The following is a 113061-nucleotide window of genomic DNA, read 5'->3' as shown; positions in this document are numbered from 1 at the left end:
CAGCGAGCGCTCGGTGAGCGAGAGGGTCCGGCCCAGTTCCCGCACGCCGTCGCGGTAGCGGGTGAGCGAGGCCAGGGCGTTGCGGTGCAGGGTCTGCCGGGTGACCGCGGCCGTGACGTAGGGGTTGCCGTCCCGGTCGCCGCCGATCCAGGAGCCGAACTGGAAGAACGGCGGCACCTTGAAATCCGTGCCCGGATAGGTCTCGGCGAGGGCCTCGTGCAGGGTCTCCAGGGTCTCGGGCAGCATCTCGAACAGGGTCTCGTCGAAGAAGTGCAGCCCCCAGGCCACTTCCCGCTCGACCGTCGCCTTCTCCAGGTGCAGCTCGCCCGTCATCCAGACCAGCTCGATCTGGTCGCGGAGCTCGTTCATGAGCCCGTTGCGCTCACGATCGGTCCAGCGCGGCATCTCCAGCTCGCGCAGCACGAGGTAGATCCGGCGGAACTTCTCCAGCACCGTCACGCGCTTGCCCTCGGTGGGGTGCGCGGTGAGCGTCGGGCGGATGCGCAGGTCGCTGAGCAGCGCCTGGATCTTCTCCGGGGGCACGCCCTGCCGGCGGGCATCCGCGAAGACCTTGGCGAAGGAGCCGCTGAGCGCGGCACGGCCTTCCGTGCGCTCCACGTGCCGGCGGCGGCGCATCGCGGCGTTCTGCTCGGCGATGGAGATCAGCTGGAACCAGATGCCCTGCACCTGCAGCGCGCGCGCCAGCATCTGCGGCGAGAAGCGCGAGATGTCGGCCGTGTCGTGCAGGACCGCCTCGAGGTCGGGATCGTGCCGGCGGGCGACATCGAGCAGCGCCTGGAACAGGATGTCCAGCGCCTGCTCGGCCGAGGTGCCGACGATCACCGGCGGCGCGAAGGCTGTCGCGTCGACGAGACCTGGATGTGCGTGAAGGGTGCGGGTCATGAGGCCACCTCGTGGCGCGCGGTTTTCTTGGAGGATGTTCAGCGCGAAGCGTCGTCACCGCCGGCTCGGGAGGTATGCGCATCGGCCGGTGCCCAGCGCGACGAGCCCCCTCTTCCGTGCGGGAGAGGGTCGGGGTGAGGGACGCGATGGTTCAGGATCGAGCGCGCCGCCGGTACGCCGATGGACCGCGCCTTCTCCGGAAGGATCCGATCCCTCACCCTGTCCCTCTCCCGCACGGGAGGGGGGACCCACGCCGCATTCTGAGACTGTGCGGCAGGCTGGCTGCGGCTACGCCGCCCGGGCCAGCACGTCGGCCACCGTCTGGCCGAAGGAACCCGGATCGGGCGCCACGGTGAGGCCGTAGGAGCGCATAATCTCGGCCTTCTCGGCGGCGCTGTCGCCGGCAGCCGAGATGATCGCCCCCGCATGGCCCATGCGGCGGCCCTTCGGCGCCGTGAGCCCCGCCACGAAGCCGATCACCGGCTTCGACATGTTCTCGCGGATCCAGGCCGACGCCTCGGCCTCCTGCGGCCCGCCGATCTCGCCGATCATCAGCACCGCGTCGGTGTCCGGATCGGTCTCGAACAGGGCGAGGTGGTCGAGGAAGGACGAGCCGTTGATCGGATCGCCGCCGATCCCCACCGAGGTGGAGATGCCGAGCCCGAGCTCCTTGAGCTGCGAGGCCGCCTCGTAGCCGAGCGTCCCCGAGCGGGAGATCACCCCGACATTGCCGGGGAGATAGATGTGACCGGGCATGATGCCGAGCATCGCCTTGCCGGGGGAGATGATGCCGGCACAGTTCGGGCCGACCACCATCGTGCGGCGATCCCGCGGATAGCGCATCAGGTAGCGCTTCACCCGCATCATGTCCTGGGCCGGGATGCCGTCCGTGATCGAGCAGACCAGCCGCAGGCCGGCATCGGCCGCCTCCATGATGGCGTCGGCCGCGAAGGGGGGCGCCACGAAGGTGATGGACGTGGTGGCGCCGGTCGCCGCCACCGCCTCCTTGACGGTGTTGAACACCGGCAGGCCGAGATGGGTGCGGCCGCCCTTGCCCGGGGTGACGCCGCCGACGACGTTCGTGCCGTAATCCAGCATCTCCTTGGCGTGGAAGGTGCCCTTGTCGCCCGTGATGCCCTGGACGATGATCGGGGTGGTCTCGTCGATGAGGATGCTCATGGCGCGGTCTCCCCTTCAGTGCTGCGTCTGGGCGGTGGCGCAGGCGTCGACCGCCTTCTTGGCCGCCTCCGACAGGGTGTCGGCGGTGATCAGGTCGAGGCCGCTCTCGGCCAGGATCTTCTTGCCCGCCTCCACGTTCGTACCGGCGAGCCGGACCACCAGCGGCACGTCGATCTTCACTTCGCGCGCCGCCTGGACCACACCCTCGGCGACCCAGTCGCAGCGGTTGATGCCGGCGAAGATGTTGACGAGGATCGCCTTCACGTTGCGGTCCGACAGGACCAGCCGGAAGGCCGTGGCCACCCGCTCGGGCGAGGCGCCGCCGCCGACATCCAGGAAGTTCGCCGGCTCGCCGCCCGCGTGCTTGATCATGTCCATGGTGGCCATGGCCAGCCCGGCGCCGTTGACGATGCAGCCGATCTCGCCCTCGAGGCCGATGTAGCTGAGGTTGTGCTCGGCGGCCTGCGCCTCGCGGGGATCACCCTGCGAGGGGTCGTGCATGTCGGCGATGCCCGGCCGGCGGAACATCGCGTTGTCGTCGAAGGACATCTTGGCATCGAGCGCGAGCACCCGGTCGTCCTTGGTGACGACCAGCGGATTGATCTCCAGCATCGTGCCGTCGCAGTCGCGGAACGCCCGGTAGGCGTTCATGATCGTCTTCACCGCGGCCGAGACCTGCTTGATGTTGAGACCGAGCTGGAAGGCGATCTCCCGGGCCTGGAACTGCTGCAGGCCCACCGCCGGCTCGACCACCACCTGGATCAGGGCGTCGGGCTCGTTCGCGGCGATCTCCTCGATGTCCATGCCACCGCGCTGGCTGGCGATGACGCGCACGCGCTCGGCCTTCCGGTCCAGCACGTAGCCGAGGTAGAGCTCACGCTCGAACGGGTCGGCGGTTTCGACGTAGACCCGCTGGACCGGCTTACCCTCGGGACCGGTCTGGTGGGTGACGAGGCGCTTGCCGAGGAGATCCTTGGCGGCGTCGCGGACCTCGTTATAAGTCCGGCAGAGCTTGATGCCGCCGGCCTTTCCGCGGGCACCCGCGTGGATCTGCGCCTTCACGGCCCAGAAGGATCCGCCCAATTCCGTAGCCGCGTAGACCGCCTGATCCGGGCTGAACGCGATCGCGCCCTTCGGGACGGCCACGCCGAAGCTCGCAAGCAGCTCCTTGGCCTGATACTCGTGGACGTCCATTCGGCGCCTCCTCCGCGGTTCGTTGCCGCCGTTGATGCCCTTCACTTTAGTTGAGTCGAAGGAATAAGCCCGTCAAATTTTTTGATCTCGGGCTTGACGACGACTTTTTCGCGGTTGCAGCACGGATCGTAGTCGATGCTGCGTTGCGGCATACTCAAAAACAACGAGGCCGGGGCATGATGCACCCGGCCTCGACTGTCGATGGTTTGCCGGCGCCAGGATCAAGCGCCGCGGGCGTCAGTTCACTTTGGTCTTCACCACCTCGTAGACCTTCTCGGTCAAGGCCCCGGCCCCGGCCAGAAGGTCTTCGAGTTCCTTCAGCCGCTCGTCGGCGAAGTCCCGGTCCTCGAGACCCTTCGCGTTCACGTAGACGTTGAGCGCCGCGCTGCGCAGTCCGGCATGGGCGGAGAGCACGGCCACGCCGGCATCCGACACGACGTTGAGGTTGCCCTTGTCGGCGGTGATCGCCGCGAGGTCGATCACCGCGCGGCACGCCCGGCAGCAGGCGAGCGGCACGTCGCAGGCCGTCTTGAGGGCCGCCTGGATTTTCTCCGCGCGGGCCGCCTTCTCGTCGTCGGTGGCCTTGGGCAGGCCGTAGGCCCCCATCACGGCGTCGAAGGCCTGGACGTCCTCCCCGATCATGCCGGTGAGCACGACCCGCAGGCCCTCGGACTTGGCCAGGACTTCCTTCAGCTCGGCCTCGACCTCGACATACTTCTTCTTGCCGATGGTGAGGTTGCAGACCATCGACACCAGAGCCGCGCCCATGGCGCCGGAGATCGCCGCCGCGCCGCCACCGCCGGGGGTCGGGGCGGCGCTGGCGAGTTCCGTCAGGAAGGTCTGGATGGACGCGTTTTCCGGCGCCTGCTGCGTGTCCGACATGGGCGTCCCTCCCGTCAGGCCATCGACTTGGCGAGCGAATAAATCTCCTCGGCGTCGAGCACCTTGTCGGTGCTCTCGAAGAGCTGGCCCACGCAGGCCCGGTGCAGCTTGAGCTTCAACCCGCCGATGCCCAGCGCGCCGAAGGCCTGCTTGCCGTTGCGCTCCTTGCCCTTGTCCATCACGTCGATGCCGCCGATGCCCGTCGGGGGCTGGGCGTTGTAGTCGGCGACGAACTCGATGGACGATTCCTGCGCCCAGGCGGATTCGGGCAGCAGCTCGACGCCGATGGCGCCGGCCGTGAACACGAGGTTCGTGCCCTTCACGAGGGCCACGCGGGAGGCCTCGTCGGGGGTGGCGGCGGCCTTCACGTTGACCTTGAAGCGCTTGTTGATCTGGTCCGCGGCAGCCTGGGTCTTGTCGAGGGCGCGGCCCGCGATGGTCACCTCGGCGCCCTCGCCGGCGAGCAGCGCGGCCGAGCGCATGCCGACCGGGCCGGTACCGGCCAGCACGACGGCCTTCTTGCCCTGGAGCGAGCCTGCGGCCTTCGCCACCAGCGCGACGCCCGCGGCGGCCGTGGTGTTGGAGCCGTTGGAATCGAGCATGACCGAGACGCGGAACGGGCCGAAGAACCGCTTCTTGACCGCGGTGAACAGCTCCTCGCCGGCCGCCATGCTGCCGCCGCCGACGAAGATCGCCGTCGACTTCTTCTCGGAACCGCCACGGGTGTAGATCGTGCCGTCGACCAGAGCGCCGACATTGTCGGGGTTCACGCCACCGTAGCCGGCGATGTGGTCGGCGCCGCCGTCGTAGCCGACGACCGTGTCGAACACGTTCGGCACGGCATCGGTGTCGAACAGGAACAGCAGCTTCTTCGTCACGATTCAGACCTTTCTGTCGCGCCCTGCGGCGCTATCGTCTTGTTTTCAAAGGGCGGTCGCAGCGCGCGACCCATCCGCGTCATCGTGCGCCCGAGCTTTCAGATGGCATAGCGGGCGAGGCGCGGGCCCCCTCCCCCGTGCGGGAGAGGGACAGGGTGAGGGGCGTGCCTCATCCGGAGAGTTCTCCTCCCTCACCCCAACCCTCTCCCGCACGGGAGAGGGGGCCTGTCGTGCCTACTCGACCACGTTCTGCGGCTTGCCCGCCACGAACGCCTCGACGTTGTCGACGAGCTGGTCGGCCAGGATCTGCATCGCCTCCTTGCTCGCCCAGGCCACGTGGGGCGTGACGATCAGGTTCGGCAGGTCGGCCTCGCACAGGATGTTGCCGTCCTTGGGCGGCTCCTGCGCCACCACGTCGAAGCCGGCGCCCGCGATGGTGCCGTCCTTGAGCGCTTCGAGCAGCGCCGCCTCGTCCACGAGCCCGCCGCGGGCCGTGTTGATGAGGATGGCGCTCTTCTTCATCTTCTTGAACTCGGCCGCGCCGATCATCCCCTTGGTCTCGGGGGTCAGCGGCACGTGCAGCGTGATCACGTCGGACTGCGTCAGGATCGTCTCGAAATCGACCAGCCCGTCCTGCGGGAACACGTCGTAGGCGATGACCGTCATGCCGAGCGCCTCGGCGCGCTTGGCGATCGACTTGCCGAGCGCCCCGTAGCCGACGATGCCCAGCGTCGAGCCGGCGATGTCGTAGATCGGGTAGTCGAAGTAGCAGAACTGCTTGGACTTCGCCCAGTCGCCCCGCTTCACCGAGTTCGCGTAGGGCACGATCGCCCGGCGCAGGGCGAACATCAGCCCGACCACATGCTCCGGCACGGTGTTGAAGGCGTAGTTGCGGATGTTGACGACGGTGATGCCCTGCGCCTTGGCCGCGGCCTTGTCGACCACGTCGGTGCCGGTGGCGGCGACGGCGATCAGCTTCAGGTCGGGGAGCTGCTTCAGCGTCTCGGCCCGCATCGGGACCTTGTTGATCAGCGCGATCTCCGCCCCCTGGAGGCGGGAGACGATCTCTTCCGGCGTCCAGGTCGAGTCGTGCTCGACGTATTCGTGCGGGAAGTTGAACGGTCGGACCCTGGCATCGAGGGATTCACGATCCAGGAACACGATCTTCTTGGTCATAGGACCCCTCTCGTACGACGGGCAGTTTCCTCGATAGTCTTGTTCTTACTTGCGCGTCGGGGCGGGCCCGGCAACCCGGCCCCGCCCCGATCGCGTGCGCCGATTACGCCTTATGCAGCGGATTCTCGCGCAGATAGCTGGAGGCGGCGGCGACGCCCGAGCCCGGCGTGACCTTGATGCCGCAATCGATCATGGCCATCTCGGCGCCCGCGATGGCGCCCAGCAGCGAGAGCTCGTTCAGGTCGCCCAGGTGGCCGATGCGGAACACCTTGCCGGCGACTTTCGAGAGGCCGGCCCCGAGCGACAGGTTGTAGCGCTCGTAGGCGTGGATGATCACCTTGGCGGCGTCGGCGCCCTCCGGCACCACGATCGCCGTGACCGTGTCGGAGTTCCACTTCGGCTCCTTGGCGCAGGGCTTGAGGCCCCAGGCCGCCACCGCCTGACGGGTCGCCTCGGCGAGCACGTGGTGGCGGTGGTAGACGTTCTCCAGCCCCTCCTCCTTCACGATCGCCAGGGCCTCGCGCAGGCCGTAGAGCAGCGGCAGGACGGGGGTGTAGGGGAAGTAGCCGGTGGCGTTGGCGGCCAGCTGGTCCTTCCAGGCGAAGTAGGCATGGCCGAGCCGGTCGTTGCGGCCGGTGCCGCCCTCGGCGATCTTGAGCGCCTTCGGGCTGATGCAGATCAGGCCGAGGCCGGCCGGCAGCATGAAGCCCTTCTGCGAGCCCGCGATGGCGCAGTCGACCTTCCAGTCGTCCATGTAGAACGGCAGCGAGCCGATCGACGAGATGCCGTCCACGAACAGCAGGGCCGGGTGGCCGGCGGCGTCGATCGCCTTGCGCACCGCGCCGATGTCGCTGGTGACGCCCGTGGCGGTCTCGTTGTGGACGACCATCACGGCCTTGATCTTATGGTCCTTGTCGGCGCGCAGGGCCTCCTCGATCTTCTGCGGATCGGCGCCGGTGCCCCACTCCTCCTCCTGGACGACCACGTCGAGGCCGAGGCGCTGGGCCATGTCGACCCAGAGGTGGCTGAACTGGCCGTAGCGCGAGGTCAGCACCGTGTCGCCGCGGCACAGGGTGTTGGACAGGGCCGATTCCCAGATGCCGGTGCCCGAGGACGGGAACAGGATGACCGTCCCGGCGGTCGAGCCGAACACCATCTTGGAGTCCTGGAGCAGCGGCTTCACCAGCTCGGGGAAGCTCGGCGAGCGGTGATCCTCAGACGGCACGTGCATGGCGCGCAGGACGCGCTCCGGGATGTTCGTAGGGCCGGGAATGAAGAGGTGGTTGCGACCGGGGCGCCGGGTTGCGGCCATGATGTTTCCTCCGAAAAATCCATTGTGCGCGGGCGTGAACCCGCGCCGGGTTGTCCAAGCGTCCTCAGGGAGTCGGTCCGGCGCCGTCGAAAGCGGCTCGCGCCGCGCCCCCTCGAACGCCATCCTCTGCCGTGATCGGGGGGCCTCCGCGGAGCGGCAGGCGGCCTCACGCCGCTCGCGTCGCGGCACGCCCCCGCGCGCCGGTCGCCTCCGAAATGCCGTCCCGTCCAACGGCCTGAGGGCCGTCCTCGCCGCCTTCCTGTCAAGGTCCGGCCGAACTCGTGCCGAGCCGCCGGTTCCTGGTATTATGAGCGGGCGAAGCTCGAAAGGAAAACCGGAAAAACTTCCAGAACTTGGCAAAAAAATTTTTTGTGCGGCGCAACGAAGCCGAGGTCCGGTTGAGATGCTTTGCGGCGCCGCAACGCGGACGGGTGGCCCCGCCGGGACTCCGCGTCATCAAACTGAGATGGGATCGCGCTCTGGATCCCGGCACCGTTCAGCCGCCGGGAGAGGGTTGCCGTGGCCGAGGTTGAGGAGATGCCGGTCCGCGTGCGGACGCTGTTCCTGTCCGACCTGCATCTCGGAACGCGCGGCTGCCAAGCCGGCCTGCTCCTGTCGTTCCTGAAGGATTACGACGCCGACACGATCTATCTCGTCGGCGACATCGTGGACGGGTGGCAGTTGCGCTCGGGCTGGTACTGGCCGCAGGAGCACAACGACGTGGTGCAGAAGCTCCTGCGCAAGGTCCGCAAGGGCGCGCGGATCGTCTACCTGCCCGGGAACCACGACGAGTTCCTGCGCGACTATGTGGGCACGAGCTTCGGCGGCATCGAGCTGGCCGAGACCGCGATCCACGAGGCGGCGGACGGCAAGCGCTACCTCGTGATCCACGGCGACCAGTTCGACATGGTCGTGCGGCACTCGCGCTGGCTCGCCCATCTCGGCGACGGCGCCTACACCCTGGCCCTGTCCCTCAACACCTTGATCAACAAGGTGCGGCGGCGCCTCGGCCTGTCCTACTGGTCGCTCTCCGCCTGGGCGAAGCTGCGCGTGAAGAACGCCGTGAGCTTCATCGGCCGCTTCGAGACGATCCTGGCCGAGGAGGCGCGCCGCCAGGGTGCCGACGGGGTGATCTGCGGCCACATCCACCATGCGGCGGACCGGCCGATCGGCGACCTGCGCTACCTCAACACCGGCGACTGGGTGGAATCCTGCACCGGTCTCGTGGAGCATTACGACGGCCGGATCGAGGTTCTGCACTATCCGAGCCTCCTGCGGGCGCAGGCGGCCGAGGCCGTGCCGCATCCCCTGGCGGGCCGGCGCGCGGTGGCTTGAGGGCACCGCCGTGAAGCTTCTGATCGCCAGCGACGCGTGGCATCCCCAGGTGAACGGCGTCGTCCGCTCCCTGGAGCAGATGGTCCGCCGCGCCCCGGAACACGGCTTCGCGACGGCCCTGCTCTCCGTGGCGGATTTCCGGTCGCTGCCGCTCCCGGGCTATCCCGAGATCCGCCTCGCCTATGCCAGCCGGGAGCGGGTGGCGGCGCGCTGGACGGCGGAACGGCCGACCCACGTGCATATCGCCACGGAGGGGCCCGTGGGGTTGGCCGTGCGGCGCCATTGCCTGGCGCACAACCTGCCGTTCACGACGAGCTACCACACCCGCTTCCCGGAATATCTCGCGGCCCGCGCGCCGGTGCCGGAAGCGTGGTCCTACGCCTATCTGCGCCGGTTCCACGGCGCGGCGCGGGGAACGATGGTCAGCACCGCCTCGCTCCAGGGTGAACTGGCGGCGCGGGGATTCGGCCGGCTGATGCGCTGGACCCGGGGCGTAGACACGGAACGGTTCCGGCCCGCCGGACCGGGGACGCCCGTGCCGGCGGAACTCGCGGACCTGCCCGGGCCGCTGTTCCTCTATGTCGGGCGGCTGGCGGTGGAGAAGAACGTCGCCGCCTTCCTCGCCCTCGACCTGCCCGGCACCAAGGTCGTGGTGGGCGACGGGCCGGACCGCGCGCGCCTACGGGGTCTCGCGCCGGGGGCGCGCTTCCTCGGCACCCGCACCGGCGCGGACCTCGCGGCGGTCTACGCCGCCTGCGACGTCTTCGTGTTCCCGAGCCTCACCGACACGTTCGGCATCGTGCTCCTCGAGGCCCTGGCCAGCGGCCTTCCGGTGGCGGCCTTCCCGGTGCCGGGCCCCAACGACGTGGTCGGCGGCCGTCGCGTCGGGGTTCTCGATCAGGATCTCCGGGCTGCCGCGCTGGCGGCCCTGCGGCTGTCGCGGGCCGAGTGCCGGGCCGAGGCCCTGCGCTGCGGCTGGGACGTGAGCGCGCGGCAGTTCTTCGGCAATATCATCGAGGCGCATGGCGGCGCGCGCGGCACCCGGGACGCCGCCTGACCCGTGACGGCGCCCGCGCGGGATGGCAGGACGGCGTCATGCCGCCCGCCAAGCCGTCCGCCCCGCCCATCGCCAAATCGACTGCCAAATCGACTGTTAAGTCGGTCGGCAAGTCGGTCGCCGCCACGTCGCCGACCAAGCCGATGGCGGGCCGGCCGCCCTTCGATCCCAACCGGGCCGCAGCCTACCCGGCGGTGATCGGCTGCGACGAGGTCGGTCGCGGCGCACTCTGTGGGCCGGTCGTGGTGGCCGCGGTCTGGTTCGATCCGGCGGCGATCCCCGCCGACCTGCTGGGCGCCCTCGACGACAGCAAGCGCGTCCCGGAGCCGGCCCGGGAACGTCTGGCCCCCATGATCCACACCCATGCCCGGGTCGCGGTGGCGGCGGGCTCCCGGGCGCTGATCGACCAGATCAACATCCGCGGCGCAACCCTCGATGCAATGGCGCGGGCGGTCGCCCGGCTCGGCCTCGCCGCGCCCGTGCTGGTCGACGGGCGCGACGCCCTGCCGGGCCTTCCGGGTCGCGCCGTGGTCGGCGGCGACCGGCTGGTGCCGCAGATCGCCGCCGCATCGATCGTCGCCAAGGTGTTCCGCGACCGGCTGATGCGGCGCCTGGCTCAGCGCCATCCCGGCTACGGCTGGGAGCGCAACGTCGGCTACGGCACGGCCGTCCACCGCGCCGGCCTGACGCAACTCGGCCGCAGCCCGCATCACCGACTCAGCTTCACCCGGGCCTTCGACTGATCCCGGCCCCCAAGGGTCACGCAGCCCGGACGCCGGCCAGGAAGCGACCAACCTCGACGGCGAGCTGCTCCGACTGACGCGTGAGCGCGGTCGCGGCCGTCAGGACGTGGTCGGCCGCGCGCCCCGTCTGGTCGGCCGCCTGCGCAACCCCGGCGATGGTGCCGGTCACCTCCTGCGTCCCCGTAGAGACCTGCGTGATGTTGCGGACAATCTCCTGCGTGGCCACCCCCTGCTGCTCCACCGCCGCCGCGATCGCGGCGGCCACCGCACTGATCTCCCCGATCCGGCCGGTGATCGTCCCGATCGCCTCCACCGCCTGACCGGTGACGGTCTGGATGTCGCAGATCTGCCGCCCGATCTCCTCGGTGGCGCGGCCTGTCTGGGCTGCAAGGTCCTTCACCTCGGTGGCGACCACCGCGAAGCCCCGCCCCGCCTCGCCGGCCCGCGCCGCCTCGATGGTGGCGTTGAGCGCCAGCAGATTCGTCTGTGCGGCGATGCCGGCGATCAGCTCGACCACCGCGTCGACCCGGGCGGCCGCCGTGTTGAGCGCGGCCACCAGCACGGCGGTCCGGTCGGCCTCGCCGACGGCGGCCCGCGCCAGTTCGGACGAGCCCTGGACCTGGCGCGCAATCTCTTGGACGGAGGTGCCGAGTTCCTCCACGGCGGCGGCCACGGTTCTGACGCCGGTGGACGCCTCCTCGGCGGCGGCGGCCACGGTATCGGACTGGCTGGCGGTCTGCTGGGCGGTCGTGGTCATCTGCCAGGCCGTGGTCTGCAATTCGGCCGCGGCGGCGGAGACCTGACCGACGATGCCGGCCACCGCCGACTCGAAACCCTGCGCCATCGTGAGCGTCATGCTCCGACGCTGCGCCTCCGCGGCCAGCGCCGCCTCGGCCGCCTCGGCCTCCAGGGCGCGGGTGCGGACGAGGTTGTCCCGGAAGACCTGCACGGCCGCCGCCATCGCGCCGATCTCGTCCCGCCGCTCTCGGGCCGGGATCGGCACGTCGGCGTCTCCTCCCGCGAGCGCCTGCATGGCCTGGGTCATGGCCCGCAACGGCCGGAGCACCCAACGGAACACGATGACGATACCGCCGACCGCCAGCAGGACCGCTGCGGTCAGGAACAGCACGGCCCCGAAAAGCGCGCGCTGCGACTCGGCGGCGAGGAGCTGGGCCCGTTCGATCATCGCGTCGAGACCCGCGTGGGCCAGATCGAGAAGCGCCCTCCCGTCGGCGATGTCGCGCGCACGCAACGCATCGGCCTCGATGCCGGGCGCCCTGCCCCGGCTGAGCGCGTCCGTGATCACGACGCGCCGCCGCGCCGACTCGCCCTCGAAGTTGCTGGCCTGCGCCTTCTGGAAGGCGGCACGCAGGGCGACCGGGACGTCTTCCGTGAACAGGTCGACGACTTTACCCCAGTCCGCCATCAGGCGTCCCCGCTCCTCGGCCGCCGCGATGATCTCCTCCTGCGACCAAGACGCCTTGGCGGCCACCGAGGTTTCCATACGGCGCCAGGAGTTGCCGAGTGCGACCCGCGTCGCCCAGCTGGCACGCTTGATGTCGAGGGCCTGCGCGACCGCCGTGTCCCGGCGCGGGATGGCCGCGTCCACCGCGGCGTTGGTTGCCGCGAAGGCATTGAGGAGGCTCGTGACGGCTGTGTCGAAGGTCTGTCTGAACGCCGCATCGCGGCGTTCCCTCGGGAGCGCGACGACCGCGTCGATCTGTGGCCTCAGCGCCGCCAAGGTCGCCTGCGCGCTCCGAAGGGGCTCCAGCGTCGCCTGGACCGACGGCACGGCGAGGTCGCGCACAAGGGTCCAGAATTCCGTCTCCGCGTCCATCAGGGTCTGCCGCTCGGACAGCTGATCCGCCCTGTCGGCCACCGAGATCGGACCCTCGACGGCCAGGACCTTCTGAACGATGCCCCGCGCCATGCGGGTCGCGATCACCGACCGGAGCAGCGTGCGGCTGACCCGCGTGAGCGTGACGACGCGCTGCCCCTCTCGCGCGTGCTCCACAGCGCTCAGGAGCGTGTCTGTACGCACGGCAAGCAGCATTACTCCCATACTCATCAATACTAATCCGATAATCGATCCTATTGAAAATCTGAAATATCGAGACAAAACGTAAGTCCTTCTCAATACAAACCTAGAAAACGACTTCATAGAGGACAAAAGATCTTTGCTGTCAACCTCGAATTCAAGACTCAATCGAAATATGTATTTTGGCAATTAAGATTAAACCTAGAGTCAACAAGCCGAGTATTCGCGCAATCGAAGTCCCGATTGACGCGACGAGTGCGGTACGTCGCCATTTCCAGCGGAATTGGAGATGGATGATCGATAAGCTGCTGCACCGACGGCGGATTCATCTGGCCCGGCAGGCGCTCCGCTCATACGATCCTGGCCAGCCGGGCTCGACGCCGCGCCGTCTCAGAACAGCGACAACTGTGCCCCCGGTCTGCGGAAGAACTCCCGGTTCAGCGCCATCCGCCCGAAGGCGAAGCCGAGTCGCGTGCCGGCGAGCCGGACCCGCTGGCCGATCATCGCCGCGTAGGCCCCCTCCCCGCGGAAGCGGTGGCCGAAGCGCGGGTCGTTCTCGCGCCCGCCCCGGGCTTCCCGCAGGAGCGCGAAGGCCCGCGCCCTGCGCTCCGGATAGTGCTCGGCGAACCAGTCGGCCACGAGGTCGGCGACTTCGCCGGGGAGGCGCAGCAGCGCGTGGCCGATGCGACTCGCCCCGTGCGCACGCGCCTCGGCCAGGATCGATTCGATCTCGTGATCGGTCAGGCCGGGAATGATCGGCGAGACGTTGACCATGACGGGCACCCCCGCCGCGCTCAGCGCGCGCATCGCCGCGAGCCGCTTGTCCGGCCGCGGCGCCCGCGGGTCGAGGCGGCGGGCGAGGTCCGGATCCAGCGTCGGCAACGAGATCGCCGCCAGCACGAGATTGTCCGCCGCCATCGCCGCCAGGATATCGAGGTCGCGCAGCACGAGGTCCGACTTGGTGGTGATGCTGACGGGATGTCGGGCGTCCCGCAGCACCTCCAGCACCGCGCGGGTGATCCGGTGCGCGCGCTCGACGGGCTGGTAGGGATCTGTGGCGGTGCCGAGGACGATCGTTTCGGGCCGGTAGCCCGGCGCGGCCATCTCGCGGGCCAGCAGCCTTGCGGCGTCCGGCTTGGTGAAGATCCGCGACTCGAAGTCGAGCCCCGGCGACAGGCCGAGCCAGGCATGGGTGGGGCGCGCGTAGCAGTAGATGCAGCCGTGCTCGCAGCCCCGATAAGGGTTGATCGACCGGTCGAAGGGGATGTCGGGCGAGCTGTTGCGGGCGATGATCCGCGTGGAGCGCTCCGGGGTGACCTGCGTGCGCAGGGGCGCCGGCGCGTCCGCCATCCCGGTCTCCTCGTGGAACGTCTCCCGCCGGGCCGGCTCGTGGCGGCCGGTGGGATTGGCCGTGGCACCACGCCCGCGCCGAGCATCCCGCGGCACACCGCTCGGGCCGAGTCGCTGGGCGGGCCGGCCCGAGACGTCATCGGGTATCGACACCATGGCGACTCGTGTCCTGCCCGATCCCGCTCGGAACATAGAGCGAACAACCGTCGGCCGAACGCCTCTTTTTCAGGCAGACACAGCTTTGTCGCCTGTCCGGACAGCGACACGGCCGCCCGACGGCGGCCGGGCGGTTTACGGCGGCGCAGAATCGTCTATGCGCGCGCTCATGCTCTCCGCCGTGACCTATCTGGCCGACCCGGCCGATCCGGACGCGATCGATCGCCTGGCCGACACGCTCAGCGTGCTGGTCTCCGGCGTGGCCGGCGGCCTCATCGGCGACGCGGTGATCGTTTCGGGCAGCGAGAGTGAAGCCGTGGCGGCCGTCGCGGAGGCCACGGGCGCGACGCTCGTGCTGCACCGGGGCGGCAATCCCTACGCCGCGGGCGCTGCCGCGGCCCGCCGGGACTGGATCCTGTGCCTTGAGGCCGGGGACGTTCCGGCCGAGGGCTGGATCCGCACCCTCGACCGCTTCGTCGGGACGGCGCGGCCGGAGACGGCCCTCGGCCGCCTGCACCGTACGGCCGCGGGCTGGCTCGAACGGCTCGTGGGCCGGTTGGAGAGCGTGATGGGCGCCCGGCAGGCCCGGGCCGGGGACGTCGTCCGGCGCGAGGCCCTGCGGAGCGGCGGCCCGTTCGCGGCGCGCCTCAAGGTCCGGCCCTTGATCGCCCGGATCGAACGCGCCTGACCGGCAGAATCTTGCGCCGGCCCTCGTTGTTGTCGGTCAGTCCGCCTCTACAACACTTGAAGCGCGGCAGAAATTTCGCCGACTCTACATCTGTGGAAGCGGGCTGACCCGGCTCGATCTGGAAGGATGGTGCAATGGAATCGTCGGGCCTGATGGGGCGCAAATCGGTCGACGACATCGTCGAGAGCGGCGAGGGCGAGCAGCAGCTCTCGAAGTCGCTCGGCGCCCTCTCGATCACCGCGATGGGCATCGGGGCGATCATCGGCGCCGGCATCTTCGTTCTCACCGGCACGGCGGCGGCCCAGTATGCCGGACCGGGGATCATGCTGTCCTTCGTGCTCGGCGGCATCGCCTGCGCCTTCGTCGGCCTGTGCTATTCCGAGATGGCCGCGCTGATCCCGGTGGCGGGGTCGAGCTACACCTACACCTACGCGACGCTGGGCGAGTTCTTCGCGTGGCTCATCGGCTGGGACCTGATCCTCGAATACGCCATGGGTGCCGCCACCGTAGCGGTGGGCTGGTCGGGCTACGTCATCAGCATCCTGAAGACCGTCGGGATCGTGATCCCGGCCCAGTTCGCGAACGCGCCCGGCACGCCGATCGACGGCGGCGGGACGGCTCTGTTCAACCTGCCGGCGGTGCTGATCGTGGCGCTGATCACGATTTTGCTGATGCGCGGGACCAAGGAATCGGCGCGCTTCAACAACATCATGGTCGCGGTGAAGCTCACCGTGGTGGTGGCCTTCATCGCACTGGGCTGGGGCCACGTCGACACCGCGAACTGGAGCCCGCTGATCCCCGACAACGACGGCACCTTCGGGCATTTCGGCGCCAGCGGCATCCTGCGCGGCGCCGGCGTGGTGTTCTTCGCCTTCATCGGCTTCGACGCGGTCTCCACCGCCGCCCAGGAGGCGCGCAAGCCCCAGAAGGACATGCCCATCGGCATCCTGGGCTCGCTGGCGGTCTGCACGATCCTGTACGTGCTCGTCGCCGCCGTGCTCACCGGCCTCGTCCCCTACAAGGAGCTGAACGTCCCCGACCCGATCGCCAAGGGCGTCGACGTGATCGGCATCGGCTGGTTCGCCCTCCTGATCAAGCTCGGGGCGCTGACCGGGCTCACGACGGTGATCCTCGTCCTGCTCTACGGCCAGAGCCGGATCTTCTTCACCATGGCCCAGGACGGCCTGCTGCCGAAGATGTTCTCCCACGTCCATCCGACCTATCAGACGCCGTATCGCAGCCAGGCGCTGATCGGGGCCGTGGTCGCCGTGGTGGCGGCCCTGGTGCCGATCCACATCCTCGGGGAGATGGTGAGCATCGGCACGCTCGCCGCCTTCATCCTCGTCTGCGGCTCGGTGCTCTACCTGCGGCGGACCGAGCGCCACATGAAGCGGCCGTTCCGGGCCCCCGCCGTGCCGGTCGTGCCGATCCTCGGCATCCTGTTCTGCCTGCTCCTGATGATCGGCCTGCCCCTCGACACGTGGCTGCGGCTGGTGATCTGGATGGCGATCGGCCTCGTCGTGTACTTCTTCTACGGCCGCAAGCACTCGGTCCTGCGCCGGAAGGAGGGGAACGCGGCGTAGGGCAGACGGACCGGCCCCTCACGATCCCCCATGACGATCCCGTCATTCCGGGCCGCCGCGGGCGGGCCCGGACTGAGGCTCATGCTCACACCGCGATGCTGGCCCCGCGCCGCAGGTGCTCGTCGAGACGCGGCATGATCTCCACGAAGTTGCAGGGCCGGTGCCGGTAGTCGAGCTGCTGGGCCAGGATCCCGTCCCAGGCGTCCCGGCAGGCGCCCGGTGAGCCCGGCAGCACGAACACGTAGGTCGCGTGCGCGACCCCCGCGGTGGCGCGGGATTGCAGGGTCGAGGTGCCGATCTTGTCGTACGAGATCCGGTGGAACACGGCCGAGAAGCCGTCCATCCGTTTCTCGAACAGCGGCTCCAGCGCCTCGGGGGTGACGTCGCGGCCGGTGAAGCCGGTCCCGCCGGTGGTGATCACCACGTCGACGCCGGGATCGCGCAGCCACGCCTCCACCTGGCCGCGGATCGCCGGGACCTCGTCCGGCACGATCGACCGGGCCGCAAGACGATGCCCCGCCTCGGTGAGGCGCTGCGTCAGGGTGTCCCCCGAGCGGTCGTCCTCCGGGCGGCGCGTGTCGGAGACGGTCAGGACCGCGATGTTCAGGGGGATGAAGCGGCGGGCGTCGGTCTGATCGGCCATCGTGCGGGCTCTCCGGGACGGAAGACCGATATGGGCCGGCCGAAGCCGCTTGTCGCCCCCGGGCGGCCGCGTCCACGTCCCACTTGCGGTGCACGGCAAACTCGGCTGTGCTCTTCCGATCCCGTCGGAGATCGCTCCCCATGCACATGTACGGCAACTGGCGCTCGGCTGCGGCCTTCCGGGTGCGGATCGCCCTGAAGCTGAAGGGCATCGCCTACGAGGAGACCTTCATCGATCTCGACGCGGGCGATCAGCACAAGCCGGAGTTCCGGAGGATCAACCCGCAGGGCGCGGTACCGGCCCTGTTCGACGGCGACGGGCCGCCGCTCACCCAGTCGCTCGCGATCCTCGATTACCTGGAGGAGACGCGGGGCGGCGTGCGCCTCCTGCCGGAGGAGCCCCGGGCGCGGGCCCGGGCCCGCTCGCTGGCACAGGTGGTCGCCTGCGACACCCACCCGCTCTACGTGCCCCGGGTGCGCACCTTCCTGATGGAGCATTACGGTCTGCCCCGGGAGCGGATGCTGGATTTCCTGCGCAACGCCTTCACGACCGGCCTCGCGACCCTGGAGACGCGGCTGTCCACCGAGGCGGGCACGGGACGCTTCTGCCAGGGCGATTCGGTGAGCCATGCCGATCTCTGCCTCGTCAGCCTCTGGGTCGGGACCGGCATCTTCGGCATCGACACGGCGGCCTACCCGACGGTCGCGCGAATCGCCGAGGCCTGCCTCGCCCTGCCCGCGGTCGCGGAGGCACACCCGTTGCGTCAGCCGGGTGCCCCGTCGGCGTGATCGCGCGCCACGCGTGCGCGTGAATCCGCGCTGGTGACCTGGGGCTGCGACAAGCGGTTGTGGAATTCGGCGGCCCAGGCCGTGTAAGGAGGCCGGCGATTAATCCCGGTCCGGGGAAAGAAAGAGTGTCGATGGCATCCGTCGAGAACGAGTCCGGCCTGCATCGTGTCGTGGTGGTCGGCGGCGGCGCCGCCGGCCTCCAGCTGGTGACGAAGCTCGGCGACAAGCTCGGGCGCGGCAAGCGCGCGCACATCACCCTCGTGGACCGCGCCCGGACGCATATCTGGAAGCCGCTGCTTCACGAGGTGGCGGCCGGCAGCCTCGATGTGGGCCACCACGCGGTGGATTACCTGCATCACGCCCACATGCACGGCTTCCGCTACCGGATCGGGCGCATGACCGGCCTCGACCGCGAGGCGCGCACGGTCCAGCTCGCGGCGAGCCACGACGCGGAAGGGCGCGAGGTCACGCCCGAGCGCGCCGTCCCCTACGACACGCTGGTGATGGCGGTGGGCTCCACCACGAACGATTTCGGCACGACGGGCGTCGCCGAGCATGCCATCGCCCTCGACACCCAGGAGCAGGCGGTGCGCTTCCACCAGCGCCTCGTGAACGCCTCGCTGCGGGCCCACACCCAGGTCGGCCCGGTCCGGCCCGGCCAGCTCCACGTCACGGTGATCGGCGCGGGCGCCACCGGAACCGAACTCGCCGCCGAGTTGCACCGGACGCTGCGCCACGTCGTCTCCACCGGGCTCGACAAGATCGACCCGGGCAAGGACATCCGCATCACCCTGGTGGAGGCCGCGGACCGGATCCTGCCGGCGGTGCCGCAGCGCCTCTCGGCCGAGGTGATGCAGCTCCTCAACAAGATCGGCGTCGACGTGCGCGTGAAGGCCCGGGTGACCGAGGTACGCGCCGACGGCGTCCAACTCGCCGACGGGACCTTCATCCCGTCCGAGCTGGTCGTGTGGGCGGCGGGGGTGAAGGCGCCGCCGTTCCTGCAGGGCATCGGCGGCCTGGAGACCACGCGGACCAACCAGCTGGTGGTGACCCCGACGCTGCAGACGACCCGCGACCCGGATATCTTCGCCATCGGCGACTGCGCCTATCTGGTGGAGGCCGGCTCCGACACGCCGGTGCCGCCCCGCGCCCAGGCGGCCCACCAGCAGGCGAGCCACCTCATCAGCCAGATCCCGGCCAAGATCGCCGGGAAGCCGCTGAAGCCGTTCCGGTACAAGGATTTCGGCTCGCTGGTCTCGCTCGGCGAGTACTCGACCGTGGGCAGCCTGATGGGGTTCGTCCGCGGCAAGAACATGCTCATCGCCGGCCTGTTCGCTCGCATGATGTACCGCTCGCTCTACAAGATGCACGAGCGGGCGCTCCACGGCACGGCCAAGACGGTCCTCGACACCCTGGCGCGCGCGCTGACCCGGCGCACCGAGCCGCGGGTGAAGCTGCACTGACCGTCGCCCCACGAACCGAGGACGGGCGCCCGGGCGGACCGGGCGTGACACAGAAGGGAAGCCTCATGATCCTGGTAAGCGTGATGTATCCGGCCGGCCCGAGCTTCGACATGGGCTACTATCTCGGCCATCACATGCCGCTGGTGCGCGAGCGCTGGTCGTCCCTCGGCCTGCACGAGGCCAAGGTGGTCAAGGGCGCCGGCACGCCGGACGGCGGCACCGCCCCGTTCCAGGTGATGGCGCTGCTGACCTTCGCGTCGGTCGACGCCTTCCAGAAAGCCGTCGCCGCCCATGGCGAGGAGATCTTCGCGGACATCCCGAACTTCACGTCGGCGCAGGCCCAGGTTCAGATCAACGACTTCGCGGAAAGCCCGTGATCGACATCGTCAAGGCTGTTCAGGAGGCCGATCCGAGCCTCGGCACCTACGTGGTCGTGCTGCGCACCGACGCCCGGGCCCTCGACGGCCCGGAACGCTTCACGCCGGACGCGCAGGCCTGGATCGCCGACAAAACGCCCAGCGGCCGGCTGGCCCGGGTGCGGATCCTGCTCGCGCCCTATCCGGGCGCGGAACCGGCGGAGCGGGAGGTCACCGTTGCGGCCTTCACCGACGCCCGGGAGCTCGCCGCCTTCGCGACGACCTGGACCGGCGACCCGCTGCCCGAGACCGACGAGGCATAGGGACCAACCGCGCGGGGCGGCCCCTGTCGGGGCGCCGGCCCGCGCTTCAGCCGCGTCGCATCAGGCCGCGCGCAGCTGCCGGATGGCGCGCAGCGCCGTCGCCCGCTGGATTTCCAGGCGCCGGATCAGCGGCATCAGGTCGGCCCCCGCATGGGCGGCGGCCTCGACCTCGCGGCACAGGCTCGACAGGCCGACGAAGCCCAGGAGCCCCGCCGCCGCCACCAGGGCGTGCGCGTCGTGAGCGATCTGAAGACGGTCGGTCTCGCTCGGCCGGAACCGCTCGGACAGCTCGTTGGCCAGGAGATCGAGCAGCGCCCCCACCCGGTCGGAGCCGAAGCTCGCCGTCATTTCGGTGAGAACCGCGGCATCGAGGACGGCGGAATCGATGTCGGGTACGGTGCGCGGCTCCTCGGCCCGCGCCGGGCGGCGGGCGCCCGGGGCCGTCCAGCGGCTGATCGTGGCGAAGAGATCGGCCCGCCGGAACGGCTTGCCGACATAATCGTCCATCCCGGCCTCGCGCAGTTCCTCGATCTGCGACGGCAGGACGTTCGCCGTCATGGCCACGATCGGGATGTCGCAGGCGGGCGGCGCCAGGGCGCGGATGCGCCGGGTCGCCGTGAGCCCGTCGACCCGGGGCATCTGGACGTCCATGAGCACGAGATCGTAGGCGCGCCCCGCCGCGACGGACGATCCGACCGCCGTGATCGCCTCGGCCCCGTCCCCGGCGACATCCACCGTGTAGCCCTGGGATTCGAGCACCGCGCAGGCCAGTTCCTGGTTGAGCGGGACGTCCTCGACCAGGAGCAGCCGGATCGGGGAGGCTGGCACGGCGCCGGCCGCCGGGGCGGCCACGGACTGCGACCGCAGCAGCGCCGGATCCGCCTCGATCCGGTCCTCCGCCGCGTCGGCGCCCTGCTCGCCCCGCGGCAGCACCAGGCGGAACCAGAAGGTCGAGCCCTCCCCCTCGCGGCTCTCGACGCCGATCTCGCCGCCCATCAGGGTCACGAGGTGCCGGGAGATCGCGAGACCGAGGCCGGTGCCGCCGAACCGCCGGCTGATGGAGCCGTCGACCTGACTGAACCGCTTGAACAGCCTGTCCTGCTGCGCCGGCGCGATGCCGATGCCGGTATCGATCACGGAAAACCGCACCGCGTCGCCGGGGCGACCGTCGGCGGCGCGATCATCGCCTTCCCGCTCCACGGTCACCGTGACGGAACCCTCGGGCGTGAACTTCACGGCGTTGTTCAGGAGGTTGAGCAGCACCTGACGCAAGCGTCCCGCGTCACCGATCACGAAGGTCGGAAGGGCCGGGTCGATCCGGGCCTCGATGGCGAGGCCGCTGCGCAGCGCGCTGCCGCGCACGATCGAGACCGTCCCGTCCACGATCGAGACCAGCGGGAAGGGGACCGGATCGAGGGTCAGCTCGCCCGCCTCGATCTTCGAGAAGTCGAGGATGTCGTTGACGACCGTGAGCAAGGCCGCTCCGGAACTCTGGATCAGCTCCAGGCGGCGCCGGTCCTCGCTCTGGATCGCATCGCCGTCGAGGAGCAGCTCGGCATAGCCGAGGATGCCGTTGAGCGGCGTGCGGATCTCGTGGCTCATCGCGGCGAGGAACTCGCTCTTGGCCGCGCTCGCGCGCTCCGCCTCGGTGCGGGCCGCCTCGGCATCCCGCGTGGCGGTGCGCAGGGCCGCCTCGACCGCCTTGCGCTCGGTGATGTCGAGATGGAGGCCGACCATGCTCTGAGGGTGCCCCTCGGCGCCGCAGAGCGTCCGCCCGCGCGCGTAGAGCCAGCGCCCGCCGGCCCGGAATTCGGCCGCATAGGAGGTCCCGGACTCGACCGCCCGTCGGATCTCGATCCAGACATCGGCGACGTCGTCGGGATGAATCAAAGCAGTCCATTCGGACGCCGACAGCGTGTGCGCAGCGCCGTTATCCCGCAGACCGTGCATCCGGGCGCTTTCCGGGCTCAGCGTGACGAGCCCGGTGCGCATGTCCCAGTCCCAGGTGCCGGCCTCGGCGGCGTCCAGGGCGATGCCCAGCAGGCCGCGGGCCTCCTCGACGGCGAGCCGCGCCGTGATGATGTCGTCGACATCGAGTGCGGTCCCGAGCCACTCCGCCACAGCGCCGTCCGCCGGATCGAGGCGGATCGGAATCAGCGAGATCTTGTGCCACCGGTAGAGGCCGTCGTGGCGGCGGATCCGCCACTGGCCGCTATAGCCCGTCCCGGTCTCGACCGCCCGGGTCCAGGCCGCCTCCATGGCGGGCGCATCCTCCGGGTGGTTCCGGATCAGGCGCTCCGCGCGCTCGGGCCCGATCGGCCCGTAATAGGACTGGAACTGGGCGTTGGCGTAAGTGGACTGTCCGTCCCCGACCCGCATGGTCCAGACCAGCAGCGGCAGCGCCTCGGCGAGGCCGCGATAGCGCAGCTCGCTCCGGCGCACCTCGTCTTCGGCGCGCCGGCGCTCGGTCACGTCGATGAGAACGCCGACGAGGCCGGCATTGGGGTCCTCTCCCCGGCACATGCCGCGGACGACCACGTCGCGGAGCTCGCCGTCCGGACGGATCAGCCGCGCCTCGAAATCGAATCGCGTTCTGCGGGCGACCGCGTCGGCGACGATCGCCTCGAGCCGGGCGCGGTCGTCGGGATGGTAGATCTGCGAGAAGGCGTCGAGACGCGGCGGCGGTGTCGCGGGGTCGCGACCGGCGATGGCGTAGAGGCTGGCCGACCAGACCGGCTGACCGTCCGAGAGGTCCACGCGCCAGTTTCCGACGCTGGCGAGTTGCTCGGCCATCAGGAGCTGGTGGTTCGCCGCCTCCTGAGTGCGGGACCGGGCATGGATCTCGCGATGCTGCTCGCGGATCACCGCCTCGCGGATCGCGGCCTGCGCGATCTCGCGTTCGCGCTTGGCATTGGCCTCCGTCAGCCTCAGATGGGCCACGACGATCGCGGCGAGGTCGCGGAAGGCGGCGGCGTCCGCCGGCGAGAGACCGGCTCGGGGTTCCGGGTCGGCGAGGCAGAAGGTGCCGATCCGCAGGCCGGGCTCGAGGCTCAGCGGGATACCGGCATAGAACCGGATCCCGTCCGGCGCAGCGACGGCGGGCAGGTCACGGAAGCGCGCGTCGAGACGGGTGTCGGGTACGACGAGCAGGGCATCGCTGCGGATCGTGTGCTGGCACAGGCTCTGATCCCGCCGCATCGTGGTCGGCAAGGCCTGGCAGGGCGTCTTGAGCCACTGATGCGTGTCACCGAGGAAGGCCACGAACGCGTGGCGCACGCCGAACAGGCGGCAGGCTGTCCGGCAGACGGCCTCGAAATGCGGCTCGGGCGGCGTGCCCACGATCCCGAGGGCCTCAAGGGCGGCGACCCGATCGCCCTCGTTGTCCGGCTGTGTGTTCACGTACCGTCTCCGGGTGCGGATTGGCAGCTCGGCCGGAGCCGAGCGATGCCGCGCCTAGCGCCGCGTTTCAAGCGCACCCGCCTGCGGCGCGCCCGCGCGCAGCCGCGCCGCCTCCAGCGCCCAGACCATGCCCAGCATCATGTAGACGTGGCGCCACTTCTCGATATCGATCTGGACCGCCTGCAGGAAGAACATCAGCAGCGCCGGCCAGACGATCTGCGCGTGCGCCCGGACGGGCGACGGCCGTGCCAGGAGCCGGAACCCGACGATGCCGGTGATCACCACGAGGCCGATGAACACCGTGCCCCCGAGCCAGCCCCCGTTGGCGAAGGAGCCGATATACGAATTGTGCGGTTCGAGCCCGAAGATCAGCCGCCAGTGCATCGGCCCCATGCCGAACGGCCGCTCCAGCAGCATCGCGAAGCCGCGGATCTGGTTGCCGAAGCGGCCGGTCTCGCCCTGGTCGTAGTCCTGGGTCAGGGCCGCGCGGGTTTCGAACATCTTGTGGACGTGGTCGACCGAGAGCAGCCCGATCACCGCGACGGTGCCGAGGACGACCGTGGCGAGGGTCAGGAGCACGATGCGGCGGCGCAGGCGCGGGGCGGTGCTGCCGGCATAGACCGATCCCACCATCAGAAGCACCGCGACGACGCTCCCGCCCCAGGAGCCCCGCGAGAACGACAGGAAGATGCCGGCGACGATGATCAGCAGGCCGACGAGCGAGACCAGCGGTCGCCGGGTCGAGCCGGTGAGCAGGCCGTGCATCAGGTAGAGGGCGCCGAGCGTCAGGAAGGAGCCGAACACGTTCGGGTCCTGGAAGGTGCCCGAGGCCCGGTCGTATTTGTAGAACAGGTCCTCGATCCCGAGCCACTGGAGATAGCCGACGATGCCGAGCACCGCCGAGAACACGCAGCTCGCCGTGTAGGCCTTGAGCGCCAGCTCCATCCGGGCGTGGGTGTCGTCCGCGAAGAACATCGCGAAGAAGATGCAGGTGATCGCGAGGTAGATCAGCTGCACCGTCCAGGTGACCGGGAACTCCTCGTTCAGGTAGGGCAGCAGCGCGGAGACGATGGCCGCGAGGTAGAGCAGGAGGAGTGCGACCAGCGGCACCGCCCCGCGGTGCAGCCGCACGCCGAGGCAGAGCCAGAGCAGGATCGTGGGGATCGCCACCGCGTCGTACGGGGAGGTCTCCGAGAAGGCGAAGCAGGCGAAGAAGATGAACGCCGCAAACAGCGCCTTGGCCAGCCCCTCGACGGCCACGATGAGCGGGAGTCCGCCCGCGATCCCGGACGGGACCGGGCCTGCAGGCGCTGCGGTGTGGGCCATGGCTACGCGGGCTCCACGGGCCGGTTACGCTGGCCCGCTCGTGCCGTGATGCCATCCAATCGTTGAGAATCGCCTTCGGGCGGCGCTCAGGGCCCGGCCGCCCCCGTGGGAGGCGGCCGGTCGGCTCACGCGCGGCAGGCCTCGAAGCTCTCCGTGATCGCCGCCGGATCGAGGTTGCGCCCGATGAACACCACCCGCGAGACCCGCTTTTCGTCCTTCCCCCAGTCGCCCTGCACGTCGCCGTCGAGGATCATGTGCACGCCCTGGAAGACGAAGCGCTTCGGCTCGTTCGGGAAGGCCACGATCCCCTTGCACCGGAGGATGTCCGGACCCTGCGACTGGGTCAGGTTCGAGATCCACGGCATGAACTTGTCGGGATCGACCTCACCCTCGATCTTGGCCGAGACCGAGCGGATGTCGGAATCGTGATGGTGGTGGTGTCCCGCCTCCAGGAAGTCGGGTTCGACGTCGAGGATGCGGTCGAGGTCGAAGGCGTTGCGCTCCAGCACGGCCTCGAGGGGCACCGCGCAGTTCTGCGTGCGGTGGAGCTTGGCCAGGGGGTTGATCGTGCGGATCTCGGCCTCGACCCGGTCGAGGTCGGCCGGGGAGACGAGATCGCTCTTGTTGAGCAGGATCACGTCCGCGAAGGCGATCTGGTTCTTCGCCTCGGGCGCGTCCTTCAGGCGGTCGGACAACCATTTGGCGTCGGCCACCGTCACCACCGCGTCGAGGCGGGCGGCCTCGCCCACGTCCTGGTCGACGAAGAAGGTCTGCGCCACAGGGGCCGGATCGGCGAGGCCGGTGGTCTCGACGATGATCGCGTCGAACTTGCCTCGGCGCTTGACCAGCCCATCCATGATCCGGATCAGGTCGCCGCGCACCGTGCAGCAGACGCAGCCGTTGTTCATCTCGAACACTTCCTCGTCCGCGCCGACGACGAGGTCGTTGTCGATGCCGATCTCGCCGAACTCGTTGACGATCACGGCGTAGCGCTTACCGTGATTCTCGGTGAGGATCCGGTTGAGGAGCGTGGTCTTGCCAGCGCCGAGATAGCCGGTGAGCACGGTGACCGGGATCTTGCCGGCGGCTGAGCCGGATGCGGCCGGGGCGGGAGCGTTGCTCGTTTCGGACATGACGGGTTCTTCGGTGACGGAATCGGGATCGGGCGGGTCAGGCCCCGCGAGCGTTGTCATATTGTAACAAATCCCGTCAAAGGAAGACGGGGCCACACGGTTTCGCGACTGGGGCGCCAGATCGATTGCCTGTCTGACAAGCTTTGCTCTAGGCACGCGTTGCTGCCGGGAACCATCCCGCGCAGCGCCATAGAAAAGCACCAGCGATCGCATTGATCTTGGCGTCGTCCTGGCACGAATCGTACCCTCGTCAATCAGCCCGGTCCCTCGCCCGGACCTAGAAGATCATCCGCATGGACGCCCGAAATCCGCTGGACCAGGACGAGGCCGTCACCGTGCCCCCGCGCAACCGTCGGTGGTCCGGCCTCCTGGTCGTCGCCGTCCTGCTCGCGGCCGCTGCGGGCCTGGCCTTCGCGTTCTCCGACCGGACCCGCGAGACGGCCTCGAACCTCGTCGCCGCGCTGACGGGGCTGTTCGCACCAGCCAACCCTGACCCGGGCATCGATGTGGAGAAGGCCGGCCCGGTGGAACGGGTGTTCCGGCCCTCCAAGGAGCAGCGCGCCGCCTTCGAGATCCTGCCGGTCGCCAACCTGGTGTTCCGGCCCGAGGGCACCGCCGAGGGACGGATCGCCCTCAACGAGGACGACAACGTCCCGGTCGTCTCGCCCTATGCCGGCCGCGTGACGAAGGTCCTGGCCCGCGCCGGCGACGACGTGAAGGCCGGCGACGTTCTGCTGACGCTCGAGGCCACCGACATGGTCCAGGCGCAGAACGACTATCAGGCCGCCGTGAACAACCTCCAGAAGCAGCAGGCGCTTCTGAAGCTCGACCAGACCATCGCGCAGCGGCAGCAGGAGCTGTTCCAGGCCCACGCGACGGCCCTGAAGGACTACCAATCGGCCCAGAACGACGTCATCGCCGCCCAGAGCGACCTGAAGACCGCCGAGGGCGCCCTCGACGCGGTGAAGAACCGTCTGCGGATGCTGGGCAAGACCGACGCCGAGATGGCCGCCTTCGAGAAGAAGGGCACGATGAGCGCCGAGACGCAGATCCGGGCACCGATCGCCGGCACGATCGTCCAGCGCAAGGTCGGCACCGGCCAGTACCTCTCCGCCTCCAGCGACCCGGTCTTCGTGATCGGTGACCTGTCGACGGTGTGGCTCGTCGCCAACGTCCGCGAGAGCGAGATCCCGAAGATCCGCATCGGCCAGGAGGTCGAGGCGAAGGTGGCGGGCTTCGGCGCCCGGGTGTTCAAGGCCCGGGTGAACTACATGGCCTCCAGCCTCGACCCGGCGACGCGGCGGCTGGCCGTGCGCAGCGAGGTCGACAACCCGGACCGGGTGCTGCGCCCGGAGATGTTTGCCACCTACACGATCATCACCGGCAAGGGCGAGCCGAGCCCGAGCGTGCCGGTGGCCGCCATCGTGTACGAGGGCGACCGCACCCATGTCTGGGTGGCGCGGCCCGACGGAGCCGTGGAGGCGCGCGACGTCAAGCTCGGCCTGATCAACGGCGACAATGCCCAGGTCGTCCAGGGCCTGCGCGCGGGCGAGCAGGTGGTCACCCGGGGGGCCCTGTTCATCGATCGGGCGGCCACCGGCGACAAGGCGTCCTGAGCGGGGATCCGGTCCGATGAACGCCCTGATCACCTTCTCGCTGCGCCAGCGCGTGCTGGTGGTGCTGCTGTTCGTCGTGATGCTCGGCGTCGGCTACGGCGCCTACACGCAGCTCAACATCGAGGCCTATCCAGACCCGGTCCCGCCGCTGGTCGACGTGATCACCCAGAACCCGGGCCAGTCCGCCGACGAGATCGAGCGCTACATCACCATCCCCCTGGAGGTGGCGCTCGCCGGCATCCCCAACGCCCAGGTCGTGCGGACGATCTCGCTGTTCGGCCTCTCGGACGTGAAGGTCCAGTTCAACTACGAATACACGTACGAGCAGGCGCTGCAGCGGGTGCTCAACCGCCTGTCGCAGGCGCCGACGCTGCCCAACGGAGCGACGCCGCAGATCTCGCCGACGAGCCCGGTGGGCGAGATCATGCGCTACAAGCTCGTCGGCCCGGCGGGCTACTCGCCCATGGACATGAAGACCCTGCAGGACTGGGTTCTGCAGCGCCGGTTCAAGGCGATCCCCGGCGTCGTGGACGTCACGGCCTTCGGCGGCAAGGCCAAGGAATACGAGGTCGCGGTCGATCTGAACCGCCTCCAGGCCCAGGGCCTGACCCTGGTGCAGCTGACCAACGCGCTGAACAACGCCTCGATCAACGTCGGCGGCCAGACGCTGAACGTCGGCCAGCAATCGGCGGTGGTGCGCGGCATCGGCCTGATCCGCGACATGGACGACATCAAGGACACGATGATCAGCCTCGTCAACGGCACCCCCGTGCTGGTGCGGGACGTGGCGGAGGTGCGCGTGTCGAACGCCCCGCGCCTCGGCATCGTCGGCCACGACAACCAGCCCGACATCGTCGAGGGCATCGTGCTCATGACCCGCGGCGGCAAGAGCCTGCCGACGCTGGAACGGGTCGAGGCCGAGATCGACAAGATCAACAGCTCCACGATCCTGCCGCCCGACGTGAAGATCGAGCGGATCTACGACCGCTCGGGCCTGATCCACACCACCACCCACACGGTGATGCACAACCTCGTCTTCGGCGTGGTGCTGGTCTTCGTCGTGCAGTGGCTGTTCCTGGGCTCGCTCACCAGCGCGATCATCGTGGCGGCGACGATCCCGTTCGCCCTCGGCTTCGCGATCCTGATCCTGGTGGTGCGCGGCGATTCGGCGAACCTCCTGTCGCTGGGCGCTATCGATTTCGGTCTGATCGTCGACGCCACCGTGATCATGGTGGAGAACGTCTTCCGCCACATCGCCGAGCCCGACCACGTGAAGGGCGAGACGCCGCCCGACGGCCTGACGGGCCGGCTCGGCACCATCGCGGTCGCCGGGCGCGAGGTGAACCGGGCGATCTTCTTCTCGGCGACGATCATCATCGTCGGCTTCCTGCCGCTGTTCACGATGACCGGCGTCGAGGGCCACATCTTCGGCCCGATGGCCAAGACCTACGCGTACGCGCTGCTCGGCGGCCTGCTCGCCACCTTCACGGTCTCGCCTGCGCTCTCGGCCCTGATGCTGCCGAAGAAGCTTGAGGAGCGCGATACGCTCATCGTGCGGGTGCTGCGCGTCGGCCACGAACGCGCGCTGGCCTTCGGCCTGCGCAACCGCGTCCTGGCGCTTGCCGTGATGCTGGCGGTGCTGCTGGTCTCGGGGCTCACGGCCCGCAATCTCGGCCTCGAATTCCTGCCGCGGCTCGAGGAGGGCAATCTCTACGTGCGCGGGACGATGCCGGCCTCGATCTCGCTGGAGGCCGGCAACGCCTACGTCCAGCGCATGCGCAAGATCTTCCAGGAGGTCCCGGAGGTCACCACCGTCCTGTCGCACCAGGGCCGCCCGAACGACGGGACCGACGCCACGGGCTTCTTCAACGTCGAGATCCTGGCGCCGCTCAAGCCCATCGACCAGTGGCGCAAGGGCCTCGACAAGGAGACGCTGATCCAGGACCTGAGCAAGAAGCTGGAGGCGGAGTTTCCCGGCATCGAGTTCAACTTCTCGCAGTATATCGAGGACAACGTCCAGGAGGCCGCCTCGGGCGTGAAGGGCGAGAACTCGGTCAAGATCTACGGCAACGACCTCACCCAGCTCACCAAGACCGCCAATGCCGTGAAGGCAGCCCTCGCCAGCGTCCCGGGCGTCACCGACCTGTCGGTCTTCGAATCCCTCGGCCAGCCGACGGTGCGGATCGATGTCGACCGCCACAAGGCCGCCCGCTACGGCCTCTCGATCAGCGACGTGAACACCACCATCCAGGCGGCGATCGGCGGCCAGACCGCGGGCGACCTCTACGAGTACGGCTCGGACCGTCACTTCCCGATGCGGGTGCGGCTCGCCAAGGAGTACCGCTCGTCGCTGGCCGGCATCCGCAACATCGCGGTCGGTGCCCAGAACCCCAACGGCGGCGTCATCCAGGTGCCGCTCTCCGAGATCGCCGATGTCGATCTCGTCTCGGGGGCCTCGTTCATCTACCGCGAGGACCAGGAGCGCTACATCCCGGTGAAGTTCTCGGTGCGCGGCCGCGACCTCGGCAGCGCGGTGATCGAGGCGCAGCGCAAGGTCGCCGACGCGGTGGACCTGCCGCCGGGCTACCGGCTGGAATGGGTCGGGCAGTTCACCAACCTGAAGGAGGCGGCCACCCGGCTCAGCCTCGTGGTGCCGATCACGCTGCTGCTGATCGCGCTGCTCCTCTACATCAACTTCTCGTCGGTGGCCGACATGCTGCTGACCCTGTCGGTGATCCCGATGGCGATGATCGGCGGCATCTTCGCCCTGGCGCTGACCGGCACGCCGTTCTCGATCTCGGCGGCGATCGGCTTCATCGCGCTGTTCGGGATCTCGACCATGGAGGGCGTGATCCTGCTCGCCTACTACAACCAGCTGCTCGACGAAGGCTGGAAGCGGCAGGAGGCGGTCTGGCACGCCGCCGTGGTGCGCATGCGCCCGGTGATGATGACCTGCGTGGCGGCCTGCGTCGGCCTGCTGCCGGCGGCGGTTTCCACCGGCATCGGCTCGCAGGTGCAGAAGCCGCTGGCGCTCGTGGTGGTGGGCGGCATCATCCTGGCGCCGAACCTGATCCTCGTGGTCGTGCCGGTGCTGATCTCCCTGTTCTCCCGACGGCACCCGAACCCGGACGCACAGGCCCGGTCCGCGCATCGGGCCGCCGCGTGAGCCGGTTCACGACCGCACGAGCGGGGGCTCTGCCCGTTGCAGGGGCGCCACAACGGCATCCCCGCGGGCGCCAACAGGGGACAGTTGCATTGACTTGGATGCGGTCCGCGCCGCTCTACCGAGGTGGGGTTTTCGGGGGCGGGATGGTGGACTTTGCGCCGGGACGGTGCAGACGGGCAGCCGCTGTGCTGGCGGCCTCCCTGTGCCTGTCGGCCTGCGCGGTCGGCCCGAACTTCGTGCCGCCCGAGGATCCGCCGGTCGGCCGCTACACCAAGGAACCGCTGCAGAATCCCTCCGCGGCCGACAAGATCCGGACCCGGCAGGGCGGCTCGGCCGACCAGAGCTTCGTCTCCGGCGCCGACATCCCCGGCCAGTGGTGGACCCTGTTCCACTCGAAGGCGCTGAACCGCCTCGTGGAGCAGGCCCTCGCCAACAACCCGACGCTGGAGGCCGCGCAGGCCTCCCTGCGGGTGGCGCAGCAGAACGTGCTGGCCCAGAAGGGCACGCTCTATCCGAGCCTGACCGCGACCCCGCAGATCCAGGGCGCCCAGGCGCCCGGCCTCGACCTGCAATCGCCCCTCAACAACCAGAACCAGTATCTCTACAGCCTCTCCACGCCGCAGGCGGTGGTCTCGTACAATCCGGATGTGTTCGGCGGGAACCGCCGGCAGATCGAGTCCCTGGAGGCCACCACCGAGAACCAGCGCTTCCAGCTAGAGGCGGCCTATCTGAGCCTGACCGCCAACGTGGTCGCCGCCGCGATCCAGGAGGCGTCCCTGCGGGCGCAGATCGACGCGACCCGCAAGGTGATCCAGGCGCAGACCGAGGTGCTGCAGCTCTACAACAAGCAGCTCTCCCTGGGGCAGATTGCCGGGGCCGACGTGGTGCAGCAGCAGGCGGCGCTGGCGCTGTCGCAGCAGCTGCTGCCTCCGCTGGAGAAGGCGCTCGCGCAGCAGCGCAACCTGCTCACCGCGCTGGCCGGGCGCCTGCCCTCGGACGAGGTCTCCGAGACCTTCGACCTCGCCGCCCTGCGCCTGCCGACGCGGCTCCCGGTGAGCCTGCCCTCGCGGCTCGTGCAGCAGCGGCCCGACGTGAAGGCGGCGGAGGCCCTGGTGCAGCAGGCGAGCGCCACGGTGGGCGTCGCGGTGGCGAACCGCCTGCCGCAATTCAGCCTGACCGCCACGGGCGGCTCCAGCGCCACCCGGATCGCTCAGGTCACAAGTCCGGGGGCGGCGTTCTTCACGATCATCGGGCAGGCGACGGCGCCGATCTTCGATGCCGGCACCCTGTTCCGGCGGCAGCGCGCCGCCGAGGAATCGCTGACGGTGGCGCAGGCGCAGTACAAGGCGACGGTGATCACCGCCTTCCAGAACGTCGCCGACGCGCTGCGGGCGCTCCAGGCCGACGCAAAGGCCGTGGCCGCCGCCGACGCGGCGGTGAGCGCCACGAACCAGAGCCTCGGGCTGATCCGCAAGCAATACACGGCGGGGGCGATCACCTCCTCGCAGGTGCTGATCGCCCAGCAGGGTTACCTCTCGGCGCTGGTCACCTCGGCGGCGGCGCGCGCCACGCAGTACGCCGACACCGCCGCCCTGTTCGTGGCCCTGGGCGGCGGCTGGTGGAACCGCGCCGATGTGGCGCCGCCCCCGCCCGAAAAGGACCCGCTGAAGTTCCTGTGATTGGTTGCCCCGTGTCGTGACCGACCGCGTCCTGACATTCGCCCCCGTCCCGGGGGCCACCCTGATCCTGGACGACCGCTCGGGCCGCCCCGCTACCGCGTCAGGTGTACATCGCGATGGCGTCCTGCAGCATCTGGTCGGTGGTGCTCATGACCTTGGTGTTGGCGGTATAGGCCTGCTGGGTCTCGATCATCTTCGAGAACTGATCCGAGATGCTGGCGTTCGACTGCTCCACGGAGCCGGCGGCGATGGTCGCGCCGTTGAGGCCGTAGCTCGGCGTGCCCGACTGACCCGTCGCCACGTAGGTCCCCCCGTCGAGGGAAGCGAGATTGTCCTGCAGTCCGAACTGCGCCAGCTGCAGCGAGCCGAGCGCCACGGAGCTGCCATCCGCGGCCGTGCCGGTGAGCGTGCCGGCCGGCGAGACCGTGAGGCTCGACAGGGTATTGGCGCCGGTGGGGACTTGGACGGGCGCGGTCGCCGACGGGCCGGCGAACAGGTAGTAGCCCGCACCGTTGCTGAGATAGCCGCTGGCGTCCGGTGCGAAGTCGCCGCGTCGCGTGTAGCCGGTATCCCCGGTGAAGCTCGGGCTCTGGGTCGTCCCGGTGTTCTTCCGGACGATGAAATAGCCGTTGCCCGAGATGGCGAGATTGGTCGATACGCCGGTCGACTGCACCGTACCCTGGATGTTCAGGCTGTTGCGCGTGCCCGGCGACACCCCGCCGGCCAGCTGTGTGCTGCGATCGGTCTCGGCCAGCATGTCGGCGAAGCTCGTCTCGGTGGACTTGAACCCCGCCGTCTGGGTGTTGGCGATGTTCCCCGAGATGTTGTTCAGGGCCAGCGACTGCGCCGAGGCGCCGGAAATCGAATTCGAGAGCGCGGTGAAAAGGCCCATCGGGGTCTCCATTCGCCGGAGCGGCACGGCTCCCGATCCGACGACGACCCATAGGCGTGCACTATGGTTAACCGACGGTGTGTTTACACATGTTGCTGAGCCGGCCCGGGGGCGTCGGGGGTAGCGGGGCGCCGCAATCTCGCCGCACCGAGCCCGATCCGGTCGCACTGGCCCGGGTCGCTTCGCTCCACCTGCGGCGACCGTGGAGGCGTCAGGCTCCGAGGGCGCTCAGCACGATCTCCCGCCGATGCGGCCGGTCGCGGTGCTCGATCAGGTAGATCCCCTGCCACGTGCCGAGCGCCAGCGTTCCGTCGACCAGCGGGATGGTGAGGGCCGAATCGGTGACCAGGGTGCGGATATGGGCCGGCATGTCGTCCGGTCCCTCGGCGCCGTGGACGTAGCCGGCATTGCGCGGCGCGAACCCGTCCAGCGCGGTCATCAGGTCGGTCTGGACGTCGGGGTCGGCATTCTCCTGGATGGTGAGCGAGGCCGAGGTGTGCCGGCAGAACACCGTGACGAGACCGTCCCGGATGCCGCTGCCGCGCACGAAGGCCGCCACCGCGGCGGTGAAATCCGTGAAGCCCGGCCCCGCGGTTGCGATGGTGAGGCGCCCGCTCGCGTGGCGCTCAACGGCGCCGGAGGCCAGCGCCTCGACCCGACCGATCGTGCCGGCCCTGGTGTCTCCCCGTCTCATCCGGTCTCCTCCATCAGGGTCGCCCCCGGCGCGATCTCGCGCTCGCCGCGAGCGAGGATCCGTTCCAGCACGTCGATCCGGTCGGCCTCGGCGGGCGGCTTGTCCCACCGGATGCGGCTGACCCGGGGGAAGCGCATCGCCACCCCCGATTTGTGCCGGGTCGAACGCTGGACGCCCTCGAAGGCGATCTCCAGCACCAGCCCGGCGTCGCGTCCATGGGCGACCTCGCGCACCGGGCCGAAGCGCTTGGTGGTGTTGTTCCGGACGTAGCGGTCGAGCTTGGCGAGTTCCGCGTCGGTGAAGCCGTGATAGGCCTTGCCCACCGGCACCAGCTCGTCGCCGCCCTCGGGCGCCGCCCGCCAGACCCCGAACGTGTAGTCCGAGTAGAAGGACGAGCGCTTTCCGTGCCCGCGCTGGGCGTACATCATCACGGCGTCGACGATGTGGGGCTCGCGCTTCCACTTCCACCACGGTCCCTTGGGACGGCCCGGCAGGTAGGGGCTGTTCCGGCGCTTGAGCATCACGCCCTCGATGGCGTCGGCATCCTCGCCCGCCCCCACCGAGGCCGGATCCGCGCGGGCGGCTGCCAGCGCCGCCCAATCCGCGAAGGGCACGCGGGGCGAGATGTCGATCCGCGCGTGGTCGAGGCGGGTGACCAGCGCCTCCAGCTTCTCCCGACGGGCCTCGAAGGGTTCGGCCCGCAGGTCCTCGCCCGCGAGGGTGAGGAGGTCGTAGGCCCGGACATGGGCGGGAAACTCCTCCAGGAGCTTGGCCGTCACCGCCTTCCGGTTCAGGCGCTGCTGGAGGACATTGAAGCTCTGCACGCGCCGCTCGCGCAGGATCAGCAATTCGCCGTCGATCGCCCCCGTGAAGGTGATGGCCTCGGCGAGATCCGGGAACGCCCCGGTGATGTCCTCGCCGGTGCGGGAATAGACCTTTCCGACTTGCTGACCCGCCCGGTCGGGGCCGCCGACGAGCTGGACGCGGATGCCGTCCCACTTCCACTCGGCCGAGAAGGCCTCGGGCTCCAGCTTCTCGAGGTCGGCCTCCTCCTCGATCGGGTGCGACAGCATCGGCGGCCGGAACGGGGCGGGATTCAGGGTCTCGGGCCGCTCGGCCCGGCCCTCGACCCAGGCGAACAGGGTCGCGAAGGGCGGGGTCAGCCCGTGCCAGACCTCCTCCACGGCATCGGCCTCGTGGCCGCCCAAGGCGCCGACGGCCGTCTTGGCGAGCCGCGCCGAGACGCCGACCCGCAGGTTGCCGGTGACGAGCTTCAGGAGCGCCCAGCGCCCGGTCTCGTCGAGGGCATCGAGCCAGCCGGCGAGGTGACGGGAGAGCTCGCGCTTGGGGATCGTGCTGAGCGTCTCGACGACTTCGGCCAGACTCGGTGGCGGCGGGTTGTTGTGGCCGATCCCGGCGGCCCCATCCCCTCCCGCCTCTGCGGGGGGGGAGAGAGATGGGACGGGCCAGATCAGCGCCGTCGTCTCGGCGAGATCCCCGACGTAGTTGTGCGACAGCCGGAACAGGACCGGGTCGATCCGCTCCTCGACGAGTCCGCGGATCAGCGCCGGCTTGGCCTCGCGGAAGCTCAGCGTGCCGGTCATGGCACCGAGCGCGTAGCCGCGTTCAGGATCGGGGGTGCGCGAAAAATAGTCCTGCAGCATCCGCAACTTGGCGTTGCGGCGCGGCTCGTAGGCGAGGCGGTCGAGGAGGTGGGCGAATGCGTTCACGCCGCCGCCTCCGTCCCGGAGCCGGCCTCGACGGAGCCCGGCTCGGCCTCGCCGTCATCGCCGTAACCGAGCAGGTGGAGGGGCTTGGCCTTGATGCCCTGCGTCCCGCACCAATGGACCAGCGCATCCTCCTGACCGTGCGTGACCCAGACCTCGCCGGCACCGGTGTCGCGGATGGTGCGGCAGAGGTCCGGCCAGTCGGAATGGTCGGAGATCACCAGCGGCAGCTCGACGCCCTTCTGGCGGGCGCGGGCGCGCACCCGCATCCAGCCCGAGGCGAAGCAGGTCACGGGATCGGGGAATTTCCGGGACCACAGATCCTGGATCGACGAGGGTGGGCAGATCACGATCGCCCCCTGCAGGTCCTTGCGCTCGGCAGCCACGACCTTGGGCGTATCGCCCAGCGGCACCCCTTCCTCCTTGTACAGCGTCGTCAATTTCTCCATGGCGCCGTGCAGGTGGATCGGGCGGTCCCAGCCCTCCTCCCGGAGAAGCGCCATCACCCGCTGCGCCTTGCCGAGCGCGTAGGCGCCGACGATGTGGGCGCGTTCGGGGAACAGCCGCGCCGAGTCGAGGAGCTTGCGGACCTCGCCCCGCGTGTCGGGGTGCGTGAAGACCGGCAAGCCGAAGGTCGCCTCGGTGATGAACACGTCGCAGGGCACCACCTCGAAGGGCAGGCAGGTCGGATCCGGCGCCCGCTTGTAGTCGCCCGAGACCACGACCCGGACCCCGTCCCGTTCGATGGCGATCTGCGCCGAGCCGAGCACGTGGCCCGCCGGCGCGAAGCGCACGGTGACGTCGCCGACGCGGAGTGCCGCACCGAGCGGCGCCTCCTGCCGCTGGCGGCAGAACTCCGCGCCGTAGCGCACCGCCATGATCCGCAGGGTCTCGGGCGTCGCCAGAACCTGTCCGTGGCCGGCGCGGGCATGGTCGGCGTGCCCGTGGGTGATCAGCGCGCGCTCCACCGCCCAGGTCGGATCGACGTGGAAGCGCCCGAGCGGGCAATAGAGACCCTCGCGGGTCAGGGTGAGGAGATCGCTGGCGCGTATCGGCATCGGGTCCGTGCAGCCGGTGGAGTCCGCCGGTGGCCCCGATATATAGGCGCCCCCGACCCGGCAGACGCATGGCCTCGCAGCTCAGTTCCGGCGACCTCCTCGCCGATCGCCGCTATCGCTACGCGGAGGCCTGCTTGGCCGACGGCGACCATGCGGGCGCCGCCGACCTCGCCGAGCAGGTCCTGGACCTTGCTCCGCGCTACGCGCCCGCCTGGCTCCTGCTGGGCCGGGCGCGGGAGGGTCTGGCGGCCTCCGGCGCCGATCCGGCCCTGCGTGCCGCGGCGGCACGCGCCTATGCCAGCGCCCTCGAGATCGATCCGGAGGACAGGCTGGGCGTGCGCACGCATCTCGTCCGCCTGGATGTCGGCGACGGCCTCCCGGTCCTGTCGCCCGCCTATGTCCGGGCTCTATTCGACGACTACGCGCCGCGTTTCGAGCACCACCTCGTGGAGGGCCTGGGCTATGTCGGCCCGCAACGCGTCCGCGACGCCCTGCCGGGCGTCCCGGAGCGCTTCCCGGTCGCGCTCGATCTCGGCTGCGGCACGGGGCTGATGGGCACCGTTCTGCGCGACCGGGTCGATCACCTCACCGGGATCGACCTCTCCACCGGGATGCTGGCGCTGGCGCGGGCCAAGACGTGGCGGGATCGGCCTCTCTACGACCGCCTGATCGAAGGCGACCTCTCCGCCGCCCTGGCGGACATGCCGGAGGCCTGCGCCGATCTCTGCCTCGCCGCGGACGTCCTGATCTACGTGGCGGACCTCGCCGCGTTCCTGACGGGGATCGGCCGGGTCCTGCGACCGGGCGGGCTCGGCGCCGTCACGGTGCAATCCCACGACGGTGCCGGCTCGGTCCTGGGCAAGGACGGACGCTATGCCCATGCCGATGCCCACATCGCGGCGACGGCCGCCGGCGCCGGACTGGAGATCCTGACTCTGCGTCCCGCCCACATCCGGCGCGAGGGTGGGCGGCCGGTGCCGGGGCGCGTCGTTGTGCTGCGCCGCACATCGGCATGAAACCGCTTGGCTCTTCGTCCATTGTTTGTCGGCCGCGAATGGGCGCGGCCGCTCGATCGGGGGATCAGCATGGCGGATTACGGAAACAGGACAGGCCGCGCGACACCGGAGCGGAAGCCAGAACCGCCGGCCGACAAGTCCTTTCCGGCCGATCCGCGGACCCGCATCCCGTTCGCGATCGCCCTGGCCGCGCTCGCAGGCTGCGCCGATTCCATCGGCTTCCTGGAATTCTCGCAGCTGTTCATGTCGTTCATGTCGGGCAACACCACCCGCTTCGGCGTGGCGGTGGCCAATGGCGACTGGGAGAATGTCACCCGCGTCGCCAGCACCATCTGCATGTTCTGCTTCGGCGCCTTCCTGGGGACTCTGATCGCCGCCTGGGTCGGGCGCTGGCGCCTCGCCGTGCTGCTGACGCTCCAGGCCCTGCTGCTCGCCGGCGGCCTGCTGATGCCGTGGGGCACCTTCGCCTATCCGCTGCACGCCTATCCCATCGTCCTGGCGCTGGGCCTTCAGAACGCGACGCTGCAGGACGAGGGCGGCCGCTCCCTGGCGCTCACCTACGTCACCGGCGCCGTGGTGCGTTTCGGCACCGGCTGCGCCAACCTGCTGCTCGGCACGGTGGCGCCCTCCTTCTGGATCCAGGCGCCGCTCTGGGCCGGTCTCAGCACCGGCGCGGTGGTGGGCGGCCTGCTCGACATCCGCTACGGCGAATCGGCCTTCCTGTTCCCGGCGGCGCTCGCCGCCATCCTGGCGCTGATCGCGATCGTGCTGACCATCGCCAAGCCGGGCAGCACGCTGGTGGCGGGCTCCTCTCCGGCGCCCGACGCCAGCCCGAAGGCCGAGGTCATCGACGCCATCCACTGAGATCCCACCGGGGCGGGTGCGGGATCAGCCGTCGGAATCCCGGTAGCTGCCCCGGCCCTGCTTGATCACGGCACGGCTCTTCTTGGCGACGATCCGCCGTTCCTTGGAGCCCTTCGTGGGCTTCGTCGCCCGGCGGATCGGGGGCGGCGGCTTGGCGGCCTCGGCCACGAGGTCGACGAGGCGCTGCAGGATCTCGGCCCTGTTGCGCTCCTGCGTCCGGTGCCGCTGCCCGATGAGGACCAGGACGCCGTCCTTGGTCATGCGCCGCCCCGCGAGCCGCACCACGTTCGCCTTCACGCGGTCATCCACGGAGGGCGAATCCAGGACCGGCCAGCGGAGCTGGACCGCCGTCTCGACCTTGTTGACGTTCTGGCCGCCCGCGCCCGAAGCACGCATGAAGGACAAGGTGATCTCGTCCTCCGCGATGGCGATGCGCGGCGTCACCCGCAGGGACATGGCGGCCTCTCCGACAGGATCGTCAACGGCCGCCGCGCCCGCTTGTCGGGCGCGGGGCGGAGGATGCAGAGGGGTATCCCCATAACCACATTCCCCTCCATCCGCTGCCCCGCCCACGCCACCGCCCCGCGCGGACCGAGGGCTGCCCGCGGGCGGCCGCGCGGCCGGGTCAGGCGGCCTCGGCCGGCGTGCGGGCGCGCACGGCGAGGGCGTGGAGACCGCGCTTGAACGCATCGTCCAGGACTGCGTTCACCAAGCGGTGCCGCTCCACGCGGCTCTTGCCCTCGAACGCCGACGCGACGATGTCGAGCCGGTAGTGGGTCTCGCCCCCCGGCCGTGCCCCCGCATGACCGGCATGCAGATGCGACTCGTCGATCACGTCGAGGCGCGCCGGCGCGAGTTGCTCCCGCAGCCGCGTCTCCATCCAGTCCCGCAGGGTGCCCCCCGCGCCCACACCATCCGTCATCCTGCCCTCGCGTCGCGTTCGTGGGCTGCCGTCAAGCCCGATCCCGCGCATGCGTCATCAGGCCCGGTGCCCTTGTGTCTCAGGTCTGCCCCCTCATAATCGGCCCGTCATGGATCTCAACTCGCGCCTGTTCGACAGCATCCGGATCAAACCGTCCTGCGACGAGCCGAAAGCCGCGGCCGAGGGCGTCTGCGAGAGTCCGGGCTGCACCCATCCGGGTCTGTACCGGGCGCCCAAGGGCCGGAAGGCGGAGGGCCAGTACTGGCGCTTCTGCATGGACCACGTCCGCGCCTACAACGCGACCTACAACTACTTCGACGGCATGAACGATGCCGCCGTCCAGGCCTACCAGAAGGACGCGATCATCGGGCATCGCCCGACCTGGGCGATGGGCGTGAACCGGACCGGCCAGGCGAAACCGGCGGACGAGCCGGCCCGCGACTGGGCCTATGTCGATCCGCTGGGCATCCTGCGCGGCGAGGGCGTCGGCGATGCCCGCCGGCGCGCGCGTCAGCCCGAGGAGCCGCGCAAGCCCCGCCACTCGGCCACGGTCCGCCGGGCCCTCGACGTGATGGGCCTTGAGGAAGGCGCGGATTCGGCCGCCATCAAGGCGCAGTACAAGATCCTGGTGAAGCGCTTCCACCCCGACGCCAACGGCGGCGACCGGTCGTTCGAGGAGCGGCTGCGCGACATCATCCGGGCTCACGACGTGCTGCGTGGGGCCGGACTCTGCTGACCGGCACGAACCCTGCACGCCGGTTCGCATCCGGGATAGGGCAATCCGCACGGCGCGACCCTATATGGGGTCGATGCCGGTCGGTGGCGCCCGGGCGCGTCGCCGTCTAAGGATGGCTTCGCCCCGCCGCGGAGGCCCGGCTCGACGTCCTTTCGCGCGGATGTTCCACTGCTAGGGAGTGGAGCGACCGCGCCTCACGAGGTTCCGAATGCTCTCTGACGATACGCCCGCCGCGCTGCCCGACCGCACCGTCTCCGTCCGCGATGTCTTCGGCATCGACCTCGACCTCAAGGTCCCGGCCTATGCCGAGCCCGAGGAGCACGTGCCGGATCTCGATCCGGACTACATCTTCGACCGGGAGACGACGCTCGCGATCCTGGCGGGCTTCGCGCGCAACCGCCGCGTGATGGTCACCGGCTATCACGGTACCGGCAAATCGACCCATATCGAGCAGGTGGCCGCCCGGCTGAACTGGCCGTGCATCCGCATCAACCTCGACAGCCACGTCTCGCGCATCGACCTCGTCGGCAAGGACGCCATCGTCCTGAAGGACGGCAAGCAGGTCACCGCCTTTCAGGACGGCATCCTGCCCTGGGCGCTGCAGAACAACGTGGCCCTCGTGTTCGATGAGTACGATGCCGGCCGCCCGGACGTGATGTTCGTGATCCAGCGCGTGCTGGAACTCTCGGGCCGCCTGACGCTCCTCGATCAGAAGCGCGTGATCCGCCCGCACCCGGCCTTCCGGCTGTTCGCCACGGCCAACACGGTGGGACTGGGCGACACCTCGGGCCTCTATCACGGCACCCAGCAGATCAACCAGGGCCAGATGGACCGCTGGTCGATCGTCACGACGCTGAACTATCTGCCCCACGACCGCGAGGTCGACATCGTGCTCTCGAAGGCCACGCATTACCGGAGCGACCAGGGCCGCGACATCGTCAACCGGATGGTGCGGGTGGCGGATCTCACGCGCAACGCCTTCATGAACGGCGATCTGTCCACCGTCATGAGCCCGCGCACGGTGATCACCTGGGCCGAGAACGCCGACATCTTCAAGGATATCGGCTTCGCCTTCCGGGTGACCTTCCTGAACAAGTGCGACGAGCTGGAGCGGACGCTGGTGGCCGAGTTCTACCAGCGCGCCTTCGGCAAGGAGCTGCCCGAGAGCGCGGTGAACGTCGCGCTGAGCTGATCTGCATGGAGGACGCGATGGCGCATCCGGCCCCGACCCGCGAGGACGCTCCGGCGGCTCCGCATGCCGAGGGGCGGACGCGCTACGCGGATGATCTCTATAGCTGGGTTCAGGAGCAGGTGGCGTTGCTCCGCGCCGGCCGGGTGGACGCCCTCGACCTCGACAACATCGCCGAGGAGCTGAGCGACGTGGGCCTGAGCGAATATCACCGGCTCACCAGCGCTGTGGAGATCGTCCTGCTCCACATGCTGGAATGGGATCATCAGCCGGAACGCCGCAGCTCGACGCTCAGCATCGCCGAGCACCGTGAGCGCATCCTGATCCAGCTGCGGAAGAAGAGCCCCGGGTTGAGATCCAGCCTGGACGAGCGCAGCGCGACGGGTTCCGCCTCGGTCGCCTCGGGGCGGCCCGGCAGATGAGGCGCTCGCCCAAAACCCTGCCCGCGGAGTGTCCCTACAGCTGGGACGACATCCTGAATCGCCCCTTCGAAGTCGACGTCGACCGGTAGCCCGCATGTCCATCTCCAACCGCAAGCCCGGCGAGCGCCGCGAACCCGTGGCCGAGCCCCTGAAGCGCTCGGTGGCCGGCTGCCTGCGCGCCATCGCCCGGCGCTCCGAGGTCGAGGTCACCTACGCCACCGACCGGCCGGTGCTCACCGGCGACAAGGCCCGGCTGCCCGAGCCGCCGCGCAAGCTCTCGGCGCAGGACGTCGCGGTGCTGCGCGGCAATGCCGACGCCATGGCGCTGCGGCTCGGCTGCCACGACGTCGCCGTCCATCGCCGCCTCGCCCCCGAGAATGCCGCCGCCCGGGCGGTCTACGACGCGGTCGAGCAGGCCCGGGTCGAGGCGATCGGCTCGCGCCGGATGGCGGGCGTCGCCAGCAACATCTCGGCGATGCTGGAGGACCGCTACCACCGCGGCGGCAAGTACGAGACCATCACCGACCGGGCCGACGCCCCCATGGAGGACGCGGTCGCCCTGATGGTGCGCGAGCGCCTGACCGGCCAGAAGCCGCCCGAGGCTGCCACCAAGATCGTCGAACTGTGGCGCGAGCATATCGAGTCCAAGGCCGGCCCGAATCTCGACGGGCTGATCGGCTCGATCGAGGACCAGCGCAAGTTCGCCCGCTCGGTGCGCGATCTCCTCACCTCCCTCGACATGTCGGACGAGACGCCGTTCGACGCCGAGGATGACGAGAACGACGACGAGAACGACGCCCAGGACGAGGAGCAGAACCCGAGCGAGGGCGATTCGGAGGAGAAGAGCCAGGGCGAGCGCGCCGAGATCGAGACCTCCGAGGAAGCCTCCGACGAGATCGAGGACGGCGCCCAGGAATCCGCCGATGCGCCCTCGGGCGAGCTGCCCGAGGAGGCGGAGGATGCGGAATCCGAGGAGGCCTCGGAGGCCTCGCGGCCGCCCCAGCGGCAGGGCAACGAGGCGCGCGGCCCCGAATACCGGGTGTTCAACCCCCGGTTCGACGAGGTCATCCACGCCGAGGAGCTGTGCGACGCCGACGAGCTGGCGCGCCTGCGCTCCTACCTCGACAAGCAGCTCTCCCATCTGCAGGGGGTGGTCGGCCGCCTCGCCAACCGGCTTCAGCGCCGCCTCCTCGCCCAGCAGAACCGCGCCTGGGACTTCGACCTGGAAGAAGGTCAGCTCGACCCGGCGCGGCTCGTGCGCGTGGTCATCGACCCGTACCAGCCCCTCTCCTTCAAGCAGGAGAAGGATACGAACTTCCGCGACACGGTCGTCACGCTGCTCCTCGACAATTCCGGGTCGATGCGCGGCCGGCCGATCACCGTGGCGGCGACCTGCGCCGACATCCTGGCGCGGACGCTGGAGCGCTGCGGCGTGAAGGTGGAGATCCTGGGCTTCACCACCCGGGCCTGGAAGGGCGGCCAGAGCCGCGAGGCGTGGCTCGCCGCCGGCAAGCCGCCGAATCCCGGCCGCCTGAACGACCTGCGCCACATCGTCTACAAATCGGCCGACGCCCCCTGGCGGCGGGCGCGCAAGAACCTCGGCCTGATGATGCGCGAAGGGCTGCTCAAGGAAAATATCGACGGCGAGGCGCTGGATTGGGCGCACAAGCGCCTGCTCGGCCGGCCGGAACAGCGCAAGATTCTGATGGTGATCTCGGACGGCGCGCCGGTGGACGATTCGACCCTGTCGGTCAATGCCGGCAACTACCTCGAACGGCACCTGCGCTGGATGATCGAGGAGATCGAGACGCGCTCGCCGGTGGAATTGCTCGCCATCGGCATCGGCCACGACGTGACGCGATACTACCGCCGCGCCGTGACGATCATCGACGCCGAGGAACTCGGCGGGGCGATGACCGAGAAGCTCGCGGAGCTGTTCGAGGAGAACGGCACGCCGGCACCGACCGGCCGGATGCTGCGCGCGGCGGGCGGGCGGCGCTGACCGTCCGCGGGCCTTCTTCGGCCTCGAGGCCCATCCGCTCCGGCCTCTTATCCTGAGATGCCGGAGCGCCGCGGAGGCCGCGAAGGAAACCTCCGTCAGGCCGCCCGATCCCTGGGGCCCTCCTTCGCGGCCCGCTGCCGCGGCCCCTCAGGATGCGGTCATGGACGGGATTTTCCGGATCACGGTGCCTGTTGCGCGCAAGCGGAAACCGCCGCGGCCTCGGGGGCCACGGCGGTTCGAACCGTCCGATGAAGGATGGCGTGAAGCCCGGAGACTCAGGCCGCGACGGCCGGGGCCTCGGCGAGCTTCTTGTGGATCTCGCGCTTCAGGAGGCGGGCGGTCTGCGACAGGTCGCCCTCGCCAGCCTTGATCAGGAAGGCGTCGAGCCCACCGCGGTGCTCCACGGAGCGCAGGGCGTGCGCGGTGACCCGCAGACGGACGCGCTTGCCGAGCGCGTCGGACTGGAGGGTGACGTTGCACAGGTTCGGCAGGAACCGGCACTTGGTCTTGCGGTTCGAGTGGCTCACGAGGTGGCCGACCTGAACGGCCTTGCCGGTGAGTTCGCAGCGGCGCGCCATGATAAAAAACGATCCCGTCTCGTTCCGCCCGAATAGACCCGATCGCGACCGGCGCGATCATCGTCGCAGCAGGCGGCGCCCATTGCGTGTTCCAGGTCCGGCGGAGTCCTGTTGAAGGCGCGAGCCTATAGGCGACGAAGGCGCGCCGCGTCAAGGTGCCCGCCGACCGCAGAGCCGCCCGGGCCGCCCCGGCCGCCCAACGGTCTGTTAACCACGATGCCGGGATATAGCCTTCTTCCACCTGCAGGAAGGTGCCTCTCCCGGCTCCGGGCCTCGAGAGGCGTCCGACGCGCGGGGGTGTTCGAGAGGGTGTGTCCGAGCGCGTGTCTTGGGCCGCCCGCCCTGGGATGCGATCCGGATCATGAGCGCCACGCCAATCCGTCGGATGATCAAGCCTGTGACAAAGCACGCTGCCGGGCGCCTCGCGGGCAGCCTCCTCGCCCTCGCTGCCCTCATGGCTCCGGCCGATGCCGCCTCGCGGGCGTCGCGCGCGAAGCGGGCCGCGGGGGCTGCCGCGACCGTGGCGGTCGATTACGGCATCAACCTCGCCGGCCTGCCGATCGGCACGGCGCGGCTGGCCGGTTCGTTCGACCGCGACCGCTACCTCATGGACGTGTCGGCGGTGCTCACGGGCCTCGTCGGCGCGATCACCGGCGGCAAGGGCTCGGCCCGGGCCTCCGGAAGCTTCGCGGCGGCACCGCAGCCCGGGGCCTTCGCCATCGCGACCCAGACGGCCAGTTCCGGAATCGCGGTGCGCATGGCCCTGGCGCACGGCAACGTGGTCCAGGCCGAGATCACACCGCCCCTCGTCGACATGCAGGACCGCGTGCCGGTCACTGCCTCCAACAAGCGCGGCATCATCGACCCGGTCAGCGCCCTGCTGATGCCGACTCAGGGACGCGGCGAGCCCCTCGATCCGGAAAACTGCAACCGCACCCTGCCGGTCTTCGACGGCGCCACCCGCTTCAACGTGGTGCTGAGCTACGCCGAGACGCGCCCGGTTCAGAAGCCCGGCTATGCCGGCCCGGTGCTCGTCTGCAACGCCCGCTACCAGGCGGTGGCCGGCCACCGCCCGGACCGGCCGGGGGTGAAGTTCATGGAGGAGAACCGCGAGATGTCGGTCTGGCTCGCCCCCGTCGAGGGGACGCGGGTCCTGATCCCGCTGCGCATCTCGGTGCTCACCACGATCGGCACCAACATCATCGAGGCGACGCGCTGGAGCCAGGGCGGCAATGCGGGGACGACCGGGACGGCCGGCGCCGCCGGCACCAGCGTCGCACAGGCGAGCCTGCCCGGGCAGTAGCGGCGGTTTGACCGCCCGCGGCTTTCCCGGCACGTCCGCGCGGCGCGACAGCCGCGCCAGGGAGGTCAGCCAATGCCCAAGGGCTACATCATCGTCCGGATGACGGTCACCGATCCGGAGACCTACAAGGACTACGCCGCCATGGCCTCCGAGGCCATGCGCAAGTACGGCTGCACGCCGCTGGTGCGCGGCGGCCGCTGCGAGGCGCTGGAGGGCGAGGCCCGTCCGCGCAACGTCGTGCTGGAGTTCGAGTCCTACGAGGCGGCGCGCGCCTACTATTTCTCGCCCGAGTACCAGGCCGCCGTCGCCAAGCGCCGGCCGGCGGGGATCGGCGAGGTGGTCCTCGTCGAAGGCGTCGACTGATCCGCCTGGCGTTCGGAGCCCGCGGTCGATGCAGCCCGCGCCGCCCTCAGCCCGGAGCGCCGCGCCTTCGGGCAGCGCGAGGCCTGAAACCGTGGCGCTCTCCCTCAGGTGCCTGCGGGCCCAGAGGAGGCGGCTCCGGAGCGCGCGGCCGGAGGTGGAGGAAATCTTCACGTTCCCGGCGATAATCGGCGGATGCGCCCGCTTGCTCTCCGAATCGCCCTCGCCTTGGCCGTCGTCACCGGCCCGGCGGCCGCGCAGCCCCTGAGCGCCGGCACCGCCGATCCGGGCTGCGGCGGCGACGCCTTCTCGTCGGCCGAAGTCGTCGAGCACCGGCCGCCGCGGCGCGGCCCCCTCGTGGCGGTGCCCGACACGCTCTGCGCCGACGTGGCACCGCAGCCGGGCACGCCGACGACGCAGATCGACATCTTCCCGATGATCACGCCCCAGATTGGACCTGGCGGGGGCGGCATCCCATATGAGGGCGGACCGTCCCGGCGCTACCGTCCCTGAGACCCGGCCGGTCGGTCGAACCCGCCTCCCCGCCCGCGCCGCGACGGCGCCGCGACGGCCTTCCCGTTCGAAGGAACCGCCGACCATCGACGCGCTGCTCCGCCCCTCGCCCAGCCGCTCGCTGTCCCGCGATGCCCGCGCCCGCGGCGTCACCGCGGTCCTCGGGCCGACCAACACCGGCAAGACGCATCTCGCCATCGAGCGGATGCTCGCGCACCCGACCGGGATGATCGGGTTGCCCCTGCGGCTTCTCGCCCGGGAGGTCTACCTGCGCGTCGTCGCCAAGGTCGGCCCCGAGAAGGTCGCGCTGGTCACCGGCGAGGAGAAGATCAAGCCGGACCGACCGCGCTACTGGATCTGCACCATCGAGGCGATGCCCCGCGACCTCGACGTGGCCTTCGTGGCCATCGACGAGATCCAGCTCGCCGCCGACATGGACCGCGGCCACGTCTTCACCGACCGCCTGCTCTACGTCCGCGGCCGGGAGGAAACCCTCCTGATCGGCTCCTCGACCATGCTGCCTTTGGTTCAGGACCTGATCCCCAACGTCCACACCACGACCCGGCCGCGGCTCTCGCAACTGACCTTCGCGGGGGAGAAGCGGCTGTCGCGCCTGCCCCGGCGCACCGCGATCGTCGCGTTCTCGGCCGAGGAGGTCTACGCCATTGCCGAGCTGATCCGGCGTCAGCGCGGGGGCGCCGCAGTGGTGCTCGGCGCGCTCTCCCCCCGGACCCGCAACGCCCAGGTCGAGATGTACCAGGCGGGCGACGTGGACTACCTCGTCGCCACCGATGCCGTCGGGATGGGCCTCAACCTCGACGTCGACCACGTCGCCTTCGCGGCGAACTGGAAGTACGACGGCACCCGCTTCCGCAAGCTCACCCCCGCCGAGATGGGCCAGATCGCCGGCCGCGCCGGGCGCCACCTCGCCGACGGCACCTTCGGCTCCACCGGGCGCTGCCCGACCTTCGAGGCCGAGCTGGTGGAGCGGCTCGAGAGCCACGACTTCGATCCCCTCCGCATCCTGCAATGGCGCAATCCGGACCTGCGCTTCGGCAGCCTGGAGGGCTTGCAGGCGAGCCTCGACGAGCACCCGCGCGAATCGGGGCTGACCCGCGCCCCCATGGGCGAGGATCAGCAGGCCCTCGAGATCCTCATGAAGGAGGACGACATCCGCGACATGGCGCGCAGCGCCGCCACGGTGAGGCGGCTCTGGGACGTCTGCGGCGTGCCGGACTACCGCAAGGTCCATCCGCAGGTGCACGCCGATCTGGTGGCCCAGCTGTACCGATTCCTCATGAAGGGGATGGCCGGCCGCATCCCCGACACGTGGTTCGCCGAGCAGGTGGCGATGATCGATCGGACCGACGGCGACATCGACACGCTGTCCCGTCGGATCGCCCAGGGACGCACCTGGACCTTCGTCGCCAACAGACCCGACTGGCTGCGTGACCCGGAACATTGGCAGGGCGAGACACGTCGGGTAGAGGACAGACTGTCCGACGCCCTGCACGAACGCCTCGCGAGCCGCTTCGTCGACCGGCGCACCAGCGTCCTGATGCGGCGCCTGAGAGAGAACACGATGCTCGAAGCCCAGATCACCGCCGACGGTGACGTCACCGTCGAGGGTCAGCATGTCGGCCACCTTCACGGATTCCTGTTCGTTCCCGATGCCAGCGCCGAAGGGCACGAGGCCAAGACCCTGAGGAGCGCCGCCGATAAGGCGCTCGCGGGCGAGATCGAGGCGCGGGCCGAACGATTCGCCGCGACCGCCGATTCGACCCTCGTGCTCTCGCATGACGGCACGATCCGGTGGACCGGCGCGCCGGTGGCCAAGCTCACCCCCGGCGAGAAGCTGTTCGCCCCGCAGATCCGTCTGCTGGCGGACGACAGCCTGACCGGCGCGCACCGCGAGAAGGTGGAGGCCCGCCTGGATGCGTGGCTGAAAGCCTACATCGTGCGCCTGCTCGGCCCTCTGATGGAGATCGAGACCGCGGCGGACCTCACGGGTCTCGCCAAGGGCATCGGCTACCAGGTCGTCGAGGCGCTGGGCGTGCTGGAACGCTCGAAGGTGGCGCACGAGATGCGCAGCCTCGATCAGGACGGCCGCGGGGCGCTGCGCCGCCACGGCGTCCGCTTCGGCGCCTACCACATCTTCCTGCCGGCCCTGCTCAAGCCGGCGCCCCGGACGCTCGCGGCGCAGCTCTGGGCCCTGCGTAACGGCGGCCTCGACCAGCGCGGCCTCGACGAGATCGCGCATCTGGCCGGCTCCGGCCGCACCTCGATCAAGGTGGACCGCGAGATCGCCAAGGGGCTGTACCGCGCGGCCGGCTTCCGGGTCAGCGGCGAGCGCGCGGTGCGCGTCGACATCCTGGAGCGGCTCGCCGACTTGATCCGCCCGGCCATCGCCTATCGCCCCGGCACCACCCCGGGCGCCCCGCCGGACGGAACGGCCGACGGCGACGGCTTCGTGGCCACCGTCGGCATGACCTCCCTGGTCGGCTGCTCGGGCGAGGATTTCGCCTCGATCCTGAAGTCCCTGGGCTACAACGTGGAGACGCGTCCGGGCCCCGCCATCACGGTGCCGCTCGTCCCCGCCGCGGCCACGGCGCCGGCCGCACAGGCCGCCCCGGCCGAGGCGTCTTCCGACGAGGCCATTGCCGCGCAGGCGGATGCCGCGGAGCCGGCCGGCGACGAGGCTCCGGCCGCGGAGGACGGCGAGACCGCCGCAGAACACGCCTCCCCGGGGGATGAGGTCCCGGCCGTCGAGGCCGAGGCGTCCCCGACCGAGGATCAGGCGTCGGACCTCGCAGCCGATGCGACCGCCGGAGAGCAGGCCGAGGAGCCCGCGGGCGATGCGCCGCACGCGGAGGCGACCGGCGCCGGATCGGAGCAACCGGACCAGGCTCCCCAGGAGGCTGCGCCGGCCGCCGAGCCGGTCTCCGCCACCGAGGAGGCCGCGCCCGGCTCGGCCGAGGCGGAGCCCACTGCGGCCGATGCGGCCGAAGGCACGGCCGCGGAGGGCGAACCCGCCGCGGAGGTTCTGCAGATCGACGTCTGGCGCCTGCAGCGGCATCAGCGCCCGGCGCACCAGCGTCCGCAGAATCGCCCCCGCGGCGCGGGACGCGGCCGGGATGCGGGACAGCCGGGCCAGAACCCGGGCCAGGGACGCGCGGATGGCGGCCGGCCGGAGCAGCGCCGCGCCGAGGGTGGCGACGGCGGCCCGCGGCCCGGACGGGATCGCGGTCCACGCCGCGACCGGTTCGAGGGCGGTCGGCCGGAACGCCGCGACGATCAGCGCAATGCGGAGCAGCGCCATGCCGGCCCGCGGCCCGACCAGCGGCCGCCCCGGCGCGAGCGGGCGCCCGATCCGGATTCGCCCTTCGCCAAGCTCGCCGCGCTGAAGGCGCAGCTCGAGGCCGGCGACGGCGGGAAGCGCTGACCTTCACCGCGGATGCGGGAGGACCGGCAGCGCCTCGACAAATGGCTGTGGTTCGCGCGCTTCGCGCGGACCCGGTCCCTGGCAGCGCGGCTGGCCTCCGACGGGTTCGTCCGGGTGAACGGCAGCCGGGCCGAGAACCCGGCGCGGGCGATCGGCATCGGTGACGTGGTGACGGTGGCCGCGCCGCACGCGACCCTGGCTGTAAGGGTCCTCGGCCTCGGCGTACGGCGCGGCCCCGCCCCGGAAGCGCGGCTGCTGTACGACGATCTGTCCGGCGGCGGGCCGCCGGTCGAGACGCACGAGTGATGAGGCTGTGCCACAGCCCCCGCGCGAGCGGGCCGTCGCGGACCGCATGCGGCGCACACGCGCTTGTCAGCCCGGGAGGCAGGGTCTAGAGCCGTTGGCCTCCGAAGCCCGGCTCCGCGCCGGGCCTCACCGGCGTTCCCCTCGCAGCGCCCGCTGGCGCGCGCAGGCCGTCCCCAGGCTCTGCCCGGGCCAAGTCGAGTTTTAGGACGAAGACATCCGATGACCTACGTCGTCACCGACAATTGCATCAAGTGCAAATACACGGACTGCGTCGAGGTCTGTCCGGTGGATTGTTTCTATGAAGGCGAGAACATGCTCGTCATTCATCCGGATGAGTGCATCGATTGCGGCGTGTGCGAGCCGGAATGCCCGGCCGAAGCGATCAAGCCCGACACGGAGTCGAATCTGGACACGTGGCTGAAGCTGAACGCCGACTACGCCAAAACCTGGCCGAACATCACGCAGAAGAAGGAAGCTCCGGCCGACGCCAAGGAGTGGGACGGAAAGGCCGGAAAGCTGGAGGCGCATTTCTCGCCGAATCCTGGATCTGGCGACTGAGCTCGGGGCGAATTCACAGGATCTGACGCGCATGCGCCCGCGGCTTTCCAGTGGGCGGGAAGTTTTTTCAGCCCCGCCGCTTCGCTGGAGGCCTCCTCGGGGCTGCGTCATACGAAGCCCAGATACGCGGCCAGGTCATTCCTGTCCCATGGCACCAGTGTAAAACTCTTTGACGCCGCGCTTGGTCCGCGCGTGCGTCTTCAGGGATGCTTTGATCTGCGCGCCGGATTGTGGTAGACAATCCGCCTGCCGTCGCTTGCGCCTGACGTGCTCCCTCCGGCTGAAACGCCTTCGATTTTCGGTTGTTAGGAGTAGTACGCGATCGGCCGCCGAAGGAGACTTCGGCGGACGCGCCAGGTGCTTGCACGGCCGCGCCGGGGAATGACCGGGATCGTCGCGCTGGGCGCGGGGGTTTCGGGAGCGGCGAGGCAGACCGGGTGTCCCGCCCGGAAGAACACGGTTTCGCGCGGCGCCGAACGCTGCGCGCCAGTGGAGGCCCTTCTCGCATGACCACAGCCAAGAAGACGACGACCACAGGCCGGCAGGGCTTCAAGACCGGCGAGGCTGTCGTGTATCCGGCCCACGGCGTCGGTCGCATCACCGCGATCGAGGAGCAGGAAATCGCGGGCTACAAGCTTGAGCTGTTCGTGGTCTCGTTCGAGAAGGACAAGATGGTCCTGCGCGTCCCCACGGCGAAGGCCAACAGTGTCGGCATGCGCAAGCTCGCCGAGCCGGAACTGGTGAAGAAGGCTCTCGACCTTTTGACCGGCCGCGCCCGGATCAAGCGCACCATGTGGTCGCGCCGCGCGCAGGAATACGAGGCCAAGATCAACTCGGGTGATCTGCTCTCCGTCACCGAGGTCGTGCGCGACCTGTTCCGCTCCGAGGCCCAGCCCGAGCAATCCTATTCCGAGCGCCAATTGTACGAGGCGGCTCTGGACCGGATCGTGCGCGAGATCTCTTCGGTCAACCGCATCACCGAGACCGAGGCGCTGAAGCTGATCGAGCAGAGCCTCGCTAAGTCGCCCCGCCGGGCGAAGAACGAGGCCGAGCCCGAAGCCGAGGCCGAGGGGGACAGCGAGGGCGACGACCTTCAGGAGGAAGCCGCCTGAGGCGGGCATCGCATCGCGACAACGACATTCAACCCGGCCCTGGTGGCCGGGTTTTTTTATGCGTCCGCGCGGCCGGCTCCCCCCGACGGCCCTGACCGTTCGCGAAGGCATGGGCTGGACGGCGCGGGGCGGGATCCCATGTCTTCCCGACGGAACACGAATTCGTGGCCGCTGCGTTGTCGCATTGTGGGGCATCGGGACGGAACTTTCCCGTTTTGCCTTCCGTTGTCGGTTGCCTGGCGTCACCCCCCGGTGGCGCCTGCGCGTCGGGTCCTTGGGTCCGACGCCGCAACAGCACTCGGCAACAAGAGGCAGGCGGATGGCTGAGATCGCGGGAATTCGACGGCAGTTCATACGGACTGCCATGGAGGCGCCCTTCCTGGCCCGGGAAGAAGAGCGGGGCCTCGCCGTCCGATGGAAGGACGAGCGCGACGAGCGGGCTCTCCACCGTCTGATCTCGGCCCATATGCGCCTCGTCATCGCCCTGGCGGGGCGTTTTCGTCACTACGGCCTGCCCATGGCCGACCTCGTCCAGGAAGGGCATGTCGGCCTGATGGAGGCCGCGGCCCGGTTCGAGCCGGAGCGGGACGTCCGCTTCTCCACCTATGCGACGTGGTGGATCCGCGCCTCGATCCAGGATTACATCCTGCGCAACTGGTCGATCGTGCGCGGCGGGACCTCCTCGGCGCAGAAGGCCCTGTTCTTCAATCTGCGCCGGCTGCGCGCCCGGTTGATGCAATCCACCGAGGAACATGTCGGCGACGAGATCCATCGCCGCATCGCCAGCGCGATCGGCGTCTCCCGTGACGACGTGGCCCTGATGGATGCGCGCCTGTCCGGCCCCGACATGTCGCTCAACGCCCCCGTGGGCGAGGACAGCGACGCGTCCTCGGAACGGATGGATTTCCTGGTCGACGGGGCCGACCTGCCGGACGAGACCGTGAGCGCCACGGTCGACGGCGAGCGCCGCCTCAGCTGGCTGCAGCAGGCTCTGACCGTCCTGTCCGAGCGTGAGCTGCGCATCCTGCGCGAGCGCCGCCTCGCCGAGGATCAGGCGACCCTCGAAGCCCTGGGCCAGCGGCTCGGCATCTCCAAGGAGCGGGTCCGCCAGATCGAGAACCGGGCCCTGGAAAAGCTGCGCCGTGCGCTCGCCGACCGCTTTCCCGCCGCCACGGGCAGCCCCCATATCGGCTGAGCGGCACGCAGCGGCATCGTCACGAAGCCCGGCCCGGCGGCCGGGCTTTCGTGTTTCAGAAGGGTCGCCCATGCGACGGGCCGCCGTGGTCGGGCCGGCTGCCCGACATCTCCGGCGCAGCGGGTGTGCCTGCGGATATACCTGCCTGCGCGTGCGATGACGGGGGCCGGTGCCGTGGTCGCGAGCGGGATACCGCCGCGCGCCCGTTACGCCTCCTGAACGACGGGGCTGCGCCGCTCCCGCCGGCGCCGGCGGCGGCCGGCCTCAGGGGTGGCGTCGAGCCAGATCACGAGCGCCAGGGCGACGAGCGCCGGCACGCCGAGGGCCAGGAAGGCACCGGTCCAGCCGAACAGCCCGTATGACAGGCCGCCGTACCAACTCGAGAGCGCGCCGCCCACGCCCTGCACCGCGTTGACGCTGCCGAGCGCCGTCTGGGTTCGGCCCGATCCCCAGGTCAGGTCCGCCACCACCACGGGCACCGCCACCCCGACGATGCCGGAGGCCACGCCGTCCAGCACCTCGGCGGCGATCAGCCACACCGGATCGTCGATCAATCCGGACATGAGCGCGCGCACCGGCAGCACGGCGAAGGCCACCATCAGCAATTGACGGCGTCCGCGCCTGTCGGCCAGCGAACCGGCAAACAGAGCCACGGGCACCATGACGAGTTGCGCCACCATGACGTAGCGCGCCGTCCACGTGGTGGCGTCGGCCGCGGTCGCCACGAGCTTCTGCCCGAGCAGCGAGAGCATGCCGCCGTTCCCCAGGTTGAACAGGGTCAGCGCCACGGTCAGCACCAGCAGACGGCGGTTGCCGAGAACCTGACGCAGGCCGCTGCGCTCGGGTTCGTCCGCGTCGTCCTCCTTCCAACCGACGGCGCGGCGCCGGTTCCAGGCGCCGGCGGGCGTCGTCAGCGTGGCGCCGATCGCCGCCACAGCCATGCCGCCGAGGACCCAGAAGGCGATCGCAGGCCCGAAATAGCCGGTGCCGAGGCTGATGCCCCCCGCCGCGACCAGGATGCCGATGTGGTTGAAGGCCTGGTTGCGGCCCTGCTGGGCGGGGAAGCGGTCCTTCCCGACGATGCCCAGGGTCAGCGACGCGACCGCCGGCAACAGCAGGGTGCCGCCGGCCGCGGCGAGCAGCTGCGCGCACAGGACCGCCGGAAAGCTGCGCGCCGGGAGGAGCAGCAGCGTGCCCGCGAGGATCGCCCCGCAGGCCAGGGCGATCAGCAGGCGTGGCCGGGGGAACCGATCCACCAGGGCACCGAACGGGCCGCTCAGGAACAGCGTGCCGAACCCCACCAGCGTGACGACGAAGCCGACCCGGGCGGGGCTCCACGAGGCGGATTCCGCCAGCCAGGTTCCCAGAAAGGGGCCGAGGCCGCCCTGGATGTCCCCGATGAACAGGTTGATCAAGGCGAGGTTTGTGGTGGGGGCCATGCGATCCTGGAGCCGTTTCGGGCCCCGGACGTGAACGGGGACCCCGGAACGGTCAAGCCCGGAACGCAGCCTCCGTCGCGGAGCAGGGCGGCGACACCCTCATGCGGGGCGACGTGCGGCGTCTTCGGCGAGAGAGCGGGCGAAACCCTGCACGGTCCGCGGCGCGGCCGCCCTGACCGGGACCGGGGTCCTCGTCGGCGGCGGCGATGGGCAGGCTCGCGGTGGCAGCCCTGGCGCCCAGCACGGCACCCGAAGGCGCCGGGAAGGTCAGCGGCCGGTTCGGGGGCTGCCCGACCTGCCGGGCAGCTTCGTCGCACTGAGCGCCGCGCTCCTGAGCGGACGCCCTGTGCGCGCGGGCGGCGGCCTCTCGGGGTCCCGGCGGCCGCCGCGCGGCCGCCGGTCGTCACCTCAGGAGGCGAGCGGGCCCTGGGCGCCCTGCTGCTCCATCACCTTCTGCCGGTAGAGGCCGACGAAATCGATCGGGTCGATGTACAGGGGCGGGAAGCCGCCGTTGCGCACCGCCTCGGCCACGATCTGGCGGGCGAAGGGGAAGAGCAGGCGCGGGCACTCGATCATCACCGCCGGATGGATCTGGTCGGCCGGGATGTTGAGCAGCCGGAACACGCCGGCATAGGTCACCTCGAAGGCGAACAGCACTTCGTTCTGGATCTTGGCGTCGCCCTCGAGCTTCAGCTCGACCTCGAAATCGGTCTCGGAGAGCTGCTGCGCGTTGACGTTCACCTGGATGTTGATCTGCGGCCCCTGGCCCTCCTTGGGCTGAAGGGAGCGCGGGGCGTTCGGATTCTCGAAGGAGAGATCCTTCGTGTACTGCGCCAGGGCATTGATGGTCGGCACATCGCCCTGCGGCATGCCGCCGCCGTTGCCGTTCGCTGCCGGGGAATCGGCCATGCGGATCATCCTTCTCGATCGACCGGCGGGGCCGGCGCGGGTTGTTGTCGCGGCGGGAGCCGCTGGATCACGCCGCGGAACTACCCAAACGGCAGGGCCGCTAACACGCGCGCCGGGCCTGGACAAGCGAAGTGACAGGCGAGGTGACAGGCGAGGTGACGGGGCGCTGGCGCCGGCGGCACCGGCAACCCATATCGCGATTGCGTGCGGGACCAGTTGACCCCGACGATACAACCGGCTCGCTCCCGGCGCGTTGGTCGGATATGAGTCGGCCAGACCTATGCGCGCTTAGCCGGCGCCGCACCGGGCATGACCTGAGCAAGGGGCACAGGGTCTCGCCGCGGCCACCATCGGATCGGTGATGCAGGACAGTTTCGACGTAACGACGATCATCTTCCTGGCGCTGGCCGTCTTCGTGATCTGGCGTCTGCGCTCCGTGCTCGGTCAGAAGACAGGCGCCGAACGCTCGCCGTTCAAGCCGGTCGACCGCAGCCGCACCGAACCGCAGGCGCGTTCCGACGGCGACAACGTCGTCCGGCTGCCGGGTGCCGACCGGGTGCAGGCCGCGCCGCCGACCGCCGCCGCGCCGCGGGACTGGCGGGGGATCGCCGAGCCGGGATCCGAGGTCGCCCGCGGCCTCGAGGCCTGCGTCCAGGCGGAGCCCGGGTTCGACCCGCGCGCCTTCGTCGAGGGCGCGAAATCCGCCTACGAAGCCATCATGATCGCCTTCGCCAAGGGCGATCGGAAGACCCTGCGCGGCCTGCTGTCCAAGGAGGTCGGCGAGGCTTTCGAACGCGCGATCGCCGAGCGGGAGCGCAACCGGCAGACCCTGGAAACCACCTTCGTCTCCATCGACAAGGCTGAGATCGTGGCCGTCGAGGTGCGCAACCGGGTGGCTCACGTCACCGTGCGTTTCCTGTCGAACCTCATCACCGCCACCCGCAACGCGGACGGCAAGGTGGTGGACGGCAGTGCCGAGACGGTGGTCGAGGTTCCGGATGTCTGGACCTTCTCCCGCACCCTCGGCTCGCGGGACCCGAACTGGCAGCTCGTGGCCACCGAGGCCGGCGCCTGAGCCCGTGACAGGCGTGCCGTGACGATCTTGCCGTGCCGATTCCCCATGCCCGGTCCGGAGCAGTCCCGGCCGCCCTCCTCGCGTTCCTGCTGAGTCCATCCGTGTCCGCCGCGCCGACGGCGGTCGGCGGTGCGGTCCTGAGCCCCGTCGCCCCGGCGGACCTGCCGGGCTTTCCCGGTGCGCAGGCGGAGGCGGCGCTCGACGCCTTCCGGCGGGTCTGCGCGGCACCGGCGCCCGCCCAGCCCCAGCCGGACGGCGTCGCGGGCGATCCGGCCGCCCTCGCCGAGGCCTGCACGGCCGCGGCCGGCCCCGTGCCGGACGCCGCCGCGTTCTTCCGCGAGCGGTTCGACGCCTTCCGCATCAATCGGCCCGGCGCGGATCGGCCCGGCTTCCTGACCGGCTATTTCGAGCCGGAGCTCACGGGCTCCCTCGCGCCCGGGCCGGATTTTCCGACGCCGGTGCTCGCCCGTCCCGACGACCTGATCTCCCTCGCCCCCGGCGAAACCCGTCCGGGGCTCGATCCGACCCTGCGCGCCGCGCGGGCCACCGCGGACGGATTTGCCCCCTATCCCGACCGCGCCGCCATCGACGACGGAGCCCTCGGGGCGCATGCGAAGCCGATCCTGTGGCTGCGCGACGCGGTCGATCTGCTGGTCCTGCAGGTCCAGGGCTCCGGGCGCGTCCGGCTACCGGACGGTCGCGCGGTGCGGGTGCTGTACGACGGCCGCAACGGACGCCCCTATACGGCGGTGGCCAAGCTCATCGTCCAAGAGGGGCATCTGCCGCTCGAGGGCCTGACGCTCGCCCGCTGGACCGGCTGGCTGCGCGCGCATCCCGAGATCGCCAAGCGCCTGATCCGCACCAACGCCTCCTACATCTTCTTCCGCCTCGCCCCGGTCGCGGATCCGGCTCTCGGGCCGCCCGGCGCCGCGAACGCGCCGCTCAGCCCGGGCCGCAGCCTGGCGGTCGATTCGACCCTCTGGCGGTACGGCCTGCCGTTCTGGCTCGCAGGGCCGCTGCCCGGCGCGGCGCAGGACGGAGCCCCGGACGCCACCGGGCGCCTCGTCATCGCCGCCGATACCGGATCGGCGATCGTCGGCCCTGCCCGCGGCGACCTCTTCGTCGGCACCGGTCCTGCGGCCGGCGTGGTCGCCGGAAACCTCCGCGACGCCATCGGATTCGTGGTCCTGCTGCCGCGCCGCGCCGCTGCGCCCGGAGCCGCGCCGTGAGGCCCCCGCGCCGCGGGCGCCGCCTGACCGCGGGCGAGGCCCGCCTCTGGGACGCGATCGCCAAGCTGGTGACGCCGTTGCCGGGCCGCGCGTCCCCGACCCCCGAACTTCCCCGACCGCCGGCGCCCCCGACCGCCGCCATGCCGCCCCTGTCGGCCCCGATCCTGAAGCCCAGCGCGCCGCCAACCGCCAAGAGGCCGCGGGCGAAGCATCCGCCGAAACCGGCACCGGAGCCGCCGCGTCCGGCAACCGCCGCGCCGTATCAGCCGCCGCCGCAGCGCCACAGCCCGAGCACCAGCCTGGAGCGGACCGCCAAGGTCGGCCTGCGCCGCGGACGACTGGCGATCGAGGCGCGGATCGACCTGCACGGGATGGTGCAGACGGAGGCCCATGCCGCGCTGACGGGCTTCCTGCTCCGGGCGCGGGCCGCCGGGCATTCCTACGTGCTGGTCGTCACCGGCAAGGGCGGACCGGATTACGCGGAGGCCTTCGCCGAGCGCGGGGTGCTCCGCCGCAGCGTGCCGCACTGGCTGCGGGGGCCGGAACTGCGCGGCATCGTCCTCGGCTTCGAGGAGGCCGCCCGCCACCATGGCGGCGGCGGCGCGCTCTACGTCCGTCTGCGGCGCCGATAGGGGTCCGGAACCCGGCGCGCACGGCGCGCAGCGGCCTGTTCACCGGTGTCCGCAGCCTGCGCGGCAAACCGCGCCGGAGCCGCGCGGTTGCGGCCCGGACCGATCCCGCCGATATCCGGAGCCGGCGCATGAGGCGCCACGCACGCAAAGTCGCGAGAGAGATGCCGGAGCTTCCCGAAGTCGAGACGGTGCGGCGGGGCCTGGCGCCCGCCCTGGTCGGAGCCCGCTTCAGCCGTGTCACCCTGCGCCGGGCCAACCTGCGCTTCCCCTTCCCGGATCGCTTCGCCGCCCGGCTGGAAGGGCGGACCGTCACGGACCTCGCGCGCCGGGCGAAATACCTCACCGCCGCGCTCGACTCGGGCGAGACCCTGGTCATGCATCTCGGCATGAGTGGCCGGTTCGACGTGGCCCTGCCGGACGGCAGCAACCTGTCGCCGGGGGATTTCTACCTCGAAGGGGCCCAGGGCACGCCCAAGCACGACCATGTGGTCATGGCGATGAGCACCGGCGCCACGGTGACCTACAACGACGCCCGCCGCTTCGGCTTCATGGATCTGGTCCCGAGCGCGGATCTCGCCGGCTGCCGCCACTTCGCCAGGATGGGCATCGAGCCCCTCGATGGTCTGACGGGGGCGGTGATCGCGCAGCTCTTCCGCCACAAGATCGCGCCGCTGAAGGCCGCCCTGCTCGACCAGCGCCTGATCGCGGGCCTCGGCAACATCTACGTGTGCGAGGCGCTGCACCGGGCGCGCCTGCACCCCGAGGCCCCGGCCGGGAGCCTCGTCCGGCCCGACGGGCGCCCGACGCCCAAGGCCAACGCCCTCGCCAAGGCGATCGTGAAGGTCCTGCAGGAGGCCGTGGAGGCCGGCGGCTCGACCCTGCGCGACTACGCCCACACGGATGGCAGCGCGGGGGCGTTCCAGCACGCCTTCCGGGTTTACGATCGGGTCGGATTGTCCTGCAGCCGGCCGGGATGCGGCGGTTCCATCACCCGCATCGTCCAGGCGAACCGCTCGACCTTCTTCTGCGCGACCTGCCAGCCCCCGAACTGACCGCAACGAACCGTGCGTCACTGCGCCGCGAAACGGCAATTTCGCCACAAACCCGGCTAGGGTCTAGCGCCTCGACGTGCGCACCCGGTTGCGGGCAGCCGATCCCGGCCCGCAACGCGTGACGGGTCGCGCGGGCCCAGACAGGATCCCGATGTTCTTCCGCCGCTCAAAGACGCCCGCGCCCGAAACCACCGCGCAGGATCCGACGGGCGAGCCCGCCCTGCCGCAGCGGCTCTCGCCGCGCTCCCCCGGCGAGGCGATCAAACCGACGGTCGCGCCCCCGCCCCCGGAGAAGCCCGAGCGCGAGCGGAGCGGCCTCGTGGGCCTCATCAGCGGAGCCCTGACCTTCGCGGTCGTCATCGCCATCGCGGCGATGATCGGGATCACGCTGTTCCAGCGGCAGGTGCGCGAGCCGGGGCCGCTCGCGGCCGACAAGGTCGTTGTGATCCCGACCCACAGCGGAACGGCGGAGATCGCCGAGACCCTGAAGCGCGAGGGCGTGATTGACCATACCGGCCTGTTCGAGTTCGCCGCCCGCTTCGGCGGCCGGCCGGCGCTCCGGGCCGGGGAATACGTGTTCAAGGCGCATGCGAGCATCTCAGACGCCCTCGACACCATCGCCACCGGCCGGCAGGTCCAGCACGCCATCACCTTCCCGGAGGGCCTGACCTCCGAGCAGATCGTCAGCCGCCTCAACGACAATGACGTGCTCACCGGCGAGATCAACGAGATCCCCCCGGAAGGTTCGCTCCTGCCCGACACCTACAAGTTCGAGCGCGGGGCCACCCGTCAGCAGATCGTCAACCTGATGAAGGCCAAGCAGCGCGAGGTTCTGAACCAGATCTGGCTGCGGCGCAGCGCCGACGTGCCGGTGCGGACCCCGGCCGAGATGGTCACCCTCGCCTCCATCGTGGAGAAGGAGACCGGCCGTGCCGACGAGCGGCCCCGGGTGGCCGGCGTCTTCATCAACCGCCTGAACAAGCGGATGAAGCTGCAATCCGACCCGACGATCGTCTACGGCCTCGTGGGGGGCCGCGGCACCCTCGGGCGCGGCATCCTCCGGTCGGAGATCGACCGGCCGACGCCCTACAACACCTACGTCATCGAGGGCCTGCCGCCGGGGCCGATCGCCAATCCCGGCCGGGCCGCCCTGGAGGCGGTGGCCAACCCCTCCCGGACGAAGGACCTCTACTTCGTGGCGGACGGCACCGGCGGCCACGCCTTCGCCGACTCCCTCGAGGCGCATCAGCGCAACGTCGCCCGCTGGCGGGCCGTGGAGAAGAGCCGGCAGGCGCCGCCGGACGCCGTCGACAAGGTCGAGCCGGGTCCGGATCCGGCGACGCCGGGCCGCGCCTCGGCCTACGCGCCGGGCGGTGCGCCTGCGGCCAACGGGATCAACACCAACGCGGCCTTCGCCGCGGATACGGGCACGCCGGGTTCGCGGGCCTTCGACGCCTCCGAGGGCACGCGCCTCGACCCCCTGAAGAACCGCAGCTACGACCTGGGCTCGCCCAAGACGGTGCCGGCCCTGAGCGAACCGGCCCCGGCGCCCCGGGGCCGGCGCTAGGGACCAGCTCCGGCCGGATTGCTGCGACGCGTCGTCAGACGTGACGCAGCCGCGCCGGGCTCACGCCGGCCTCAATGCGCCTTCGGGTTTCGCGGGCGCCGCTGCCCGTCCGGAGGAGGGCCCGACAGGGACGCCGCGATCTGGCGTCCCAGCTCATACAGCAGGGCCTCCAGCAGCGGCTGCACCCGCTTCGCCTCGTCGAGCCCGAGATCGCCGAGGCGCTCCCACAGACGCATCGCGCCATCCGCCATCTGCTCGACGACGGAGCCCTGCTCGGCCGGCGCCCCGAGAAAGCCCGCCGGGGGCTCGAACGGCCCCTCGGTCCGGCTGTCGGTGATGTCGATCACGATCCCACGCCCATAGACCAGCCCGTCCGCGCGGCGCTCGAACCGGCCGCGGGCCAGCACCCAGCGTACGAGCCCGGGGGCGGGCACGATGCGATGCTCCCACGCGAAGAGGCCGCCCTCGTCGCGGACACGGCGGCGCTGAATCTGGTCCCGGGCGAGGTCCTCCGGATGGAAGAGCGCGGAGAGCTGCTCCCAGCTCACGCCCTGCGCCGCCTCGGCCTCGGTCAGCCCGAAGATCCGGGCCATCGTCGCATCCCCGCGCACGCGTCCCAGATGCGGCACGTCCTCCCACATGCCGACGCCCAGCGCGGACATGCCGAACGGCGTGAGCGCGGACCTGGTCAACACTGATCGTGGCATGCGCCATCCGGGTTCTTGTGAAAACGACCCGGACCTACGAACACAACTTGATCTTGAAATGCAATGTTGGCGGCGTCGTACGAAAGTCGATCCGTGACGTCCTCGGTGGCGCGGGGGCGACGGGACCCGCGCGCGGGCCGGGATGGGTCCGTCGCAGGGACCGGCCTCTTCCCCGTGGAGAGATCCGTGCTACAGGCCCCGATCTTCACGGGGACGGGGGTCGGCGTGGCCCAGATCACGAGCATGACCGGTTTCGCCCGGGCGGCCGGTAGTACCGGACCGGTCCACTGGGTCTGGGAGGTCCGCAGCGTCAACGGGCGCAGCCTCGACGTGCGCACCCGTGTGCCGGCCGGCTATGACGGGCTCGGCGAGACCGCCCGCACCGCCCTGCAGAAGACCCTGACCCGCGGCCAGTGCCAGCTGACCCTGACGCTCACCAAGCCGGAGACCACCGCGCGGGTGCGGATCAACGAGACGCTGCTGGCGAGTCTCGCCCAGGCGGTGGCCCGGGTGCCGGTCCCCGAGGGTGTGGCCCCCGCCACGATGGACGGGCTGCTCGGCGTCCGCGGCGTGATCGAGGTCGAGGACGAGGCGGCAGACACCGACGCCCTCGCCCGGGATCTGGCCGCAGGCGTGGTCCAGCTGGTCGCGGATCTCGTCGAGGCCCGCCGCGCGGAGGGGCGGCAGCTCGAACAGGTCGTCATCGGCCAGGTCGACCGGATCGCCGCGCTGACCGAGGCCGCGGAGGCGAATCCCGCGCGTCAGCCCGAAGCCGTGCGGGCGCGTCTGGAGGCGGCCGTCGCGGCGCTGGGCGGCAGCGGCCTCGATCCGGACCGTCTGCATCAGGAGGCGATGCTGCTCGCCGGCAAGGCGGACGTGCGCGAGGAACTGGACCGGCTTCGGGCCCATGTGACGAGCGCCCGGGAGCTGCTGGCGGCCGGCGGCGCGATCGGCCGGCGCCTGGACTTCATCGCCCAGGAGTTCGGCCGCGAGTCCAACACGCTGTGCGCCAAGGCCAACGACATCAGCCTGTCGCGGATCGGCCTGGACCTGAAGGCCGTGGTCGAGCAGTTCCGCGAGCAGGTCCAGAACATCGAATGATGCCGGATCAGGATGTGAGAATACGGATGCGAAACGTCGGGGAGCCACGCGCATGACCGAGCAGGGTGGGAGCGTCTCCGATTCCATCGCGCGGCGGGGGTTGATCCTGATCCTCTCCTCGCCCTCCGGGGCGGGGAAGACGACCCTGACGCGGGCGATCGCCCAGGATCCGAGCTGGGCGCTGGACCTGTCGATCTCCGTGACCACGCGGGGGCGCCGCCCCTCCGAGATCGACGGGCGGCACTACCACTTCATCGATCGCGAGGCCTTCGACGACCTGCGCAACCGGGACGACCTGCTCGAATGGGCGGAGGTCCATGGCAATTTCTACGGCACGCCCCGGCGGCCGGTGGAAAAGGTGCTCGGCTCCGGCCGGGACATGATCTTCGACATCGACTACCAGGGCACGCGGCAGGTGCGCTCCAAGCTCGCCCAGGACGTGGTGACGGTCTTCATCCTGCCGCCCAGCATGGCCGAGCTGCGTCAGCGCCTGGAGCGCCGGGCAGAGGATTCGGCCGAGACGATCGAGAAGCGTCTCGCCAATGCCCGGACCGAGATCCAACGCTGGGTCGAGTACGACTACGTCATCGTCAACGACGACCTGCAGAACGCCTTCCGGGCCCTCCAGGGCATCCTGGCGGCGGAGCGGCTCCGGCGGACGCGCCGCACCGGCCTCACCACCTTCGTCGAGGGGTTGCTGGCGGAGACGCCGTGACGCGGACCCCGCTCTACCGGCGGATCAGCACGACGCCGCCGATCAGGAGCGCGACCCCGAAGAGGCGGGGCAGATCGACGGGCCGTTGCGCGAGGCCGAGCAGGCCGACCTGATCGAACAGCACCGAGGTGAGCATCTGGCCCGTGACCAGAAGGGCGAAGAAGGTCGCGGCGCCGAGCTTCGGGACGAGCAGGATGGCGAGTCCGATGAACAGCGCGCCGAACAGGCCGCCGCTCCAGGTCCACCATGGGATCCGCCCGGCCACGCTTACGGCCGGGGCGGGATCGCGCAGGGCTACGGCGAGCAGAGCCATGCAGGCGAGACCGACGGCGTAACTGGAGACGCCAGCCCAGGACGCCGAGTCGAGGCCCGCGCGCAGGTTGGCGTTCAGGATCTGCTGCAGGACGAGTCCGGCGCCCGCCAGGACGGCGAGCAGGGCGGAGAGTGCGAAGGCGAGCATCGAGAACGGGCCTCTCGGGTCAGGGTGCCGGGCCTCATTGACAACCGGCACGGTCGATGCCGTCAAATGCCGCCAAGACCCGATTCCATGCACGTTCGGCATGATCAACCCCGCGCATCTCGACCTCTTCCGCGCCGTGATGCGTCACGGCGGCATGACGCGTGCCGCCGAGGTCCTGGGGATCGGTCAACCCCACATCAGTCGTGCCATCGCACAGCTCGAGGCGACACTCGGCTTCACGCTGTTCGTGCGCGGCCACGGCAGCGCCCTCCCGACCCCGGAAGGCGAGGCCTTCGCCCAAGAGGTTGCGCAGACGTTCGCCGGGCTGGATCACCTGCGACAAGCCGCGTGCCGCATCCGCGAGCGCGGCACCGGCGGTCTCCGCGTTGCCTGTCAGCCTTCCCTGGCCGCCGGGCTGCTGCCCCGCGCGATCCGGCGGCTCGACGCGGAATGCCCCGGTCTCCGCATTTCCATCCACGTCCCGAGCCCGGACACGATCTGGTCCTGGGCCGCCTCGGGCCAATGCGATCTCGGACTGGCCCGGCCGCGGTCCGGCCATGCGGGCGTGATCGCCGAGACATTCCTGCGGGTCGCCGCCGTGTGCGTGCTGCCTCGCGGGCACGCCCTGGCCCGCCGACGGGCCATCACGGCGGCGGATCTCGCCGATGTGCCGCTGATCGCGGCCGGATCGAGTCCCGTGCAGGCGGCGACGGAGGCGGCCTTCGCGCAGGCCGGCGTGACCCCGCATTTCGCCCTGATGGCCGAGTACACCGCGGCGCGCTGCGGCCTCGTGGCCGAGGGTCTCGGAGCCGCCATCGTCGACCCGGTCCCGGCCCGGGCTCTCGGCGGATGGCCCATCGTGCTGCGGCCGTTCCGGCCCGAGATCCCCATCGAGACCGTGCTGGTGCGGCCGGCGGGACGGCCGCCGGGGCGCCTCGCCGAGCGGCTGATGGTCCATCTGGCGGCGGAGCGTGACGCCCTCGGCGTACGCTGATCGGCTCAGGCGGCGACCGGAGTCTCCGGACCGGGGCCGAGCCACGCGCCCATCGCCGAGAAGGTCGACACGGCCGCGCCGGTGAGCGCGGCCTCCGCGGCCGGGTCCTCGCCGAAGATCTCCAGGCGCGTCCGGAAGGCCGCCCACATCGCCCCCGCGGCGGGCCCGTGCGCCCGGTAATAGGCGAGGCCGTCGCCGGAGAAGCCGTGCAGGCCGGCGATGTGGCGGCCGATCAGCTGGCCGCCCAATGTCGAGCCTTCCAGCACGTAGAGCGCGCCCATGGCGGCAGCCGGTCCGTCGAAGACCAGGGAGGTCGGTCGCGGGAGCGCCGCGACCGCGGAGGGCGTCAGGCCGAGATGGTCGAGATCGGCGGCGAGGCGCGTGAGGCGGCGGCGCGGCGCCAGGAAAACCTCGTCGGCGAGCCCGGACCCGATGGCGGATTCCCAGACCGCGTGGAACCCGTAGAGACGCCCCAGCAGGTTGCGGTAGCCGCTCAGGGTCGCGACCCGCGCCTGCCAGTCCAGGGACGCCTCCAGCGCCCGGTGAGCCGGATCGGTCGCGGCACGCAGCCGCGCATGCAGGCCGTCGCGGGTTCTCACGCGGTGATCGTGAAGCAGGCGCCGGGATTGTTGGCGACGGTGAGCTTGGCGTTGATCTGATCGAGCATCGCCCGGATCAGCTTCATGCCCAGTCCCGATCCCTTGCTCCGCGCCTTGGCGTCCGCCCAGTCGTCGGGCAGGCCCGATCCGTCGTCGCAGACCCGCAACTGGACCTCGCCGGGGCCCGATGCCGAGACGCTGACCTCGACACGGCCGCCGCCTGTCGGGTTGGCCGCATACTTGAAGGCGTTGGTGACGAGTTCCGTCGCGATCAGCGAGAGCGCCACCGCCTTGCGATAGGGCACCATCAGGCCCGGTTCCGCCGAGAGATCGACGGCATGCCCGTCGCCTGCCAGCCCCGCGAGGTCGTTGCACAGGCTCTCGATGGTCTGGCCGAGATCCACCTCGTCGAACCGGTCGGCCTGGTACAGGCTGTCATGCACCCGCGCGACGCTCATCACCCGCGCGGAGGTGTCGGCGAAGGCCTGCCGCGCCTCGCCGTCAGCGATCTGGCGCCGCTGCATCTGCAGGAAGGCCGAGACGATCTGCAGGGAGTTCTTCACCCGGTGGTCGATCTCCCGGGTGAGCAGATCCTTCTGCTCGAGGAGGCGCTCCTTCTCGGCGAGCAGGCCGGTGAGCTCATCGATCTTGCGGCGTTGGCGCAGCACCACGCCCTCGACGGCCTCCGCCAGGGAGCCGGCGAGGTGGACCTGCCATTCCGCCCAGGGCGCGGCGAAGCCGGTGCGCTCCTCGACCCAGCGCTCGAAGGAGCGGCGGGGCAGCACCGCCACCGGGCCGCTGCCGGCGAGGACGGGCTTGCGCGGATCGCCACCCCAGGTCACCGTGCTGGGCACCTCCGGCCGGAACCACAGCAGCAGGTTCTCGCGCGAGGCATCGACGAAGACGGCGAGCAGGCCGCTGGCGATCTCCCGATGCGGGCCCGCCTCCGGATAATCCGCGGTGAAGCTGTCGCTGCTGTAGGCGACCTCGCCCGCCGGCACGCCCGCCCGCAGCCAGCCCGCGATCGCCGCCACCATGTCGACCGGCGGCGTCCGCCCGATCCCCGTGACCCGGTCGCCTGAAACGATGCCGGCGCCGGTGGCGCCGAACAGGTCGAGCAGCGTCGTCGTGCCGCCGGTCAGGGCCGCCACGAAATCGTCGGATCGGGTCAGGCCGCGCACGAGACGCCCCTCGACGTCGAGATGGGCCTGCCGCTCGGCCCAGAGCCGGCGCGATTCGATCTCCTGCACCCGCATGGCGAAGGCGTCGGTCAGCACCGTGGCGGCCGCGCGGGTCTCCGGCGTGACGTAGTGCGGGCGGCGATGATGCCCGATCATCAGGCCCCAGAGCCGCCCCTCGACCATGATCGAGATCGACATGGAGCCGTTCACGCCGAGATTGCGCTGGTACTCCAGGTGGATGGGCGACAGCGTGCGGTGCTGGGCGAAGGTCAGGTCGATCGGGCCGTTGCCGGCGCCGGGCGCCGAGACCAGCCCGACGGGCACGCTGTCCCGATCGATGACGAAGCGGCTCTTGGCCTTGGTGTAGAGGGCCCGGGCCTGGGCGGGGATGTCGGAGGCGGGGAAGCGCAGGCCCAGCAGGCTGCGCGACCAGTCGGGCACCTTGTCCTCGGCCACGGCCTCGCCGTTCCAGTCCGTGTCGAAGCGGTAGACCAAGACCGCCTCGAAGCCGGTGAGCGCCCGGATCTCGAGGGCTGCGATCCGGGCGATATCCGCCAGGGTCCCGGCCTCGCGCAGGCGGCCGACGGCGAGTTCGGTATCGGCCTGACTGGCGGTGGCGAAATCGTCGGCCGAATCGGGCTCCAGCTCCATCTCCACGATGAGGCGGCCGGCATGGGCATGGGCGACGGCGTGATAGGCGGTCCCGCGGCCCGGGAATGCCAGGGTCCGGCGCAGGGACGCGCCGTCATGGAGGGTCCCGCGCGCCAGACGGGCGCGGATCGCCGCCACGAAATCCGCCGGCAGCACGTCCGCGAGGGGGCGCCCCGCCAGAGGCGGCTCGATCGGATCGACGATCTCGCCGACATTGGCCGAATAGGCGACCACCAGGAGCGTCCCGGCGTCGGCGGCGAGCATCACGGCATTGGGCTGGATCGAGCCCGGGATGTGGATGGGCTCACGCTCGCACAGGCTGGCATCCACCGGCTCGGCGCGCACCCGCCGGCCGATCGCCGCCATGACGGCCTCGCGCGAGTGGTCGGCCCCCAGGCTCTCCACCGGATCGATGGTCAGCCATGTCACCGGGCTGCCCCCGGCGATCTGGCCATGGCGCATATGGATCCGGGCCCGCAGAGGCTGCGGCAGCCGGCCGAAGACGTAGTCGAAGGTCTCGTCCAGCGTCCCGCGGCGGGCCCCTGCCAGAAACCGGCCCCGGAAATTCGGCACGTTGGTGCCCGGCATCACGTCGCGGAAATAGTCCCGCCCCAGCACGGCCTCGCGCGAAAGGCCCGAGATGGCGCTCGCGCCCTCGCTGAAGGCCACGACGGTGCCAGCCGAATCGAGCCCGATCACGCCCTGGTCCAGGCGGTCGAGCGCGTCCGGCGCGATGGCGTCGAGATCGACGTCGGTATTGGGGGCCTGGCTGGGCGGCATCAGGAGCGAAACCGGCTCATTCAACTGGGTATGGCGACGGGATGGGCCGAGCGCAATGCTTGTGATGTCAGCAAGATCAAAACCTCAAGTGCTCTGTACGATCTTAGACATCGCCCTGAACAGCCCTTCCTCAACCGTAGGGTGGTACACTGGCTGATCGTGCAGGGTCTCGGCGGTCTGCTTGTGCGCGACTGCGTAGGTGAGCAGGTGCGCGAGGTGCTCTACGGACGGTCCGAGCATCTCGCCGCCGAGGAGGTGCCCCGACCGGTCGGCCCAGAGCCGGATGCCGCCGCGATTCGTCCCCTCGACGCGGGCACGGCCCTGATCCGAGAAGTCCATCGTGCCGACGACCCGTCCCGCATTCTCCGGATCGTAGGGGGCGCCGATCACCGCCGCCTGAGGATGGGTGAAAACCATGGCGAGGCGGGTCCAGGGGGCGGGGGCCGCGACCGGGCGGCCCGCGGCCAGGGCGGCAGCGTTGCCCCCCGCGATCCGGCCCTGGCGGCTGGCCTCGTGCAGGACAGGGCGCCAGCCGTCGGCATCGCCCGCGATCAGGATCGGCGCGCCCGCGCAGACGAGGCTGTGCCGGTCGAATTCCGGCACTCCGTCTTCGTCGCGGCGGAGGCCCGCCGCCTCAAGCCGCAAGGCATCCAAGTTGGGAGCCCGGCCGGTGGCGGCCAGCACCCGCGACGCCCGCGTGACCTGTTCGCGCCCGTCACGGTCGATCCAGTGCAGGGATACGCCGTCGCCGTCCGGCGCTGCCGTCCGAACCTCGGCACCGAGGTGAAGATCCAGGTCCGCGCCGAAGATCGCGGCGGCCTGCCGGGCGAGTTCCGGCTCGCTCAGGCCGGCGACGGTGTCACCCGCATCGATCACCGTGACGGCGACACCGAGCCGCGCCATCGCCTGGGCGATCTCGATCCCCACGGGCCCGGCCCCGAGAATGGCCAGCGAATCCGGGAGATCGGGGATTTCGAAGAGGGTATCGGTGGTCAGGAGGCGCGCGCCGAGACCCTGCAGGGCTTCCGGCACGATCGGGCTCGACCCGGTGGCGATGACCGCCGCCCGGAAGCGGATCCGGATGGCGTCTCCGATCACCAGCGTGCGGTCGCTCTCGAATCGGGCGGTGCCGCCGAGGCGTTCGTCCTCGGGGAGATCCGCGAGACCGTCGACGACGCTGGCGACGAACCGGTCGCGCTCCGACCGGAGACGCCGCAGCACCGCAGGCCCGTCCACCGTGACGCCGGAGACCCGGATGCCGAACAGCCCGGTGGTGCGGGCCGCATGGGCGGCAGCGCCCGCGGCGATCAGGAGCTTCGACGGCATGCAGCCGACGCGCGCGCAGGTCGTCCCGCCGGGCCCGCGCTCGATCAGCACCGACCGCGCCCCCGCGGCCAAAGCGGCGCGATGGGCGGCGATGCCGGCTGTGCCGGCACCGATCACCGCCACGTCGTAGTCGAGTTCGCGCATGAGCATCCCGGACCGTTCGCCGGAGCCAAAGCGGTACGGCCGAGGTTCGTTCCGCCTGCGCGATCACGTCTCAGGGCGACACGGACCGGGCGGGGCTCCGCACGCGCCGGACGGGGCGGTGCGGAGCCGGCGTTTCAGGCGCTGCGGCCAGGAGCCGTGCCGCCGAGGTGGAACACCCGGTGCGGGATCAGTTCGCCGCGCTCCACATCGCCGACGGCGACCAGGATGCCAGCACAGGTTGCGAAGGCCTTGCCCTCGACGGGGGCGTCCCGGCCCCGCAGGATCACCGGCTGGCCCCGCATCAGGCGCAGGCCCAGATCACGGGAGACCGCGACTTCCGGGATGGCGTCGAGGGCCGTCTCCACCGGACGCAGATAGGCGAGCGCCGCCTCCGGGCTGCCGTCGGTCAGGGCCGAGACCGGGCAGGCCTCGGCCTCGGAGAAGGGACCGACACGGGTCCGGCGCAGGGCCGCCACGTGGCCGTAGCAGCCGAGCATCCGGCCGAGGTCGCGGGCCAGCGCCCGCACGTAGGTGCCCTTGCCGCACTCCGCCTCGATCACGGTGCGCTCGCCGTCATGCTCGACCACCGCGAGCCGGTCGATCTGCACCGGCCGGGCCACGAGTTCCACCACCTCGCCCTCGCGGGCGAGGTCGTAGGCGCGCTCGCCCTGGATCTTGATCGCCGAGTAGCGCGGCGGCACCTGCTCGATGGCGCCCACGAAGGCCGGGAGCGCGGCCTCGACCGCCGCACGGTCCGGGCGGGTCTCGCTGGTGGCCACGGGACGCCCCTCGGCATCGTCGGTATCGGTCTCGATGCCCCACTGCACGGTGAACCGATAGGCCTTCCGGCCGTCCATCACGAACGGGACGGTCTTGGTCGCCTCGCCGAGGGCGATCGGCAGGATGCCGGAGGCCAGCGGATCGAGGGTGCCGGCATGGCCCGCCTTCTTGGCGTTGAAGGCGCGCTTCACCACCGCGACCGCATGGGTCGAGGTCATGCCGACATGCTTGTCGAGGATCACCCAGCCCGAGACGTCCCGGCGCTTCGGGCGGTCGGGACGCGGCCCGCGCTGCGGACGGCGGCCCTCCGGGCCACGACGCTCAGCGCCCGGCACGGGAGCCTGGTGCTCGGCCGGCGGAAGATCTTCCATGGAAACCGTCATGTCCGCGTTGTCCCCCGGGGTCGATGCCCCGTCCCTTTCTGTTGGGTATCGGGACTCAATGCCCCGTCCCGGTCTCCGGTTCGTCGTCCTCGTGCCCGGTCTCAAGGTCGCGCTGGACCCGCTCGTCCCGCAGCAGCTTGTCGATGCGGGCCGCCTCGTCGAAGGTCTCGTCCCGTCGGAACCGCAGCTCCGGGGCGAATTTCAGGTTCACCCGCCGCGCCACCTCCTGGCGCAGCACCTTCCGGTGACGCTCCAGGGCGGCGATCACCGGCGCCTCGTCGAGACCGCCGAGCGGCATCACGTAGGCGGTGGCGAGCTTCAGGTCGGGCGACATCCGCACCTCCGGGACGGTCACGACATGCGTGCCGAGCACCGGATCCTGTATGTCGCCGCGCTGGAGCACCTCGGCGAGCGCGTGGCGCACGAGTTCGGCCACGCGCTGCTGGCGCTGCGAGGGGCCGGTGGAAGTCGGTTTCTGGGCCATTCTGTCTCGGGCCTTTCCGCCGGAGCGGACGGCTCACGTCCTGAAAACGAAAAGACGGCCGCGGCAGGTGCCGCGGCCGCCCTGTCCGGATGAGTCCGGTGTGTCAGAGGGTGCGGCGGATCTCCTCGACCCGGTAGCACTCGATCACGTCGCCGGCGCGCATGTTCTCGAAGTTCTCGAAGGCCATGCCGCACTCCTGGCCGGAGGTGACTTCCTTCGCATCGTCCTTGAAGCGCTTGAGGGTCTTCAGCTTGCCCTCGTGGATCACGACGCTGTCGCGGATCAGGCGGACATGGGCGCCGCGCTCGACGATGCCGTCCTGGACGCGGCAACCCGCGACCTTGCCGACCTTCGAGACCTCGAAGACCTCCTGGATGACGGCCTCGCCCAGGCGCTCCTCGCGGAGCGTCGGCGGCAGCATCCCCGACAGCGTGGCTTTGATGTCGTCCACGAGGTCGTAGATGATGTTGTAGTACCGGATCTCGATGCCGGCCCGCTCGGCGGCCTCGCGGGCCTCCTTGAGGGCGCGCACGTTGAAGCCGATAACCACCGCCTTGGAGGCCTGCGCCAGGGTGATGTCCGACTCGGTGATGCCGCCGACACCCGCCAGGAGGATGCGGGCCGCGACCTCGTCGTTGCCGAGCTTCTCCAGCGCGCCCGAGATCGCCTCGACCGAGCCCTGCACGTCGCCCTTGATGACGACCGGCAGTTCCTTCCGGCCGGCGCCTTCCTTGAGGTCGCGCATCATATCGACGAGCGACCGGTTGGCGCCGCCGGTCCGGGCGTTCTGACGCTCGCGCTTCTGGCGGGCGCGGTACTCGGTGACCTCGCGGGCGCGGGCCTCGCTCGGCACCACGGTCACGCGGTCGCCGGCGTCCGGCGTGCCGTTGAAGCCCAGCACCTCCACGGGGACCGAAGGCCCGGCGTACTGGACGTTCTCGCCGAGGTCGTCGATCAGGGCGCGCACGCGGCCCCACTCGGCGCCCGCCACGACGATGTCGCCGGTGAACAGGGTACCGCGCTGGACCAGGACCGTGGCCACGGGGCCGCGACCGCGGTCGAGCTGCGCCTCGATGACCGTACCCTCGCCGTCGCGTTTCTCGTTGGCGCGCAGGTTCATGATCTCGGCCTGGATCTGGATACCCTCCAGAAGCTCCGGCAGTCCTTCGCCGGTCTTGGCCGAGACCTCGAACTCGAGGGTCTCACCGCCCATCGACTCGACCTGGATGTCGTGCTGTAGCAGCTCGGTGCGGACCCGCTCCGGCTTGGCATCCGGCTTGTCGATCTTGTTGACCGCGATGATCAGCGGGACACCGGCCGCCTTGGCGTGCTGAATGGCCTCAATGGTCTGGGGCATGACGCCGTCATCGGCCGCGACCACGACCACGACGATGTCGGTGACCTTGGCGCCGCGGGCGCGCATCGACGTGAACGCCGCGTGGCCCGGGGTATCGATGAAGGTGATCATGTCTCCGGACGGCGACGCGACCTGATAGGCGCCGATGTGCTGGGTGATGCCGCCGGCCTCGCCCTCGACCACGTTCGCCTTGCGGATCGCGTCGAGCAGCGACGTCTTGCCGTGATCGACGTGGCCCATGATGGTGACCACCGGCGGACGGGGATCGAGATCCTCCTCCAGATCCGGCTCGTCGGACGACAGGCCCTCCTCGACGTCGGATTCGGCGACGCGACGGACCGTGTGACCGAGCTCCTCGGCGATGAGCTGGGCGGTGTCCGAATCGATCACGTCGGTGATCTTGTGGATCTGGCCCTGCTTCATCAGCATGCGGATCACATCGACGGCCCGCTCCGACATGCGGTTGGCGAGTTCCTGGATCGTGATCGTCTCGGGGATCGTCACCTCGCGGGACAGCTTCTCCTTCTGCTCCACCTGACCGCGGCCGCTCATGCGCTGCTGGCGGCGGCGGAACGAGGCGACCGAGCGTGTCCGCTCGTCCTCGCCCGAGGTGGCGTTGGCGATGGTCAGGCGACCGCGGTTGCGGTCACCGCCCGGAGACTTCGGCGTCTTGGGCGGCGTGATGATCTTGAGCGGCATGCCGGGACGGCGGATGACCCGCTTGGTCTCGGACTCGTCGTCGTTGGTCTGGGCACCGCGACCGGCCGGCCGCGCCGCGGCGCCGGCACCGGCGGGACGGGCGGCGGTCGCCGGCGTCGCGCTCTTCTCGGGCTCGGGCGCCGGAGCGGGCTTGGCCATGAAGTTGAGATCGCGCGGCTTGCGCGAATCGGCCGTGATCGTCTTGCGCGGCTCGCCCGTGGAGGGTCGGGGCGTCAGCGGGGGGCGCGGCGCGGCCGGAGCCGCGGCGGGCGCAGCCGGACGCGCAGCAGCCGGACGGGCCGGCGCAGCGGCCGGACGCGCGGGCGCAGCCGCGGCCGGACGGGCAGCGGCAGGCGGCGCGGCAGGCGCTTCGGCCGGACGGGCAGGTGCAGCAGCGGCAGGCGCAGCGGCGGTGGGGGCGGGAGCGGGTGCGGGAGCGGCCGCCTGGGCTTCGGCTGCCTTTTCTGCAGCCTTGGCGGCCTCAGCCGCCGCAGCCGCGGCTGCCGCAGCCGCGGCCTTGCGCTCCTCCTCCTCGCGGCGGCGGGCCTCGGCGGCCTCGCGTTCGCGGCGGGCCTGCTCCTCGGCTTCGCGGCGGCGCGCCTCGGCCTCGGCCTCGGCCTTGCGGCGGGCCTCGGCCTCACGGCGCTGCGCGTCGGCGAGGGCTGCCGCGCGGGCGGCGCTCTCCTGTTCGCTCAGCGTGCGCAGGACCACACCCGAGGCCGGCCGCTGGGCCGGACGGGGGGCCGCGGCCGCGGGCGCGGCCGGTGCCGGACGCGGTGCGGGTGCAGGCTCACGGGCAGGAGCGGCCGGAGCCGCGCCGATCACGCGGCGCTTCACCGTCTCGACCACGACCTGCTTGGAGCGGCCATGGGAGAAGCTCTGACGCACGGTGCCCGCCTCGATCGGCCGCTTGAGGGAAAGCGGCTTCGGGGAAGTCCGATTCAGAGTCTTGTCGCCCGGGTTATTCGTATCGCTCATTCAGCCTGAACCCTGAGGGTTTCCATCGTCCCGTGAACCGACGCCCGGTGGCGCCGGCCAAATCCGTCCTGCGTCGTCAACGTGAGGCTTCATCGATCCCGCCGATTCGGGCTGGATCGGGCTCCCCGGTCGCCGCGGCGGCGCCCTCGAAGGAGCGTAGCCGACGCCAACGCGACAGGCAGCCGGCGGCTCCGGCTCCTGCGACGAGCGCAGCGTGTATCACATGACCCCGACCTAAAGCCATGTCCAATTCGTCTTCGAACAGGTCATCGATGATCGGGATCCTTGACATGGCCTCGCCATGGCGCCTGTGCAAGGCCGACGCGATCTTCCGCCGGCCATCCGGGCTCGCCTCGGCGGCGTGGATCACCGCGATGGCACCGGGCTGGCCGCCGATCGCCGCCTCGACCTTCGAGAAGCCCGCGACGATGCAGCCCGCCTTGTTGGCGAGCGCGATGGCCTGCCGCAGATCCTCCCGGAGCCCCGCGGCGATCCGGTCCGGCAGATCGGGCGCGGCCGGGGTCGGCCCCTTGAAGGCCCGCGAGAAAAGATTCTTGCGCACGGCGGTGGCGACCGCCTCGCGCCGGGCGCTGATCCAGGCGCCGCGCCCCGGGAGCTTGGCGCGCAGGTCGGGGACGACGCTGCCGTCCGGCCCGCGCACGAACCGGATCATCGCCTCCGGCGCCTGGGCGACGCGCGTGACGAGGCAGGTCCGCTCGGGCGCGCGGCGGCCGGGGCCGGCATCGAGCCCCCCGGCAGCCAGCCCGTCCTCGGGCAGGGTCGTGTCGTCCGCGACCATCGCGTTTCCGCCGCCGGCCTTCGGCTCAGCCCTCGGCCCGGGCGGCTTCTTCGCCCTCGGCCGCCTCGGCCCCTTCCTCTGCCCCTTCCTCGGCACCGTCTTCGCCTTCCGGCTCCGGCAGCGCCTCGATCCAGCCGGCCTTGAGGCGGGCGGCCATGATCAGAGCTTCCGCCTCGGCGCGGGACAGGTCGAAGCCGTCGAGGTAGCCCGCATGACGCACCGCTTCGGGGCCGCGGCCTTCCGTGTAGCCGACGAGGTCGTCGGTGGCGCAGCCCGCCAGATCCTCGACGCTCTTCACGTCGTTCTCGCCGAGGGCGACCATCATGGGCGTGGTGATGCCCTCGATCTCGCGGAGCTCGTCGGCGACGCCGAGCTCGGTGCGGCGGGCGTCGTGAGCCTGCTCGATCCGGGCGAGGTGGTCCTGGGCGCGGGCCTGGATCTCGGTGCCGGTCTCCTCGTCGAGACCCTGGATGCCGGAGAGCTCCTGGATGTCGACGTAGGCGATCTCCTCGACGTTGCGGAAGCCTTCCGCCGCGAGCAGCTGGCCGACGGTCTCGTCGACGTCCAGCGCCTCCATGAACACCTGGGTCCGCTCGGCGAACTCCTTCTGGCGGCGCTCCGACTCCTCGGCCTCGGTGAGGATGTCGATGTCCCAGCCGGTGAGCTGGGAGGCGAGGCGCACGTTCTGGCCGCGGCGGCCGATGGCCAGAGACAGCTGGTCGTCCGGCACCACCACCTCGATGCGGTCGGCCTCCTCGTCGAGCACCACCTTCACCACCTCGGCGGGCTGGAGGGCGTTGACGATGAAGGTCGCCTCGTCCTCGGACCACGGGATGATGTCGATCTTCTCGCCCTGCAGCTCGCCGACCACGGCCTGCACGCGCGAGCCGCGCATGCCGACGCAGGCGCCCACCGGGTCGATGCTGCCGTCACGGGAGATCACCGCGATCTTGGCGCGGGAGCCCGGGTCGCGGGCCACAGCCTTCACCTCGACGATGCCGTCGTAGATCTCGGGCACTTCCTGGCCGAACAGCTTGGCCATGAACTGCGGGTGCGAGCGCGACAGGAAGATCTGCGGCCCGCGCACTTCCGAGCGCACGTCGAACAGGTAGGAGCGGATGCGGTCGCCCGGCCGGAAGGTCTCGCGCGGGATCATTTCGTCCCGGCGCACGATGCCCTCGCCGCGGCCCAGATCCACGATGACGTTGCCGTACTCGACCCGCTTCACGATGCCGTTGAGGATCTCGCCGATGCGGTCCTTGTACTCGTCGAACTGGCGGGCGCGCTCGGCGTCGCGCACCTTCTGGACGATGACCTGCTTGGCCGACTGGGCGGCCACGCGGCCGAAATCGAAGGGCGGCAGGGTGTCGGAGATGACGTCGCCGACCAGCGCGCCCGGGTTGTAGCGGCGGGCCTGGTCCAGGGTGATCTCGCGAGCGTCGTTCTCCACCTGATCGACGACCAGGAGGTGGCGCGAGAGGCGCAAAGCCCCCGTCTTCGGGTCGATCTCGGCGTGAACGTCGGTCTCGGCGCCGTAGCGGGAGCGCGCGGCCTTGGCGATCGCCTCCTCCATCGCGTCGATGACGATGGAGCGGTCGATCACCTTCTCGCGGGCGACCGCATCGGCGATCTGGAGGAGTTCGAGCCTGTTGGCGCTGACGACGGCCATCGGTGTCGGTCCTTCTCTTCCGTCAAATCTTCGAGCGGCCGCCGGGCGGCCGACATTGGGGTCTCAATGCAGCGAATCGCGGTCCTTCAGCCGGGACGCCTTGGTCACGACCGGCTTCTTCGGACCGGTCCGCGCCGGCTTCTGGAGCTTGGCCGCGGGGCTGGCCTTCCGGGGCCCCTTCGGCTGGAAGGGGCTGCGCGCCGGCGGCGCCGCGCGCTCCTCGGCGGGCTCCGCGTCATCCGTCTCCTCGGCCTCGTCCGCGGGGGGCGGTCCGCCGCGGCGGAGCGATTCGCGGATCAAGTCGTCGGTGAGGACGAGATGGGCCTCGGCGAGGTCCTTGAGCGGCAGGTCGATGCGGCTCGGCAGCCCTTCCTTCACGTCAGGCAGGTCGATCGGGACCGTCTGCCTGTCCAGATCCGGCGCGCCGAGGATGCCGCGGAAGCGCTTGCGCCCGTCGAGCGGCGGGCTCAGCTCGACCTTGGCCTCGTAGCCGACCCAGCGGGCGAAGTCCGAGATCCGCACCAGCGGCCGGTCGATCCCCGGCGAGGACACTTCCAGGTTGTAGGCGCCGCCCACCGGATCGTCGACGTCGAGGATCGGCGAGATCGCGCGGCTCACCGCCTCGCAATCGTCGATGGTGAAGGAGCCGTCCGGCCGCTCCGCCATGATCTGCACGGTGCAGCCGTTGATGTTGGACATCTTCACCCGGACCAGCCGGAAGCCGAGGCCCTGGAGCGGCCCCTCGATCGCCTGCGCGACGCGCGCGGCGACACCGGCCTCGCGGACGAGGCGCTTTTCGGACAGATCCGCTTCGATCTCGGACGACATGGGTTTGAGCGCGCAACCTTCGCGGCGTTCTGCGTGGCCCGCCCGCGGCGTGCGGCCTTGTGCGGCGAGAGGCTCTGCGGCGAAAAAAAAGAGCGGACCCGGTGGGGCCCACTCCCGAACCGCAGCCTCTCGACTGCCATCAGAACTGTTGAGAGCTAGATAGCGACCCTCGGCCGGGAGCGCAAGACGGATCAGGCGCACGACGCAGCCCTGTTCGTCCCGGTCTCGGCCTCATCCTGAGGTGCCGGAGCGTCGCGGCGGCCTCGAAGGAGGCCTCGAAGGCGGTCTCCAGGGATCGCGCGCTGTCCGGAGGGCTCCTTCGAGGCGCGCGCACCTCAGGATGAGGGGGTTGGGGATCGGCTGCCTTTCAGCCGCCCCGCGGCACCCGCCCCTCCAGCGGATAGGCGGGATCGTTGTAGCCCGGCGTGGTCGGATGGCCCGCGGCCACGAACCCGTCCACCAGCGCCTCGTCCTCCGGGGTGAAGGCGTAGTCGAGGGCGCCGAGATATTCCTGCCATTGCGCCTCGGTGCGCGGCCCGGCGATGACGCCGGTGACGAGGCGGTTGTTCAGCACCCAGGCGGTGGCGAACTGGCCGGCCGTGATGCCCCGCGCCTCGGCATGCGCCTTCAGGGTCCGGGCGATGCGCAGGGATTCCGGGCGCCACTCGGTCTGCATCATCCGGGTGTCCTGGCGACCGGCGCGGGATTCGGCCGGCGGCGGGGCATCCGGGTCGTACTTGCCGGTGAGCACGCCGCGGGCGAGCGGCGAGTACGGCACGACGCCGAGCCCGTAATGGGCGCAGGCCGGCAGGTGCTCGGTCTCGGGCATGCGGTTGAAGGCGTTGTAGTAGGGCTGGCTCACCACCGGCCGGTCGATCCCCAGCTCGTCGCAGAGCCGGCAGATCTCGGCGACCCGCCAGGAGCGGTGGTTCGAGACGCCGAAATGGCGGATCTTGCCCGCCCGCACGAGGTCGGCCATCGCCCGGACCGTCTCGGCGAGCGGCGTATCGTGGTCTTCCTTGTGCAGGTAGTAGATGTCGATGACATCGGTGCCGAGGCGGCGCAGGCTGTCCTCGGCGGCCTTCATCACGTGGACCCGCGACAGGCCGCGGTCGTTGACGCCCTCGCCCGTCGGGTTGGCGACCTTGGTGGCCAGGATCCAGGCGGCGCGGTCGCCCTTGATCGCCCGGCCGGTGATCTCCTCCGAGCGGCCCTCCGTGTAGACGTTGGCCGTGTCGATGAAGTTGATCCCCGCCTCCCGGGCGCTGCCGACGATGCGGCCGGCGGTGGCCTCGTCGGTGGGGCCGCCGAACATCATCGTGCCGAGGCAGATCGGCGAGACCTTGAGGCCGGAGCGGCCGAGTTTGCGGTACTGCATGGGATCCATCCGGTGTCCGTCGCCCCGCTATCTCGCCGCGGCGCGGCCGAGGTCAACCGTGCCGGGCGACAGGCCCGTGTAACCTGCGCCCGGCCGCGGCGAACCGACCCGTGCCGGCACCGGAGCCCGGGGGCGGCCGTTCTCGCCGTGGCGCATGTCGCTGGCGGGTCGCCGCCGTCCCTCACCGAAAAAGAGCCTGTCCGAGACCCATGATCGACCGCTCGGCCGTTCTCCCCGCCATCCCCCGCCCCTGGCTCGACCGGGCCGGTCGCCTCTCCTGGCTGAAGCTCGCGGTCTTCCTGGCCTGCATCGCCCCGGCCCTGTACCTCGCGGCCGCCTACCGGCTCGACGCGCTGGGCGCGAAGCCGATCACCGCGCTGATCCATGCCACCGGCGAGTGGGCGGTGCGCTTCCTGCTGTTTTCCCTGGCGATCTCGCCGCTCCGCCGCATCGCCGACTGGGCGAAGGTCATCGCGGTGCGGCGGATGCTCGGCATCACCGTGATGGCCTACGCGGTGGCCCATCTCACCCTCTACGCCGTCGACCAGAACCTGATCCTCACCAAGGTCGTCTCGGAGATCGCCCTGCGGCTCTACCTGACGATCGGCTTCGTGGCGCTGATCGGCCTGATCGCCCTCGGCCTGACCTCCACGGATGCGGCGATCCGGAACCTCGGCCCGAACTGGAACCGGCTGCACCGCCTCGTCTACACGATCGCCGTCCTGGCCCTGGTCCATTATTTCCTGCAGTCCAAGATCGACGTCACCGATCCGGTCTTCTCGGCCGGCCTGTTCCTGCTGCTGATGGGCTGGCGGGTGATGCGGCGGTTCAAATGGCCGGAGCGGCCCTGGTCGCTCCTGCTGCTCGCGATCCTCGCCAGCCTCGCCACCGCGGGTCTCGAGGCCGCCTGGTACGGGCTCGCCAGCGGCGTCCCGGCCAGCCTCGTACTCGCCGCCAACCTGGACTTCTCCGGGCCGATCCGGCCGGCCTGGTGGGTGCTGGCGGTCGGTCTGTCGCTGCCGCTCCTGGCGCTGGTGCGCGGTCCGAAGGCGCGCGCCGCCGGCCCGGCGCCGACGAGGCGGCCGGCCGCCACGCCCCGCCGGGATCCGGTCCGGGAGCCCTTGTCGCCGCGGGCCTGATGCCGCAGAACCCGCTCCCGGTCCTCCGCCGCCGGCGGCCCCGGGCCCAGCGGAGCTTTCAAGACGCCATGCGCGGCACGCTTCTCCTGATCGCGGGCTTGCTCGCGCCGACGGTCGCCCTCGCGACACCGCCCGCACCCGGGAAGCCGGCCGCCAAGGCGGCTCCCGCCGCGCCGCCCCCGGCGGGCGCGGCACAGGCCGTCGCAGCCTGCACGGCGCCCGAGCCGCCGCCGGCCTCGGCCCGCCCGACCAAGCCGGCGCTGCCGCAGAAGCCCGCCTGCCTCGACGCCAAGGAGGGCTGCCCGGGCTGGGAGGGCTACAGCTACAACGACGCGATCAAGGCCTATAACCTGCAGGCGCAGGCCTTCCGGCCGATCGCCGAGGCCTACCTGCAGAAGCTCAACGCCTACGTGAAGGCGAGCGCGGACTACGCCCAGTGCGAAGTCAACGCGATGCAGAAATAGCCGGCTGAACGGCACCCGACAGCACCACACGGGGAGGGTTCAGGCGCATTGGCGCTAGCTCCGGTGATGATGGCCGCGATCCCCGCGCGCCCGATCACGCCGAGGCCCCCGTGCCCGCTCGTCGTTCCCTCGTCCGCACAGCTTTCTGCGCCGTGCTCCTCGCCACGGGCCCGGCGCTGGCCGCCGATTTCGACGGTCCCTACCCGCCCCCTCATGGCTATGGCGATCCCGCTCAGGAGGAGGAGCCGGAGCGCCGACCGCCGCCGCCGCCGCCACGTCCCGAGGCCGCGTTCCGCGGCCCCCGCTTCACGGCGGCGCCCCCCGAAGCGTGCCGGGAATTCGTGCGGCGTCGGTTCGATCCGGATGGCGCGCCGGTTTTACGCCGGGTGCGGGTCTGCGACGAGCCGGTCGTCGACCGCGGGCCGCCCCCGCCGCCTCCGCCGCCGGAGGACATTCCGCCCCGTCGCTGGGGCGGACCGCGCTGGTAGCGTCGCGCCGGCTCAGATGCGGGCCGGCGCCTTCTTGAGGGCGGCCGCGAAGGCCTTGAGCTGGCGGTTCAGATCCGCCAGCTCGTTCAGCGCGATGGTCTTATGGCCGTCGCGGACCGCGCGCTCGATATCCTCGACCTGCAGGTCGACGAGGCGGCGGATGGCGGTGGCGACTTGTTGTCGGGTCATCGATTCGAGCGTCTCGTCCGAGCGTCCTGGCGGGCCTCAACGGACGGCCGATACGCGGCCGTCGACACGTTTCGGTGATAGGCCGGTAGGCTTAACCGTTGGTGTCCGCACCCCGTCGGTTCACAGGGGATCCGGCCCTAGCGGCGCTCGCGCATCTCGGCGCGGCGCATCGGCATCGCGTCGATCGTGGCGAACAGCGCCTGCGGGGCGATCGGCTCCTCGGCGGTGAGCTTGGCGCCGCCGTCCTTGCCGATCAGAACGGCGCGGAAGCTGTCCGCGGGCAGGCCGAGCCGGGTGCGCAGGGCCTGCGCCTGCGGCCCGGACCCGACCGCTTCCAGCACCACGAGGTCGCGGTCGGCGAGACCGATGCGGGCCGAACCCAGGGCCGCCCGCTGCGCCCGGAGATCCGCGTCCCCGGCCTCGGGCGCCGACAGGACCAGCACCCGCGCGCGGTCCCGATAGGCGTCGAGGGGACCGGCCAGGGCGGCCCCCGTCGCCATCGCCGCCAGCCCGAATCCCAGTGCCGTTCCCCGCATGCCGCCGCTCCGCGCTCCCGAGACGGGACAACGCGCGAGCCGTCCGGGAGATCACAGCCGCGCCTTTGCCTCCACGGTCCGGCGCCCCAGATCGGAGGCGACAGGCAATAACCGGGAGTTCGCCATGACCACCGCCATGAACCGACGCATCGTCCTGGCCTCGCGCCCGCACGGTGAGCCGCGGCCCGAGAACTTCCGCCTGGAGGAGGTGCCGGTGCCGCAGCCCGGACCCGGCCAGGTCCTCCTGCGCACCCGCTGGCTGTCCCTGGATCCCTATATGCGCGGCCGGATGAGCGACGCGAAATCCTACGCGGCGCCCGTCGAGATCGGCGCGCCGATCACCGCCGAGACGGTGGGCGAGGTGGTCGCCTCGAACCACCCGGACTATGCCGTGGGCGAGATGCTGACCGCCTTCGCGGGCTGGCAGGACTATTTCGTCACCGACGGCAAGGGCTCGCGCAAGGTCGATCCCGCCGCCGCCCCGCCCTCGACGGCGCTGGGCGTGCTCGGGATGCCGGGCATGACCGCCTATACCGGCCTCCTCAACATCGGCCGGCCGAAATTCGGCGAGACCGTCGTGGTGGCCGCCGCCGCCGGCCCGGTGGGCTCCCTGGTCGGGCAGATCGCCAAGATCCACGGCGCCCGCGCCGTCGGGATCGCGGGCGGCCCCGAGAAGTGCCGCTACCTCACGGAGGAACTCGGCTTCGACGCCGCCGTCGATCATCGCGGCCCCGACCTGCCCGGCGCGCTGGCCGCCGCCTGCCCGAAAGGCATCGACGTCTACTTCGAGAATGTCGGCGGCGCGGTCTTCGCCGCCGTGATGCCCTTGCTCAACCCCTTCGCGCGGATCCCGGTCTGCGGCCTCGTCTCAGCCTACAACGCCACCGAGGTGCCCCCCGGCCCGGACCGCCTGCCCGGCCTGATGCGTGCGGTCCTGACCAACCGGCTGCACATCCAGGGCTTCATCGTCTGGGACTTCGCCGAGCAGGCCGAGACGTTCCGCAAGGAGGTCGCCGGCTGGATCCAGGACGGACGCGTCCGCTATCGCGAGGACGTGGTCGAAGGCCTGGAGAATGCCCCGGAGGCGTTCATGGGCCTGTTGAAGGGCCGGAATTTCGGCAAGCTCGTCGTCCGCGTGTCCTGACGGCTTCTTGCCGCCGATCTGGAACGGATATAGAACAAACAGACCCGGCGGCGCTGCGGAAAGCGGGCACAAGCCCGCCCCGCAGGTTGCCGCTCCGGAGGCCCGGGCGCATGGTTCGCGCGCCGCCGGGCAAGTGCCCAGTGAGATCCGTACGACTAGGAGAGAGCGATGGCGGGCAGCGTCAACAAGGTGATTCTGGTGGGCAATCTCGGGCGCGATCCCGAGATGCGCCGCCTCGGGTCGGGCGACCCGGTCTGCAACCTGCGGCTCGCGACGTCGGAGTCGTGGAAGGACAAGGCGACCGGCGAGCGCAAGGAGAAGACCGAGTGGCACTCGGTCGTCATCTACAACGACAACCTCGCCCGGGTGGCCGAGCAGTACCTGCGCAAGGGCTCGAAGGTCTATATCGAGGGCCAGCTTCAGACCCGGAAGTGGACCGACAATTCCGGCGTCGAGAAGTACACGACCGAGGTGGTGCTCCAGCGCTTCCGCGGCGAGATGACGATCCTCGACGGGCGCGGCGGCGGCGGCGACTTCGCCGGCGAGGAAGAGGGCGGCGGCCAGATCAGCCGCGGCGGGGATTTCGGGGGCGGCCGGGGCGGTGACCGCGGCGGCGATTTCGGAGGCGGTCGCGCCCAGGGCGGCGAGCGGCGTCCGGCTCCGGCCTCCTCGGGCGGTGGCGGCAACGGCGGCGGCGGCGGAAGCCGCGGCGGCTACGACCTCGACGACGACATCCCGTTCTGAACCCTTGTCAGTTTCAAATCGTCCACTGGGACCAAAATCGTCAACAAAGCCAGCATCTTAATGCTGGCTTTGTTGTTTCATGATGCCGCTAATTTTCGATCGTGAACCCCAGCTCGCAACCAGACGTCCGCAAAAATGTAATTCCCATTTTATTGCAAGATCTTAGGCTAGATATCAGTCCGCCAATCGTCCACTGACTGACGCCGACACTTCCAGAACAGCTCGAGAAAGCGGCCGCGGCCCAAACCCGCGTCACCGCAAAATCGTCCATTGATCGTAGCAAGCGGCTGATACGACAACGGAAATCGCCTCGGAAGGGCACTTTCCATCACCCGTCGTTCTGGCGATCCCGCTCGAGTCTGCCACGCCCGCGATTCGTCCACTATTCCGTAATAAACTATTTTAATCAGTATCTTAGATCGAAAGATGCTCGGCGCTCCGTCCACTATCCGCAGGACTTGTGTCCTTAACCCTGGAGATCCAGTCTGGGGGCGATCTCGGGAACCGCCGGCGTGACAAGACCCTATCCCGCTCCAGGCCCATGGCGCCTGAAGAGCCACGACATGCTCCCTGGCGAACGGACCGTCACGGTCGTGGACCGGAACGGGATGCCCGTGTGGTGGCCCAACATCTTCCACGCAAACGAACTGCGGGACGCAGGTCACAGCTATTCCCACCAGAAGCGGACGATGTCGGCCGTGGTCACGGCCTTCAACTGGACCTTCGAACGGGGCATCGACCTCGAAGCCTGTATTGCGGCCTTCGAGTATCTTTCCGACGGAGACGCCAAGAGCCTGCAGCGCGCCCTGCGGCGCAACCAGGGCGTCGCCGACGACGATGGCGGTTCAGTCATGGTCGGGCCCGGCTACTGGGATGCCCGTTGCCGCGCCGTCGTGCGGTATGTCCGATGGCGCGCCGGCGCCGCGATGCACAAGCTCGTACGCACCGAGGCGGAGGACCCTCCGGCATACCTCTACACCATGGCCGAACGGCAGTTGGAGAAGTTCGCCGACGGGATGCTGTCGGGCATCCCGAAGCCGGACGAGTTCGAAACGCTCGGCCTCGACGAACGCCAGCTGGCCATCCTGCGCGACGCCATCGAACCTGGGAGCACGACCAACCCCTTTGAGAAGAAGCACCAGTTCCGCAACTTCGCGCTGATCCTCACCCTCTACGAACTCGGAACCCGCAAAGGTGAAGCGCTCGGTCTGATGAAGCAGGATCTATCGCTGCACGGGCCCGAGCCGACGATCGACATCCACAGGCGCCAGAACAATCCCGACGATCCTCGCGCAAGGCCGCCCGCAGCCAAGACGAGGGCGCGGCGTCTCCCGATCTCGCTCGCGCTCGCGCATGTGCTGGACGTCTGGCTGACGGAGCATAACAACGACGACGAGCGCTATCCGGGAGCGAAGCGGCACGGATACGTCTTCGTATCCGAACTCGGACGCCCCATCGCCGAGAGCACCGTCGAGGCGATGTTCGTCACCCTCCGCACAAAGGTCGAAGGCCTGCCGCCCTGGACCACCGCGCACAGGCTCCGGCACAGCTTCAACGACCGCCTGTCCGAGGCGATCGATGACCAGCCGGATAACGTGCTCCGCGAAGGCGTCGAGCAGCGGATGCGCAACTTCCTCAACGGCTGGAGCAAGACCTCGGAGCAGGGCGAGCACTACCGGCAGCGCTTCATCAAGGAAAAGGCAGGCTCGCTTCTTTTGCGCCTCCAGAAGCTCAGCGCGGAAGGAAACTCCCGGTCATGAACGTGCCCTTCCAGGGACCTCCCGGGATCGATCACCCCATCCTGGTCCCGCATCCCCGCGAAGCCGTGTTCGATTCATACGACGAGAGAGTGCCGCTGGACGGCCCGGTCTGGCACTTGAACGATCCCGGCCACAACTTCCGGCTCGACTGGACCGCGCTCGAATTCACCCACCGCGGAATGGTGGAAGCCACCGCCGACTACCTCATCGACCTGATCACCTCGAGTTCGGCGAGCCACGTCCAGAACGCCTTCCGGGCGCTCAAGAGGCTCAAGACCCTCGGCGCGTTCCGACGCTGGTCGCATCCGACGATCCGCTTGGGAAACCGTCCCGACCTACTGCAGACCTTCTTCTACGAGGCCCGCGAAGCCGCCAAACTGTCGGTCGGCGAGCTCCACCACCTCCAACATTGGTTCCGCTTCCTGTCGAAGCGCGAAGGGTCTGGGGTCAACCCGACAAGCGCCTCCATCGTCAACGCAATCACGGTCGGCGGCAACCCGAAGGGAGTCGCCGTCCTCACCCGGGATCCCACGGGTGGCCCGCTCGACGATGCCGAGACCACGGCGCTGCTGCAGGCGCTGCGTGCCGCTCAGGAGGCCGATTCGGTTCCGATCGACCGTCTCGCCCTGGTCTGGCTCTGCGTCATCCTCGGGCCGAACCCCCGCATGATCTCGTTGATGCGCGACGAGGACTTCGAGGACGAGAACGGCCATGCCCAGATCGCCGTGCCGCGCATCAAGGGCAAGGACAGGCTCGTCCGGACCAAGTTCAAGATCCGAAAGCTCGATGCCCATTCCGCCGGCATCATGAAGCGCCTCGTCGCCACCAACAGAGCTGCGAGGCAGGCCGTGCCGTGGGAGGACGAAGCCTTCGGACACGCCCTGTTCCACCGCACTACGCCTGACCCCGCCAAGGTCGGTCGTCCGCGGCACGCCTATGCGATGCACCGGACACCCAAGGAGATCGGACGGCTCATCACGCAGACCGTCCTGGCCCTGAAGGTCGTTTCGCCGCGGACGGGCAAGGTCCTCAGGGCCGGCCCGCGCCGGTTCCGCTACACCTTCGCGACCCGGCTGCTGCGCGAAGGTGCATCGAAGAGGGTCGTCGCCGAACTCCTCGATCACAGGGACGAGCAGACGGTCCGAGCATACGTGAACCTGCGCGGAGACGTCGTCGAGAAGCTCGATGCCGCCACGGCCCGCGAGCTCGCGCCTATGGCGCAGGCCTTCCTCGGCACCCTGGTCGGATCGGAGGCGGAGGCCTTGCGGGGCGGCACGCGCGCGAGCCGCATCTTCGGTTCCAGTACCGCGCCCGAAAGCGGCGTCGGCACCTGCGGCAGCTTCGCCTTCTGCGGCCTCGCCGCGCCGACCGCCTGCTACACCTGCGTGCGCTTCCAACCGTGGCTGGATGGTCCGCACGAACGCATTCTCGACACGCTCCTGAAGGGCCGCGAAGAGCGGCGCGCCCGTCGCCTCGACGGCCGCATGATCACCATGCTCGACAACACCATTCTCGCCGTAGCGGACGTCGTCATGCGCTGCGAGGAGGTGAAACGGGCCCGCTCCGAACGGAAGGACGACGCGGCATGATCCGTCCCGGTCGCCGTCATCGCACCTCACGCGTCCGGAGCAGCGTCATGGCCACGCTCGGAGCCACGCCCAGGCAGAACCTCGAGATCTTCATCGAGTCCGGACGCCTTGCGCCGGCCTTCGGCGACAGCCCCTTCGACGACCGCATCTGGATCGTGCCCACCCGTTCGAACAAGCCGGGCGGGACCGGCAAGGGCGAACTCGCCTTCACGGTCCGATCGACCAGCGAGGATCCCGACGGGCCCGCGATGGCGAAGGACTTCGGCGATTTCCTCAAGGCGGTGGTGCGCCTCGACGACGTGAGGAAGCCGTCGCAGATCAACCGGTATCGCCGCATGATCGCGGTCGCCCGGATCCTATACGACGCCTCGAAGGACGTCGGTCACGACCCCTGCCGCCTGACGGGCGCGATGTTCAAGCGAGCATTGAGGTTCGCGGAATCGATCGGTGCTGGAACCTCCAGTCCCTACGCGGCCGGCACCGTCCTCGCGAAATTCGCCAAGATCCTGAACGACGCCGGCATCACGATGTCGCCGATCCAGTTCACGAACACGGCGAAGCGGCCGCTCGACCGGCATCACGTCATGGTCGAGGGCAGCGACGAAGACCAGGAGGACTCCCGCATGCCGGACGAGGGCGCGCTGGACGCACTCGCCCGCGCCTCGCAGCTCGTGTCGTCGCCTCCGGACATCCTGCGGATGCGCATCGTCGAACTCCTGCCCTGCGCACCTTGGCGGATCAACGACATCCTCAGGCTGCCCTACGACTGCGAGGTCGAGGAACCCGTCACCCGCAACGGCAAACCCATCCTCGACGCCGACGGACGCCCCGTCGTGCGCTACGGCATTGGGTACCGCGGCTCCAAGGGTTTCCTGGCCGACATCAAGTGGATCCCGACCGCAATGGTCGACGTCGCCCGCCGAGCCATCAGGCAGATCAAGGAACTCACCGCCGAAGCACGCGCGATCGCGGCATTCATGGAGGAAAACCCCGGGCGGGCCTGGTTGACGGATCGCTGGCGGCTCTCCTCGCCCGACCGGATCCTGACGGGGGAGGAGATGCGCGAGGCCGTCGGCATCCAGGGCTTTCAGAACATCGTCGTGTTCGTCCGCTCCTACCGCATCCCGCGTACCCCATGCTCGACGCAGAGGAAGTGGCGCTACCGGCTCGGAGACATCGAGAAGGCTCTGCACGACGCCATCCGCCCGATCGGCGGCGACCACGTCATGAAGCGGTCGGAATACCTCTTGATCGCCACACGCAACTTCTTCGGATCGCGCCGGGGCCTCGTTCCCGCGATCGTCGACAACGTTTCGTACGACGTCGTCAAGGACTTCCTGCAGAGCAGGCCCGGCTCGATGTCAGTATTCGAGCGGTTCGCTCTGAAGGATGCGAACGGCGAGTTCTTCGTCCTCAAGACCCATCAGGTCCGGCACTTCCTGAACACCATCGCCGCCGAAGGCGGACTCGGAGAGGTCGACCTCGCACGCTGGTCGGGTCGCGAGGATGTGCGGTCGAACCAGGCCTACGATCACGAGCCCGGATACCAGCTCGCGCGGAAGGCCCGGAAGCTGCTCGAGCAGGGTAAGATGAAAGGGCCGATCGCTGCGACGTGGTCGCGCAAGCCGCCCGTCGAACGGGGGCACTTCTCGCTGGTGCAGCTCGCGACGGTCCATACGACCGACATCGGATTGTGTCTTCACGACTGGGGCACCGCACCCTGCCCGCATCACGGCGCCTGCGCCGATTGTCTCGATTGCGCTGTCGTCAAAGGGGATCCCGTACATCGCGCCCGCATCGAGCTGCTGCTGGCGGACGTCGACCTCGCGCTCGCGCGATCGCTGGAGGAAGTGGAGGACGGGACCTACGGCGCTTCGAACTACGTCGAGCATCACCGCCGCATGGCCGTCGGGTATCGCCGTATGCTGGCGGCCCACGACGATCCCGACATCGAAGATGGTACGATCGTACAGATGCAGCCCGACGTCCTGCGTCAGGGTCCGCTTGATGGGATCGGGCTCGCCACCTGACCGTCCCGGCCCCTCCTCGCCGGAATGTTGAAGCCGCTGGACGGGTGGCACCGCCGGGATTGCGAATCGCTCTTACCACAAATAATATCACTTCGGATTTTATCTGGGTGATGGAATGGGCGGTTCGGATCTCTTCGACGAGGATGAAGAGGAAGCTCTCGAAAAGCTCGAGCGACTCTGGACCGCCTTCGCGGAGGCCTCGGACACCGCCGCCCGCTACGCCGGCAGCATCGGCTGGAAGACGAATGGCGGCGTCGAGTACCTCACGCACACGGTGAACCTGCGGTACGAGGGCAACCGTCAGCGTACCCGCTCACTGGGCCCCAGGTCCCCGGATACCGAGCGCCGCAAGGCGGCCTTCGAAGCCGGTCGCGAGCAGGCCAAGGTGGAGCTCGATCGCATCCAGGGACGCCTCGATATCCATGCGAAGGTTCTGAAGGCCCTCCGGATCGGCCGTGTCCAGGCCGTGACGGCGCGTTTTCTTCGCGAACTTCGGAGCGAGGGGTTCGGAGCCGCCCACTTCACGATCGGAGGCAATGCCGCGCTGGCGGCGTACGAGGTTCGGGGCCGTATGCGGATGCCGTTCCCCACCGGCGACGCCCCGGACCTCGACCTGATGCCGACCGAGCTGTTCGTCAGGGACCGCGGCCTCTTCGATGCGATCGCCGCCCGCAAGATCTTCGGCCCGGTCGAGGAGCAACGCGACAGCCTCGTGTTCGGTCGCGGCATCGTCCTTCGGCTGCTGTCCGGCGACGTCATCGAGGCATGGAGGCGCAGGATGCTCCGCGCCGACGCCCTGGACGAGGAGATCGATGCCCTGAACTGGGCCTTTGAAGGCTCGGAAGCGATCCCGCTTCTCGCCGTCGGCCTGGACGGAACGCCGACGCCGCTTCCGGCGCTGGATCCGAGGGCCTTCGCGATCCTCTCGTCCCTCGAAGGCCGCTATCTCGCCGATCCGTCGCGTGCCGAGCGCCTGCCGGCACTCGCGGCGGCCTGCGCGGCCGTTGCGAGTGCCGTAGTAGCCGAACCGTTCGAGCGCAGACATCTCGCGCTCTTCCCAGAGATCGCCGACGCCATCGACGAAGGAGGCGGCCATGCCGACGACCGGATCGTGATGCGTCCGTAGCGGACGCGGACAACCCATCTCCGAAGCCTTCGTTCGAAGGAGCGACGCCATGCAGACGCAGGAGGCGAAGGAACTGTCGTGTCCGCATGCACCGTTTCGAAAGAAGGAATGGCGGAAGCTGATCCCCTATCCCGGGAGCACGCCTCACATGCGTCGGACATTGGCGGGCACCTCGATCAAGAAGGTGCAGCCTCGACAACGTCTGGCGCTCGGCCCCAAAATCCGTGAATGGTTCGTCGCGGAGATCTCGGCATGGCCGAGCGATGCGAAGCAGCCGCTGACCTGGGATGCGGTCATCGCGAAGGGGCTCGTCATCCATCGATGGAAGTGGAGTAGGAGCGGCCTGTGCCGCTTTCCCGAGATCTCCGAGGCCTTCGCGAAGAGGACGGACGAGATCCGCGCCGGCCGAAGGAAGATCCCCCGTACGGGCCCGCGTGCCGACGAGGCGAAGTCCCGTGCCCGCCTCTTGGCGATGATCGACAATCTGCGCGAGGAGAACGAAGAGCTGACCCGCCGTATCCGCACTTGGCAGAGGAACGCCCACGCTCTGAACATCACCGAGGCGCAGCTCGACGAGGGGTGGGACGAAGTCGATCGGGGGCAGACGGACCTGGATCTGCGGAAGGAGAAGGGGTTGTCGCTTCCGCAGCATGCTCGGCGCAAGGCGAAGAGGAAATGACCGGCGTCTCCGGGCGCGAGATCGGCGAGCGCAACGTCGCCACGCTTCGCGCCTATCTGGACCGCCTGCAAGCCGCCGGCGAGCTGCTGCCGGAGAGGAGCGGGAAGCCGAACCTGTCGGCCATCGCTATCGCCTGCGGCTTCGACCGGCAGACGCTCTACAAGAACCCGACCGCCAAGGCACTCCTCGATGAGGCTGTCAGGCGGCTGGGAACGGCACCGCCGGCGGACGATGCATCCGACGAGCTTGACGCGAAGCCGAAAGCCGACCGCCGCGATCGACGCATCCTGCAGCTCGAGCAGCACAACGCAGCCCTGAGGGCAGAGGTGCGCGGTCTGCGGGAGCAGCTCGCCCGATACAGGCACGTCGAGGAGGCCATGATCACGGGGCGCGGAGTTCGGGGCGTATGACGGCGGCGACGACCCGTTCCCGGAACACGCGGCGTCGAAATGTAGTCCGATGACGGGGCGTCGGCGATCGGGTAGGATATGCTCCTCTCCGAACCTTCGGATGTCCGAGACATGGCCGGAACCGTTCAGCTGGAAATCAACGCCGACGTCTACGAAGCCGCGCGCCGCGTCGCGAAGCTGGACAATGTAGACGTGTCGACGCTCGTCGAAGACCTCGTTCGCCGCCACTCCGAATACGTAGCGACCCTCGGCGATCTCGATCCGGCGATGCCGGCATTCGATCTCGACCACTACGAGATGCAGCGCGATCCGGATGAAACCGACGCCGATTACGAGTCTCGGCTGAGCCTCTTCCGTTGACCGGACCCATACCGTTTCGATCAGGTGACTTCGTCTGGACGCGGTTTCCCTTCGAGAATGAACCGGATGAGCCCGGCTTGGTTCGACACGCGGCCTGCGTCATCGCTGCCTTCACGCAGCAGCAGGCCGGTGCGGCGACCTCTGCGGATGTCCCAGCCCGTGGATTGGTCGTGGGCGTCTACACATCCTCGAAGGTCGGAAAATTCGGCGACGCATTGCCGATCGGCGTGATCCAGGTCGGACGGGAACAGGCATCCCGTCTCGGCGGTCAGGTCGCATTCTTCATCGACGTCCGTAAGCGCGCCTCTGCCCTACACTCGTAAATTCTTCCCCGACATCGACGAACCCGGCTGCGGCCTCATCGCCCCCGCAAGCCGGACCCTGTTCGACGAGGTCAAGAGGCAATACCTCCTTGTGAACCAACGTCACCAGGATCTCATCGTCAACGTAGGCCCGTTGAGACCGCCGGGTACCTGACGGCGCCGCCGCTCCGCGCGAAGTCGTCCTCCTGGTGGTGCAAATCCGACACTTGGCATCCGCCGCCAAGAGCCGCTACCGACCCAAACCAGTCGAAATGAACGGTATTTGGGGCCCTCAATAGCGGCCGTTCGTGGTCGCTCGAATGGGTTGGCTACGATGCTACCTGTCGCTGATTTCAAGCCAAGGCTGACAGGGTAGGCCAATGAACTCGCAAGATGGTCTTCCCGCTCGCCGCGGGGATCCGCGAGGTGTCGTGCTCTACCACTTTACCGCCAAGCCTTTGGTAAAACCGCAGCCCTGCTTGATTGGCCTCAAACACCCATAGGTACAGTCCATTATCCGTGCCCTGAGAGGCAAGATTTTGCGCCATGGAGCGGAGCAGGCGTTCCCCAATCTTTTGGCCTCGCATTTCTGGGGCAACGTGCAGATTATCTACCCAGCTACCCCAACGCGGATCGTGATCGCGAAAGGCTGCGATGAAACCAATCAGTTGATGGGCTGAGCCTCGGGCGGTCTGTACGATCAAAGACGGTGCTGGATCGGCGAGTCTGTCGGACCAAAGTGTGAGACGATCAGCTTCGATTGGCCCAGCAAGAAAATTCGGATCTAGTATGGAGCGATAGGCGTCCTGCCAACTCTTTGCATGAAGCGAGGCAATGGCGGCTGCATCCGCTCTATCCGCCGATTGGAAGGTGGCGCTGATCATCGATAGGGTTTGCGCTGAAGGGCAGGGAGACAGAGACAATCCTGCCGTAGGCCGCGTGAGGACGCCATAGCCATGTCCGCTTCGGTGCATCCGCCGCCTCAAGGCAGACAGGCAGGAACCCACCCTGAGCGGTCCATCCGCTGGCGACCCACGGCAGCCGTACGGACACCCATAAGCACGCCCCGAAAGCAGACACCTTCGCCTCAAATCCGGGCCGTAGGCTTCCACGCTTCCGCCGTAAGCGAACGTTCAGACGGACGCACCGCGGGCCCTCACCGGGCCGAACGCGACCATCTACAATTGGCTTCGTGCCCCGGGCAGCCAAGGGGGCAAGGTCAGGTCGTTCGGGACGTTCACCCGAGCGGGCGGACCACTTCCCAGGTGCTATGCGACTCCGCCGCCGAAGGCCCAATGCTGCGCCTGAGGGGCAAAAAGGGGAGCAGAGCCGAGCCATCGGCCGCTCACGGGGTGGGCGCACGACCAGGATCCAAGCCTTCACGGATCGCTTCTGCCGTCCGCTCGCCTGTGGGATCGTCGGTCGGGACGGTCGGTCTATCGGTAATCCGGTGCCAAGTGCCGCATCGCCCGAACCTTGGCGGCGCGGACCGCTGGGCTGCGGACGAGTTCGTGACAGAACAGCAGCGGCATCGGTTTCAGCGCGTCATGAACTGCTCCGTCGCCTCGAGCCATGGACATGGTCTGCCGTGCGGCTGCTGCGCCGACGGCGTCGGCGAGTGTGGTCCAATCCTCCACTGATCCGTGCCCGCGCTGCAAGATCGCATTGCCCCACAGATGGCCCTGCTCGCGCAGGTACGGTACGTCCTGCCGGGTCAGACAGGCAGCCATCGCGTAACCCTCGACGTCTGCCCGAAGCGCGGCGCGTCGCGCTTCCGCGGCAGTTGAGGTGCTCAGAAGGGCCGCGCCGAGCACCGCCGCCCGGACAAGCCGCGTCGGCGAGAGAGGTCGACGAAACATGTCACGGCTCCTCGACGGCTAGGTCCGTCGCCGGGAGCCACCCTACAACGGGCGCCTTGCCGCCTTGGTAGAGCGCCCGCACCCAGCCCTCCCGGCGCTCCAGCACCACAACCGCGTCGTCCGCCACAAGATAAGGGGTCCGTCTCGGGGCTTGGCCGAGCTCGGTCCGGAGAGCGGCGCGTCGAGCGGTCACCAGTCCGACACCGCGCCAGTTCTCAGGTCGCGCCTCTCCTTCCTGCACCTCCCGCGGCAGGGTGTAGGGCTTGTCTACCATGCCGCCCGTCGTCATCGAGCAGCCGCCATGGTCTTCCACCAGTCTCAGCTCGGCCCCCTCCGCCGTGAAGGTGAGGGTGCCGGCGATGCGCTCAGCCTCGCCTGGGTACCAAGTCTCGAGCGCCGCGCGGGGGCCGGACAGCGTGCCGCGTAGGAGGAAGATGCAGCTGAAGGACGGCATGCCGTTGATCCCGCCGCACACGTCCGCGAAGACGCCCGATACGCTGCTGCCCCGCACCGCGAGGACGAGGCTGCCGTAACGACCCGATCGCGGTGCAGTCTCTGCCGCCGCGCCGCCGCCCTGGGCAAACGTCAGAGCAAGCAAGCTCACAGTGCTGCCGCGCTTGACCCAAGTCCAGAGCTTCACAGGTTCTTCTCCAGAACCTTGACCACAGCCTCGACCCGGTCCTTGAAGTCGGCCACGTTCGCGAAGGGGCGCCAGTTCACGTCGAGCACGCCGCCCTCGAACTTCAGGCCGTTTTGGTAGGCCGAGGCTGGGGCGGTCTTCTCGTCATAACGGATGCGAACCGTTTTAAGCTTCGCCCGCAGGGCATCACGGCCCATCTGGTCCTTGGTCACGTCCCGCAAACCCGCCGCCAGCGGTTCGAAGATCGTCGTCTCGAAGTAGCCCGGATCCGCGTAGTACGGCGCGTCACCCGGGATGGTGAGCTGATCCCACGCCACCTCGACCGGCACGGGGAAGCCTGCCGCCTCCTGAACCGCCTTTTCCTGCGCCGGGAAGCGGCCTTCACGATAGGCGGCGATCGCCCGGCGCTCGGCCAGCCCCAGTGTCGGTTCGGCCCAAGCGGCCGACACGCAGAGCAGGAGCGTGGCGGAAGCGAGCGCGTCGCGGCGTGAGAGCATGCGGTCGATTTCCCTCTGGTATGCCGGCCCGGACATCGGGCGCGGGGTGATGGAACGGATGAGATGGTGGATGCCGCCGCGGCGTCGGGCGCCACCGAACCGGGCCGGTCGCCTCGACGGCGCGGGTGCTGGCCACGGGGACGCGCGCAGGGAAGAAGACGATGCTATCCGCATCGCGCAGCGCTTTGTCACGGTGGCGCACACGCAGGAACAGCCCAGCAAGAAGAGGGATGACATGCCAGGACGACCGTCCGCCCATGCGCGAAGCGTCGCTTCTGTCGCCTTTGCGGCCGCTGCCCTCATGGCTCAGCCGCTGTCGGCCGCACCGGTGAAGCCGGCCGGAGCCGCGCCGAGGCTCCCGGCCGACGCTCAGGCCTACGTGACGCGGCGAAGAGGCTGCAATCACTGGGGTGGCGAGGACGCCTACGACGAGGCTCGCGGTCGGGAGATCGCCGCCGCGGCGAAGGCGCTGCGCTGCGACGCCATCGACGCGGACGAGGCACGCTTGCGCCGCCGCTACGGAAAGGATCCAGCGGTCCTGAAGGCCCTCGACAGAGCGGACGGCGAAAGTGGCTGAGCGCGGCGCGGGACGGCCGGTGAACGAGCCCGTCAGCCGCCGAGTGAGGCGTCTGCTCCACGCGCCTCCCCTCGCGTTGCTCATCGGCCTCGGTCTCGCCCCGTTCTTCATCCTCTTTCCTCGCCTACCCGGCGGGCCGGAGGTCGGCCCAGCGCATGACCCGACCTCACAGCCCTTCGCGTTCTGGGCCGGTGCGGCCTTGCTCGGTGGCCTCGTGGGCACCCTCAACGGCGCGGCCCGACCACTGTACCGCGCTGCCGCGCTCATCTTTGGAGCGTCGCTCCTGTCGGTTCCTGCCTTGCGCCTGGCGCTCATGTCGGGCCTGCCGTTTCCACACAGGCTCGCTGTGTGGCTCGGACTCGATGGGGAATTCGCGATGGAGGCCGATCTATACGAAATTTGGCTGCTGTCGTGGCTCGTCTGCCTCGGTCTGATCGTCGTGGTCTGGCGCGGTCTGGTGCGGATCATACCGGTGCGGCTCGCGGAGGCGGCGGGCCACACGGAAACCACGTCGACCGGTCCCAATCCGTGCCCATAGGCGTGGACCCGGTCAGTGCTGGCGCTGGTTCACTTCCGTGTTGGACGGAGCGGTCCGTAGAAGCCGGTCCATTCCATGCCGAGTGTCTGGGCTCGCCGGGCCAAGATACCGGGCACCGACAGCAGGCTCATCACTGGCGAAGCGAGGATGTCCCGGTCGTTCAAGAGGCGCCCGACCTGTCGTCCCCGCCACCAGAGCAGGCCGAACAGCAGGGCGAGCATCAGGAGCAGGCCCCAGGTCACGAGATCCCACCCGAAGATGTAAAGACCGTAGGGTGGATTGAGGGCCGTACCGAGCCGAGACAGTCCGATGAGGACGATCGGCAACAGGACCAGAAAGCCCAGCAGCTCCAACGGCAGCCGGCGGAACACGCGTAGAGCTGCGTTCAGATCCTCGACGGACACATAGTCGAGGGACAGCCGTGCATCGTTCCCAGCCCGTGTCATGGAGCCTCCTGGCTTCAACGTTGTCTCCGACGATGAGGTCGCACGACTCTAGGATAAAAGGGACGGAAAGGGATTTCCACCTCTCGGCCCGTCAGCGTGGTGCTGCGCCTGTCCCTCCCATGAGTCCGTGCAGCCTCTCGACCAAGGCTGTCGGAGATCGACCCAACGCAGCCGCCGGGAGCGCAATTCGCGTTTCCTCAAAGCGGCCGTCAGTCATCGTCCAACAACTTCGGCTGGGGTGGTGCGTGCCCTTTGGTGGCGGCGGTTCGCAACCAGGGCATAATGGCTCTGGCCTCAGCCATAGCCTCCTCCACCGTCGCGAAGAGACCGGAAGGAGGATATCCTTCTCGCCAAACCGCAGGCGTGTTGTCCCAGGCTTCGAAGCTGTCTTCGGTGTAGAAGAAGCCAACCTCACGACGATGGACCGTCAAGCGGACTCTACCGTCCTCGCGTTCGATTTGGTGAGCGATAGTCGCAGACATGGCTTATTTCGGTGTCCTATCGTCGTCCCCTCCTAGGGTACGATCCACGAAGAAGAGGACGATATCGAAACGGCGCTGGAACGGCGGTTCCGCCTTCGACCCAGCCCGGCCGTTCGAAAGGCCAACGACGTTCCCAGTAAGCAGCCGTGAATTTACCCCTGTAGCGAGTGCCGTTCAAATTCGGCTAGGTTTCGTTTGCCGACTTGAACGCTTTTGCTGTAGGCAAGTTCATGCTATCGCTTCGCGCAGCCATGTTGGGCATGGCGCTTATAATTACCCTGCCAATCGGCTGCTCTACCATACAAAAAGAGCTTTATCTAAGACGATCTATTCCTAAAAAGTTTCACCAGACTTGGTATTTCGTAGAAGGAGCCTGCAATCGCTTCCTTAGCTACCAGGGCGCTTATGCAATAGGACTGCGCGACGATACAATAATGCAGATTGAAGAACAGGGTCTCAAATTTTTCTCCGATATACGCGATCCCGCAAATGCAGCGGAGACAAATTATTATAGAGGCGAATGGAAGCCCACGCCAGTTCCAAGGGCTTGGTACTCGGAAGGGGCTATACCTAACTTGTACTGCGGTGCTGAAAATGCCCTTTTTTGGCCAAAAGGAATAGAGGATGCGGTCAAAAGGACAGGCAGCTACTATCTCGATGGTGTCGGCGCAAGAAACCTATATGTAATACCAAGCCTTGGTCTAATCGTGGCAAGCGGCAATGATCGTTAGAGCGCTCTTGCGCACATCTGAGATTAAGTATCGATTGTGGGGCAATTCCTCAATGTGCAGCCTAAACGCCGCCGTTTCGGGCTTCTGAAAAGAGACGGCGACCGTCCTCTCAAATAGGTCCGCTCCGGGCCGTTCGTCGTCTGAAAGCGGACCATCTGCAACCCACCCAGTCCGGCTGTCCGAGCCATCGCCGGGCTGTCCGCCTAACGGCCATTTACCGACCGTCGGACAAACTCGGCCCGGTGTGGGAGGCGACCTTTCTGACCGAGAAGCGGAGATACGGAAATGCCTTGAACGCAGCGGCCGATGCGTATTGACCCTCCCACGGTGGGAACGTTTACAGCTAGGGTGTAGCTTGAAGAGGACATCCACCTATGAAGACGCTGATCGCAGGGGCAGCAGCCATGTTGTTGCTCAGTGCGGCCCCGGCGCTCGCCATGACCTGCTGTGGCGGCGGGAAAGGCAAGGGCGCCATGATGTGCGGCAAAGGGAGCATGGCCATGGCGCATGGCAGCTTGAAGGGTAAGAAGAGTGGCTGCTGCTGTGACGGGATGGGCGGCGGTAACATGAGCAAGCGCACATAACTCGGAAAGTATGCCGAATTTCGGCCGGATAGTTCGACCGGCCCTTCACGTCCCTACGACCGCGCCAGTCTAACTAGCTTGCGCGGTCACCCCGGCTCTGTCCGCTTCTACACATCCGTCAGCCGGAAGCGGACCGACGGGAAACCACCCGTTGCGGACGCCGCGACCAAGTATCAAGCGTCAGATTTGGCCCACTAGATTGCTGGCCCAATCGGAGCATGCCGCGGCCGGATCGATTCTGCGCCAAGGTCAACATCAGTCTGAAGCAGTCCCTTGGTGGGATCGGAAAGAGACCGTCCCTCGGAGCCGACCTGGGCCCCGAAGACCACCGCGCGCAGTGGAGGTGAAGGGGTCGCGAAGCGACGCTTGCGCTTGCCCCTTCGCCGGAACGAGCACGGTGGTATCGTGGCGCGGTCGGATCGGGGGCTCGTCCTCGATATGCCGAATTGTGCAGCACCCTGCTGCACGGTCTCGAAGTGGAGATCGTGGGTGGATCCGGAGCGCGATCGTACGGCTCTCGTCCGCCACCTCGCGGAGGATCCAGCTTTCGTAGGGATTGGCTACGCGACCGCCGGCAAGCTCCAGGCTGCTCTCGGCGACGATCTCGGCCGCGCACTGACCGACGGCGACCTCGTCGCCCTTGAGCCGATCCTCGGGATCGAGCGGGCCCACGACCTCGTAGTGGCGTGGCGCGATCGGCAAGCCGAAGGCGACGTCGTCGTCTGGCTCGGGGAGAACGGATTCGACGGACGCCTCGCCCGCAAGATCGTCGCCCTTTGGGGCCTCGAGGCTCCGCTCCGCCTCCGGGAGAACCCGTGGCTTATGATGGCCGTGGCCGACTTCGAGAAAGTCGACGCCGTGGCGCATCGGCTCGGTCTGCCGCTCGACGCCGACGATCGGAGCATCGCGGCCGTGGAGGCTGCCCTCTACCGGCGGCTCGACGAGCATCACACCTTGACCCGCCACGCCGAGGTCGTGCGCCTAGTCGCTCGACTCCTGCGATGTTCGGCGTCGCGCGCCTCCGAGGCCGTATCCAAGGCGGTAGCCCTCGGCGTCGCCGTTCGGATGGGCGAAGGCCTGCAGCCGGCCGGCGCGGCCATGATGGAGGCCTACGTCGCCGGCGCGATCGCCCGGATGATCGAGGGGCAGGTGAGCGAGGATTTGATCGCCCGCGAGGTCCCCGCTCCGGAACTCGACGTTTGGCTGGACGAGGCGGCAGGCGCCATCGGCGTCGATCTGGGCTGCGAGCAACGGGATGCCGTCCACCTCGCCCTGAGAAGCCGTTTCGGTCTCGTCGTCGGTGGCGCCGGCGTCGGCAAGACGACCGTGCTCAAGGCGATCGTAGCCGCCTCCGAGCGGTTCGGGCGAGCAATCCACATGATGGCGCTCGCCGGCCGTGCCGCCGTCCGGATGACGGAGGCGACGGGTAGGAAGGCCTCGACGATCGCAGCCTTTCTGAAGGCCGTCGAGGCCAAGCAGATCGCCGTCGGGCCCGAAGCCTTGGTCGTGATCGACGAAAGCTCGATGCTCGACCTTCCGACGCTCTACCGGATCCTGCGGGTCATGCCGCCAAGCGGCCGTCTCCTGCTGGTCGGCGACGAGGCACAGTTGGCGCCGATCGGGTTCGGCCTGACGCTGCATGCGCTCGTCGGCATCCCGGAGATCCCGAAGGTCGAACTACGGACCATTCGGCGGCAGTCCGCCGCCTCCGGCATCCCTGCCGTCGCGGCTGCCATACGCGACGGACGGCTCCCTTGGCTTCAGCCTTTCTCCCCTGACGTCGGCGGCGTCACGCTGCTCGAATGCGAGCCCCACGCAATTGCGGACCACGTGAAGGACGCCCTCGCCGAGCTCGGCGGGGTCGAAGGGGCCACGATACTCTCGGCTCTCAAAACCGGTGCGAGCGGAACGGTCGCTCTTAATGCTGAGCTCCACCATCTGGTGGCCCTCGGATGCCCACCTGGGGAGCGCGGCCGGTTCATTGCCGGAGAGCCAGTGCTGTTCTTGAGGAACGACTACCGTCGGGACCTACGCAACGGCAGCCTGGGCACCGTTACGGAAATCGACGATGATGGGGTGGCCGTGAACTTCGATGGCAATGAGCAGCGGTTGGCCGGACGCGACCTCGACGATCTCGACCACGCCTATGCGGTCACGGTCCACAAGGCGCAGGGCACGGCCTTCGAGAACGTCGTGATCCCGATTGTATCGTCTCGCCTGCTGGACCGCTCGTTGATCTACACCGCCGTCACCCGCGCGATCGCGCGGGTCGTCCTGGTCGGGAGCCGTGAAATGCTACGCTTAGCTGTGGAAAAGCAGCCGATTTCTGCCGATCGGGAAGTTGGCCTCGGTCTCGCCCTTGCCACGCGGAACCAGTCAGAGTGACTGTTTTATGCCTCAATGGATGCGTAGCATGTCTCTAACTCGATTCAATGAGCGTTTGCAGGGCGCTAACACACACAGTGTCAGGGTATGCAAGGGTTTCAGTTACTAGGCGCCGTCGGTCCGGTCGGGACAACGCCGCCGGCGCCGGTCGTGGCGCCGGCGGCGTCTCTGCAGGCTCGGATGCTTCCCCATCTCGGGCCTCTGCATGCGCGCCTCCCCTCGCGGTGAGGAACCGAAGGTGGGGGCGACGCCGGATCGCGCGATCCAATGCCCTCTCCACCAATCCCAACCCGGCCCCCCTCCCCGCCAGAATGAGGGAGTCGGTCGCATCGCTTCGACCGTCGGGGCCTGTCTTGTCGGGCGCCAGGTCCGAGCTGGATCGGGATCCGCTCGGGCCGCGGCCGCGAAGCGGCTCAGCCCTTGAGCTGCTTGTTGCAGGCCGAATAGTAGCCGCCGCCCTTCTCGATCCACTTCATGCCGCCCAACGTGCCGGCGGCCTTGGCCGCGTTGTAGCTGTCGAGACAGGTGTGCATGCGGGCCTTGCCGGCCGATTCCTTGGCGTATTTCGGATCGATGGCGCGGGGGAAGGCGGCCGATCCGGCGGCGGCGGGCGGTGTCGTTCCGGCGCGCGAACCGGCTGCCGGCGGGGCCGCGGGCGCGGCGGTCGTCGCGGTCGGCGAGACCGGGTTGGGGGCGGTGGTCGGGGCGGTATCGGCCGCCGCGCCGCACTCGGCCTTGCGGAAGTCGTTCCACTTCTGCCCGTTGAGCGTCCCCGCCTGCTTGGCGGCCTGATACTTTGCCGAACACTCCTTGGTCGACAGGGCAGCGGCCGGCGAGGCACCGGCCGCCACGCCGGCAATCATCAGGGATGCAAATACATAGCGGCGCATATCGAAAAATCTCCGGGACACTATGTGTCGTCCCGGAAGAGACTAATACGGCTCTATCCCGTCGTGAATATGCGGGTGTCCGTTCCGGCGGGACAAGTCGGCAACCAGGCCCGGATCCGGTCCGATCCGGATCCGGGGTATGGTCCCGAGCCGGCCGCGCGGGCTACCAGCCGCCGTGGAACCGGCGCGGGCCGTCATAGCCGCCATAGCCGCGCTCGTAGCCGCCGTAGCCCGGCCGCCCGTAGGGCCCGCGGGGACCGCCCCAGCCCCAGCCGCGCTCGTTCGGCCGGCAATGGCCCCAGGGATTGGGGTGGAAGCCGGGACCGCAGCCGCCGGCCACGCGCTCGATCACGACCCCGGCATCGGGGGGGCCATAGCCGAACGGTGCCGCGTTCGCCGCCGTGGCGGTGGCGAGCCCCGCCGTGACCACCGCGACCAGGCCGAGCATCTTGGAGCGCATCATGACACGATCTCCTGAACCAGCGGGCCGGACGCACCGGACCGATGGCAGGAGGATGCGCCGGTCGCCGTGAACCGGGACAGGTCCGGCCATTCATCAACCCGACGGGATCGGCCGGACGGGCCCACGCGCGACGGATCGGTCAGGCGGCCTGAAGCCGGACCGGGGTCGGCGCGGCGGCCCGTGAGCGCGCGTAGAGGTCGGCGCCGACGGCCTGGCCCGCCGCCTTGACGAGCGTGGCCTCGTCGCAGGACCGCGCCACCTTCAGGCCGAGCGCCGCGAGCCGCGCGTTGTCGGCGCAATAGGCCGCGATCCGGGCTCGCCCATAGGCCGGCATCGGGGCGAGCAGCCGGTCGCGCTCCGCGTCGTCGGCGCGGAACAGCGCCGAGATCAGCTCGATCGGAACCGGGTAGCGCGCCAGGGCGCTGGGATGGGGGCGGTTTCCGTCGCGCGTCATGGATGCCTCTCCGCTTCGCTGTGCGGTGGAAGGTTCGGCAACCATAGTTAACGATCAGTTGTGATGGTCGCCGGCCCGAGGCGGATGTCTCAGCGGCGCGGCGGGTTCACCCAGGCGCCGCCGTCGGCGTGGTGCGGCCGATTCGTGTCCGCGGCCGGGATCAGGAGCTGCGCGTCCGCCCAGCGAGACGCCGCGCCCGGCGCCGCCGGTGTGATCGCCCCCGTCGTGACCGGATCGATCCAGGCAGGCGGGCCTTCGGCGAGTGACGCGCCCGGATCCGGCAGATTGCGCTCGTAGCCGACGACGACCGCCGTGAGGGCGATCGCGGCCAGGAGGAACGCTAGACCGTCGAGGATCATGGAGCCGAGTCTCGGCATGGCACTCGCGCCTGTTGACCAAGCTTCGGGGCTACGGCGGCAGGGTTAACGAACCCTGTCCGAAACCGGGAGATCCGGCCCTGCGGCGGGCTCAGGCGTTCCGTCCGCCGCGCAGGGTCTTCAGGCCGATGCCCGTCGCCTCGAAACCGCCGTCGACGGCGAGCTGCTGGCCGGTGATGTAGGAGGCGCGCTCCGAGCAGAGGAAGACGATCGCCTCCGCGAGTTCCGTCTCCAGCCCGTAGCGGCCGAGCGGGACGGTGTCGTGATAATCCGCCCGGATCTCGGGGCTGTGGACCGCCTTGGCCATCGCGGTATCCACCGGGCCGGGGGCGACGGCGTTCACGCGGATGCCCCAGCGCGCCAACTCGACGGCCTGCTGCTGGGTGAGCTGCGCCAGCGCCGCCTTGCTGGTGCCGTAGGCCGTCCGCAGGGTCGAGGCGCGCAGGCCCGAGATCGAGGTGACGTTCACGATCGCCCCGCCGCGCTCGGACAGGAGCGGCACGGCGGCCTGCGTGCACAGGAACGGACCGGACAGGTTGACCGCGAGCACCCGCGACCAGTCCGCAAAGGTGGTCTCCATCAGCGGCTTGAAGATCGCGATGCCGGCATTGTTGACCAGGGCGTCGAGCCGCCCGAACCGGTCGCCGACCTGCCGGATCGCCGCCGCGACCGCCTCGGGCTCGGAGACGTCGGCCGTCACCGCCAGCGCGGCCTCCGGACGGCCGAGCCGCTCCGTCGCCGCGGCCACGCCCGGACCGTCGATATCGAGCAGGGCGACGTTCCAGCCGTCCGCGAGGAAGCGGGTCGCGGTGGCGAGCCCGATGCCGCGGGCAGCCCCCGTCACCAGTGCGGTCCGGGTCTGGGCATCGCTCATCGTCGTCTCCGTCGGGGGCGGCCGCACCCGGATGGCGCGACGCGGCGTTCGGGTCCGCAGCGGTGCGACCGCCGCAGGCCAAGCCCGGGACACCTACAGGTCCCTCCCGCCGTTGAAAACCGATCCGCCGTCGATGTCCGATGGATCGCGCGGGCGCCGTCGCGCCTGTCGGCCACCGACCGGTCCGCGGCGGCCGCCAGGCGCGCCGACACGACCGAGGCGGCTTCCCCCTCTCGGGATGCGAAGATGGGCTCGAGCCTCCGCGCGGACCCGGCGCTCAGAGCATCGGGATGCCGCCGGTGACCGGCACCAGCGCCCCGGACATGTAGCTGCCCTCGCGGGAGGCGAGCAGCACGTAGGCCGGAGCGAGTTCCGCGGGCTGGCCGGCGCGGCCGAGCGGGGTCTGCGCGCCGAGCTGCTCGATCTGCTCCGGACTCTTCACGATCGGCTGGATCGGCGTCCAGACCGGCCCCGGGGCGACGCAGTTCACCCGGATCCCCTTCGGCGCCAGCAGGTTCGACAAGCCGATGGTCAGGCTCGCGATCGCGCCCTTGGTGGCGGCGTAGATCAGCATGCTGGGATCGGCGACCTTGGCCTGCACGCTCGTGCTGTTCACGATCGCCCCCCCGGGCTTCATGTGCGGCACCGCGGCCTGGGCGAGGTGGTACATGGCGAAGACGTTGGCGCGGAACGAGCCCTCGATGTCGGGAGCCTTCACGTCGTCGAGGCTGTCGTTCACCACCTGGGCGGCGGCGTTGTTCACGAGGACGTCGAGGCGCCCGAACGCCGCCACGGTCCTCGCCACGAGTTCGCGACAATGGTCCTCGTCGCGGATGTCGCCGGGAAGGAGCAGGCAGCGCCGGCCGGCCTTCTCGACCCAGGCCTTCGTGTCCTCGGCATCCTCCTGCTCGACGTCGAGATAGGAGATCGCCACGTCGGCGCCTTCGCGGGCATACGCGATGGCCACAGCCCGGCCTATGCCGGAATCGCCGCCGGTGATCAGCGCCGCGTGGCCCGTGAGGAGCCCCTTGCCGACATAGCTGTCCTCGCCGTGGTCGGGCCGCGGCGTCATCTTGGAGGTCAGGCCCGGCCGGGGCTGCTGCTGGTCGCCGGGAAAGGGCGGCTGCGGCCCGGCCTGGCGCGGATCGTCGGTCATCGGGGAGGCTCCGGGTCGTGGGCGATCCACGGGATCTAGGGCCGCCTCCAGGGCCGCCGCCTGCGCCCGGCCGTCACAGGCCGGGCGAGGGTACCGAACCGTCTCAGAAGGCGCGGGTGCGCCCGGAATGCGGGCCGCCGTAGCGGCGACGCAGGAAGGAGACGACCTTGGGGAGGAGGAAGGCGATCAGGATCTTGCGCATCGGGGCTCGCTCACGTCACGGGTTCGTGAGCGGGCAATGCTCGGACCGCACCCCGGTTCCGTGCGGGCGCCGGATCAGAGTTCGAGGGTCAGGGTGACCGGCGCGTGGTCGGAGGGACGCTCCCAGGCGCGGGCCTCGCGCAGCACCTCCACCTTGCGGACCGTCCCGGCGAGGTCCGGGGACACCCAGGCGTGGTCCAGGCGCCGCCCCTTGTTGGCCGCCGACCAGTCGGGGGAGCGGTAGCTCCACCACGTGTAGATCTTCTCGGGCTCCGGGGTGAGGTGGCGCGCCGCGTCGATCCAGCCCGCCTCCCCGCGCAGGACCTCCAGCGCCTCCGTCTCGACGGGCGTGTGGCTGACCACGTCGAGGAGCTGCTTGTGCGACCAGACGTCGTGCTCCAGGGGCGCGACGTTGAGGTCGCCCACGAGGATCGCCGGCCCGGAGACGCGCTTGCCACCCCAGGCGCGCAGTTCGGACAGGAAGTCGAGCTTGTGGGCGAATTTCGGGTTGAGGTCGCGGTCCGGCACGTCGCCGCCGGCCGGGACGTAGAAATCGTGCAGCACGATGCCGGCGGCGGCCCCCGCTTCCGGCCCCAGCACCGCCGAGATGTGGCGGGCATCCTGGCGCTCGCAGAACCCCATCACGGCGCGGGTGTGCAGGGGGAAGCGGGAGAGGATCGCGACGCCGTTGTAGCCCTTCTGCCCGGCGAACATCACGTGCTCGTAGCCCGAGCCGCGCAGGGCCTTCAGCGGGAAGGCGTCGTCCGGGCATTTGGTCTCCTGGAGGCAGAGCACGTCCGGCTTGTGCTCGGCCAGGAAGCGCAGCACGAGGTCGATGCGCAGGCGCACCGAGTTGATGTTCCAGGTGGTGACGGTGAGCTGCACGGGCGGCGCCGGGGTTCGGTCGGAGGTGCGCTCCGATAGCCGATTTCGCGGGCCGCGACAGTCCGCTCGACGCCGGCGGCGCGAAATGCCGTGCGTCGGTGCCCGGCAGGCGCTATGCCCGTGCCCTGCCCTGTCCCGGGCCCCTCGTCGAGGCGCCGCCATGGCACATGCCCGCTCGCTCCTGTTCGCCGCCTACTGGGCCGCCTGGACCACCCTGTTCCTCGCGCCGCTCGCGGTCTTCCTCCTGTCGGGGTCCCCCGAGCGGCCGATCCGACGGGCGACGCGCCTCTGGGCACGCGGCATCCTGGCCGGGCTCCGGCACATCGTCGGCCTGCGCTACGTGGAGGAGGGCCGCCAGCACCTGCCGGCCAAGCCCTGCCTGATCGTCGCCAACCACCAGTCGACCTGGGAGACCCTCGCCTTCCTGGTGCTGGTGCCGGACGTGGCGATCGTCGCCAAGCGGGAGCTGCTGGCGATCCCGGTGGTCGGCTGGTTCCTGCGACGCTCGCCGATGATCGTCATCGACCGCGGCAACGGCACGCAGGCCTTGCGCACCATGATCGACGAGGGCCGCGCCGCTGTCGCGGCGGGCCGGTCGGTGCTGATCTTTCCGGAAGGCACCCGCGGCGGCATCGACGCGCCGCTGCGCTTCAAGCGCGGCGTCGAGCTGCTCTACGGACGGCTCGGCCTGCCGGTGGTGCCGGTGGCGCTGAATTCCGGGCTGTTCTGGCCGGGGGGCATGGCGACCCGGGCCGGGACCGTGGTGGTGAGCTACCTCACGGCCATCGCGCCGGGCCTGACGGCCGCGGAGTTCCTGCGCGGCACCGAGGGGGCGATCGACCGGGAGCTCGACCGCTGGCGCCCCATCGGCCTCGACGGCCTCGGCGCGAAGGCGGCCTGAGGGCGCCCCCTAGGGCTGCGCTTGCTGGATCTGCTGCTGCACGGCCTTGTCCTCGGCACGCCCGTAATTGATGAAGAACAGGTTGCCGTCGACGCTCTTGCCCTTCTGGAGGTTCGAGAGCGTCACCGTCGTGATGTAGCCCTGCGGATCGGTGATCCGCCACTGCGACAGGGTCTTCACGTCGGCATCGAAGAACAGCTGGATCTTCGAGGTGCCGCCGAGGGTGGCGCGGTCCTCCAGGCTGATGCGGACGCCGCCCGGATCGTTCGCCACGTCGGTGACGGTGAGGTCGCGGGCGAGGTCGATCTTCTCGCGCAGCAGGAATTTCAGCGGCGTCTGGGCGATAAAGTAGAGGTCCTGCGTGTTGAGCTTGCGGTCGCGCACCGCCACCGAGGTGCCGTCGGCGATCACCTCGAGCGGCGAGGGCTGGTCGTAGTCGAAGCGCAGGCGGCCGGGCTTGGCCAGCGTCAGCTTGCCGCCGATCCGGCGCCCATCGGCGCCGATCTGCATGAAGTTGCCCGTCAGGGTGTTGATCCCGTTGAAGTAGGCGTTGGCCTGGGCGAGCAGCGTCGCGGCATCCGCGGGCTCGCCGGGGGCGATCGCCGTCGGCGCGCCCACCGCCGCGACCTTGGGCTCGGCGGCCTTGTGCTCGGCCTTGCCGGACTTGGCATTGGCCGCCTTCGTGTCCTTGCCCGAGTCCTTGCCGGAATCCTTGCTCGCCTCCTTGGCCTTGGGCGCGGGCTTCTTGGCCGGCGCGGGGGCCGGCGGGGCAGCCTCGGGCTGCGGCGCGGGCTCCTCCTTGTGGCCGAACAGGCTGTCGATGAAGGCGCCCACCTGCGCCTCGGCCGGGTTGGCGGTCGCGAGCCACAGCCCGGCGGCGATCAGGGAGCCGGCTGTGCGGATGCGGCGGCCGATCATCGGCAGAGTCTCCTGGGGAACCACGGCGTGGGCTCCGGCGGCAAAGGGAAAGCGGAACGTGACGTCAGCGAGCGGGTGAAGACGTCGCGCCCCCCGTCGTCTGCGCGAGCGGCGCGCGGCAACCCAGGAGCTCCACGGTGCCGGACGGCGCCCTGCCCTGGGCTGCTTCGCTCCGCTCTCACGGACGGGACGGGTTTCGCAGCGGCCCGTTAGAACCCCGCCCTGTGGCGAAGATGCGACGTCCGGGCCGCCCCCATGGGGGAGCGGCCCGGGGCGCGGCGTCTCACTCGTCGTCGTACACGCCGCTCGACATGTGGGCTGCGCCGGCGACCAGGATCTCGCGCTTGCCGGCATGGTTGGCCGGGCCGACGATCCCCTCGATCTCCATCCGCTCCATGATCGAGGCGGCGCGGTTGTAGCCGATCTGCAGACGGCGCTGGATGTAGCTCGTCGACGCCTTCTGGTCGCGCAGCACCACCTCGATCGCCTGCTTGTAGAGGTCGTCCGACTCGCCGCCGGTCGCCGCCGCGAAGGCGCCGATGTCGAAGACGGGGGCCTCCTCCTCGGGCTCGTCGCCGCGCTCGGCCTTGTCGGCCGCGGCGGCCTTGCCCCGGCCGGACCGGCCGCCCTCCTTGGCGGGCTCCTCGGGCGAATCGTCGGCCGTGACGGCGTCGAGGTAGCTGGGACGGCCCTGGCGCTTGAGATGCGCCACGACGGTCTCGACCTCGCTGTCCGAGCAGAACGGCCCGTGCACCCGGGTCGTGCGCCCGCCGCCGGCCATGAACAGCATGTCGCCCTGGCCCAGAAGCTGCTCGGCGCCCATCTCGCCCAGGATCGTGCGCGAGTCGATCTTGCTCGTCACCTGGAAGCTGATCCGGGTCGGGAAGTTCGCCTTGATCGTCCCGGTGATCACGTCCACCGAAGGCCGCTGCGTCGCCATGATCAGGTGGATGCCCGCCGCCCGCGCCATCTGCGCCAGACGCTGGATCGCACCCTCGATGTCCTTGCCGGCCACCATCATCAGGTCGGCCATCTCGTCGACCACGATCACGATGTACGGCAGCGGCGCCAGGTCCATCGCCTCCTCTTCGAACACGGCCTCGCCGGTGTGGCGGTCGAAGCCGGTCTGGATCGTGCGCGTGATGGTCTCGCCCTTGTCGCGGGCCTCCTTCATGCGGGCGTTGTAGCCGTCGATGTTCCGGACGGCGATCTTGGCCATCTTCTTGTAGCGCTCCTCCATCTCGCGCACGGCCCACTTGAGGGCGATGACCGCCTTCTTGGGGTCGATGACCACGGGGGAGAGCAGGTGCGGGATGCCGTCGTAGACCGACAGCTCCAGCATCTTCGGATCGACCATGATCAGCCGGCACTCCTCCGGCTTCAGCCGGTAGAGCAGGCTGAGGATCATGGTGTTGATCGCCACCGACTTGCCCGAGCCGGTGGTGCCGGCCACCAGCAGGTGCGGCATGCGCGCGAGGTCGGCGATGATCGGCTCGCCGCCGATGTTCTTGCCCAGGCACAGGGCCAGCTTGTGCTTGCTCTCGGCGAAGTCGGCCGACGAGAGGAGCTCCCGCAGGTAGACGGTCTCGCGGGTCTCGTTCGGCAGCTCGATGCCGATGACGTTCCGGCCGGGCACCACCGCGACGCGGGCCGAGACCGCCGACATCGACCGGGCGATGTCGTCCGACAGGCCGATCACGCGGCTGGACTTGGTGCCCGGTGCCGGCTCCAGCTCGTAGAGGGTGACGACCGGGCCCGGCCGCACCGCCAGGATGTCGCCGCGCACGCCGAAATCCTGGACCGTCTGCTGCAGGTTTAGGGCGTTCTGCTCCAGCACGTCGGCATCGACCTCCTCGCTGCCGCCCGGCGCCGGCAGGGCGAGCAGTTCGAGGGACGGCAGCTCGTAATCGGCGTTCTCGATCGGCGCGATCTCGAGATGGCGGCCGGCCGGGATCAGGTGGGCGCGGGGCGCGACGAGCGGGACCGCAACCGGCGCGGGGGCCGGCAGAGCGGCGACCGGCTCGGACGGCTCGTCCGCGACGGGCTCGGCCTCGCTCTCAACCTCGGCTTCGACCGGCTCGGGCTGCGGCGCCAGCTTGCCCCGGAGCAGGACCGGGCGCGGGGTCATCGGGATCACCACGCGCTCGGCTTCGGCGCGCGCGGCGGCCGGCGCGGCCGCAACCGGGGCCACAACCGGGGCCGGAACGGCTTCGGGCTGGGCCGGGGGCGCCGGCGGGAGGGTGCTCGGCTGGCCGGCCGCGCGGATCGCCGCCCGGGCCGCCATGGCGCTCAGCGCCGGGGCCCGGCGCGGAGCCTCGGAGACCGGCGCGGCCGGAGGCTCGGCCGCGGCGCTGCCGGGACCGAAGACCAGCGACAGGCCGGAGGCCGGGGCCGCGGCGGGGGGCAGGAAGGCGCTCCGGATCGCGGCGGCCTCCTCGGTCCGCGGGCCGGAATCCGTGCCGTTATCCTGCCCGTCGGCGGGGCGCGGCGGCTGGTCGAACCGCACGAGCCGGTCGAGCACGTAGACCGGCCGCGGCGGCAGCGAGCGCAGGTGCGAGATGTCGAGGGGCATCGAGACGAAGCGCTCGTCGGACGCCGCCGGCGCGGCGACGGCCTCCGGGGCCGGGGGCGCCTCGGCGGACTGCGCCTCCAGGGCCGACCAGGCCTCGACGGACGACCAGTCGCCGCCGTCGAACCAGGGCTGGACCTCGGACCAGTCGGGCAGGTCGGACCAGTCGCGGGCCGGGGCCTCGGCGACGGTTTCGACGCTCTCGGCGACGAAAGGCGCCGCCGCGACGGGGGCGATCACCGCCGTGGACGCGGCCAGCTCGACGGCGGGCCGGACCGGGCGGCGATCCGGCGTGCGGAAGAAGCGGACGCCCGGCGGGGCGACGAAGGGCTGGCGCCACAGGGGCACCGGCTCCGCGTCCGGCGCGGCGGCTTCGGGCGGGACCGGCATGACGGTGACGCGCTCCGCCGCCTCGGCGGCGGTCCGCTCGTGCGCGATGCGCTCCCGCTCGGCCTCCTCGCGGGCGGCCCGCTCGGTCTCCAGGGCAAGGGCGGCCGCCTGCGCCTCGGCGCGGGCGCGCTCCAGGGCGACGCGCTCGGCCTCCAGGGCGCGCTGGCGGCGCTCCTGCAGGACCGAATCGGGGGTGCGGGTGTAGCGCACGGCCGAGGGGGCGGCGGCCTGGACCGGCGCGGCGACCGGCGCACCGGCCGGCACGCCCTCGGGGGCGATGGCGGCGGGGCGGCGCGGCTGGCGCACCAGCACGCCCGGCGAGGACGCGCTGCGGTCGATCCGGCTCTCGAAGGCCGGCGCATCCAGGGCGTCGAGGCTCGCCCGGTCGTCGAAGACCTGGTCCGGCCAGTGCGGTTCGGGCGCGGCCGCGCGCGGGGCGCGCTCGGCGGCCTCGCGGCCGACCATCGCGCCCGGCGGCGTGAGCCAGCTCGGCTCCGCCCGGCGCCCGGGGGCACCGTAGGACGGGCGGGCGGGGAGTCCGACCGGGGAGCCGGACAGGCGGCGGGTGAGGCTCGCGCGGAGCGCCATCAGCCGGTGCGCCAGGGCTCCCAGGGAGAGGCCCGAGCGGTCGCCGCCGCGGACGGGGCGGGCGGGGTCACGGTGGGAGTACGGAGGCCGTCCCGATGCGCGCATGGGTTCTCAGACGATACTCGAAACAGGGATCCGCCGACGCGCGGCGGCTGTTCCTGAGTTAGGCCATTCGTCGTTAATGGAGGCTTGCCACGGGCCGCGCTGCGGAAACCATGCCGGGAACAGAGCGGTTCGTGCGCCGTGCAGCCAACCCGCCGCGGGCGCCGACCGCGTCCGATCGCCCGTGCCGGGCCGCATGCCATATGATACCCGCAGCCATTCCTCATCCGGACAGGTGCCCGTGTCTCCAGCCACCTCCGAATCGCCGGCGCGCTTCCGCTCCCTCTACCGCCACGGCTTCGCCCGGGTTGCGGCCTGCACAGGCCGGAGCCACCCGGCCGAGCCCGAGCGCAACGCCGACGCGATCCTCGACCTCGCCCGGAGGTGCCACGATTCGGGGGCCGCGCTGGCGGTCTTCACCGAACTCGGCCTCTCAGCGTACGCGATCGAGGACCTGCTGCTCCAGCAGACCCTGCTGGACGCGGTCGAGGCCGCCGCCGCCCGGGTGATCGCCGAATCGGCCAATCTCCGGCCGCTGCTGCTGGTCGGCGCGCCGCTCCGCTGGCGCCACCGCGTCTACAATACCGCGCTCGCCATCCAGGGCGGCCGCCTGCTCGGCGTCGTGCCGAAGACCTTCCTGCCGAACTACCGGGAGTTCTACGAGAAGCGCCACTTCGCCTCCGGCGCAGGGATCACCGGCGAGGCCATCCGGGTCGCCGGCCGCGAGGCGCCGTTCGGCACCGATCTGCTGTTCCCGGCCGAGGACCTGCCGGGCCTCGTGGTCGGGGTGGAGATCTGCGAGGATCTGTGGGTTCCGGAGCCCCCGGGCATGCGCGCGGCCCTCGCCGGCGCCACGGTGCTGGCCAACCTCTCGGGCAGCCCGATCACCGTCGGCCGGGCCGAGTCGCGGGCGCTCCTCTCGCGGGCGGCCGCGATGCGCGGCGCCTGCGCGTATGTCTATGCCGCCGCCGGCCAGGGCGAATCGACCACCGACCTGTCCTGGGACGGCCAGACCAGCATCGACGAGCTGGGCGTGCGGCTGGCCGAGGGCGAGCGCTTCCCCGCGGGCCCGGTGACGACGCTCGCCGACATCGACCTCGACCTGATCGCCCAGGAGCGCCTCCAGGCCGGCAGCTTCGACGACGACGCGCGCCGCCATACCCTGCCCTATCGCCGGGTCCCGTTCCGGCTCGACCCGCCGGAGGCCGATCTCGGGCTGATCCGGCGGATCGAGCGCTTCCCCTTCGTGCCCGCCGATCCGACGCGCCTCGCCCAGGATTGCTACGAGGCCTACAACATCCAGGTCGCCGGCCTCGCCCAGCGCCTGGAGGCCACCGGCACCCGCCGCGCCGTGATCGGCGTCTCGGGCGGCCTCGATTCGACCCACGCGCTCATCGTGATCGCCAAGGCCTTCGACCGCCTC

At 70.0% G+C, this 113061-nt stretch carries 104 protein-coding genes (2 of these 104 only partly in view); 54 read left to right on the top strand and 50 right to left on the bottom strand.

Annotated elements, in window-relative coordinates:
- The 7 genes from A3862_RS13420 to A3862_RS13390 all read right to left on the bottom strand — a co-directional run.
- Positions 1-903, bottom strand: partial view of a phosphoenolpyruvate carboxylase gene (locus tag A3862_RS13420; RefSeq protein WP_111473642.1) — the beginning only. 1848 nt of this gene lie to the left of the window's left edge; 903 of the gene's 2751 nt are visible here — the first part of the coding sequence; the start codon lies at positions 901-903; its stop codon lies beyond the left edge, outside the window.
- 288 nt (positions 904-1191) lie between these two features.
- Entirely contained in the window at positions 1192-2082 is an 891-nt protein-coding gene (gene sucD / locus A3862_RS13415) for a succinate--CoA ligase subunit alpha (RefSeq protein WP_043355698.1), read from the bottom strand.
- Between the two features lie 15 nt (positions 2083-2097).
- On the bottom strand, positions 2098-3276 hold the full coding sequence (locus A3862_RS13410; protein ID WP_111473641.1) for a malate--CoA ligase subunit beta: 1179 nt from the start codon (positions 3274-3276) through the stop codon (positions 2098-2100).
- 237 nt (positions 3277-3513) lie between these two features.
- Positions 3514-4158: a methenyltetrahydrofolate cyclohydrolase gene (gene fchA / locus A3862_RS13405; RefSeq protein WP_111473640.1), complete on the bottom strand. Its 645-nt coding sequence runs from the start codon at positions 4156-4158 to the stop codon at positions 3514-3516.
- A gap of 14 nt (positions 4159-4172) precedes the next feature.
- Positions 4173-5036, bottom strand: coding sequence for an NADP-dependent methylenetetrahydromethanopterin/methylenetetrahydrofolate dehydrogenase (locus A3862_RS13400; RefSeq protein ID WP_043381233.1), 864 nt, complete (start codon positions 5034-5036; stop codon positions 4173-4175).
- Positions 5037-5270: 234 nt separating this feature from the next.
- Entirely contained in the window at positions 5271-6212 is a 942-nt protein-coding gene (locus A3862_RS13395; RefSeq protein WP_043355704.1) for a D-2-hydroxyacid dehydrogenase, read from the bottom strand.
- 103 nt (positions 6213-6315) lie between these two features.
- Positions 6316-7524, bottom strand: coding sequence for an aminotransferase class V-fold PLP-dependent enzyme (locus A3862_RS13390; RefSeq protein WP_043385155.1), 1209 nt, complete (start codon positions 7522-7524; stop codon positions 6316-6318).
- Positions 7525-8043: 519 nt separating this feature from the next.
- Between A3862_RS13390 and A3862_RS13385 the strand changes: the two genes are divergently transcribed.
- The 3 genes from A3862_RS13385 to A3862_RS13375 all read left to right on the top strand — a co-directional run bounded on the left by A3862_RS13385 (position 8044) and on the right by A3862_RS13375 (position 10659).
- Positions 8044-8859 carry a UDP-2,3-diacylglucosamine diphosphatase gene (locus A3862_RS13385; protein ID WP_043758972.1) on the top strand — a complete coding sequence of 272 codons (816 nt, stop codon included), beginning with the start codon at positions 8044-8046 and terminating at the stop codon, positions 8857-8859.
- A 10-nt stretch (positions 8860-8869) separates the two neighbouring features.
- The gene (locus tag A3862_RS13380; RefSeq protein WP_043758974.1) at positions 8870-9916 is read left to right on the top strand and encodes a glycosyltransferase family 4 protein; all 1047 of its coding nucleotides are present in this window, start codon (positions 8870-8872) and stop codon (positions 9914-9916) included.
- Positions 9917-10059: 143 nt separating this feature from the next.
- On the top strand, positions 10060-10659 hold the full coding sequence (locus A3862_RS13375) for a ribonuclease HII (protein WP_043385177.1): 600 nt from the start codon (positions 10060-10062) through the stop codon (positions 10657-10659).
- Positions 10660-10675: 16 nt separating this feature from the next.
- On the opposite strand, the gene A3862_RS13370 is transcribed toward A3862_RS13375, so the two are convergent.
- Positions 10676-12727 carry a methyl-accepting chemotaxis protein gene (locus tag A3862_RS13370; protein WP_236961975.1) on the bottom strand — a complete coding sequence of 684 codons (2052 nt, stop codon included), beginning with the start codon at positions 12725-12727 and terminating at the stop codon, positions 10676-10678.
- Positions 12728-13087: 360 nt separating this feature from the next.
- Positions 13088-14203: a PA0069 family radical SAM protein gene (locus A3862_RS13365; RefSeq protein WP_052083661.1), complete on the bottom strand. Its 1116-nt coding sequence runs from the start codon at positions 14201-14203 to the stop codon at positions 13088-13090.
- Between the two features lie 157 nt (positions 14204-14360).
- Between A3862_RS13365 and A3862_RS13360 the strand changes: the two genes are divergently transcribed.
- Both A3862_RS13360 and A3862_RS13355 read left to right on the top strand, forming a co-directional pair.
- Positions 14361-14891: a hypothetical protein gene (locus tag A3862_RS13360; RefSeq protein ID WP_100794004.1), complete on the top strand. Its 531-nt coding sequence runs from the start codon at positions 14361-14363 to the stop codon at positions 14889-14891.
- A gap of 134 nt (positions 14892-15025) precedes the next feature.
- Positions 15026-16474, top strand: coding sequence for an amino acid permease (locus tag A3862_RS13355; RefSeq protein ID WP_043385144.1), 1449 nt, complete (start codon positions 15026-15028; stop codon positions 16472-16474).
- Positions 16475-16559: 85 nt separating this feature from the next.
- Here A3862_RS13355 and moaB read toward each other — a convergent pair whose 3' ends face one another.
- Entirely contained in the window at positions 16560-17117 is a 558-nt protein-coding gene (gene moaB, locus A3862_RS13350; protein ID WP_043355725.1) for a molybdenum cofactor biosynthesis protein B, read from the bottom strand.
- Positions 17118-17257: 140 nt separating this feature from the next.
- Here moaB and maiA point away from each other — a divergent pair, with 140 nt between their 5' ends.
- The 4 genes from maiA (at position 17258) to A3862_RS13330 (ending at position 20047) form a co-directional block, all read left to right on the top strand.
- Positions 17258-17905 (top strand): maleylacetoacetate isomerase, encoded by a 648-nt coding sequence (gene maiA, locus A3862_RS13345; protein WP_043355727.1) that lies wholly within the window; start codon positions 17258-17260, stop codon positions 17903-17905.
- A gap of 131 nt (positions 17906-18036) precedes the next feature.
- The gene (locus tag A3862_RS13340) at positions 18037-19368 is read left to right on the top strand and encodes an NAD(P)/FAD-dependent oxidoreductase (protein ID WP_043355729.1); all 1332 of its coding nucleotides are present in this window, start codon (positions 18037-18039) and stop codon (positions 19366-19368) included.
- A 65-nt stretch (positions 19369-19433) separates the two neighbouring features.
- Positions 19434-19745, top strand: a complete 312-nt coding sequence (locus tag A3862_RS13335; protein WP_043355731.1) for an EthD family reductase — start codon at positions 19434-19436, stop codon at positions 19743-19745.
- Positions 19742-20047, top strand: a complete 306-nt coding sequence (locus A3862_RS13330; protein ID WP_043758980.1) for a hypothetical protein — start codon at positions 19742-19744, stop codon at positions 20045-20047. The genes A3862_RS13335 and A3862_RS13330 overlap by 4 nt, the downstream gene beginning before the upstream one ends.
- 60 nt (positions 20048-20107) lie before the next feature.
- Here the strand turns inward: A3862_RS13330 and A3862_RS13325 are convergent, their stop codons facing one another.
- The 3 genes from A3862_RS13325 to A3862_RS13315 all read right to left on the bottom strand — a co-directional run bounded on the left by A3862_RS13325 (position 20108) and on the right by A3862_RS13315 (position 25905).
- Complete coding sequence (locus tag A3862_RS13325; protein WP_111473639.1) at positions 20108-23446, bottom strand: GAF domain-containing hybrid sensor histidine kinase/response regulator; 3339 nt, start codon at positions 23444-23446, stop codon at positions 20108-20110.
- A 54-nt stretch (positions 23447-23500) separates the two neighbouring features.
- On the bottom strand, positions 23501-24772 hold the full coding sequence (locus tag A3862_RS13320; protein WP_043355737.1) for an O-antigen ligase family protein: 1272 nt from the start codon (positions 24770-24772) through the stop codon (positions 23501-23503).
- A gap of 125 nt (positions 24773-24897) precedes the next feature.
- Positions 24898-25905 carry a CobW family GTP-binding protein gene (locus A3862_RS13315; protein WP_111473638.1) on the bottom strand — a complete coding sequence of 336 codons (1008 nt, stop codon included), beginning with the start codon at positions 25903-25905 and terminating at the stop codon, positions 24898-24900.
- 293 nt (positions 25906-26198) lie between these two features.
- Between A3862_RS13315 and A3862_RS13310 the strand changes: the two genes are divergently transcribed.
- The 3 genes from A3862_RS13310 (at position 26199) to A3862_RS13300 (ending at position 32366) form a co-directional block, all read left to right on the top strand.
- Positions 26199-27521 carry an efflux RND transporter periplasmic adaptor subunit gene (locus A3862_RS13310; RefSeq protein WP_043385132.1) on the top strand — a complete coding sequence of 441 codons (1323 nt, stop codon included), beginning with the start codon at positions 26199-26201 and terminating at the stop codon, positions 27519-27521.
- 16 nt (positions 27522-27537) lie between these two features.
- On the top strand, positions 27538-30687 hold the full coding sequence (locus tag A3862_RS13305) for an efflux RND transporter permease subunit (protein ID WP_043758984.1): 3150 nt from the start codon (positions 27538-27540) through the stop codon (positions 30685-30687).
- Positions 30688-30830: 143 nt separating this feature from the next.
- Complete coding sequence (locus A3862_RS13300) at positions 30831-32366, top strand: efflux transporter outer membrane subunit (RefSeq protein WP_043358068.1); 1536 nt, start codon at positions 30831-30833, stop codon at positions 32364-32366.
- A gap of 100 nt (positions 32367-32466) precedes the next feature.
- Here A3862_RS13300 and A3862_RS13295 read toward each other — a convergent pair whose 3' ends face one another.
- From A3862_RS13295 to A3862_RS13280, 4 genes are all read right to left on the bottom strand, one after another.
- Positions 32467-33258 carry a flagellar hook basal-body protein gene (locus tag A3862_RS13295; protein ID WP_043358075.1) on the bottom strand — a complete coding sequence of 264 codons (792 nt, stop codon included), beginning with the start codon at positions 33256-33258 and terminating at the stop codon, positions 32467-32469.
- A gap of 211 nt (positions 33259-33469) precedes the next feature.
- Positions 33470-33952 carry a secondary thiamine-phosphate synthase enzyme YjbQ gene (locus A3862_RS13290; protein WP_043758988.1) on the bottom strand — a complete coding sequence of 161 codons (483 nt, stop codon included), beginning with the start codon at positions 33950-33952 and terminating at the stop codon, positions 33470-33472.
- The gene (locus A3862_RS13285; protein WP_043358064.1) at positions 33949-35682 is read right to left on the bottom strand and encodes a cisplatin damage response ATP-dependent DNA ligase; all 1734 of its coding nucleotides are present in this window, start codon (positions 35680-35682) and stop codon (positions 33949-33951) included. The genes A3862_RS13290 and A3862_RS13285 overlap by 4 nt, the downstream gene beginning before the upstream one ends.
- Positions 35679-36737, bottom strand: a complete 1059-nt coding sequence (locus A3862_RS13280; protein WP_043758993.1) for a ligase-associated DNA damage response exonuclease — start codon at positions 36735-36737, stop codon at positions 35679-35681. Before A3862_RS13280 ends, A3862_RS13285 begins: the two co-directional genes overlap by 4 nt.
- 68 nt (positions 36738-36805) lie before the next feature.
- Between A3862_RS13280 and A3862_RS13275 the strand changes: the two genes are divergently transcribed.
- Both A3862_RS13275 and A3862_RS13270 read left to right on the top strand, forming a co-directional pair.
- Complete coding sequence (locus A3862_RS13275; protein ID WP_043758996.1) at positions 36806-37753, top strand: methyltransferase domain-containing protein; 948 nt, start codon at positions 36806-36808, stop codon at positions 37751-37753.
- A gap of 69 nt (positions 37754-37822) precedes the next feature.
- Positions 37823-38617 carry a YoaK family protein gene (locus tag A3862_RS13270; RefSeq protein ID WP_043358073.1) on the top strand — a complete coding sequence of 265 codons (795 nt, stop codon included), beginning with the start codon at positions 37823-37825 and terminating at the stop codon, positions 38615-38617.
- Positions 38618-38641: 24 nt separating this feature from the next.
- On the opposite strand, the gene arfB is transcribed toward A3862_RS13270, so the two are convergent.
- Together arfB and A3862_RS13260 are read right to left on the bottom strand one after the other, a co-directional pair.
- On the bottom strand, positions 38642-39073 hold the full coding sequence (gene arfB, locus A3862_RS13265; RefSeq protein ID WP_043358059.1) for an alternative ribosome rescue aminoacyl-tRNA hydrolase ArfB: 432 nt from the start codon (positions 39071-39073) through the stop codon (positions 38642-38644).
- Between the two features lie 169 nt (positions 39074-39242).
- Positions 39243-39539 (bottom strand): BolA family protein, encoded by a 297-nt coding sequence (locus A3862_RS13260; protein WP_043758999.1) that lies wholly within the window; start codon positions 39537-39539, stop codon positions 39243-39245.
- A 109-nt stretch (positions 39540-39648) separates the two neighbouring features.
- Between A3862_RS13260 and A3862_RS13255 the strand changes: the two genes are divergently transcribed.
- The 4 genes from A3862_RS13255 to cobT all read left to right on the top strand — a co-directional run bounded on the left by A3862_RS13255 (position 39649) and on the right by cobT (position 43888).
- A complete protein-coding gene (locus A3862_RS13255; RefSeq protein ID WP_043358056.1) occupies positions 39649-40275 on the top strand; it encodes a J domain-containing protein in 627 nt (208 codons plus the stop codon).
- A 208-nt stretch (positions 40276-40483) separates the two neighbouring features.
- On the top strand, positions 40484-41467 hold the full coding sequence (gene cobS / locus A3862_RS13250) for a cobaltochelatase subunit CobS (RefSeq protein ID WP_043358054.1): 984 nt from the start codon (positions 40484-40486) through the stop codon (positions 41465-41467).
- A 17-nt stretch (positions 41468-41484) separates the two neighbouring features.
- Positions 41485-41886 (top strand): DUF29 domain-containing protein, encoded by a 402-nt coding sequence (locus A3862_RS13245; RefSeq protein ID WP_236952720.1) that lies wholly within the window; start codon positions 41485-41487, stop codon positions 41884-41886.
- Between the two features lie 94 nt (positions 41887-41980).
- Positions 41981-43888 (top strand): cobaltochelatase subunit CobT, encoded by a 1908-nt coding sequence (cobT, locus tag A3862_RS13240; RefSeq protein WP_111473637.1) that lies wholly within the window; start codon positions 41981-41983, stop codon positions 43886-43888.
- Positions 43889-44163: 275 nt separating this feature from the next.
- Here cobT and rpmB read toward each other — a convergent pair whose 3' ends face one another.
- Positions 44164-44466 carry a 50S ribosomal protein L28 gene (rpmB, locus tag A3862_RS13235; RefSeq protein ID WP_043351177.1) on the bottom strand — a complete coding sequence of 101 codons (303 nt, stop codon included), beginning with the start codon at positions 44464-44466 and terminating at the stop codon, positions 44164-44166.
- A 385-nt stretch (positions 44467-44851) separates the two neighbouring features.
- On the opposite strand from rpmB, the gene A3862_RS13230 reads away from it, so the two are divergent.
- From A3862_RS13230 to A3862_RS13195, 8 genes are all read left to right on the top strand, one after another.
- Entirely contained in the window at positions 44852-45769 is a 918-nt protein-coding gene (locus A3862_RS13230; RefSeq protein WP_091954988.1) for a DUF3108 domain-containing protein, read from the top strand.
- A 72-nt stretch (positions 45770-45841) separates the two neighbouring features.
- Entirely contained in the window at positions 45842-46132 is a 291-nt protein-coding gene (locus A3862_RS13225) for a DUF1330 domain-containing protein (RefSeq protein WP_043351173.1), read from the top strand.
- A 192-nt stretch (positions 46133-46324) separates the two neighbouring features.
- Entirely contained in the window at positions 46325-46642 is a 318-nt protein-coding gene (locus A3862_RS13220; RefSeq protein ID WP_043759006.1) for a hypothetical protein, read from the top strand.
- Positions 46608-50084 carry a helicase-related protein gene (locus A3862_RS13215; protein ID WP_420845321.1) on the top strand — a complete coding sequence of 1159 codons (3477 nt, stop codon included), beginning with the start codon at positions 46608-46610 and terminating at the stop codon, positions 50082-50084. Before A3862_RS13220 ends, A3862_RS13215 begins: the two co-directional genes overlap by 35 nt.
- A gap of 12 nt (positions 50085-50096) precedes the next feature.
- On the top strand, positions 50097-50390 hold the full coding sequence (locus A3862_RS13210) for an RNA-binding S4 domain-containing protein (RefSeq protein ID WP_043385109.1): 294 nt from the start codon (positions 50097-50099) through the stop codon (positions 50388-50390).
- Between the two features lie 219 nt (positions 50391-50609).
- A complete protein-coding gene (fdxA, locus tag A3862_RS13205) occupies positions 50610-50948 on the top strand; it encodes a ferredoxin FdxA (protein WP_043354612.1) in 339 nt (112 codons plus the stop codon).
- A gap of 506 nt (positions 50949-51454) precedes the next feature.
- A complete protein-coding gene (locus tag A3862_RS13200) occupies positions 51455-52060 on the top strand; it encodes a CarD family transcriptional regulator (RefSeq protein ID WP_043354614.1) in 606 nt (201 codons plus the stop codon).
- Positions 52061-52379: 319 nt separating this feature from the next.
- Positions 52380-53255, top strand: coding sequence for an RNA polymerase factor sigma-32 (locus A3862_RS13195; RefSeq protein WP_012320644.1), 876 nt, complete (start codon positions 52380-52382; stop codon positions 53253-53255).
- 206 nt (positions 53256-53461) lie between these two features.
- On the opposite strand, the gene A3862_RS13190 is transcribed toward A3862_RS13195, so the two are convergent.
- Both A3862_RS13190 and secB read right to left on the bottom strand, forming a co-directional pair.
- Positions 53462-54694: an MFS transporter gene (locus tag A3862_RS13190; protein ID WP_043354617.1), complete on the bottom strand. Its 1233-nt coding sequence runs from the start codon at positions 54692-54694 to the stop codon at positions 53462-53464.
- Positions 54695-55102: 408 nt separating this feature from the next.
- A complete protein-coding gene (gene secB, locus A3862_RS13185) occupies positions 55103-55603 on the bottom strand; it encodes a protein-export chaperone SecB (RefSeq protein ID WP_012320646.1) in 501 nt (166 codons plus the stop codon).
- Positions 55604-55964: 361 nt separating this feature from the next.
- On the opposite strand from secB, the gene A3862_RS13180 reads away from it, so the two are divergent.
- From A3862_RS13180 to mltG, 5 genes are all read left to right on the top strand, one after another.
- The gene (locus A3862_RS13180; RefSeq protein WP_043354619.1) at positions 55965-56678 is read left to right on the top strand and encodes a Tim44/TimA family putative adaptor protein; all 714 of its coding nucleotides are present in this window, start codon (positions 55965-55967) and stop codon (positions 56676-56678) included.
- 32 nt (positions 56679-56710) lie between these two features.
- A complete protein-coding gene (gene mltA, locus A3862_RS13175; RefSeq protein WP_193376700.1) occupies positions 56711-57907 on the top strand; it encodes a murein transglycosylase A in 1197 nt (398 codons plus the stop codon).
- Positions 57904-58539, top strand: a complete 636-nt coding sequence (locus A3862_RS13170; protein ID WP_043354621.1) for a Smr/MutS family protein — start codon at positions 57904-57906, stop codon at positions 58537-58539. The genes mltA and A3862_RS13170 overlap by 4 nt, the downstream gene beginning before the upstream one ends.
- A 161-nt stretch (positions 58540-58700) precedes the next feature.
- Positions 58701-59591, top strand: a complete 891-nt coding sequence (mutM, locus tag A3862_RS13165; RefSeq protein ID WP_043759009.1) for a bifunctional DNA-formamidopyrimidine glycosylase/DNA-(apurinic or apyrimidinic site) lyase — start codon at positions 58701-58703, stop codon at positions 59589-59591.
- Between the two features lie 151 nt (positions 59592-59742).
- Complete coding sequence (mltG, locus tag A3862_RS13160; protein WP_043759011.1) at positions 59743-61158, top strand: endolytic transglycosylase MltG; 1416 nt, start codon at positions 59743-59745, stop codon at positions 61156-61158.
- Between the two features lie 71 nt (positions 61159-61229).
- Here the strand turns inward: mltG and A3862_RS13155 are convergent, their stop codons facing one another.
- Entirely contained in the window at positions 61230-61853 is a 624-nt protein-coding gene (locus tag A3862_RS13155; protein WP_236962095.1) for a PAS domain-containing protein, read from the bottom strand.
- A 255-nt stretch (positions 61854-62108) separates the two neighbouring features.
- Here A3862_RS13155 and A3862_RS13150 point away from each other — a divergent pair, with 255 nt between their 5' ends.
- Positions 62109-62966 carry a YicC/YloC family endoribonuclease gene (locus A3862_RS13150; protein WP_043385162.1) on the top strand — a complete coding sequence of 286 codons (858 nt, stop codon included), beginning with the start codon at positions 62109-62111 and terminating at the stop codon, positions 62964-62966.
- Positions 62967-63018: 52 nt separating this feature from the next.
- Entirely contained in the window at positions 63019-63681 is a 663-nt protein-coding gene (gene gmk / locus A3862_RS13145; protein WP_043354630.1) for a guanylate kinase, read from the top strand.
- Between the two features lie 13 nt (positions 63682-63694).
- Here the strand turns inward: gmk and A3862_RS13140 are convergent, their stop codons facing one another.
- Complete coding sequence (locus A3862_RS13140) at positions 63695-64141, bottom strand: DMT family transporter (protein WP_043759015.1); 447 nt, start codon at positions 64139-64141, stop codon at positions 63695-63697.
- A 100-nt stretch (positions 64142-64241) separates the two neighbouring features.
- Between A3862_RS13140 and A3862_RS13135 the strand changes: the two genes are divergently transcribed.
- Positions 64242-65135 (top strand): LysR family transcriptional regulator, encoded by an 894-nt coding sequence (locus A3862_RS13135; RefSeq protein WP_111473636.1) that lies wholly within the window; start codon positions 64242-64244, stop codon positions 65133-65135.
- Between the two features lie 5 nt (positions 65136-65140).
- Here A3862_RS13135 and A3862_RS13130 read toward each other — a convergent pair whose 3' ends face one another.
- The 10 genes from A3862_RS13130 to A3862_RS13085 form a co-directional block, all read right to left on the bottom strand.
- The gene (locus tag A3862_RS13130) at positions 65141-65734 is read right to left on the bottom strand and encodes a biliverdin-producing heme oxygenase (RefSeq protein ID WP_043385097.1); all 594 of its coding nucleotides are present in this window, start codon (positions 65732-65734) and stop codon (positions 65141-65143) included.
- Entirely contained in the window at positions 65731-68346 is a 2616-nt protein-coding gene (locus tag A3862_RS13125; protein ID WP_043354636.1) for a histidine kinase dimerization/phosphoacceptor domain -containing protein, read from the bottom strand. Before A3862_RS13125 ends, A3862_RS13130 begins: the two co-directional genes overlap by 4 nt.
- Positions 68347-68430: 84 nt before the next feature.
- On the bottom strand, positions 68431-69816 hold the full coding sequence (locus A3862_RS13120; protein WP_111474340.1) for a dihydrolipoyl dehydrogenase: 1386 nt from the start codon (positions 69814-69816) through the stop codon (positions 68431-68433).
- Positions 69817-69950: 134 nt separating this feature from the next.
- Positions 69951-70967, bottom strand: a complete 1017-nt coding sequence (gene truB / locus A3862_RS13115; protein ID WP_051044951.1) for a tRNA pseudouridine(55) synthase TruB — start codon at positions 70965-70967, stop codon at positions 69951-69953.
- 67 nt (positions 70968-71034) lie between these two features.
- Positions 71035-71463, bottom strand: coding sequence for a 30S ribosome-binding factor RbfA (gene rbfA / locus A3862_RS13110; protein ID WP_043354641.1), 429 nt, complete (start codon positions 71461-71463; stop codon positions 71035-71037).
- A 103-nt stretch (positions 71464-71566) separates the two neighbouring features.
- A complete protein-coding gene (gene infB, locus A3862_RS13105; protein ID WP_043385089.1) occupies positions 71567-74497 on the bottom strand; it encodes a translation initiation factor IF-2 in 2931 nt (976 codons plus the stop codon).
- Positions 74498-74573: 76 nt separating this feature from the next.
- Positions 74574-75296 carry an RNA-binding protein gene (locus tag A3862_RS13100; protein WP_043354654.1) on the bottom strand — a complete coding sequence of 241 codons (723 nt, stop codon included), beginning with the start codon at positions 75294-75296 and terminating at the stop codon, positions 74574-74576.
- A 25-nt stretch (positions 75297-75321) separates the two neighbouring features.
- Complete coding sequence (nusA, locus tag A3862_RS13095) at positions 75322-76965, bottom strand: transcription termination factor NusA (RefSeq protein WP_043354656.1); 1644 nt, start codon at positions 76963-76965, stop codon at positions 75322-75324.
- A 63-nt stretch (positions 76966-77028) separates the two neighbouring features.
- Positions 77029-77793, bottom strand: coding sequence for a ribosome maturation factor RimP (gene rimP / locus A3862_RS13090; RefSeq protein WP_043385087.1), 765 nt, complete (start codon positions 77791-77793; stop codon positions 77029-77031).
- A gap of 367 nt (positions 77794-78160) precedes the next feature.
- Complete coding sequence (locus A3862_RS13085; RefSeq protein ID WP_043354665.1) at positions 78161-79171, bottom strand: aldo/keto reductase; 1011 nt, start codon at positions 79169-79171, stop codon at positions 78161-78163.
- A gap of 209 nt (positions 79172-79380) precedes the next feature.
- Between A3862_RS13085 and A3862_RS13080 the strand changes: the two genes are divergently transcribed.
- The 3 genes from A3862_RS13080 to A3862_RS31070 all read left to right on the top strand — a co-directional run bounded on the left by A3862_RS13080 (position 79381) and on the right by A3862_RS31070 (position 81262).
- A complete protein-coding gene (locus tag A3862_RS13080) occupies positions 79381-80310 on the top strand; it encodes a sulfite oxidase heme-binding subunit YedZ (RefSeq protein ID WP_111473635.1) in 930 nt (309 codons plus the stop codon).
- 68 nt (positions 80311-80378) lie between these two features.
- Positions 80379-80774, top strand: coding sequence for a hypothetical protein (locus A3862_RS13075; RefSeq protein WP_111474339.1), 396 nt, complete (start codon positions 80379-80381; stop codon positions 80772-80774).
- Positions 80775-80884: 110 nt separating this feature from the next.
- Complete coding sequence (locus A3862_RS31070; RefSeq protein WP_124262974.1) at positions 80885-81262, top strand: hypothetical protein; 378 nt, start codon at positions 80885-80887, stop codon at positions 81260-81262.
- Between the two features lie 12 nt (positions 81263-81274).
- Here A3862_RS31070 and A3862_RS31520 read toward each other — a convergent pair whose 3' ends face one another.
- Together A3862_RS31520 and A3862_RS13070 are read right to left on the bottom strand one after the other, a co-directional pair.
- Positions 81275-81451, bottom strand: coding sequence for a hypothetical protein (locus A3862_RS31520; protein WP_164706367.1), 177 nt, complete (start codon positions 81449-81451; stop codon positions 81275-81277).
- Positions 81452-81588: 137 nt separating this feature from the next.
- The gene (locus A3862_RS13070) at positions 81589-81987 is read right to left on the bottom strand and encodes a DUF4174 domain-containing protein (RefSeq protein WP_111473634.1); all 399 of its coding nucleotides are present in this window, start codon (positions 81985-81987) and stop codon (positions 81589-81591) included.
- Positions 81988-82111: 124 nt separating this feature from the next.
- Between A3862_RS13070 and A3862_RS13065 the strand changes: the two genes are divergently transcribed.
- The 10 genes from A3862_RS13065 to A3862_RS31065 all read left to right on the top strand — a co-directional run bounded on the left by A3862_RS13065 (position 82112) and on the right by A3862_RS31065 (position 92152).
- The gene (locus tag A3862_RS13065; RefSeq protein WP_043354662.1) at positions 82112-83131 is read left to right on the top strand and encodes an NADP-dependent oxidoreductase; all 1020 of its coding nucleotides are present in this window, start codon (positions 82112-82114) and stop codon (positions 83129-83131) included.
- A gap of 168 nt (positions 83132-83299) precedes the next feature.
- The gene (gene ssb / locus A3862_RS13060; RefSeq protein ID WP_043354664.1) at positions 83300-83875 is read left to right on the top strand and encodes a single-stranded DNA-binding protein; all 576 of its coding nucleotides are present in this window, start codon (positions 83300-83302) and stop codon (positions 83873-83875) included.
- A gap of 689 nt (positions 83876-84564) precedes the next feature.
- Positions 84565-85635: a tyrosine-type recombinase/integrase gene (locus tag A3862_RS13055; protein ID WP_124262973.1), complete on the top strand. Its 1071-nt coding sequence runs from the start codon at positions 84565-84567 to the stop codon at positions 85633-85635.
- The gene (locus tag A3862_RS32075; RefSeq protein WP_043759031.1) at positions 85632-87224 is read left to right on the top strand and encodes a tyrosine-type recombinase/integrase; all 1593 of its coding nucleotides are present in this window, start codon (positions 85632-85634) and stop codon (positions 87222-87224) included. The genes A3862_RS13055 and A3862_RS32075 overlap by 4 nt, the downstream gene beginning before the upstream one ends.
- A 47-nt stretch (positions 87225-87271) precedes the next feature.
- Positions 87272-89254, top strand: coding sequence for a hypothetical protein (locus A3862_RS13040; RefSeq protein WP_111473633.1), 1983 nt, complete (start codon positions 87272-87274; stop codon positions 89252-89254).
- Between the two features lie 115 nt (positions 89255-89369).
- The gene (locus tag A3862_RS13035; RefSeq protein WP_043759035.1) at positions 89370-90380 is read left to right on the top strand and encodes a GSU2403 family nucleotidyltransferase fold protein; all 1011 of its coding nucleotides are present in this window, start codon (positions 89370-89372) and stop codon (positions 90378-90380) included.
- 49 nt (positions 90381-90429) lie between these two features.
- Positions 90430-91059 carry a hypothetical protein gene (locus tag A3862_RS13030; protein WP_043759037.1) on the top strand — a complete coding sequence of 210 codons (630 nt, stop codon included), beginning with the start codon at positions 90430-90432 and terminating at the stop codon, positions 91057-91059.
- The gene (locus A3862_RS13025) at positions 91056-91469 is read left to right on the top strand and encodes a hypothetical protein (RefSeq protein ID WP_043759040.1); all 414 of its coding nucleotides are present in this window, start codon (positions 91056-91058) and stop codon (positions 91467-91469) included. The genes A3862_RS13030 and A3862_RS13025 overlap by 4 nt, the downstream gene beginning before the upstream one ends.
- A 111-nt stretch (positions 91470-91580) precedes the next feature.
- Complete coding sequence (locus A3862_RS13020) at positions 91581-91829, top strand: hypothetical protein (RefSeq protein ID WP_043759042.1); 249 nt, start codon at positions 91581-91583, stop codon at positions 91827-91829.
- Positions 91826-92152, top strand: a complete 327-nt coding sequence (locus tag A3862_RS31065) for a hypothetical protein (RefSeq protein WP_124262972.1) — start codon at positions 91826-91828, stop codon at positions 92150-92152. Before A3862_RS13020 ends, A3862_RS31065 begins: the two co-directional genes overlap by 4 nt.
- Before the next feature lie 332 nt (positions 92153-92484).
- Here A3862_RS31065 and A3862_RS13015 read toward each other — a convergent pair whose 3' ends face one another.
- The 4 genes from A3862_RS13015 to A3862_RS13000 form a co-directional block, all read right to left on the bottom strand.
- On the bottom strand, positions 92485-93015 hold the full coding sequence (locus A3862_RS13015; RefSeq protein ID WP_075382276.1) for a GNAT family N-acetyltransferase: 531 nt from the start codon (positions 93013-93015) through the stop codon (positions 92485-92487).
- 552 nt (positions 93016-93567) lie between these two features.
- A complete protein-coding gene (locus A3862_RS31515) occupies positions 93568-93990 on the bottom strand; it encodes a hypothetical protein (RefSeq protein ID WP_052083663.1) in 423 nt (140 codons plus the stop codon).
- A 1-nt stretch (position 93991) separates the two neighbouring features.
- A complete protein-coding gene (locus A3862_RS31820) occupies positions 93992-94630 on the bottom strand; it encodes a hypothetical protein (RefSeq protein ID WP_043759043.1) in 639 nt (212 codons plus the stop codon).
- Positions 94627-95127: a hypothetical protein gene (locus tag A3862_RS13000; protein WP_043759044.1), complete on the bottom strand. Its 501-nt coding sequence runs from the start codon at positions 95125-95127 to the stop codon at positions 94627-94629. Before A3862_RS13000 ends, A3862_RS31820 begins: the two co-directional genes overlap by 4 nt.
- Between A3862_RS13000 and A3862_RS32070 the strand changes: the two genes are divergently transcribed.
- Both A3862_RS32070 and A3862_RS12990 read left to right on the top strand, forming a co-directional pair.
- A complete protein-coding gene (locus A3862_RS32070) occupies positions 95126-95704 on the top strand; it encodes a hypothetical protein (RefSeq protein WP_236953043.1) in 579 nt (192 codons plus the stop codon). The genes A3862_RS13000 and A3862_RS32070 overlap by 2 nt on opposite strands.
- 19 nt (positions 95705-95723) lie before the next feature.
- A complete protein-coding gene (locus A3862_RS12990) occupies positions 95724-96242 on the top strand; it encodes a hypothetical protein (RefSeq protein WP_124262971.1) in 519 nt (172 codons plus the stop codon).
- Between the two features lie 29 nt (positions 96243-96271).
- Here A3862_RS12990 and A3862_RS12985 read toward each other — a convergent pair whose 3' ends face one another.
- Positions 96272-96688 carry a hypothetical protein gene (locus A3862_RS12985; RefSeq protein WP_043759045.1) on the bottom strand — a complete coding sequence of 139 codons (417 nt, stop codon included), beginning with the start codon at positions 96686-96688 and terminating at the stop codon, positions 96272-96274.
- A 685-nt stretch (positions 96689-97373) separates the two neighbouring features.
- On the opposite strand from A3862_RS12985, the gene A3862_RS31060 reads away from it, so the two are divergent.
- The 3 genes from A3862_RS31060 (at position 97374) to A3862_RS12975 (ending at position 100870) form a co-directional block, all read left to right on the top strand.
- Positions 97374-97901 carry a hypothetical protein gene (locus tag A3862_RS31060; RefSeq protein ID WP_124262970.1) on the top strand — a complete coding sequence of 176 codons (528 nt, stop codon included), beginning with the start codon at positions 97374-97376 and terminating at the stop codon, positions 97899-97901.
- A gap of 374 nt (positions 97902-98275) precedes the next feature.
- On the top strand, positions 98276-98485 hold the full coding sequence (locus tag A3862_RS12980; protein WP_043759046.1) for a hypothetical protein: 210 nt from the start codon (positions 98276-98278) through the stop codon (positions 98483-98485).
- 489 nt (positions 98486-98974) lie between these two features.
- On the top strand, positions 98975-100870 hold the full coding sequence (locus tag A3862_RS12975) for an AAA family ATPase (RefSeq protein WP_164706366.1): 1896 nt from the start codon (positions 98975-98977) through the stop codon (positions 100868-100870).
- Between the two features lie 413 nt (positions 100871-101283).
- Here the strand turns inward: A3862_RS12975 and A3862_RS12970 are convergent, their stop codons facing one another.
- The 7 genes from A3862_RS12970 to xth all read right to left on the bottom strand — a co-directional run bounded on the left by A3862_RS12970 (position 101284) and on the right by xth (position 106170).
- Positions 101284-101760 (bottom strand): hypothetical protein, encoded by a 477-nt coding sequence (locus A3862_RS12970; RefSeq protein WP_043759047.1) that lies wholly within the window; start codon positions 101758-101760, stop codon positions 101284-101286.
- A gap of 163 nt (positions 101761-101923) precedes the next feature.
- A complete protein-coding gene (locus A3862_RS12965) occupies positions 101924-102223 on the bottom strand; it encodes a GCG_CRPN prefix-to-repeats domain-containing protein (protein ID WP_043385077.1) in 300 nt (99 codons plus the stop codon).
- 139 nt (positions 102224-102362) lie between these two features.
- Positions 102363-102677, bottom strand: a complete 315-nt coding sequence (locus A3862_RS12960) for a hypothetical protein (RefSeq protein ID WP_043354509.1) — start codon at positions 102675-102677, stop codon at positions 102363-102365.
- An 89-nt stretch (positions 102678-102766) separates the two neighbouring features.
- Positions 102767-103054, bottom strand: a complete 288-nt coding sequence (locus tag A3862_RS12955; RefSeq protein WP_236961973.1) for a hypothetical protein — start codon at positions 103052-103054, stop codon at positions 102767-102769.
- Positions 103055-103145: 91 nt separating this feature from the next.
- The gene (locus A3862_RS12950; RefSeq protein WP_043385070.1) at positions 103146-103928 is read right to left on the bottom strand and encodes an SDR family NAD(P)-dependent oxidoreductase; all 783 of its coding nucleotides are present in this window, start codon (positions 103926-103928) and stop codon (positions 103146-103148) included.
- 277 nt (positions 103929-104205) lie between these two features.
- A complete protein-coding gene (locus A3862_RS12945) occupies positions 104206-105084 on the bottom strand; it encodes an SDR family oxidoreductase (RefSeq protein WP_111473631.1) in 879 nt (292 codons plus the stop codon).
- Positions 105085-105360: 276 nt separating this feature from the next.
- Positions 105361-106170: an exodeoxyribonuclease III gene (xth, locus tag A3862_RS12940; protein ID WP_043354519.1), complete on the bottom strand. Its 810-nt coding sequence runs from the start codon at positions 106168-106170 to the stop codon at positions 105361-105363.
- Positions 106171-106330: 160 nt separating this feature from the next.
- On the opposite strand from xth, the gene A3862_RS12935 reads away from it, so the two are divergent.
- A complete protein-coding gene (locus A3862_RS12935) occupies positions 106331-107071 on the top strand; it encodes a lysophospholipid acyltransferase family protein (protein WP_043759053.1) in 741 nt (246 codons plus the stop codon).
- 9 nt (positions 107072-107080) lie between these two features.
- Here the strand turns inward: A3862_RS12935 and A3862_RS12930 are convergent, their stop codons facing one another.
- Together A3862_RS12930 and A3862_RS12925 are read right to left on the bottom strand one after the other, a co-directional pair.
- Positions 107081-107989: a LolA family protein gene (locus A3862_RS12930; RefSeq protein WP_043759056.1), complete on the bottom strand. Its 909-nt coding sequence runs from the start codon at positions 107987-107989 to the stop codon at positions 107081-107083.
- A gap of 283 nt (positions 107990-108272) precedes the next feature.
- Positions 108273-111536, bottom strand: coding sequence for a DNA translocase FtsK (locus A3862_RS12925; protein WP_043759058.1), 3264 nt, complete (start codon positions 111534-111536; stop codon positions 108273-108275).
- Positions 111537-111879: 343 nt separating this feature from the next.
- Between A3862_RS12925 and A3862_RS12920 the strand changes: the two genes are divergently transcribed.
- A protein-coding gene (locus tag A3862_RS12920) for an NAD(+) synthase (protein WP_043759060.1) crosses the window boundary here: on the top strand, positions 111880-113061 show its 5' portion. 882 nt of this gene lie beyond the right edge of the window; only the first 1182 of its 2064 coding nucleotides appear in the window; the start codon lies at positions 111880-111882; the stop codon falls past the right edge of the window.

This window comes from Methylobacterium sp. XJLW (assembly GCF_003254375.1).
In the GTDB taxonomy this organism is placed as follows: Bacteria; Pseudomonadota; Alphaproteobacteria; order Rhizobiales; family Beijerinckiaceae; genus Methylobacterium; species Methylobacterium fujisawaense.
The sequence above is the reverse complement of the archived record's forward strand: the minus strand, read 5'-3'. Positions and strand labels throughout refer to the sequence as shown.

Bases quoted from the DNA above. Each gene is read 5' to 3' on its own strand.
- A3862_RS13085 (WP_043354665.1), bottom strand. From the start codon at position 79,171: ATGCAGTACCGCAAACTCGGCCGCTCCGGCCTCAAGGTCTCGCCGATC.
- A3862_RS13195 (WP_012320644.1), top strand. From the start codon at position 52,380: ATGGCTGAGATCGCGGGAATTCGACGGCAGTTCATACGGACTGCCATG.
- A3862_RS13020 (WP_043759042.1), top strand. From the start codon at position 91,581: ATGGCCGGAACCGTTCAGCTGGAAATCAACGCCGACGTCTACGAAGCC.
- A3862_RS13220 (WP_043759006.1), top strand. From the start codon at position 46,325: ATGCGCCCGCTTGCTCTCCGAATCGCCCTCGCCTTGGCCGTCGTCACC.
- A3862_RS13180 (WP_043354619.1), top strand. From the start codon at position 55,965: ATGCAGGACAGTTTCGACGTAACGACGATCATCTTCCTGGCGCTGGCC.
- A3862_RS13370 (WP_236961975.1), bottom strand. From the start codon at position 12,727: ATGAGTATGGGAGTAATGCTGCTTGCCGTGCGTACAGACACGCTCCTG.
- A3862_RS12955 (WP_236961973.1), bottom strand. From the start codon at position 103,054: ATGCCGAGACTCGGCTCCATGATCCTCGACGGTCTAGCGTTCCTCCTG.
- arfB (WP_043358059.1), bottom strand. From the start codon at position 39,073: ATGTCCCTGCGGGTGACGCCGCGCATCGCCATCGCGGAGGACGAGATC.
- A3862_RS32070 (WP_236953043.1), top strand. From the start codon at position 95,126: ATGCGGTCGATTTCCCTCTGGTATGCCGGCCCGGACATCGGGCGCGGG.
- A3862_RS13200 (WP_043354614.1), top strand. From the start codon at position 51,455: ATGACCACAGCCAAGAAGACGACGACCACAGGCCGGCAGGGCTTCAAG.
- A3862_RS12985 (WP_043759045.1), bottom strand. From the start codon at position 96,688: ATGACACGGGCTGGGAACGATGCACGGCTGTCCCTCGACTATGTGTCC.
- A3862_RS13040 (WP_111473633.1), top strand. From the start codon at position 87,272: ATGGCCACGCTCGGAGCCACGCCCAGGCAGAACCTCGAGATCTTCATC.
- A3862_RS12970 (WP_043759047.1), bottom strand. From the start codon at position 101,760: ATGCGCCGCTATGTATTTGCATCCCTGATGATTGCCGGCGTGGCGGCC.
- moaB (WP_043355725.1), bottom strand. From the start codon at position 17,117: ATGGCCGATCAGACCGACGCCCGCCGCTTCATCCCCCTGAACATCGCG.
- A3862_RS13125 (WP_043354636.1), bottom strand. From the start codon at position 68,346: ATGCCGCCCAGCCAGGCCCCCAATACCGACGTCGATCTCGACGCCATC.
- rpmB (WP_043351177.1), bottom strand. From the start codon at position 44,466: ATGGCGCGCCGCTGCGAACTCACCGGCAAGGCCGTTCAGGTCGGCCAC.
- A3862_RS31515 (WP_052083663.1), bottom strand. From the start codon at position 93,990: ATGTTTCGTCGACCTCTCTCGCCGACGCGGCTTGTCCGGGCGGCGGTG.
- A3862_RS12935 (WP_043759053.1), top strand. From the start codon at position 106,331: ATGGCACATGCCCGCTCGCTCCTGTTCGCCGCCTACTGGGCCGCCTGG.
- A3862_RS13230 (WP_091954988.1), top strand. From the start codon at position 44,852: ATGATCAAGCCTGTGACAAAGCACGCTGCCGGGCGCCTCGCGGGCAGC.
- A3862_RS31520 (WP_164706367.1), bottom strand. From the start codon at position 81,451: ATGACCCGACAACAAGTCGCCACCGCCATCCGCCGCCTCGTCGACCTG.
- cobT (WP_111473637.1), top strand. From the start codon at position 41,981: ATGTCCATCTCCAACCGCAAGCCCGGCGAGCGCCGCGAACCCGTGGCC.
- A3862_RS13395 (WP_043355704.1), bottom strand. From the start codon at position 6,212: ATGACCAAGAAGATCGTGTTCCTGGATCGTGAATCCCTCGATGCCAGG.
- A3862_RS13190 (WP_043354617.1), bottom strand. From the start codon at position 54,694: ATGGCCCCCACCACAAACCTCGCCTTGATCAACCTGTTCATCGGGGAC.
- A3862_RS13150 (WP_043385162.1), top strand. From the start codon at position 62,109: ATGACCGGTTTCGCCCGGGCGGCCGGTAGTACCGGACCGGTCCACTGG.
- rimP (WP_043385087.1), bottom strand. From the start codon at position 77,793: ATGTCGTCCGAGATCGAAGCGGATCTGTCCGAAAAGCGCCTCGTCCGC.
- secB (WP_012320646.1), bottom strand. From the start codon at position 55,603: ATGGCCGATTCCCCGGCAGCGAACGGCAACGGCGGCGGCATGCCGCAG.
- A3862_RS13070 (WP_111473634.1), bottom strand. From the start codon at position 81,987: ATGCGGGGAACGGCACTGGGATTCGGGCTGGCGGCGATGGCGACGGGG.
- A3862_RS12925 (WP_043759058.1), bottom strand. From the start codon at position 111,536: ATGGCGCTCCGCGCGAGCCTCACCCGCCGCCTGTCCGGCTCCCCGGTC.
- A3862_RS13360 (WP_100794004.1), top strand. From the start codon at position 14,361: ATGCGCGCGCTCATGCTCTCCGCCGTGACCTATCTGGCCGACCCGGCC.
- A3862_RS13335 (WP_043355731.1), top strand. From the start codon at position 19,434: ATGATCCTGGTAAGCGTGATGTATCCGGCCGGCCCGAGCTTCGACATG.
- A3862_RS13215 (WP_420845321.1), top strand. From the start codon at position 46,608: ATGAGGGCGGACCGTCCCGGCGCTACCGTCCCTGAGACCCGGCCGGTC.
- A3862_RS13255 (WP_043358056.1), top strand. From the start codon at position 39,649: ATGGATCTCAACTCGCGCCTGTTCGACAGCATCCGGATCAAACCGTCC.
- A3862_RS13025 (WP_043759040.1), top strand. From the start codon at position 91,056: ATGACCGGCGTCTCCGGGCGCGAGATCGGCGAGCGCAACGTCGCCACG.
- A3862_RS13315 (WP_111473638.1), bottom strand. From the start codon at position 25,905: ATGTCCGAAACGAGCAACGCTCCCGCCCCGGCCGCATCCGGCTCAGCC.
- A3862_RS32075 (WP_043759031.1), top strand. From the start codon at position 85,632: ATGAACGTGCCCTTCCAGGGACCTCCCGGGATCGATCACCCCATCCTG.
- ssb (WP_043354664.1), top strand. From the start codon at position 83,300: ATGGCGGGCAGCGTCAACAAGGTGATTCTGGTGGGCAATCTCGGGCGC.
- A3862_RS13270 (WP_043358073.1), top strand. From the start codon at position 37,823: ATGGCGGATTACGGAAACAGGACAGGCCGCGCGACACCGGAGCGGAAG.
- mutM (WP_043759009.1), top strand. From the start codon at position 58,701: ATGCCGGAGCTTCCCGAAGTCGAGACGGTGCGGCGGGGCCTGGCGCCC.
- A3862_RS13305 (WP_043758984.1), top strand. From the start codon at position 27,538: ATGAACGCCCTGATCACCTTCTCGCTGCGCCAGCGCGTGCTGGTGGTG.
- A3862_RS13225 (WP_043351173.1), top strand. From the start codon at position 45,842: ATGCCCAAGGGCTACATCATCGTCCGGATGACGGTCACCGATCCGGAG.
- A3862_RS13340 (WP_043355729.1), top strand. From the start codon at position 18,037: ATGGCATCCGTCGAGAACGAGTCCGGCCTGCATCGTGTCGTGGTGGTC.
- infB (WP_043385089.1), bottom strand. From the start codon at position 74,497: ATGAGCGATACGAATAACCCGGGCGACAAGACTCTGAATCGGACTTCC.
- A3862_RS12945 (WP_111473631.1), bottom strand. From the start codon at position 105,084: ATGACCGACGATCCGCGCCAGGCCGGGCCGCAGCCGCCCTTTCCCGGC.
- rbfA (WP_043354641.1), bottom strand. From the start codon at position 71,463: ATGGCCCAGAAACCGACTTCCACCGGCCCCTCGCAGCGCCAGCAGCGC.
- A3862_RS13120 (WP_111474340.1), bottom strand. From the start codon at position 69,816: ATGCGCGAACTCGACTACGACGTGGCGGTGATCGGTGCCGGCACAGCC.
- A3862_RS13245 (WP_236952720.1), top strand. From the start codon at position 41,485: ATGGCGCATCCGGCCCCGACCCGCGAGGACGCTCCGGCGGCTCCGCAT.
- A3862_RS13065 (WP_043354662.1), top strand. From the start codon at position 82,112: ATGACCACCGCCATGAACCGACGCATCGTCCTGGCCTCGCGCCCGCAC.
- A3862_RS13210 (WP_043385109.1), top strand. From the start codon at position 50,097: ATGCGGGAGGACCGGCAGCGCCTCGACAAATGGCTGTGGTTCGCGCGC.
- A3862_RS12965 (WP_043385077.1), bottom strand. From the start codon at position 102,223: ATGATGCGCTCCAAGATGCTCGGCCTGGTCGCGGTGGTCACGGCGGGG.
- mltG (WP_043759011.1), top strand. From the start codon at position 59,743: ATGTTCTTCCGCCGCTCAAAGACGCCCGCGCCCGAAACCACCGCGCAG.
- A3862_RS13275 (WP_043758996.1), top strand. From the start codon at position 36,806: ATGGCCTCGCAGCTCAGTTCCGGCGACCTCCTCGCCGATCGCCGCTAT.
- A3862_RS13015 (WP_075382276.1), bottom strand. From the start codon at position 93,015: ATGATCAGCGCCACCTTCCAATCGGCGGATAGAGCGGATGCAGCCGCC.
- A3862_RS13300 (WP_043358068.1), top strand. From the start codon at position 30,831: ATGGTGGACTTTGCGCCGGGACGGTGCAGACGGGCAGCCGCTGTGCTG.
- A3862_RS13290 (WP_043758988.1), bottom strand. From the start codon at position 33,952: ATGAGACGGGGAGACACCAGGGCCGGCACGATCGGTCGGGTCGAGGCG.
- A3862_RS13355 (WP_043385144.1), top strand. From the start codon at position 15,026: ATGGAATCGTCGGGCCTGATGGGGCGCAAATCGGTCGACGACATCGTC.
- A3862_RS13080 (WP_111473635.1), top strand. From the start codon at position 79,381: ATGATCGACCGCTCGGCCGTTCTCCCCGCCATCCCCCGCCCCTGGCTC.
- maiA (WP_043355727.1), top strand. From the start codon at position 17,258: ATGCACATGTACGGCAACTGGCGCTCGGCTGCGGCCTTCCGGGTGCGG.
- A3862_RS12980 (WP_043759046.1), top strand. From the start codon at position 98,276: ATGAAGACGCTGATCGCAGGGGCAGCAGCCATGTTGTTGCTCAGTGCG.
- A3862_RS13030 (WP_043759037.1), top strand. From the start codon at position 90,430: ATGCAGACGCAGGAGGCGAAGGAACTGTCGTGTCCGCATGCACCGTTT.
- A3862_RS13280 (WP_043758993.1), bottom strand. From the start codon at position 36,737: ATGCCGATACGCGCCAGCGATCTCCTCACCCTGACCCGCGAGGGTCTC.
- A3862_RS12950 (WP_043385070.1), bottom strand. From the start codon at position 103,928: ATGAGCGATGCCCAGACCCGGACCGCACTGGTGACGGGGGCTGCCCGC.
- A3862_RS13135 (WP_111473636.1), top strand. From the start codon at position 64,242: ATGATCAACCCCGCGCATCTCGACCTCTTCCGCGCCGTGATGCGTCAC.
- fdxA (WP_043354612.1), top strand. From the start codon at position 50,610: ATGACCTACGTCGTCACCGACAATTGCATCAAGTGCAAATACACGGAC.
- A3862_RS13000 (WP_043759044.1), bottom strand. From the start codon at position 95,127: ATGCTCTCACGCCGCGACGCGCTCGCTTCCGCCACGCTCCTGCTCTGC.
- gmk (WP_043354630.1), top strand. From the start codon at position 63,019: ATGACCGAGCAGGGTGGGAGCGTCTCCGATTCCATCGCGCGGCGGGGG.
- A3862_RS13055 (WP_124262973.1), top strand. From the start codon at position 84,565: ATGTCGGCCGTGGTCACGGCCTTCAACTGGACCTTCGAACGGGGCATC.
- A3862_RS13310 (WP_043385132.1), top strand. From the start codon at position 26,199: ATGGACGCCCGAAATCCGCTGGACCAGGACGAGGCCGTCACCGTGCCC.
- A3862_RS13035 (WP_043759035.1), top strand. From the start codon at position 89,370: ATGGGCGGTTCGGATCTCTTCGACGAGGATGAAGAGGAAGCTCTCGAA.
- cobS (WP_043358054.1), top strand. From the start codon at position 40,484: ATGCTCTCTGACGATACGCCCGCCGCGCTGCCCGACCGCACCGTCTCC.
- sucD (WP_043355698.1), bottom strand. From the start codon at position 2,082: ATGAGCATCCTCATCGACGAGACCACCCCGATCATCGTCCAGGGCATC.
- fchA (WP_111473640.1), bottom strand. From the start codon at position 4,158: ATGTCGGACACGCAGCAGGCGCCGGAAAACGCGTCCATCCAGACCTTC.
- A3862_RS13260 (WP_043758999.1), bottom strand. From the start codon at position 39,539: ATGACGGATGGTGTGGGCGCGGGGGGCACCCTGCGGGACTGGATGGAG.
- A3862_RS13295 (WP_043358075.1), bottom strand. From the start codon at position 33,258: ATGGGCCTTTTCACCGCGCTCTCGAATTCGATTTCCGGCGCCTCGGCG.
- A3862_RS12930 (WP_043759056.1), bottom strand. From the start codon at position 107,989: ATGATCGGCCGCCGCATCCGCACAGCCGGCTCCCTGATCGCCGCCGGG.
- A3862_RS12960 (WP_043354509.1), bottom strand. From the start codon at position 102,677: ATGACGCGCGACGGAAACCGCCCCCATCCCAGCGCCCTGGCGCGCTAC.
- nusA (WP_043354656.1), bottom strand. From the start codon at position 76,965: ATGGCCGTCGTCAGCGCCAACAGGCTCGAACTCCTCCAGATCGCCGAT.
- A3862_RS13375 (WP_043385177.1), top strand. From the start codon at position 10,060: ATGGCGGGCCGGCCGCCCTTCGATCCCAACCGGGCCGCAGCCTACCCG.
- A3862_RS13410 (WP_111473641.1), bottom strand. From the start codon at position 3,276: ATGGACGTCCACGAGTATCAGGCCAAGGAGCTGCTTGCGAGCTTCGGC.
- A3862_RS13075 (WP_111474339.1), top strand. From the start codon at position 80,379: ATGCGCGGCACGCTTCTCCTGATCGCGGGCTTGCTCGCGCCGACGGTC.
- A3862_RS13100 (WP_043354654.1), bottom strand. From the start codon at position 75,296: ATGGTCGCGGACGACACGACCCTGCCCGAGGACGGGCTGGCTGCCGGG.
- truB (WP_051044951.1), bottom strand. From the start codon at position 70,967: ATGGAAGATCTTCCGCCGGCCGAGCACCAGGCTCCCGTGCCGGGCGCT.
- A3862_RS13320 (WP_043355737.1), bottom strand. From the start codon at position 24,772: ATGGCCCACACCGCAGCGCCTGCAGGCCCGGTCCCGTCCGGGATCGCG.
- A3862_RS13140 (WP_043759015.1), bottom strand. From the start codon at position 64,141: ATGCTCGCCTTCGCACTCTCCGCCCTGCTCGCCGTCCTGGCGGGCGCC.
- A3862_RS13390 (WP_043385155.1), bottom strand. From the start codon at position 7,524: ATGGCCGCAACCCGGCGCCCCGGTCGCAACCACCTCTTCATTCCCGGC.
- A3862_RS13365 (WP_052083661.1), bottom strand. From the start codon at position 14,203: ATGGTGTCGATACCCGATGACGTCTCGGGCCGGCCCGCCCAGCGACTC.